The organism is Duganella sp. S19_KUP01_CR8 (assembly GCF_036688705.1).
Lineage (GTDB): Bacteria > Pseudomonadota > Gammaproteobacteria > Burkholderiales > Burkholderiaceae_D > Rugamonas.
On record NZ_JAQQPR010000001.1, the window covers coordinates 110840 to 226182 of the forward strand.

Genomic DNA, 115343 nt, shown 5'->3' on the forward strand with positions numbered 1-115343 from the left:
CGACTTCGTCGTGGTTAAAGCTTTCGCTGCTTACAGCAAAGACAAGGGCACCAACAGCTCGAATCTGGCTAACACCAGCAACCCATTCGGCTACGCTATCGCTCCTACCGCTTCGAAAGACAGCAGCGTTGCTCTGATCGGCGCTACCGCTCCTATCGGTCCTAACGGCACCCTGATGGCTTCGTACACCCGTAAGAACGACAAAGAAGTCGCTAACCACGATGCAGACCAGTGGGCAGTTGGCTACTCGTACGCTCTGTCGAAGCGTACCAGCACCTACGTTGCTTACGCTAAGATCAAGAACAAGAACGGCGCTAGCTACACCGTTGGTAACAACAGCGAAGCTGGTTCGGGCGACAAAGCCTTCAACATCGGCATGCGTCACTCGTTCTAATCTGATCTAATCAGTTAGAATCCACAACGGCTGCCTGGTGCAGCCGTTGTTCATTTCTGAAAGCCGTTACCATGACGACCTCCCGACGCGCCGTGCTAGCCGGCGCCATTTTGCTGGCCTCCTGCGCCGTGTTCGCCGCGCCCAAGCTGGCGCGCAAGCCGGCCGCGACTAGCGGAAGTTTGCCGCGCTATGGCATGGTGGTGTACTCGGACTTGTGCATCCACATGGACAGCGGCGAGTTCGGCGGGCAGCGCATCACCTTGCAACGGTTTTCAGAAGTGGATACGGTGTTGTATGAATACACGGCCGGCGGCCTGAGCTGGCCGGTGGTGGCCAGCGACGTCACCATCGACCCGCGCGGCAAGCAGTTGTACTTCACGGTGCAGCCGCCGGACGAGGACGAGCGCACCATCAGCGGCAAGCTGGCCGACGGCGGCAAGACCTTGGTGCTGGACGGCGGCTATTGCGGCGACGCGGCGGTGCCGATGCGGCTGTCGCTGGTGACGGATTTCGGCCGCAAGGCGAGCGCCTGCCGCGCCTGTCCGGCGCCCAGGCAGAAAAAAGAATTGGAAGAGGAAGCGCCGGCGCCCGTGATCGAGGCCGGCAAGACCACCACCGCAGGTTTGTGAGTGTCATTCCCGCGCAGGCGGGAATCCATAGGGCGCGTCCTATCTCGCTCGGCATGGATTCCCGCTTTCGCGGGAATGACGTTACTTCGCGGCCTTGGCGGCCTGCGCGTTCTTGCGGATGGTGTCCAGCGTGGCGCCTGGCGTGATCAGGTTGCCGTCGTAGCGCAGCTCGATCACGGCCGGCAGCTGCCGGCTGTTGGCGTAGGCCAGCGCGCGTTCCAGCGCCGGCGCGAAGTCCGCGGTCGCTTCGACCACCTCGCCGTGGCCGCCGTAGGCCACCGCCAGCGCGGCGAAGTCCGGGTTGTGCAGCTGGGTGCCGGACACGCGGCCAGGGTAGTGCAGCTCCTGGTGCATGCGGATGGTGCCGAACATGCCGTTGTTGAACACGATGACGACCACGCCCGCGCGGTACTGCACGGCGGTGGCCAGCTCCTGGCCGTTCATCATGTATTCGCCGTCGCCGGCGAAGGTGATCACGGTGCGCTGTGGATCGATGATCTTGGCGGCGACGCCGGCCGGCACGCTGTAGCCCATGGCGCCGCTGGTCGGCGCCAGCTGCGTGCGCATGCCGCCGTAGCTGTGGAAGCGGTGCGCCCAGGTGGCGTAGTTGCCGGCGCCGTTGGTGATGATGGTGTCGTGCGGGGCGATCTGGTCGATCTGCTGCACCACCTGCCACAGGTCCAGCGGCGCGCTGCCGTCCTGGAAGATGGGCGGCTGGCGCTGCCAGGCGGCCAGGTCGGCGCGGGCTTCGGCCACCGTGCCTTGCCAGGCGCTGGCATCGACCGGCGCCATCGCGGCCAGCATCGCCGTCATCTGCGGCATGCCGCTGTTGATCATCAGTTCAGCCTGGTAGACGCTGCCCAGTTCCTCGGCGTCGGCGTGCACGTGGATCAGGCGCTGGGCCGGCACCGGCGCGGCGATCAGCGCGTAGCCGCCGGTGGTCATCTCGCCCAGGCGCGGGCCGATGGCCAGGATCACGTCGGCCTCGCGCACGCGCGCGGCCAGCTTGGGATTGATGCCGATGCCGACGTCGCCGACGTAGTTCGGGTGGGCGTTGTCGAGCAGGTCCTGGAAGCGGAAGGCGCACGAGACCGGCAGGTGGTTGGCTTCGGCGAAGGCTTGCAGGTCGGCGCAGGCTTGCGCGTTCCAGCCGCCGCCGCCCAGCAGTACCAGCGGCTTCCTGGCGCCGGCCAGCAGCGCGCGCACCTGGTCGATCTGCGCGGCCGATGGCGAGGCTTGCACCGGCTGGTAGCGGCGGGTGTCGGCCACGGCCGCGACGGCGGTCAGCATGTCTTCCGGCAGCGCCAGCACCACCGGGCCGGGACGGCCGCTGGTGGCGATCTGGAAGGCGCGGGCGATGTATTCCGGCACGCGGTCGGCGCGGTCGATTTGCGCCACCCACTTGGCCATCTGGCCGTACATGCGGCGGTAGTCGATCTCCTGGAAGGCTTCGCGGTCGACGAAGTCGTTGCCGACCTGGCCGATGAACAGGATCATCGGGGTCGAGTCCTGGAACGCCGTGTGCACGCCGATCGAGGCGTTGGTGGCGCCCGGGCCGCGGGTGACGAAGCAGATGCCGGGCTTGCCGGTCATCTTGCCGTAGGCGTCGGCCATGAAGGCGGCGCCGCCTTCCTGGCGGTTGATGATGAAGCGGATGTCGGAGTCGTGCAGCGCGTCGAGCACGTCCAGGTAGCTTTCGCCGGGTACGCCGAAAGCGGTGTCGACGCCGTGGATCTTCAGGGCGTCGACCAGGATCTGGCCGCCGGTGCGGGATGGTTGCGTCATGTCTGGCCTTATCGGGGTCTAGGTATAGGTGCGGTATCCTGCATTCTACGGCCGGGAAAAGGCGGCGGCTTTTCAAATGGCGACACCAAATTTCAGATTTGCAGGGCCGGACTGGTACAATAGCGCTTGAAGCAAGCCAGACAGCCGCTGGCCAGCGCGTAATGCCTGGCGGGAGGAAGGTCCGGACTCCATAGAGCGGGGTGACGGTTAACGGCCGTCCGCTGAAAGCCGCAAGCGCAAGCCCAAGGTATAAGGCGAGGAATAGGGCCACAGAGACGAGCGTATTAAGTTACGGTGAAACGCGGTAACCTCCACCTGGTGCAATTCCAAATAGGCACGCGATGATGCTGCTCGCGGAGCGTGCGGGTAGGAAGCTTGAGCGCTGGAGTAATCCAGCGCCTAGAGGAATGGCTGTCATAGCGCAGGTTCGCCTGCGCCGTAACAAAATCCGGCCTATCGGCTTGCTTCAACTAATAACGATGTTCGCGGCTGCCGCGGGACCGACGCGCACGCCGCGGCACTCCCGGGGACTTTGCCGATGAAAAAATACATACTGGCCTTGGATCAAGGCACCACCAGCTCGCGCGCCATCCTGTTCGACCATCAGGGCCACATCTGCGGCAGCGCGGCGCAGGAATTTCCACAGCATTTCCCGCAGCCCGGCTGGGTCGAGCACGATCCCAACGAGATCTGGAACAGCCAGCTCACCGTGGCGCGCAAGGTCTTGCACGACAACCACGTCGACGGCGGCCAGATCCTGGCGATCGGCATCGCCAACCAGCGCGAGACCACCGTGGTGTGGGACCGCAAGAGCGGCGAGCCGATCGCGCCGGCCATCGTCTGGCAGGACCGCCGCACGGCCGACTATTGCGAAGCGCTGCGCGCCGACGGCAAGGCCAAGAAGATCACTTCCATCACCGGCCTGGAGCTGGACGCCTATTTTTCCGCCACCAAGCTCAAATGGCTGCTCGACCATGTGCCGGGCGCGCGCGAGCGGGCGCGCCACGGCGCGCTGGCCTTCGGCACCATCGACAGCTGGCTGACCTACAAGCTGACCGGGCGCCATGTGACGGACGTCAGCAACGCCTCGCGCACCATGCTGTTCAACATACACCTGATGCGCTGGGATCACGACCTGCTGCAGCTGTTCGATATTCCCGAGGAGATGCTGCCGCAGGTGGTGTCGTCCAGCGAGGAGGTCGGCCACACCAGGGCGGCGCTGTTCGGCGCCGAGATCCCGGTGGCCGGCATCGCCGGCGACCAGCAGGCCGCCACCTTCGGCCAGGCTTGCCACAAGCCGGGCATGGTCAAGAATACCTACGGCACCGGCTGCTTCATGCTGATGCATCTGGGGCGGCATGCGGTGGCCTCGCACAACCGCTTGCTGACCACGGTCGGCTGGCGGGTCGACGGCGCCACCGATTATCTGCTGGAGGGCAGCGTGTTCATGGGCGGGGCCACGGTGCAGTGGCTGCGCGACGGGCTGGGCATCATCCAGCAGTCCGGCGAGGTCGAGGCGCTGGCCGCCAGCGTGCCCGATAGCGGCGGCGTGTTCATGGTGCCGGCCTTTGTTGGCTTGGGTGCGCCGCATTGGGATCCGTATGCGCGCGGGGCGCTGGTCGGCCTGAGCCGGGGCAGTAATCGCGGCCATATCGCCCGCGCGGCGCTGGAGGCGATCGCCTATCAAAGCGCCGAGCTGATGGCGGCCATGCAGAAGGATGCGGCGATACCGCTGACCGAGGTGCGCGCCGACGGCGGCGCGGCCCGCAACGACCTGTTGATGCAGTTCCAGGCCGACCTGCTGGGCGTGCCGGTGGTGCGGCCCAAGGTGACCGAGACCACGGCGCTGGGCGCGGCTTACCTGGCCGGGCTGGCGGTGGGCTTCTGGGAGACGCAGGAAGAAATCGCCGCGCAATGGTCGTGCGAGCGCCGCTTCGAGCCGGCCATGTCTGCCGAGCGCCGCGCCGAGTTGCTGGCGCAGTGGGGCCGCGCGGTCGAACGCTCGCGCGGCTGGGAGGCGGCACGCTAGCAGTCTTGCAGGGAGGGCGGGGAGGGAAGTGCACACTCGCTCTAGCAACTATGCTGTTCTCCTTACTGAAACCTACTGATTTCTGCTGGCAGTTACTGAGTCACGCAGCGAGAGCTCGCGGAAGTTCAATTCAGTAGAATTCAGTAAGAAATTCAGTAGGTTTGCTAGAAGGAGAAGGGGGATACACCCGGTATGCGTATTCTCACGGCAAGGTTCCAGTGTGCGCAAGGATAAGGTAATATTGTTTGTCTTGTCACCTAAGCAACTGGAGCAGCGATGCAAAATGTCGAGCTGAATGCGATCGAAATCCTGTTCGATGAACTGAGCGATGTCGCCTTTTTCGTCAAGGACCGCGATGGCCGCTACCTGGCCGCCAACCGCACGCTGGTGCGCCGCTGCGGCCTGCGCACCAAGCAGGAAATCGTCGGCAAGACCGTGCTGGAGGTGCATCCGCGCCACCTGGCGCAGAACTACATGGCGCAGGACCGCGAAGTGATCGAGGCCGGCCACACCATCAGCAAGCACCTGGAACTGCACCTCTATCCCAACCGCCGCCACGGCTGGTGCCTGACCCACAAGACCCCGCTGCGCAACGACGCCGGCGCCATCGTCGGCCTGGTCGGCACCTCGCACGACCTCGGGCTGGCCGACGACCACCACCCGGTGTACCGCCAGATCGCCAGCATCGCCCAGCATATCCGCGACAACTACAAGGAACCCCTGTGCCTGAACCAGCTGGCGCAGGAAGCCGGCTTGCCGCTGGCGCGCGTGGAGCGGCTGTTCCAGCGGGTGTTCCACTACAGCCCGCGCCAGCTGTTGCTGCAATCGCGGCTGAACGGCGCGCTGGCGCTGATCGAAGCCGACCAGACCCGCAGCATCGCCGACATCGCCAACGATTGCGGCTATTCCGACCACAGCGCCTTCAGCCGCCAGTTCAAGGCGCTGACCGGCATGACGCCGGTGCAGTACCGCGCGCAGCACCACGGCGCGCGCGCGCAGGCGGCGCCGGCCGTCTCCTTGTGGCAGGAACTGGGCGCCTGAAGCCCTCGGAGTGTGGTTTTTCGGCGGCAGCGCTGTGCCGTTCCCGTACCCCCGGCTGTTTAAATAGACCGAACCGCCTGCACGCCTGCGCTGCGGGCCATGGTCTGCAATCTTGTCAAGCTAGTATTTCCTTGCCGCGCAACCCCAGCGGCACAGACCAATAACTATTCTTGAAGAAAAGAGGCAGACATGTCGTTATCGAGGAACATCCTGTATCTGGGCGGCCTATGCGTGGCCAGCCTGACCATCAGCGCCCATGCCGAGCAAAGCGTCAATCCGGCCGCGGACCAGCACGGCCGCCTGAAGCAGGCGCCCATGCCGCACGAGCGTCAAAGCTTGCCGCCATCGGTGGAGCAGCAGAAGTACCAGCTGGCGCCGACCACCAAGCCGCGCTACGACCTGTTGCCGCGCCAGCAGCGCAACAGCATGACGCCGCTGAGCGCCACGCCGGAATGCAAGGACATGAACAAGCTGGCCACCTACAGCGGCGCCGCGCTGGCCGACTACCTGGCCAACCTGCCGGACTACGAATGCACCTACGGCCTGTTCTCGCTGTCGTCGGCGCAGGGCGCGACGGTCTACTCGGCCGCCAACTTCAGCGCCATCGCCAGCCGCCTGACACAGGAGGCGGCGAGCTACAACGCCAGCAATATGAAGCTGGTCAACCTGGTGCTGTACCTGCGCGCCGGCTACTACCTGGCTGAAGGCGGCACCATCGCCCAGCCGGCCCAGTCGGTCAAGAGCGCGCTGCGCACGCCGATCAAGCAGCTGGCCGAAGGCACGGCGCTGTATGTGCCCAACGCGGCGGCCACCACCACCGCCGGCGAAACGCTGCGCCTGATCACCAATATGCATGACGAGCCGTTCTACCTGCCCAGCATGAAGGCGCTGGTGCAGCGCTACACCAACAGCGCCGGCAACCCGAACGCGGTGGCCGCCCTGCGCAACTCGAGCGCCAGCGGCGGCTTCACGTCGGCGCTGACGGTGCTGTTCTACGCCCACTTCCGTCCGGAAGGCACGCCGCTGCTGCAAAACGACCTGTCGTATGCGACCGCGCTGAACGCCTTCGTCACCTCCAACAAGGCGGCGCTGCTGGGCGACTACTACGGCTACCAGCTCAACGACGCCACCAACGAGGCGTTCCGCTTCATGCAATACCCGGCGCTGAAGCCCGGCATCAAGCCGATGGTGCAAGCCATGTTGTCCAGCTCCAGCATGACCGGCGCCGACAGCGCGCTGTGGCTGGCGGCCGCCACCGCCGTCAAGTACTACGACAACGCCAACTGCTCCGAGTACGGCACCTGCGACTTCGTCAACACCCTGGCCAACGCCGTGCTCAAGTACAGCAAGGAGTGCAGCCCGACGCTGCGCATCCGCGCCCAGGACATGACGCCGGCGCAGTTGCAGGACAGCTGCGACAAGCTGGCGACGGAGGAGGGCTATGCCCACGAGATGTTGAAGACCAACCGCACGCCGGTGGCCAACGACAACAACACCTCGCTGGAACTGGTGGTGTTCGACGACTACACCAACTACAGCAAGTACGCCTCCATCATCTACGGCATCGACACCAACAACGGCGGCATGTACCTGGAAGGCGAGCCGGACGTGCCGGGCAACCAGGCGCGCTTCATCGCGCACGAAGCCTCGTGGCTGCGGCCGACGTTCCAGGTGTGGAACCTGGAGCATGAGTATGTGCACTACCTGGACGGCCGCTTCGACATGCTGGGCGATTTCGGCATGGGCACCTCGGTGCCGACCGTGTGGTGGATCGAGGGCGTCGCCGAGTACCTGTCGCTGAAGAATAACAACCAGGTGGCGATCGACATGGCGCGCACCGGCACCTACCGCCTGAGCCAGATCTTCGGCAACACCTACAGCATGTCCGACTACACCAACCGGGCCTATCGCTGGGGCTATATGGCGACCCGCTTCATGATCGAGAGGCACCGCGCCGACGTCGACGCCGTGCTGGGTAATTTCCGGGTCGGCGCCTACAGCACCTACCAGGACTTCATGGGCCGCATCGGCACCAGCTACGACGCCGAGTTCGCCGACTGGGTGAACACCGCCAGCACCGCCGGCCAGCCGCCGCTGCCGGAACCGCAACTGCCGCGCTGCTCCTCGCTCACCTACCTGGGCAAGAACTGCGGCATCACCGGCCAGGCCTCGGCCAGCCAGGGTTATCTGTTCCTGATGGTGCCGGCCGGCGCCAAGAACGTCAAGATCTACAGCCGCGGCGGCAGCGGCGACGTCGACCTGTACATGGCGCTGGACCGCTATCCGACCGTGGCCTCGTACGACATGGTGTCGGCCGCTGCCGGCAACGCCGAAAACCTGTACCTGCCCAACCCGGTGGCCGGCCACTGGTACTACATCATGCTGAAGGCTAAAACCAGCTACAGCGGCGTGACGGTGTACGCGACGTACGAATAATTATTGATTAAGAAGCACTTAAAACGGCAGCCGCACGGCTGCCGTTTTTGTTTTGCGCCGGCGGATTTCGTATAATACGGGCTGGCGGCGCAAGCCTTACTTGTCTATACAAGTTGAGCGGTGCCGCGGTAATGTCCAACAACGCATCCAGGTTTCCCCATCCGCTTAATTGCGCCACCGGCGCGACTTGCCGCAAGAAATCCCCTCCGTCCACACATTCCCGGCCCCGCCCAGTCCTTGTCTATTTGCTACCGCAATGTTGGCGCTTTGCAACTATATGCATTTAATTCAATTATTTTATGCCGCCGTTTTCACCGTTTTAGTGCACTTAAACACATGTGCATAGATGAGGTAGCACATTCACTGTTTGTCATAAGTACTTAATTTGCCTGACTATTTTATTTCTACCCGGCTTCAAGGAATCGCGCTAAGTCCTTAATTTCATTACTAAAATCGCTGTTTCGTTTGCCTGAAAGCGCTTGACCACTATTCTTGCTTCCTCTAAAGTGGGCATCTGTGTGAAAAAGTGTCTTTTTGTGGGAAATTTCACCCGACTTAGCGGCGGGGGAAATGCAAAACGGAAAACGCCGATCATGCTCCGCTAACCCTACTGAGGTCAAAAGGTAATCCCGTGTTTCAAGGCGCGTCCGCAATCAATCTCGATGCCAAAGGCAGGATGTCTATCCCCGCCAAGCACCGTGACGCGCTCTCGATCCAGTGCGAAGGCCGCCTCACGCTGACCCGCCATCCCGATGGCTGCGTCATGCTGTTCCCCCGCCCCGTGTGGGAACAACACCGACTACAGATCGCCCAATGGCCGATGCAGGCCCGCGCCTGGCAGCGCATCTTCCTCGGCTACGCCACCGACGTCGAAATGGACACGGCCGGCCGCATCCTGATCTCGCCCGAGCTGCGCAGCGCCGTCGGCCTGGAGCGCGAAGTCATGATGACCGGCATGGGATCACATTTTGAAATCTGGGATGCCGCCAAGATGGCGGAAAAAGAGCAGCAGGCGATCGACGCCGGCACCCCCGATGTACTCGCCAATTTCTCCTTCTAAGGCTCCGTGATGACAATTACATCGGTGCCGGAATTTCAGCATCGGACGGTGCTGCTAGACGAAGCGGTCGACGCGCTGGCGCTAGACGGCGCGCGCGCCGACGGCGTCTACGTCGACGGCACGTTCGGCCGCGGCGGCCACTCGCGCCTGATCCTGTCCAAACTGGGCGCCAAGGCGCGCCTGATCGCCTTCGACAAAGACCTGCAGGCGATCGCCACCGCCGAGCAGATCGCCGACCCGCGCTTCACCATCGTGCACGACAGCTTCGCCACCATGCACGCGGCGCTGGCCGAGCGCGGCGTGGCGCAGGCCGACGGCATCCTGCTCGACCTGGGCATCTCGTCGCCGCAGGTGGACGACGCCGCGCGCGGCTTCAGCTTCCGTAACGACGGCCCGCTCGACATGCGCATGGACACCACGCGCGGCATGTCGGCGGCGCAGTGGCTTGCCATTGAAACCGAACAGACACTGGAAAAGGTGATCAAAGAATATGGGGAAGAACGGTTTGCTTTTCAGATTGCAAAGGCGATTGTTGCTCGCCGGGCAGTCGAACCAATTTCAACCACACGACAGCTTGCCAGCATCGTGGCAGGCGCGGTCAAGACTCGGGAAAAGGGCAAGGACCCGGCCACCCGTACCTTTCAGGCTATCCGGATTTTCATCAATAAAGAGCTTGAAGACCTCGAGATCGGTCTGACCCAGGCCTGGAACAGCCTAGCGCCGGGCGGCATCATCGCCATCATCAGCTTCCATTCGCTGGAAGACCGCATGGTCAAGCGCTTCTTCGCCTCCAAGGCCAACGTCGAGCAGCCGGACCGGCGCCTGCCGATCCGCGCGATCGACCTGCCGCAGCCGGAGCTGAAGCTGCTGGCCAAGTTCAAGCCGTCCGACGCCGAGATAGCCGCCAACCCGCGCGCCCGTTCGGCCGTGATGCGGGTCGCGCGCCGCCTGCCTTTCCCTGCTACCTCTGTGAAGGGCGCGGCATGAGCGGCAAGATCAACCTGGTGCTGGCCGCGCTGCTGGTGGCCTGCGGGCTGTCGCTGGTGAACGCCCAGTACCAGGCGCGCCATCTGTTCATCGAGCTGGAACGCACGCAGTCGCAGGCGCGCCAGCTCGACATCGAATGGGCGCAGCTGCAGCTGGACCAGTCGACCTTGGGCAAGCACGCCCGCATCGAGGAAATCGCCCGCCGCGACCTGAACATGACGCCGCTGACCGCGGCGCGCACGCAGTACCTGACGCCGGAAGGATCGAAATGAGCCGCGGCAGCAATGTGAACACCTCGCGCGTGGCCGCCTCCAAGGGCGTGCCGTTCTCGAAGAACCCGGTGCTGGCGGTGCGCCTGCCGGTCTGGCGTTCGCGCGTCGTCTTGTTCGTATTGTTTGCCGCCTTCGCCGGCCTGGCCGCGCGCGCCCTGTGGCTGCAAGGCCTGTCGACCCAGTTCCTGCAGAAGCAGGGCGAGATCCGCTACGCCCGCACGCTCGACCTGCCGGCCACGCGCGGCAAGATCACCGACCGCGACGGCCAGGTGCTGGCTTCGTCGGTGCCGGTCAAGGCCATCTGGGCGATTCCGGACGACGTCCAGGAAGCGCCGCCGGCCAAGCTGAAAGAGCTGGCGCGCCTGCTCGACATGAGCAACGCCGACCTGCAAAAGAAGCTCGACTCCGACCGCGGCTTCGTCTACCTGAAGCGCCAGGTCGAGCAGGACGTGGCCGACCAGATCACCAAGCTCGGCATCGACGGCATCCAGACCCGCAAGGAATACAAGCGCTTCTACCCGCAGGGCGAAGTGACGACCCACGTGGTGGGCTTCACCAACGTCGAAGACGCCGGCCAGGAATCGATGGAGCTGGCGCAGCAGAAGACGCTGGTCGGCCAGCAGGGCAGCCGCCGCGTCATCAAGGACCGCCTGGGCCGCATCGTCGAGGACATCGAGTCGGTGCGCGAGCCGCACGACGGCAAGGACCTGACGCTGTCGATCGACAGCAAGCTGCAGTACATCGCCTTCACGCAGGTCAAGGAATCGGTGGAGAAGTTCCACGCCAAGGCCGGCGCCGCCATCGTGCTCGACGTGCACACCGGCGAAGTGCTGGCGCTGGCCAACTGGCCGACCTACAACCCCAACGACCGCACCAAGCTGACCGGCGAGCAGCTGCGCAACCGCGTGATGACCGACACCTTCGAGCCGGGTTCCTCGCTCAAGCCGTTCACCGTCGGCCTGGCGCTGGACGAAAAGCGCATTACGCCGCACACCATGTTCGACACCGGCGCCGGCGCCATGGTGATCGCCGACCATGTGGTGCACGACACCCACCCGCACTACCTGATCGACGTCCAGACCATCATCCAGAAGTCGTCCAACATCGGCACCTCGAAGATCGCGCTGGGCATGCCGCCGCAGGATATGTGGGAAATGTTCACCAAGGTCGGTTTCGGCCAGCAGCCCAAGTGGGGCTTCCCCGGCGCCGTGGCCGGCCGCGTGCGGCCGTATAAATCGTGGCGTCCGATCGAGCAGGCCAATATGAGCTTCGGCCAGGGCATCTCGGTGTCGCTGATCCAGCTGGCGCGCGCCTACATGATCTTCGCCCGCGACGGCGACATCATCCCGCTGTCGTTCCAGAAAGTGACGGAAGCGCCGCACGGCACCCAGGTGGTCAGCGCCAAGACCGCGGCCGAGATGCGCGTGATGCTGGAAATGGTCACGCAGCCGGGCGGCTCGGCCGTCAAGGCCCAGGTGCCGGGCTACCGCGTCGGCGGCAAGACCGGCACCGCGCAGAAGGTGGTCAACGGCCGCTACTCGCAATCCAAATACATCGGCAACTTCGTCGGCATGGCGCCGATGTCGAACCCGCGCTTCGTCATCGCCGTCATGATCGACGAACCGGGCGGCCCGGTGCACGTCGGCGGCGACGTCGCCGGCCCGGTGTTCTCCGCGCTGGCCGCCAACGCGCTGCGCGCCAAGAACATCACGCCCGATTCCACCCTTACCCATATCATCATTCCTGATAATGCATCACAGGAGAACCAGTGACCACTTCTGACTTCGACCCGCTGGCAATCGCCGCCGCCATCCGCAAGCTCGCGCCTTCCGCGCAGCTGGCTTCGGATTCGCGCCGCGTCAAGCTGGGCGATGTGTTTTTTGCGTATCCCGGCGACGCCGGCGACGGCCGCAGCTTCATCGACAGCGCCGTTGAGCAGGGCGCCGCGCTGGTGGTGCTCGATCCGGCCGGTTTCACCTGGAACGACAGCTGGTCCGTCCCCTACATCACCGTTGAAAAGCTCAAGCAGCACGCCGGCGTGATCGCCCACGCCTTCTACCAACAGCCGGATGCGGCGATGTTCACCGTCGGCGTCACCGGCACCAACGGCAAGACTTCCAGCGCCGTGTGGCTGGGCCACGCGCTGTCGCGCGGCGCCGAACCGGCCGCCGTGGTTGGCACGCTGGGCGTGGGCCTGTTCCGCGCGCGCGGCGAAGTCGAATACGACGTCACCGGCTACACCACGCCGGACGCGGTGCTGCTGGCGCGCACGCTGGCCGAACTGCGCACGCAGGGCGCCGCCTCGCTGGCGATCGAAGTGTCGTCGATCGGGCTGGAACAAGGCCGCGTGGCCGGCATGCACTTCGACGTCGCGCTGTTCACCAACCTGACCCGCGACCACCTGGACTACCACGGCACCATGCAGGCCTACGAGGCCGCCAAGACCAAACTGTTCGACTGGCCCGGCCTGAAGACGGCGGTGGTCAACCTGGACGACCCGATGGGCCTGCGCCTGATCGCCCACCTGAAGGCGAAAGCGCCGCTGGCCGGTGCGCCGTTGGGTGATATCCCGCTGATCGGCTACACGCTGCACGACGTCGCCGCGCAACCGGACATCGAGGGCGTGCTGATGCTGCGCGCCAGCCAGTTCCGCAGCAGCCGCAACGCCGGCACCGAATTCCACCTGGAGTGCCCGCTGGGCGTGGCGCTGGTCAAGACGCATTTGGTCGGCAACTTCAACATCAGCAACGCGCTGGGCGTGATGGGCGCGATGCTGGCCAAGGGCCTGGGCCTGCGCGCCGCCATCGAGGCGGTCGAAGCGCTGCTGCCGGCGCCGGGCCGCATGCAGCAGGTCGGCGGCCAGGACGCGCCGATGATCGTCATCGACTACGCCCACACGCCGGACGCGCTGGAAAAAACCCTGGCCGCGCTGCGCCCAGTGGCCACCGACCGCGGCGGCCAGCTGTGGTGCGTGTTCGGCTGCGGCGGCGACCGCGATCCGGGCAAGCGCCCGCAGATGGGCAAGATCGCGCAGATGGCCGACCACGTGCTGGTCACCAGCGACAACCCGCGCAGCGAAGATCCGCACACCATCATCGAGCAGATCGTCGCCGGCATGGACCGCAACAACCCGGCATCGACGGTGCAGACGCTGGACGACCGCGCGGCCGCCATCCTGTCGGCGATCAAGCACGCCGGCAAGCCGGACGTGATCCTGCTGGCCGGTAAAGGCCACGAGCCGTACCAGGAAATCAAGGGCAAGAAACTGCCATTCTCCGACGCCGACCACGCGCAGCTGGCGCTGTCGGCCCGCTTAACCATGATGAGGACGAATTGATGCGTGCAGCACTCGCACAGATTCTGCCTTCTGTGACCGGCGCCGAATTGATCGGCTCCGGTGAAACTGTATTCAACGGCGTCTCCACCGACAGCCGCAGCGTCGCCGCCGGCGCGCTGTTCGTCGCCCTGCGCGGCGAAGTATTCGACGCCCACGACTTCCTCGCCCAGGTGGCGCAGCAGGGCGTGGCCGCCGTGGTGGTGGAAGAACTGCCTGAGGGCTGGACCGCATCGACCGGCATCGCCGCCATCGTCGTGCCGAACACGCTGGTGGCGCTGGGCCAGATCGCCAACTACTGGCGCCGCCAGTTCGCCATGCCCGTCATCGGCGTCACCGGCAGCAACGGCAAGACCACGGTCAAGGAAATGATCGCCGCCATCCTGGCCGCCGCCCACGGCGAAGACGGCCGCCTGGCCACGCGCGGCAACCTGAATAACGAAATCGGCGTGCCGCTGACGCTGTTCCGCATGGAAGCGAAGCAGCAGTCGGCCGTGGTCGAACTGGGCATGAACCATCCCGGCGAGATCGGCCGCCTGAGCGCCATCGCCGCGCCGACCATCGCCATGGTCAACAACGCCCAGCGCGAACACCAGGAATTCATGCACACCGTGGAAGCGGTGGCGCGCGAGAACGGCGCCGTGCTGGCCAGCCTGCCGGCCGACGGCGTGGCCGCGTTCCCGCATGGCGACGAGTTCACGGCCATCTGGGAAGAGCTGTCGGCCGGCCGCCGCGTGCTGCGCTTCGGCCTGACCAAGGATGCTGAAGTGAGCTGCACCTTCCGCGCCGGCGACTTCGGCAGCGAGATGTTCGTGACCATCCGCGAAGGCGGGGCAGAGCCGGAGCAGTTCTTCGTCAACCTGCAGGCGGCGGGCGAGCACAATGTGCGCAACGCGCTGGCCGCCGTGGCCTGCACCTACGCCGCCGGCATCGCGCTGGAAAAAATCAAACTGGGCCTCGACACCTTCGCGCCGGTCAACGGCCGTTTGCAGAAGAAGGCCGCGGCCAACGGCGCCGTCGTCATCGACGACAGCTACAACGCCAACCCGGACTCGGTGCGCGCCGCCATCGACGTGCTGTCCAAGGCCGCCTCCCCGCGCGTGCTGGTGCTGGGCGACATGGGCGAAGTCGGCACCCAGGGCCGCGAGTTTCACGAAGAAATCGGCGCTTACGCGCAGAGCAAAGGCATCGAACAGGTGCTGGTAACGGGCGAGCTGGCCGCGCATATGATTGGCACTGCCAATCAGGGCGCAACCATCCGTCATTTTGAAAACTTCGGCGATTTGCTGGCTGCTGTCGAAGCAGCCGTCACGCCGGATGCAACCGTATTAATCAAGGGCTCCCGCTTCATGAAAATGGAACGGGTCGTGCAGCATTTGATTGGATCGCAACAAGCTAACAAGGAAAGTCACTAATCATGCTGCTCTGGCTCGCTCAGTATTTTCAGCAGGACCTCGGGCCACTCCGGGTCTTCAACTTCATCACCTTCCGCGCGGTGTTCGCCGCCGCGACCGCGCTGCTGATCGGCCTGTCGGCCGGCCCGGCCGTGATCCGCAAGCTGACCGCCATGAAGTACGGCCAGGCCGTGCGCACCGACGGTCCGCAGACCCACCTGAAAAAACACGGCACCCCGACCATGGGCGGCGTGCTGCTCTTGATCTCCATCGGCGTCTCGACGCTGCTGTGGTGCGACCTGTCGAACCGCTTTATCTGGCCGGTGCTGGTCGTCACGCTGGGCTTCGGCGCGGTCGGCTGGGTCGACGACTACCGCAAGGTGGTGCGCCAGGACCCCGAGGGCATGCGTTCGGCGGAAAAATACTTCTGGCAGTCGCTGGTCGGTATCGGCGCCGCGCTGTACCTGGCGTTTTCGGTGTCCGCGCCCAACGCCGGCAAGGTGTTCGAGCTGTTCTTCGCCTGGGTGCAGTCGGGCTTCTCGATGGACCTGCCGCCCAAGGCCGACTTGATCGTACCGTTTTTCAAGACCATCAGCTACCCGCTGGGCGTGTGGGGCTTCATCGCGCTGACCTACTGTGTCATCGTCGGCACCAGCAACGCCGTTAACTTCACCGACGGCCTGGATGGCCTGGCGATCATGCCGACGATTATGGTCGGCTCGGCGCTCGGCCTGTTCGCCTACCTGACCGGCCACGCCACGTACTCGAAGTACCTGTTCATCCCGCACATTCCCGGCGCGGGCGAACTGATCATCTTCTGCGGCGCGCTGGCCGGCGCGGGCCTGGCCTTCCTGTGGTTTAACACCCACCCGGCCCAGGTGTTCATGGGCGACGTCGGCGCACTGGCGCTGGGCGGCGCGCTGGGCACCCTCGCCGTCATCGTGCGCCAGGAAATCGTCCTGTTCATCATGGGCGGCATCTTCGTCGCCGAGACGGTGTCGGTGATTATCCAGGTGGGCTGGTTCAAGATCACCAAGAAGCGCTACGGCGTCGGCCGCCGCGTGTTCCTGATGGCGCCACTGCACCACCACTTTGAACAAAAAGGCTGGAAAGAGACCCAGGTCGTCGTGCGCTTCTGGATTATCACGATGATGCTGGTGCTGATCGGTCTCTCTACTTTGAAACTGCGCTGATGATCTACGAAGGCAAAAACGCACTGGTACTGGGACTGGGTGAATCCGGTCTGGCGATGGCGCTGTGGCTCGCCCGCAGCGGCGCGCGCGTGCGCGTGGCCGATACCCGTGAAGCGCCGGAGCGCCTGCCCGCGCTGCGCGCGGCCGTGCCGGAAGTTGACTTCGTCGCCGGCCCGTTCGGCGCGTCGTTGCTGGAAGGCGTGGACTTCGTCGCCGTCAGCCCCGGCCTGGCGCCGTACCGCGAACTGGCCGAGATCGCGCCGGCCGCCACCGCCGCCGGCGTGCCGGTATGGGGCGAGATCGAACTGTTCGCCCAGGCGCTGGAGTCGCTGGAGCATGAACGCGGCTACGCGCCCAAGATCATCGCCATCACCGGCACCAACGGCAAGACCACCGTCACCACCCTGGTCGGCCAGCTGTGCGAACGCGCCGGCAAGACCGTGCGCGTGGCCGGCAACATCAGCCCCGCCGCGCTGGACGTGCTGCGCGAAGTGATGGACGCAGGCACCCTGCCGGAAGTATGGGTATTGGAACTGTCGTCCTTCCAACTGCAGACCACCTTCACGCTGGAGGCGGACGCCGCCACCGTATTGAACGTGACCCAGGACCACCTGGACTGGCACGGCGACATGCCGTCCTACGCCGCCGCCAAGCACCGCATCTTCGCCGCCGACACCGTGCGCGTATTGAACCGCGACGACGCCACCGTGATGCGCATGGCCAGCGCCACCGGCCCCAACGTCACCTTCGGCACCGACGCGCCGACCTTGCGCGACGACCTGGGCCTGAACAGCGAACGCGGCGTGCTGTGGCTGGCCACCGCCGTGCCGTCGGAAGAAGAGGGCGAGCCGAAGAAGCGCAAGAAAAACGATCCGCCGCCGCCGCCGGTCGAATGCATGGTCAAGAACCTGATGCCGGCCGACGCGTTGCAAATCCGCGGCGTGCACAACGCAGCCAACGCGCTGGCCGCGCTGGCCCTGTGCCGCGCCATCGACCTGCCGCTGGCGCCGTTGCTGCACGGCCTGCGCGAGTATCGCGGCCAGCCGCACCGCGTGGAACTGGTCAGCGCCATCAACGACGTCGAATACTACGACGACAGCAAGGGCACCAACGTCGGCGCCACCGTGGCCGCCTTGAGCGGCTTGGGCAAGGCCTTCACCGGCGCCAACCAGCGCCTGGTGGTCATCATGGGCGGCGACGGCAAGGGCCAGGACTTCACGCCGCTGGCCGAACCGGTATCGCGCTACGTGCGCGCCGTGCTGCTGATCGGCCGCGACGCGCCGCAGATCCGCGCCGCGCTGGAAGCTTCTGCGGACCTGGGCTATGAAATCGAAGACTGCGGCACCGACCTGCCGCAAGCCGTCAAGCGCGCCAGCGAGCTGGCGCAAGCCGGCGACGCCGTGCTGCTGTCGCCGGCCTGCGCCAGCATGGACATGTTCAAGAACTACGCGCATCGCGCCCAGGTGTTCATCGACACCGTGCGCGAGATCGCCCTCGACGCAGGACAGGAGCTCTGATGGCCTTCCAGATGCCGTTCCGCTTTGCTGACAAGTCGACGCCGCCGTCGATGGACAGCCGCGCGCGGCAATCGAAGATGATGGAATACGACCAGCCGCTGGTCTGGGTCACGCTGTTGCTGATGCTGCTCGGGATGGTGATGGTGTACTCGGCCTCGATCTCGCTGCCGGATTCGCCCAAGTTCGCCAACTACGTGCGCTGGCAGAATACCTACTTCGTGCAGCGGCAGGCGATGTTCATCGGCGTCTCGCTGCTGGCCGGCCTGTTCGTGTTCCGCGTCCGCATCTGCGACCTGCAGAAGGCCGCGCCGTACCTGTTCATCGGCACCCTGGTGCTGCTGGTGATGGTGCTGATCCCCGGCCTCGGCGTGGTGGTCAACGGCGGCCGCCGCTGGCTGTCGCTCAAGGTATTCAACGTGCAGCCGTCGGAGCTGATGAAAGTGGTCGCCGTGCTGTACGCCGCCGACTACACGGTGCGCAAGCAGGAATACATGCACAAGCTGACCAAGGGTTTCCTGCCGATGGCGGCGGCGGTCGGCTTCGTCGGCCTGTTGCTGCTGCTCGAACCCGACCTGGGCGCGTTCGGTGTGATCGTCTGCATCGCCATGGGCATCCTGTTCCTGGGCGGGATCAACGCCATCTGGTTCGGCGGCATCGGCGCGGTGCTGGTGGTGATCTTCGGCTCCATCATCGCGCTGTCGAAATTCCGCCGCGAGCGCTACTTCGCCTACCTCAATCCGTGGGAAGAAGACAATGCACTGAATAAGGCCTACCAGCTGACCCACTCGCTGATCGCTTTCGGGCGCGGCGAGATTTTTGGCGTTGGCCTGGGCGGCAGCGTGGAAAAGCTGCACTACCTGCCGGAAGCGCATACCGACTTCCTGCTGGCGGTGATCGGCGAAGAACTCGGCCTGGCCGGCGTGCTGGTGGTGATCGCGATGTTCTACTGGCTGATCAAGCGCGCCTTCGACATCGGCCGCCAGGCCATCGCCATCGACCAGACCTTTGCCGGCCTGACGGCCAAGGGCATCGGCATCTGGATCGGCGTGCAGACGTTTATCAATATGGGTGTCAACCTTGGCCTGCTGCCGACCAAGGGCCTGACCTTGCCGCTGATGAGCTATGGCGGCACGGGTGTGGTAATTAACTGCGTCGGACTCGCGATCCTGCTCCGGATCGACTACGAGAACCGGGTCCTGATGCGTGGTGGCAGATTATGAAACGATTGATGATCATGGCGGCCGGCACCGGCGGTCACATTTTCCCAGGCCTGGCGATCGCGCAGACGCTGCGCGCGCGCGGCTGGGAAGTGAGCTGGCTGGGCACCGCCACCGGCATGGAACAGGATTTGGTGCCCAAGCACGGCATCGCGATGGACAGCATCGACTTCACCGGCATGCGCGGCAAGGGCTTGAAGCACTCGCTGGGCGGCGCGCTGAAGATGGTCAAGGCCTTCGCCGCCTGCTTCGGCTACATCGGCAGCCGCAAGCCGGACGTGGTGCTGGGCATGGGCGGCTACGTCACCGTGCCGGGCGGCCTGATGGCGCGCCTGCGCGGCGTGCCGCTGGTGCTGGTCAATGCCGACGCCGCGCTGCTGCTGTCGAATAAAACGCTGGTGCCGTTCGCCGAGCGCGTGTGCTTCGGTTTCCCGGCCAACTTTGGCAAGGCCGCCGGCAAGGCGGTCGTCACCGGCAACCCGGTGCGCAAGGAGATCCTGGACATGGCCGAGCCGGACTTGCGTTTCTTCGGCCGCGAAGGTCCGCTGCGCATCCTGGTGGTGGGCGGCAGCCTGGGCGCCAAGGCGCTGAACGACAATCTGCCGGCCGCGCTGGCGCTGATCCCGGCCGCGCAGCGTCCGCAGGTGACGCACCAGTCGGGCAAGAAGAACATCGATGCGCTGCGCGCCGCGTATGCGCAGGCGGGCGTGGAAGCGAATGTGGTCGACTTCATCGACGACATGGCCGCCGCCTACAGCCACGCCGACGTGGTGATCTGCCGCGCCGGCGCGATCACGATGTCGGAGCTGACCGCCGCCGGCGTGGCCAGCGTGCTGGTGCCGCTGGTCGCATCGACCACCAGCCACCAGCGCGACAACGCGCAGTGGATGGCGAAACAGAACGCGGCGATCCACATGCCGCAATCGGAAATGAGCGCGCAGAGTGTGGCGACGCTGTTGGAAACGCTGACCCGCGGCGCCTGCCTGACCATGGCTACGGCGGCGCGCAGTGTCGGCAAGCGCGATGCGAACGACGCTATCGCGGCCGTATTGGAACAATTAGCATGAGAATGAAATCGTGAAGCATAAAGTACAGAATATTCACTTCGTCGGCATCGGCGGCAGCGGCATGAGCGGCATCGCCGAAGTGCTGCTGACGCTCGGCTACACCGTGTCCGGTTCTGACCTGGGCAGCAACGCCGTCACCCAGCGCCTGGCCGACATGGGCGCCACGGTGTTCCAGGGCCACGCCGCCGCCAACATCGGCGACGCCGACGCCGTCGTCACCTCGACCGCCGTCCAGCAGGACAACCCGGAAGTGGTGGCTGCGCGCAGCCGCAAGATCCCCATCGTTCCGCGCGCCGTGATGCTGGGCGAGTTGATGCGCCTGAAGCGCGGCATCGCCATCGCCGGCACGCACGGCAAGACCACCACCACCAGCCTGGTCGCATCGGTGCTGGCGCAGGGCGGCCTGGATCCGACCTTCGTCATCGGCGGCCGCCTGACCGCCGCCGGCGCCAACGCCAAGCTGGGCACCGGCGAATACCTGGTGGCCGAAGCCGACGAATCGGATGCATCGTTCCTGAACCTGACGCCGATGATCGAAGTGATCACCAACATCGACGCCGACCACATGGAAACCTACGAGCACGATTTCGAAAAGCTCAAGCAGGCCTTCGTCAGCTTCACGCACCGCCTGCCGTTCTACGGCCGCGCCATGCTGTGCATCGACGACCAGCACGTACGCTCGATACTGCCGCAGGTGACCAAGCCGGTGACCACCTACGGCTTCCACGAGGACGCCGAAGTACGCGCCGTGAACGCCCGCGCGGTCGGCGTCGAGATGCACTTCACCGTGATCCAGGAAGGCTATCCCGACCTGGACGTGGTGCTGAACCAGCCCGGCCTGCACAACGTGCAGAACGCCTGCTCGGCCATCGCCATCGCGCGCGAGATCGGCATCGACGACAAGGACACCCAGGCCGGCCTGGCCGCCTTCGCCGGCGTCGGCCGCCGCTTCACCAAATACGGCGATGTCGCGATTCCTGGTGGAGGCACGTTCACGCTGGTGGACGACTTCGGCCACCACCCGCTGGAAATGGAAGTGACCACCGCCGCCGCGCGCGCCGCCTATCCCGGCCGACGCCTGGTGCTGGCCTTCCAGCCGCACCGCTACAGCCGCACGCGCGACCTGTTTGAAGATTTCGTCAAAGTGCTGGGCACCGTCGACGTGCTGGTGCTGGCCGAAGTCTACGCCGCCGGCGAAGCGCCGATCGTGGCCGCCGACGGCCGCGCGCTGGCGCATGCGCTGCGCGCACGCGGCAAGACCGAACCGATATTTGTAGAGGCGATCGGCGATATGCCGGAAACCATCATGGGCGTGGTACGCGACGGCGACGTCGTCATGACCATGGGCGCAGGCTCGATCAGCGGCGTCCCTGCCAAACTGACTAACTATCCAAAGGTCTGAAAGTGAATCACCTTACTCCTGTTGACGCAAAAGCTTACGGCAAGGTCGGCGTGCTGTACGGCGGCCGTTCCGCCGAGCGCGACGTTTCCATCATGTCCGGCAACGGCGTGCTGGCGGCCCTGCAAAGCAAGGGCATCGACGCCCACCTGTTCGACACCGGCGTGCGCACGCTGGCCGAACTGGCCGCCGAAAAATTCGACCGCGTGTTCATCGCGCTGCACGGCCGCTTCGGCGAAGACGGCAGCCTGCAAGGCGCGCTGGAACTGCTGGGCATTCCCTACACCGGCAGCGGCGTGATGGCCAGCTCGGTGGGCATGGACAAGATCACCACCAAGATCGTCTGGCTGGCCGCCGGCCTGCCGACACCGCGCTACGCGGTGCTCAGTGCAGCAGCCATCGCCGGCTCCGACCTGGACGCCGTAGCGGCCGACCTGGGCCTGCCGCTGATCGTCAAGCCGCCGCATGAGGGCTCGACCATCGGCATCACCAAGGTCAGCGCCGCCAATGAATTCAAGGCCGCCTTCGATATCGCCGCCGCGCTGGACGACTCGGTGCTGGCCGAGGAATTCGTCACCGGCCGCGAGTTCACAGTCGCCATGCTGGGCTCCGGCGCCACCGCGCGTCCGCTGCCGGTGGTGGAGATCGTGGCGCCGCAAGGCAATTACGATTACCAGAACAAGTACTTCACCGACGACACCAAGTATTTCTGCCCGGCCGTGCTGCCGGATGCGCTGACGCAGGAGATGCAGCGCCTGGCCGTACTGGCCTACCGCGCCATCGGTTGCGAGGGCTGGGGACGGGTCGACTTCCTGCTGCGCGAGAGCGACCAGAAGCCGTTCCTGCTGGAGGTGAACACCTCGCCGGGCATGACCGGCCACTCGCTGGTGCCGATGGCGGCGCGCGCGGAAGGCATCAGCTATGAAGACCTGTGCGTGGAAATCCTGCGCACGGCGCGCCTGAAGATGAAGGGTTAAGCAAGGAGATGTGGCAAGACGCTAAAGCCTTGAATGCGACCGCCAGCGGCATTTTCGCCTTGACGGTGTTGGCATCCATCGCCGCAGGCGTGTGGTGGGTGGCGCAGCGGCCGATGTTCACCCTGCGCACCATCCGTATCGAGACGATCGGGCAGGACGAGTTAAAGCATGTGAATCACCTGACGCTGCGTAGCAACGCGTTGGGCCGCATCAAGGGCAACTTCTTCACGACGAATCTGGATGCGGTGCGCCAGGCGTTTGAATCGGTGCCGTGGGTGCGCCGCGCAACGGTGCGCCGCGAATGGCCGGACCAGCTGATCGTGGCGCTGGAAGAGCATGAGGCGCTGGGCACGTGGGGCGAGGACGGCAAGCTGTTGTCGACCAAGGGCGAGTCGTTCACCGCCAACTTGGCCGAGGCGGAAGAGGACCATGTGCTGCCGGAGTTCGACGGACCGGAAGGCAGCGAGAAGGAAGTGCTGTCGCGTTACGACGAGCTGCGCACCTGGTTCGCGCCGCTCAAGCTGGTGCCGGAGTCGTTGTCGCTGTCGGGACGCTATGCATGGACGGTGAAGCTGAATAACGGCATGAGCGTGGCGCTGGGGCGGGAACAGACCAGCACCACGTTGAAGGAAAGGGTGGACCGCCTGATGGGAATTTATCCGCAGCTGGTGGAGCACTTGCAGAACATCGAGACCATCGATATGCGTTACCAGAATGGGCTGGCACTGAGTGCGACGGGATTGAAGATTCCGGCCGAGGGAGCCAAGCCAAAACCGATCGTGAAGAAAAAAATACAGTAGGCAGAGATAAATGACTAAAGACGCTAAAAACCTGATCGTTGGCCTCGACATCGGCACCTCGAAAGTGGTGGCCGTGGTGGCCGAGGTGATGGGCGATGGACGCCACGAGGTGATCGGGCTGGGCCAGCACGAATCGAAAGGCCTGAAGAAGGGCGTGGTGGTCAACATCGAAGCGACCGTCGAATCGATCCAGCGCGCGCTGGAAGAAGCGGAGCTGATGGCCGACTGCAAGATCCGCAATGTCTACGCCGGCATCGCGGGCAGCCATATCCGCAGCTTCAATTCCAGCGGCATGGTGGCCATCAAGGACAAGGAAGTGACGGCCACCGACGTGGCGCGCGTCATCGAAACGGCAAAGGCGGTTAACATTCCGACCGACCAGCAGCTGCTGCACACGGTACCGCAGGAATTCATCGTCGACAGCCAGGAAGACGTGCGCGAGCCGATCGGCATGAGCGGCATCCGCCTGGAAGTCAAAGTCCACATCGTCACCGGCGCCGTGTCGGCGGTGCAGAACATCGTCAAGTGCGTGCGCCGTTGCGGCCTCGAAGTGTCCGACCTGATTTTGCAGCCGATGGCATCGGCCGACGCGGTGCTGACGCCGGACGAGAAGGAGCTGGGCGTGGTGCTGATCGACATCGGCGGCGGCACCACCGACGTTGCCGTGTTCTCCGACGGCGCGATCCGCCACACCGCCGTGATCCCGATCGCCGGCGACCAGATCACCAACGACATCGCGATGGCCTTGCGCACCCCGACCTCGGAAGCGGAAGAGATCAAGATCCGCTACGGCGTGGCCAAGCAGGTGCTGGCCGATCCGGGCGAATCGCTGGAAGTGCCGGGCCTGGGCGACCGCGGTCCGCGCAACCTGTCGCGCCAGGCGCTGGCCGCCGTGATCGAGCCGCGCGTCGAAGAGCTGTTCGCCATGGTGCACCAGGTGGTGCGCGAGTCGGGCTACGAAGGCGTGCTGTCCTCGGGCATCGTGCTGACCGGCGGCACCGCGATCATGTCGGGCATGGTCGAGATGGCGGAAGACATATTCCTCAAACCGGCGCGCCTCGGCACGCCGGACTACCGTGGCCAGCTGGCCGACGTGGTGCGCAGCCCGCGCTACGCGACCGTGCTTGGCCTGTTGTTGGAAGCGAAAAAGCAGTACCTGCGTGGCCATATCGTCACGCGGCAGGATGGTTCGGTGAAGGCAGTATGGCAGCGCATGAAAGAATGGTTCTTGGGTAATTTCTAAGCTTATTTTTATAAACTATTTATATTAAAACCGCAGTTTTCAATCCCCAGTTCTTCTAACGATATGAGGACTGGCGCTTGAAAACCGCATTCTGATAGGGAGTCACATCATGGAGTTTGATATGGTCGATAACGCAGCTTTGGGCACCGTCATCAAGGTCGTCGGAGTCGGCGGCGCAGGTGGCAATGCAGTTCAACACATGATCAACAAGGGTATGTCGGGCGTCGAATTCATCGCCGCGAATACCGATGCGCAGGCGCTGTCGACCTCCAAGGCCGACAACGTGATCCAGATCGGCGAGACCGGCCTGGGCGCCGGCATGAAGCCCGACGTCGGCCGCAAGCTGGCCGAGGAATCGCGCTCGCGCATCGAAGACGCGCTGCGCGGCGCGCACATGGTGTTCATCGCCGCAGGCATGGGCGGCGGCACCGGCACCGGCGCCGCACCGATCGTGGCGGAAATCGCCAAGTCGCTGGGCGCGCTGACCGTGGCCGTGGTGTCGAAGCCGTTCTCGCACGAAGGCCAGAAGTGCATGGACATCGCCGACGAAGGCCTGGAGCAGCTGTCGGCCCACGTCGACTCGCTGATCGTGATCCTGAACGAGAAGCTGGAAGAGATCTACGAAGACGAATCGCTGATCGACTGGCTGCAACACGCCGACGATGTGCTCAACAACGCGGTCGCCGGTATCGCCGAGATCATCAACGTGCCGGGCCACATCAACGTCGACTTCAACGACGTCAAGACCATCATGGGCGAGCAGGGCAAGGCCATGATGGGCACCGCGACCGCGTCCGGCGTCGACCGCGCGCGCATCGCCGCCGAGCAGGCCGTGGCGTCGCCGCTGCTGGACGGCGTCGACCTGTCGGGCGCCCGTGGCGTGCTGGTCAACGTGACCGCCTCGCGTGGCCTGAAGGGTAAGGAGATCAAGGAAGTCATGGCCGCCGTGCGCGCCTTCGCCGCGCCGGACGCGTCGATCGCCCAGGGTATCGCCTACGACGACAACATGGGCGACGACATCCGCGTCACCGTGGTCGCCACCGGCCTGGGCAAGGCCAAGAAGCATGTGCAGCTGGTTCCTCAGCAAATGCTGCGCACCGGCACCCACAACAGCCCGATGATGCCATCGGCCGCCTTGGGCGGCGCGGCTTCGTCGTCGGTCTCGATGGGCGCGACCAGCGGCATGGGCGGCGGCGCATCGCCGGCCTTCGACGGCATGAAGGCGCCGGCCGTATGGCGTCGCGAATCGGCTTCCGAGCAGGTGCGCGCGATGGAAAAGAATGGCATGGAAACGTACGACATTCCTGCCTTCCTGCGCAAGCAGGCGGATTAAGGCATACTGCTGGCTCTAAGCCGGTGAAAGCCGCGCCTGGGCGCGGCTTTTTTACGTTCAACATTTATAAAAGGAGTCATCCATGACCATCAAGATTGGCGACACCCTGCCAGAAGGCACCCTGTCCGAATTCATCGAAACCGAAACCGAAGGCTGCTCGCTGGGCCCGAACACGTTCAACGTACAAGACCTGGTCAAGGGCAAGAAGATCGCGATCTTCGGCCTGCCGGGCGCCTACACCCCGACCTGCTCGGCACAGCACGTGCCAGGCTACGTCAAGCACGCCGCCGACCTGAAAGCCAAGGGCGTCGACGAAATCTGGTGCATCTCGGTCAATGACGCCTTCGTCATGGGCGCGTGGGGCCGCGACCAGAAAGCCACCGGCACCGTCCGTATGATGGCCGACGGCAACGCCGCTTACTCCAAGGCCCTGGGCCTGGACGCCGACTTCAGCAAGTTCGGCATGGGCACCCGCTCGCAGCGCTACTCGCTGCTGGTTGAGAACGGTGTCGTGACCCAGCTCAACATCGAGCAGGGCGGCAAGTTCGAAGTGTCGAACGCAGAAACCCTGCTGGCCCAGGCGTAATCGCCGGACTGGTTTGATGCAGTAACGAAACGGCGCCTCGGCGCCGTTTTTGTCTTATCGCGAAGCAATGAAAATTCTAGCCATCTCCGGCAGTCTGCGGGCTGCATCCATTAACTCGATGCTGTTGCGTGTGATGGCCGATGTGGCGCCGCCTGGCATCGAGGTGCAGCTGTATCAGGACCTGGGCCAGCTGCCACTGTTTAACCCGGATATCGCCGAGCCGTCACCGATAGTCGCCGCGCTGCGTGAAGCTTTGCTGGCCGCCGATGCGGTGGTGATCGCCAGCCCGGAATACGCGCACGGCGTGACCGGCGCCATCAAGAACGGCCTCGATTGGATGGTTGGCAACGAGTCCTTCATCGACAAGCCGGTGGCGCTGCTGAACGCCTCGCCGCGCGCCACCCATGCCTACGCCTCGCTGCGTGAAACCATCACCGTGATGTCGGCCCGCGTGGTCGAAGCGGCGTCGATCACCCTGCCGCTGCTGGGCGCCAACCTGAGCAAAGAGGCGATGCGCGCCGATCCGCAAATCTGCGGCATGCTGCGCGCGGCCTTGCTGGCCTTGAAGGCGGATCAGTAACCCTGCACGCGCAGGCAGACGGCCAGTTCATCGGCCAGCCGGCGCCGCTGGGCCGCGCCGATAAAGCGGCCGAGTTCCACCTGCTCGCCGCAGTCCTCTAGATGGATCAGATCGCTGTCGCGCCGTGGCGGCAGCAGTCGGGTGGTGCGTGGATGCAGTCGAAGCTCGCTGCGCTTGCGTCCCCGGCATTGCTCCACCACGATGGCGCCGGGGGAAATCGCAATGCGGTCGTAATCGCCCCGGTGGCGCGCGCAGTAGTGCAGGCAAGCGGCCAGCGCCGCCTGCTCCAGCGTGGCGTATACCAGCACATACCAGTAACCCTGCCACAGGAACGCCAACGCCACCAGCGCCGACGGCACGCACAGCGACGCAAACACCAGCACCAACTGGCGCTGGGTCAGTGTGCAGCGGCGTTCCAACAGCCAACTGCGCGGTTCCGATGGCACATCGCGCGGCATCGCATTCTCCCTGGACGTCCGTAAAGTATATCCCGGTTCGTCAGCGCGCCGCCGAGGTGGACGTCAATAGATATCGCCGAAATCGTGCTTGGCCTTGAACAAGGTCGAGTCGATCGAGAACGAGCAATCGGCCTGCACGGCGAAGTATTGCAGCGTCTCTTCGGGCGCGGTCGCGAACAGGCTGCGGATCGCCGTCACGCGCTCGGCCGGCGTGCGCATGCGGGCGGTCCACTCGTCGAACTTCATCTCCAGCTTCCAGTCGCCGGCGCGCTCGCAGGTGAAGCCGGCGTCCGCCAGCATCGCCAGCCATTCGGACGGCCGGTAGTCGCGCACATGCGAAGCGTCGCGCAGCAGTTCGACCGCCTGCAAGGTGGTGTCGTGCAGCGGGTTTTCCGGCGCGGTGATGTCGATCACGACCAGCACGCCACCTTTCTTCAGCACCCGCTTCACTTCGCGCAGCGCGGCCGGCACATCCAGCCAGTGATGCGCCGAGAAGCGCGTGACCACCATGCAGAACGAGGCGTCCGCAAACGGCAGGCTGGCGACGTTGCCCTGCTGCGTGGCGATGTTGTCCAGCCCCCGTTCGCTGGCGGCGCCGGCCACCACGGCCAGCATTTCCGCCGACAGGTCGAACGCCGTCACCGACTTGGCCACCGGCGCCACGGCGAAGCTGGCGTGGCCGGCGCCGCAGCCCAGGTCCAGCACCGTCGGATGCGGCCCCAGCAGGCGGGCGACCTCGCGCAGCGCGGCTAGGTCGGCGCCTTGCGCGTGGACGGTGCTGGTCAGGTAGGCGCTGGCGGTATGGCCGAACTGCTGGGCGACGACGGCTTGCTGTTTCATGTTTTTCTCCAAAAATGGGCGAGTCAGGGCAGAATAGGCGTGTTTTTATCCTGTAACAAGACAAGTACTTATCCTGGTATAAGAACTACCATGCATAGCAAACTCGGTGAATTCATCCGCTCCCATCGCGAGCGCACCCTGCCCGGCAGCGTCGGCCTGCCGGGCGGCGGACGGCGCCGCACGCCCGGCCTGCGGCGCGAAGAACTGGCGCAGTTGTGCGACGTCAGCCCGACCTGGCTGACCTGGCTGGAGCAGGGCAGGGACGTGCAGGCGTCGGGCAAGATGCTGGCGCGGCTGGCGGAAGTGCTGCGTCTGTCGGCCGCCGAGCGCGCCTACCTGTTCAGCCTGGCCGACCGGCTCGACCCGCATCACGACGAAGACGGTGGCAGCGCGGAAGAGGCGCTGGACGCGATTGTCGCGGCCATCGATGCGCCGGCCTACATCCTGGACCGGCAATGGGATGCGGTGGCGTGGAACCCGCAGGCGGCGCAGCTGTTTGCCGGCTGGCTGCCGCCGCACCCGCAGGCACGGTCGCGGCCCAATCTGCTGCGCTACATGTTCGTCAGTGCCGCCGCGCGCGAGCTGATCGTCGACTGGCCGGAGCGTGCCCGACGGCTGGTGGCCGAGTTCCGCGCCGACATCGGCCGCCATGCCAGCGAGCAAGCGCTGGCCGGGCTGATCGCCGAACTGTCCGACGCCAGCGCGAGCTTCGCCGAACTGTGGACCTTGCAGGACGTGGTCGGCAGGGAAGGTGGCCTGCGCCGCTTCCGCCATCCGCTGCGAGGCGATCTGGACCTCAATCAAGTGACGCTGCATCTGGCCAAGCGGCACGACCTGAAGCTGGTGATGCTGCTGTCGCAAACGTGATTGGACAGCTGCGTGAAGTGTCCGGTTTTTGATGTTATAGTTCCTGCAATATTCTGACGTTCCGCCCATGGGGCGTCCCTTTGCGCTTCAGATTTTAGGAAGGCTCACATGCCGATCGAACTCAGCTTTGCAACACCGGTTGCGCTTCCCGCGCAGTCCAGCATCACCCACCTCTACCAGTCGGTCAACCTGGCCGACGCATTTGCAATCAGGCTGCCGTCCGGCGCCTCCGATGATCCGGATCTGCTGGCCCGGTTCATCTTTGCGCACCAGCCTGCATGGATCGGGAAACTCCTCAATCTTCGCGATCTGATCGTTGCCGGCTTTGGTCTGAAGACGGCCAGGCATCTGGCCACGCTGGCGCAGGATGCGAAGGCTGAACGGCTAGGTATCTTCAAGGTCTACCGCACCAGCGCAACCGAGGTTGTGGTGGGGGAGGACGACACGCATCTTGATTTCCGCTTATCGATCCTGTGCAGCGGCGGGCCGGAGGCCGACAGCGGGCGTGAACTGACCCTCTCGACGGTGGTCCATTGCCATAATCTGCTGGGGCGGGTCTACATATTTTTCATCGCCCCCTTTCATCGCATGGTGGTCAAGGCCAGCCTGCGCCGCGCTGCGCATATCGGCTGGCCTGTGAGAGGAGCACGGTAATGGCGATGCGAACAATAGCGGTGCTATGCATGGGAGTTCTGATGACGGTTGCCCGGGGCAACGCAGCCGCTGCCGAACCAGCGGGGCACATCACCGGTGTGGGCGGTGTGTTCTTCAAGGCCAAGGACCCGAAGGCGCTGGCGGCCTGGTATCGCGATGTGCTGGGCATGCCGCTGGAAGTGTGGGGCGGCGCCAAGCTGCGCTACGACGCGCCCCAGCATCCACCGGCGCTGATCTGGAGTACGTTCCCGGCCTCGACGAAATACTTCGCGCCATCGACCAGCGAGTTCATGATCAACTACGCGGTCGACGACATGGACGCCTTCCTCGCGCGGCTGGAAGCGAAAGGCGTCGCCATCCTGAAGCGCACCGACGACGACCCGAACGGCCGCTTCGCATGGATACTCGATTTGGAAGGGAATAAGATCGAACTCTGGGAACCGAAACGCGCGGCACCCGTTACACCTTAGTACTGCGTGATGATGAAACCTCTGATCGCACTGTTACTGGCTGCCGTATCGAGCTCGACGCTGGCTTGCCGGGCGCCCACGCCGGACAGCCTGCGTGCCGCATGGATCACCGTGCGTGCGGCGGCGCTGCAGGACGAGCCGGGCACGTCGGCGCGGCTGTATAAATTTCCCTTACTGCTGCTGTCTCCGTTTGACGGCGACCGGCCGCTGCGCGTAACCAAGGCCGCCTTCAACGACAACTACGGCGATCTGTTCGGCGCGGAGATGCAGTTCCGCCAGGAGTTGAAGAAAACCAAGGACAGTCAGTACATCGAAAAGTTCGATATCGACGACAAGACCTGCCAGCTCAAATGGCCGGTCCGCGTCTACGACTACAACTTCATCTACGACCAGAAGGCCGGGTGGCTGGTGAAGTCGTTGTATGCGCCGGAAGCCTACGGACTCTACAAGGACGGCGTCACCGACGGCATACGCTGAGTCGGTGCAGCCTTCTGCAAGGAAAACATCCCCTTGCTATAATCAGGGCGACCGGACTCTGCCCGGTCCTGGCTCCGGACGTCGCCATGATGACGTTCCCAGTGGTCCGCACGGACCTGCCGCAAGGAGCTTCCCCTGTCCACCGCTACCCGCTCGGAAAACCTGCGCAGCATCTACGCGATGCTGGCCGCGGTCGCCATGTTCTCGTTCATGGACACCACCATGAAGGTGCTGTCCTCCCACTATCCCGCCACGCAAGTGACCGCCATGCGCGCGCTCAGTTCGCTGCCGCTGCTGTGCGGCTACATGCTGTATCGCGGCGCCTTCCGCGGCATCTTCCAGGTGCGCTGGGGCATGCACGTGTTCCGCAGCCTGCTCGGCATCGCGATGCTGACCTCGTTCGCTTACGGCCTCAAGGCGCTGTCGCTGGCCGAGGCGTATTCGATCTTCTTCATCGCGCCGTCGCTGATCACCGCGTTGTCGGTGTTCGTGCTGAAAGAGAAGGTCGGCGCCGGCCAGTGGGTCGCCATCGTGGTCGGCCTGCTCGGCGTGCTGGTGGTGCTGCGTCCCGAAGGTACGGGCTTTTTGACCCTGGGCGGGCTGGCGCTGCTGGGTTCGGCCGCCTGCTATGCGATGGCCGCGATCACCAGCCGCGTGCTGGCCCGCACCGACAGCAACGAGTCGATGATGTTCTGGTACCTGCTGCTGATGGCGGCCGGCGGCCTGGCGATGTCGGCCAGCCACTGGGTGCCGGTGCGCGCCGAAGACGGCTGGGTGCTGCTGGCGCTGGCGCTGAGCGGCTTCCTCGGCCAGCTGGCGATCACGCGCGCCTTCAGCTCCGGCAAGGCCTCGGTGGTGGCGCCGTTCGAATATTCGGCGCTGGCCTGGGGCGTGGCGATCGACTGGTTGCTGTGGCATACGCTGCCCGACGGCTACACGCTGCTCGGCGCCGGCATCATCATCGCCAGCGGCATCTACCTGGTGCGGCGCGAATCGGTCCACGCGGAAGCCGAGCATCCTTAACGATGGGAAACTCCGCCGACAGCGCGGCGGACCCAACTTCGCTATAATCGTCGGATGTTAAAACAACGCACTATCAAAGAACTGGTCCGCACCACGGGTGTCGGACTGCACTCCGGCACCAAGGTCGAGCTGACCCTGCGCCCGGCCGCGCCGGACACCGGCATCGTGTTCCGCCGCGTCGACCTGAGCCCGGTGGTGGAGTTCCCGGCCAGCGCGATGGCGGTGGGCGACACCCGCATGGCTTCCGTGCTGGTCAAGGACGGCGCCCGCGTCTCGACCGTCGAGCACCTGATGTCGGCCTGCGCCGGCCTCGGCCTGGACAATCTGTACATCGAAGTCAGCGCCGAAGAAATCCCCATCATGGACGGTTCGGCCTCGTCGTTCGTGTATTTATTGCAACAGGCTGGCGTGCAGGAGCAGCCGGTCGCGAAGAAATTCATCCGTGTGCTGAAGCCGGTGGAAATCCGCGAGGGCACGGGCGACAAGGAAAAATGGGCCCGTTTGACGCCGTACAACGGCTTCAAGTTGGACTTCTTCATCGAATTCAACCATCCGGCGGTCGATGGCACCCAGCAGCGCGCCCATGTGGACTTCGGCGACGTCTCCTACGTGCACGACGTGGCCCGCGCGCGCACTTTCGGCTTCATGCAGGACGTGGAAATGCTGCGCGGCATAGGCCTGGCGCGCGGTGGATCGCTGGAAAACGCGATCGTGATGGACGAGTACCGTATTCTCAACTCGGACGGGCTGCGCTATGACGACGAGTTCGTGCGCCACAAGATCCTGGACGCCATCGGCGACCTGTATTTGGTCGGCCACCCACTGCTGGCCAGTTACGAGGCGCACAAATCCGGCCACGCGCTGAACAACCAGCTGCTGCTGGAGCTGCTCAAGCATCCGGATGCCTATGAAATCGTCTCGTTCGAGACCAATGAAGTCGCGCCACCATCCTATCTGCGCCAGATGGCGCGCGAGTGGGCGCTAACTTAACCCGCTAAGGCAGGGGTCTGACCCCGCGGGGTCAGACCCCGAGCGGATCGTCGTGCGGGGTTCAGGTCGGACGCCGCTTGGCCACCATCGCCTTGAGCGCCGCGATCAGCGTGGCGTTCTGCGGGGTGGCCTCCAGCGTATCGCCCAGCTCGTCGAAGGCCGTCACGGCCGCTTCCGTCAGCGACAGCGAGCGCATCTGCTCCTTGATCTCGGCCGGTTTGGTCATCAGCACCTTCAATTTCACGCCGTGCACCTGCCAGCCGCGCTGCGCCAGCGTGTCCTGCAGCTTGGGCAGTTGCTGCTTGAGCTTGGCCGCCAGCGCCGCATTCGGCAGCGATAAAATCAGCTGACCATCCTCAAAAGCCAGGATTTCGCAGTACTTGAACATGGCCGGCAGGGCCGCCGCACAGTCTTTTTGCAACGAGGCCATGCGCTGGATGGCCGGCAGCAGGGCGGCCATTTTGTCGTCGCGACGCAGGAAATCGGTCGCCCCGACGGGAGTGTGGCGTTTGATAGAGACGTTGGAAGAGTTGAATCGCATGTGCAGCAACATATCACAGCGGCAAAAATACGTCACCACCGGTTAAAATAGCTTAATTTTGTGACATTGTTCACTGTTGGGCTATTGTTAAACCGGTCAATAACCCAATGTAGGCGCGGACGCATGATAAAATCACCGTCTTTTGCCATAGTCGAACTCCGTGCGGTAAGGCGTTTTTCCCCTACAGAGCTTTTTTTAACGGCGTTTTTTCAAGAATTCAAGCATGTCATTACTGACCCAGATTTTCGGTAGCCGCAACCAGCGGCTGCTCAAGCAATACCAAAAAACGGTACGCGAGATCAATGCGCTCGAGCCGGCGATGGAAAAACTGTCCGACGCCGAGTTGCAAGCGAAGACGCCTGCATTCAAGGAACGCATCGCCAATGGCGAATCGCTCGACGCGATCCTGCCCGAGGCGTTTGCCGTCTGCCGCGAAGCGAGCAAGCGCGTCTTCAAGATGCGCCACTTCGACGTGCAGCTGATCGGCGGCATGGTTCTGCACTACGGCAAGATCGCCGAAATGGGCACCGGCGAGGGCAAAACCCTGACCGCGACCCTGCCGGCCTATCTGAACGCGCTGTCGGGCAAGGGCGTGCACATCGTCACCGTCAATGATTACCTGGCGCAGCGCGACGCGGAAACCATGGCCAAGCTGTACAGCTGGCTGGGCCTGACGACCGGTATCAACCTGTCGCAGATGGAGCATGCCACCAAGCAGGCGGCCTACGCGTCCGACATCACCTACGGCACCAACAACGAATTCGGTTTCGACTACCTGCGCGACAACATGGTGTTCGAAGCCCGCGACCGCGTGCAGCGCGTGCTGAACTTCGGCATCGTCGATGAAGTCGACTCGATCCTGATCGACGAAGCCCGCACTCCGCTGATCATTTCCGGCCAGGCCGAGAACCACACCGACCTGTACTACAAGATCAACGAGCTGCCACGCCTGCTGACCTTGCAGGTCGGCGAGGAAACACCGGACGGCAAGGGCAAGGTTGAAGTCCCTGGCGACTACACCAAGGACGAAAAAGCCCACCAGGTGCTGCTGACCGAAGCCGGTCACGAAAAAGCCGAAGCGATCCTGACCAAAATGGGTCTGCTGCCGGAAGGCGCGTCGCTGTACGACTCGGCCAACATCACGCTGGTGCACCACCTGTACGCGGCGCTGCGCGCGCACGCGCTGTACTTCAAGGATCAGCACTACGTGGTGCAGAACAATGAAGTGGTGATCGTCGATGAATTCACCGGCCGTCTGATGACGGGCCGCCGCTGGTCCGACGGCCTGCACCAGGCAGTCGAAGCGAAAGAGGGCGTGAAGATCCAGAACGAGAACCAGACCCTGGCCTCGATCACCTTCCAGAACTACTTCCGCATGTACGCCAAGCTGGCCGGCATGACCGGTACCGCCGATACCGAAGCTTACGAATTCCAGGAAATCTACGGCCTCGAAACCGTGGTGATCCCGCCTAACCGTCCTTCGCAGCGCAAGGACCGTCAGGACCAGGTCTACAAATCGTCGGCCGAGAAGTACAACGCCATGATGCTGGAAATCCGCGAATGCTACGACCGCGGCCAACCGGTGCTGGTCGGTACCACCTCGATCGAAAACTCGGAACTGCTGTCGGGCATCCTGACCAAGGGCGGCCTGCCGCACAACGTCCTGAACGCCAAACAGCATGCCCGTGAAGCGGAAATCATCGCCCAGGCAGGTAGCCCGAAAGCGATCACCATCGCCACCAACATGGCCGGTCGCGGTACCGACATCGTCCTGGGCGGTAACGTCGAGAAGCAGATCCAGTTCGTTGAAGCCAACGCTGAACTGAGCGACGCCGATAAGGCAGCGCAATCGAAAGCACTGCGCGACGGCTGGCAGGCATTGCACGAGCAGGTGGTTGCTGCCGGCGGCCTGCATATCGTCGGCACCGAGCGTCACGAATCGCGCCGCGTGGATAATCAGCTGCGCGGCCGCGCCGCACGTCAGGGTGACCCTGGCATGTCGCGCTTCTTCCTGTCGCTGGACGACCAGTTGCTGCGCATCTTCGCGGGCGACCGCGTGCGCGCCATCATGGACCGCCTGAAGATGCCGGAAGGCGAACCTATCGAAGCGGGCATCGTCTCGCGTTCGATCGAGTCCGCACAGCGCAAGGTCGAGGCACGCAACTTCGATATCCGTAAGCAGCTGCTGGAATACGACGACGTCGCCAACGACCAGCGCAAAGTGATCTACCAGCAGCGTAACGAGCTGCTGGAAGCGACCGACATCTCGGAACTGATCCAGTCCCTGCGCCACGGCGCCTTCACCGACCTGGTGCGCGAATACGTGCCGGCGGAATCGGTCGAAGAGCAGTGGAACATCAAGGGCCTGGAAGCATCGCTGGCGGCGGAATGGCAGATCGATTTGCCGTTGCGCGCCATGCTGGAAAGCGAACAGAACCTGAACGACGATGACATCCTGGAACGCGTGCTGGCGGCAGCCGATGCGCTGTACCAGTCGAAGATCGACATCGTCGGCAAGGAATCGTTCGGCGGCTTCGAACGCAACGTGATGCTGCAAAGCGTGGACAGCCACTGGCGCGAACACCTGGCGGCGCTGGATCACCTGCGCCAGGGTATCCACCTGCGCGGTTACGCACAGAAGAACCCCAAGCAGGAATACAAGCGCGAAGCGTTCGAACTGTTCGGCCAGATGCTGGATATGATCAAGAACGAAGTGGTCAAGCTGATCATGACGGTCCGTATCCAGTCGCGCGAAGAGATCGATGCGGCCGAAGCGGCAATGCAGCAGTCGCACGTTGAAAACGTGAGCTACCAGCATGCCGACTTCAACCCGAACGCGGCGCCGGAAGAACTGCTGGCGCCAGCACCGGTACTGGGCAACCTGCCACCGGAGCTGCAAGGCCTAACCGCCGAGCAGCTGATGGAGATGGGCTTGAAGGTCGGACGCAACGACCCATGCCCATGCGGCAGCGGCAAGAAGTACAAGGCCTGCCACGGCAAGCTGGCATAAATAAAAAACCGGAGCTAGTCTCCGGTTTTTTTATCGCGTAACGAAAATTCCCCTGCTCGCGAGCATTACCAGTGCAATGGTTTTTGTATTGGTTTCTTTTTGGTTGGAACCGTAGGTGGCAGTTGAGCATCATCTAGCTGAGCGCTAGTGAGATGCACGACATTCCAGTGCGAATATTTTGAAAGTGAACCACTTGTTCGCCTGCGTATGTTTGTCCCTGGGACAGGCGGATGAACTGGCGTCACCAGCCCAATCATTATTTCTTCAAAGTCCGCTCTAACAGCCGCCAATACCGGCTCGGCATCGCTGTCATTCGACATTAAAATCATACGATTACACCGCCCTCTGGCAGCATCCCTGTACATGCGGATCGCAAGGTTGACGTCCGTCTTCTTCTCTTCCAGTTTCCATACCCGCACGCGGTTGGTTCGGTCGTAAGGTTGTCCCTCAATAAATACCGGCAGTAAAGCACCGTCTTTGTCGTATGCATGGCTGCCCAAGACGATTTCAAAGCGATCGCCATAAATCGCCTTCAATGCTCGATGGTATGCGGACTGAGCTGCTACGGAAGCCGTTCCGTGTGTGGCGAACGCTGGTGCAGTGAAAAAAATGACCTTCTCCAGAGTTTCGTTCTGGTCTCGTTGCACGAGTAATGCTTCGAAGAGCTTCACGATATCAAGCCATTTGAATCGTGTGCCGCGTAAGCGTCCATAGTAAAGGTTATAGCCATCGACGTAGGCTACAGTTCTCCCGCTTGGCGCTTTGTTTGTACACACCAGCTTGCTCGCTTTGGATGTGAAAAAGCCGCCCATGAGAGCGGCTCTTCCGTCCCTAGTAAGAGCCAACTTAATGACACTACAAGGGATGAGTGGTAGATCAATGCTAAACCGGATTAACTAGCTTGTCAATTATGTGCGCTATCGTGTAGTGGTTCAGTTTGATTCGGTGTCAGGTATGATTTTTTTGTGCCGTTTCTGCCATCCGCAAGACTTCGATCAAATCCTGCAATCCCCGTCCCCGCCCCCGTCGCTGGAGTTGCGCGTTGAGACTCGTGGATGCGGCAGACGTTGTGGTACATGATGTTAGCCGTCAATGGCCAACTGGATGCCTAAATTATGGCTCAGGAGTGTCTACAGTGGTCGTGGCGATTCAGAATACGTCTAAAGGTGTGCATGCACACCTTTAAGTTACAAGCTGGTTTTCAAACTGAACCACTACCGGCTGCCGAGCAAGGTGCTCAAAGCTGGCGCTCGTAGATGGCGCGGATGCCGGCGCGGGTGGGTGTGCCGGAGGTGCGCGCTGTGCTGGCGTTGCCTTCGGCGTAGAACTGGCCGAGCAGCTGGTCCTGGTGCAGGACATTCAGCAGCGACAGGCGCAGTCGTGATTTGCTGTCGAACTTCCACAGCGCGTAGGCGTCCAGGGTGCGCGTTACGCCGCTGTAGCTGGCCAGCTTTTCGCTGACGCGAACCATGCCGCCGGTCTGTAGTCCTGCATTGAAGCCCAGCGTCAGCGCGCCGGCGGGGCGGTAGTCGAAGCCTGCGTTGGCGCTGAAAGGGATTTGCGCGCTGAGGCGATTGTCCGGTCCAGGCACCGCGTCCAGCCGCGACCAGTTGCGCGATGCGTTGATGCGCACGTCGGCCGGCCACGCGCTGAGCGGGAATTTGGCGTCGAACTCGATGCCGGCCACCTTGGCCTTGCCGCCGTTGAACGGCGTCGTCACCCACGAGCCGTTTTGTTCGAACAGGCGCTGCACCGTCACGTCGCGGATGCGCCGCGCGTAGGCCGACACGCTCAGCGAGCCTTCTTTTCCGAAGTACGATTCATACGCCGCGTCCAGTCCCCACGCCAGTTCCGGCCGCAGGTCGGGATTGCCCTGCACGTCCGGGTTGGTGGGGCCGTTGTCGTTGTTGATGGTGTAGCGGCGCGGCAGCAGGTCGCGGGTTGGCGGCGCCTTGTAGGTGCGGGCAAGGGCCAGCCGCACCTGGTCGCGCTCCTGGTTCGGCAGCTTCCACATCATCTGCGCCACCGGACTGAAAACGCTGGAGCGGTTTTGCACGGCAGTCAGCAGGGCGCCGTCGGTGCGGGTGTCCAGTGCCTCCCAGCGCAGGCCGAGATAGGCTTGCAGGCGAGGCGTCACGTCCCATTCGTCCTGGGCGAAGAGGGCGATGCGGCGCACACGCGCCTCGTACTCTTGCAGCAGCCGGCCCAGCGCCGCGCCACTGGCCGAGCTGTCGTCCTGGCGACGCATCTCGTTGCGGCGCGTGTCGGCGCCGTCCCAGCCGATGGCGAGGCTGTGTGCTGCGCGCAGGCGGGTCAGGTATTTGCCGCTGGTGGTGATGCTGTCGTCGTCGGCGCTCGATGTGACTGCACGTGTGAACAGTGGCGTACCATCCGCGCTGGCGCCGCGGAAGGCGTAGTCGGTGTTGCGGTGGTTGTAGTCGAAGCCCAGCTTGACGCTCAGCTTGCCGTCCGTGCCGGCCGCGTGCGTCCATGTCACGCCGCTGCGCAGGAAGGCCGTGTGAGACAGCGCGCGCCAATCGCTGTTCGGGTAGGTGGTCGATGCGCCGTAGATGCTGGTTTCGCGGGAGTCCCCGTGGCCGTTGGTGCGGTACAGGTCCAGCAGGTTTTGCCATGCCAGCGTGTCGCCGTTTGCCAGAGTCCAGTTCAGGCGCGGCGCCAGATTCAGCTTGGTCTGGTGCGATGTGCTCAGTTCCGCGAAGGTGCGCAGCGCCGCCGGTTCTTCCACACGTTCGGTGGTGGTCGGCGTGTTGCGGAAACCCGTGTCGCTCAGCGTGCCGGCCAGGCCGTACGAAAGAGCGCCGTCGCGGTCGGCGACCTGCATCGTGGCGGAAGGGCCGGTCACGCCTTGCAGGTTTTCGATGCCCAGCTTCAGGTCTCGCTGCGCGCGGCTGCCTTTGCGCAGGATGACGTTGATGCTGCCCGCCATGGCCTGCGCGCTGTATTCGGCCGACGCGGTGCGCAGTATCTCGACGCGCTCTATCAGTTCGGGCGAGATGGCGTCGATGGACATGCCCTGCGGCGCGGGCTCGCCGTTGATCAGCAACTGCGTATAGCCTGCGCCCAGGCCGCGCATGCGCACCTCGCCGCCGGCCACCGAGATGCCGGGCTGGCGCTTGAGCAGGGCGGATAGCGTGGTGTCGCCATACAGGTCGATGTCCGCGCGGCCGACGACGATCCTGGCCGCCGTATCGTTGCGGCGCAGGGCCTGGGCGGCGGAACCGGTGATGTCAACCCGCTGCATGTCGGTGGCTTCCTGCGCGTTCGCGCTCGCCGCAAGGCAGAGCAGTAAAAGAGGCTTCATGAGGTATGCGTAAAGTTAATCCGGCGCAGAGTATCGCGCCGGACCGGCCGCGTCAGACCGCCTTTGTGACGAGCGCCCGGATTGCCGTGACGATGTCCAGCCGCCACGCATTTTGGCTGCCTGTGCGGCTGATATACTCGCCGCCATGGATCAACCTTCCCTCACATGGCGCGAAGTGCGCAACACCTTGCTGGTCAATCTACTGGTGTGGGGCCTGCTGTGCGCGGTCGGCGCGGCCAGCGTCTACAGCGACGTGCTGCGCGAAGGCGGCAATCGTAGCTATGGCCGCGTGATGCTGAATTGGGACCTGAATCACGTGCTGATGATGACGCTCAGTTTCGGTCTGTACCTGGTCTTCCGGCGTCGGCCCGAATTGATTGGCAGCGCCCGCGCCATCGCGCGCTGCTACGCGATGGTGGTGTTCATCTTCCTGCCGCTACAGCTGGTTTACATGGCGATGCTGGACGCGGTGCGCGCCGACGGGGTGCTGGACCTGGCCCATGCCTGGCGCCTGTTCCTGTCGCCGCACGGTTTTAATGTGTTCCTCGAATTCGCCTGGTCGACCGGTACCTACACGGCCGTCACCGCGATTTGCATCTGGCGCCGCAGCCAGGCGCGGGACAAGGCTTGGCAGCAGGCGCTGACCGACAACCTGCATCTGAATTTGGAGCTGGAACGCCAGCGCATGCTGGCCTTGCGCGCGCAGCTGGAGCCGCATTTCATCTTCAATGCCCTGAACGCGATCAGCGCGCTGGTGCGCACCAGCGACGGCGACCTCGCGCTGAACGGCATCAACCGCCTGAGCGATCTGCTGCGCTACGCGCTGACGGCCAGCGGCCGCGATTGGGTCAGCGTCGACGAGGAGCTGGCTTTCGTCGGCGACTATCTCGCCTTGCAGCGCCTGCGCTACCGGGCGCGTTTGCAAGTGCAGATGGATATCGGCGACGTCCATGGCGGCGAATGTCCGCCGCTGCTGCTGCAACCGTTGATCGAAAACGCCTTGCGTCACGACCTGGATTGTCACGAAGAGGACAGCGATATCCGCATCCACCTGCACCTCGAAGGAGCGCAACTGCACATCCGCATCAGCAATCCGGTCACGGCGGACGCGTCGCCGAATCCGGGACTCGGCATGGGGCTGGCCAACACGCGGGCGCGTCTGCAGCTGGCCTATCGCGGCGAGGCGTCGCTGGACAGCGCCTTGCACAACGGCCGCTTCGAAGTGGCGATCCGCATGCCTTTGTACCCGAAGGAGTGACGACGATGCGTGTCCTGCTGGTCGATGACGAAGAACCGGGGCGCATCAACTTGCGCTATGCGCTGGCGCGGCACCCGCAGTGGGAGGTGGCCGGCGAATGCGCCAGCGCCGCCGCCGCCCGCGAGCTGCTGGCACGGCAGGAGGTGGACCTGGTGTTCCTTGATGTGCAGATGCCGAAGGAATCCGGCATCGACCTCGCGCGCAGTCTGAGCGCGATGGCGGAGCCGCCGCTGATCGTGTTCGTCACCGCGTACAACGTCTACGCGATCGAGGCCTTCGAAGTGCATGCGCTGGACTACCTGCTCAAGCCTTTCGACGACGCCCGCCTGGCGCAGACGCTGGAGCGAGCGGCGGCGATGCTGGCGCAGCGCCAGCTGGCCGGTTTCGCGCCGGCCCTGCGCGCCTACGTCGCCGCCCAGCCGCCGGCCGCGCCGGCAGGCTACTGGCATCAGGTCAGCGTGCGTTCGATCGGACGCATCGAGTGCATACGGCTTGAGGACGTGCAGTGGCTGGAGGCGGACGGCAACTACGTCAAGCTGCACCTGGAGAAGCGCTGTGTGTTGTACCGCATGCCGCTCAGCCGACTTGAAGAACACCTGGACCCGGCGCGTTTCGTCCGCGTGCACCGCCGCGCCATCGTCGGTGCGGAGCAGTTTTCCTCGATGTCCGTGGTCGGCGACGGCAGCTACCTGCTGGCGCTGCGCTGCGGCGATACGGTGGCCGTCAGCGAGCGCCACGTGGAAGCGGCGCGCGCCCGCCTGGGGGCAGGTTAACGGGCCGCGTCCTTCTGCGGCGCGGAGTACGGCAGCAGCATGCGTACCGCCGTGCCCACGTCGGGCGCGGAATCGATGGTGATGCGTCCACCCAGCACGCCAGTGACGATGTTGTAGACGATGTTCATCCCCAGCCCCGTTCCGCCCTGGCCCATCTTGGTGGTGAAGAAGGGATCGAACACGCGCCGCAGCACATCGTCCGGCATGCCGACGCCGTCGTCGCTGAACATCAGCTCGACGATGTCGTCGTCCACCGCTTCCGCGCGCACGGTGATGGTACCGCCCTTGCGCTGGTCGAAGGCGTGGTTGAGCGTGTTGTTGACGAGGTTATTCAGCACCTGGTACAAGGCGCCGGGATAGGAGTCGAAGCTCAGTCGTTCCGGGATCTGCAGCACCACCTCGCACTCGGCGCGGCGCAGGCGCGGCATGTAGGTGGCCATGGTGTCGTGCACCGCAGACAGCAGGTCGAACCTGCGGCGCTGGTCGTTGGTCTGGTCGACGGCGATCTGCTTGAACGACGAGATCAGCTCCGCCGCCTTGTGCAGCGAACCGGAAATCAGCTGGCTGGCCAGGCGCACTTCCTCCAGGTGCGCGGTCAGCTCCGAGCGCCGCAGCGCGCCGGCCGCCACGTGCAGGTCGAACTCCACCACGCGGTCGCGCAGCGCGGTCGATGCCAGCAGGCTGTTGCCGATCGGCGTATTGAGCTCGTGCGCGATGCCCGCCACCAGCGACCCGAGCGAGGCCATTTTCTCGGCCGCCAGCAGCTCGTCCTGGGTGTGCTGCAAAGTCTCCAGCGCCGTGCTCAGGTCGGCGTTGGCGCGTTCCAGCGCCGCCGAGCGCTCGCGCACGCGCGACTCCAGCGATACGTTCAAGTCCTTCAGTTCGCGCTTGGCGTTGAGTTCCTCGGTCAGGTCCAGCAGCGCCCAGATGATGGAGTCGTTGCCGTCCAGGGTCAGCGAGGACGACCAGATCGCCACGCTGCCCACGCTGCCATCGGGCAGCAACACGCCGGCGATGGCGCCGTGCACCGCGCCGTCGGTCTGGTACATTTTCCAGATGCGGTCGCGCTCCAGCGTGCTGGCCCAGAACGGCACTTCGTCGCTGCGCTTGCCGATCAGGTTGGCGGCGCCCGCGCCGAAGGTGTGCGTGACCGCGCGGTTGGCGGCGACGATGCGGCCGTCGCGGTCCGACACCGTCAGCGGCAGCGGCGCCATGTCGAACAGCGTCTTGAAGCGCGCCTCCGATTCCGACAGCCGCAGCTGCGATTGCTCCAGCTGCGCGATGCGTTCGCGCAGCGCCGCGCTCATGGCGTTCAGCGTGCGCGTGAAGACCGCGATCTCATCGTCGCCCTCGACCGGCAGCGCCTTGTTGTAGTCGCCCAGCGCCATTTGCTGCGATTGGTCGGTCAGCGCGTGCAGGCGGCGCCCGATGCCGTGGGTGAAGGCGTAGAACAGCACCACGCCCAGCGCCAGCCCGATCAGCGAGATCACGCCGCCTTGCAGCAGCACCTCGTCGCGCGCCTGCTTGAGGTCCTTGGTGGTGAGGCCGAAATTGATGGAGCCGACGCGGTTGTCGCGCAACAGCAGCGGCGAGCGCGCGTGCAGCATGGTGTCGTCGAGCAGGGTGCGCACGCCTTTGAAGCTGCTGCCGCCGCCTTGCCGCAGCAGCTCCGGCAACGGGCCTTTGCGCTTGCCGGCTTCGATGATGGGTTTTTCGTTTTCGTCGAGGATGACCAGGTAGCGCACGAAACTGTCGTCCGGATCGGACAGCATTTCGGTCAGGTAGTTGGTCAGTTCGGACAGGCGGCCGCGCGTGGCGTAGGGGCTGAGGGAGAGGTTGAGCGTGACCGCGTACTCGCGGGCCACGCGTTCGGCGTTGGTGCTGACGGCTTGGTTCATCAGGCGCAGGCTGTTCCAGATCAGCAGGCCAACCACCAGCGCCTGGATGACGGCGCTCAGCAGCAGAAATTTCGCGCGCAGCGATAGACTCAAAACGTACACTCCTTGTGGCGATGCCAGGAGCGCACGTACCTGCCGTCCACGCGGGACGGCAGGGTGCCAGGGCTACCTGGAGGTTAAGGCAGGGTCAGGATCACTTTGACGGTGTCGTCCACTGCCGACTTGTCAATATAACCGATCGCCTTGGGATCGGCAGCAACTGCTTTCTTCACCTCGGCGTTGTTCGGATATTCCTTCGGCGGCGTGGCTTTGCCGGTGAACACCAGCTTGGACCACAGGGCCTTGACCTGGGCCGGGTCTTTTTCCGCGACCTTCTGGTAGAAGTCGGCGCGGATGTGCGAACCTTCGGCCTGGTCGACCGGCGTGAACAGGTTGGATTTACCGAGGAAGAATTGCGATGCCTGTTCCGAGAACATGCGGGTCGCCGGGTTCTTCTGGCTGACGATGACAACGGTTTCCGCCGAGGCGCCGGCTGCGGCGAACGACGACAGCAACGCAGCGATGATCAATTTTTTCATGTTGTGGACTCCCGATTAGAAGACGAAATCGATCGCCGCGGCGACCACGGTGACGTTGTTGTTGAAGCCAGGCTTGACGAAGATCAGCGAGCCGCCCTTGGTCTTAGGCTTGGCGCGGTCGACCTGCACTTTCAGCGCCATCGATTTGGCGAAGTCCCAACGCACGCCGATCAGGTCGGACGATTGTTCCGTCGCTGGCAACAGGCCATACACGGCGGCGCCCAGTGGGCTGTTCTTCGGCAGGGTCGCAGGCGGGGTCACCGAGCTGCCGGCGTCGCGCACGGCGGCGTGGGCGTAGTAAGGCAGGACCTTGCCGACGCGGTAGCCGACCATGGTGTACCAGGCGTTGGTGTCGGGGATGTACACCGCTTCCTTGGCGCGGCGTTGCGCGTATTCGGTCTGGACCACGATGTTGTGCCAGTCCATGGTGGCGCCCAGCGAGGTGAAGGCGATCTTCTTGCCTTCGGTCAGGCCGAGGTCATTGGCCAGCTGCTTGAAGCCGAACTGGGACAAGGTCGCGGTCAGGCTGTTGATCGGACCCAGGTCGTTGGTCTTCAGGTCGGCACGGGCGTGGCCGACGCGCACCAGGAAGGGGCCGTATTCGCCGATGAAGGTGATGCCGGCGGCAGGCGCGCGGTAGGTCGCGACGGCGCCGGCGGCGGTCGGCACGAACAGCTTGCCGCGGCTGACGCCCGCGAAGGCCTGGGCGGTGAAGTTGAAGTCGCCGAAGGCGCGCTGGAAGTTGACGTCCGCGCCGTCGACGTTTTCGATCGGCGCCTGGCCGTACATTTCAATCGGAGGACGCATCATGGTGTTGGCGTAGCCGACGTTCTGGTAGTCCGAGATCAGGAAGGTCGGCACCACCACGCGGCCGACGCGCACGCTCGTTTCGTCGTTGATGCGGGCTTTCAGGAAGGCCCAGGTCAGGTCGGTGGTGAAGGTCGGGCTGGTGTTCTTGCGGGTCAGGATCTGCGCGGTGCCGGACAGCCAGTCGTTGATCCGGTAGGTCGCTTGCAGGCCCAGGTTGGTGTCGAGGCCGATCTTGGCCTTGTCGCTCACGCCTTCGGCCTGGTTGTAGCGGGCAAATTGCGCCTGGTCGGTATTGCTCTGGGCCACGCCCAGCGTGCCGAAGGCGCTGATGGTCAGGTTCTCGTCGCCCAGGGGGCCAGCTTGTGCCTGCATGGAGGCGGTGGCGGCAAGTACGGCAGCTACTAGAAGTTGCTTTTTCATGTGGTCGGTATCCTTTGATTTGTTGTCAGTTGTTTGGTGCTATGGGCGATCGTGTCGCCTTGTTTGTCTCGTGACATGCGGGGATGGGGCACTCGGGCTAGACCTTAAACTAATTTCCATACGGCATGAAATCATTTTATTTAAATTAGAACAACCGTACTAATTTGTTGTGGCTTTTAAGTTGAAAATAACGATTTCTTCAATGAATTCATGGTGTTGTATGACATCCTTCTAGTGCTTTTTGAGCAAACTTGCGGATGAATCATGCAAACCGTCAGTGACATTGATGCGATGCGCCATTTTGTCCGTCAGGTATTACAATAGCGGCTCCCACTTTCCACTCACGAGAACACTCATATGGCCGTCAATTCCCCTCTGCCCGTCGCCTCCGCACTGAAGCCTGTAGCCGGCATCGAAATCGGTTTTGCCGAAGCCGGCATCAAGAAGCCGAACCGCAAGGACGTGCTGGTGATGAAAGTGGCGCCCACCGCCACCGTGTCCGGCGTGTTCACGCTGAACCGCTTCTGCGCCGCGCCGGTGCAGATCGCCAAGGCCCACCTGGCGGCCGCCAAGGAAAGCGGCAAGCCGATCGCCGCGCTGCTGATCAACACCGGCAACGCCAACGCCGGCACCGGCGAACTGGGCCTGGCGCTGGCCAATGAGACCTGCGCCGCGCTGGCCGCGCAGCTGGGCTGCGAAGCGTCGCAGATCCTGCCGTTTTCCACCGGCGTGATCCTGGAGCCGCTGCCGGCCGCCAAAGTGATCGCCGGCCTGCCGCAAGCGGTCGCCGGCCTGAAGGCCGACAACTGGTACAGCGCCGCCGAAGCCATCATGACCACCGACACGCAGCCGAAGGCCGGCTCGCGCACCGTCACCATCGGCGGCCACAGCGTGACCATGAGCGGCATCAGCAAGGGCGCCGGCATGATCAAGCCGAACATGGCGACCATGCTGGGCTACCTGGCGCTGGACGCCAAGGTGGCGCAGCCGGTGCTGGACGTGCTGGTCAAGCAGGCGGCCGACAAGTCGTTCAACTGCATCACCATCGACGGCGACACCTCGACCAACGACTCCTTCATGCTGATCGCCACCGGCGCCGGCACGCTGGAAGTCAACTCGGTCGATACACCTGAATACGCTCAACTGGCGGCTGCCGTGACCGAACTGTCGCTGTTCCTGGCGCAGGCCATCGTGCGTGACGGCGAGGGCGCAACCAAGTTCATCACCATCACCGTGGAAGACGGCGCCAGCGTCGAAGAGTGCCGCAAGATCGCCTACTCGATCGGCCACTCGCCGCTGGTCAAGACCGCGTTCTTCGCTTCCGACCCTAACCTGGGCCGCATCCTGGCCGCCATCGGCTATGCCGGCGTCGACGACCTCGATGTCAGCAAACTGAATCTGTACCTGGACGACGTGTGGGTGGCCAAGAACGGCGGCCGCAATCCGGACTACAAGGAAGAAGACGGCCAGCGCGTGATGAAGCAGAGCGAGATCCTGGTACGCGTCAAGCTGGCGCGCGGCGCGGCTGCGGCCACCGTCTACACCTGCGATCTGTCGCACGACTACGTGAGCATCAACGCCGATTACCGTTCCTAAGATGGCGACGCCTCTCGAACAATTCTTGGTGCGCGCCGAGGCCTTGCTGGCGCGCGTGGAGGCGGTGCTGCCGCAAGCGCCGCGTGAGCCGGACTGGAAGCTGGGCTTCGCTTTCCGCTGGCGCAAACGCAACGGCGGCGGCGCCAGTTATCTGCACGCGGTGGCCCACGTGTCGCCGATCGCGCTGGACGACTTGCAGCACATCGGCCCGCAGAAAGAGCAGATCGAGCAGAACACCCGCCAGTTCGTGCAGGGCAAGCCGGCCAACAACGTGCTGCTGACCGGCGCGCGCGGCACCGGCAAGTCCTCGCTGATCAAGGCTTGCCTGAACCAGTTCGGCAAGGACGGCCTGCGCCTGATCGAAGTCGACAAGGCCGACCTGGCCGAGTTGCCGGACATCGTAGACATCGTGGCGGGCCGGCCGGAGCGCTTCATCATCTTCTGCGACGACCTGTCGTTCGAGGAAGGCGAGAGCGGCTACAAGGCGCTGAAGGTGGCGCTGGACGGCAGCATCTCGGCGCAGTCGGACAATGTGCTGATCTACGCCACCTCCAACCGCCGCCACCTGATGCCGGAGCGTATGTCCGACAACATGAGCTACAAGCACGACGAGGACGGCGACCTGCATCCCGGCGAGACGGTGGAAGAGAAGATCTCGCTGTCCGAACGCTTCGGCCTGTGGCTGACCTTTTACCCGTTCAAGCAGGACGACTACCTGGCCATCGTCGGCCACTGGCTGTCGTCGCTGGGCTGCAGCGAGGCGCAGATCGAAGCCTCGCGCGCCGACGCCTTGCGCTGGGCCTTGCAGCGCGGTTCGCGCTCGGGCCGCGTGGCCTGGCAGTTCGCCAAGGATTTCGCCGGGAAGCAGGCATGAGCGGCGCGGACGTGAAGGTCAAGCCGGTCGATGTCGCCGTCGGCATCCTGATGAAGCCCAACGGCGACGTGCTGCTGGGCCAGCGCCCGGCCGGCAAGCCGTACGAAGGTTATTGGGAATTCCCCGGCGGTAAAGTCGATCCGGGCGAGACCGTGCTGCAGGCGCTCAAGCGCGAGTTCGTCGAGGAACTGGGCCTGTCCATCAACAGCGCCGAGGAATGGTGCGGCGTCGAGCACGTGTACGAGCACGCGCATGTGCGGCTGCATTTCTTCATCAGCCGCGACTGGAGCGGCGAGCCGCAAAGCCTGGAAAACCAGGCCTTCGCCTGGCAAGGCGCGGTCGGCGTCGAACCGCTGCTGCCGGCCACCATTCCGTTGCTGGAGTGGCTGGACATGGTGCGTTACGGGTCGTGATGGAACGCTGGTGGAATAGTGTGAGCATCTGGCGCTGGCTGGCCGGCATCGCGCTGGCGGCCTGCATCGGCTTGGGCGCGCTGCTGGTGCTGCGTCCCGAGCCGCCTGGGCCTGCCTGGGTGGCGGTGTTGTCGGCGCCGCAGGACCGCAACGCCGGCTGGATCGCCTCCGTGAGCGCGGACCGCCAACTGACGCTGACGCCGCTGCACGACACCATCGTCGCCAACCGCAAGGCGCTGCAATTATGGATATCCGCACCGGGCTGGACTGCACCGGTGTCGCTCGGTTTGCTGGAGCAGGACGGTCAATTGAAACTGTCGCTGGAGCAGCTGCCGCCGCTGAGCGCGGAGCCGACATTCGAGATCACGCTGGAACCGCAAACTGGCTCGCCCAAGCCAACCGGACCGGTGTTGTATGCAGGCCAAGCCGTCAAGCCGCAGCAGTAATTGTTGTTTGACTAAGTTTGCCGCTCTGCCTATGATGGCTGCCTGTTTCGCTATCCCGCTCGTCAATGAAATTGTTCAGTCTCGGCCCGCAAGCCCATCAAGTACGTCCGCGCCACGCCGGTTCCTGCCACGACTGTGCCGCCCCGGTGGACGGCAAGTATTGCAGCCAGTGCGGCCAGAGCAGCCATCTGCACGTGGCCTCGGCCGGCGAATTCATCCATCACTTCATCGGCCACTTCGTCGCGGCGGAAAGCAAGCTGTGGCGCACCTTCGGCGATCTGCTGCTGCGCCCGGGCAAACTGACGGTCGACTTCATCTGCGGCCGCCGCATGCGCCATATCGATCCCTTGCGCCTGCTGTTGACGGTGTCGATGCTGGTGTTCGGCGCGCTGAAGCTGCAGACGCATCTGGTCGAAAACACACAGCCTGAGAGCAAGCCGGCCACGGTGCAAACCCAGGACGCTAAGCCACTGGAAAAGCCGCTGGCCACGAAACTATTGGTGGACGTGTTTGAACGGATCAGCCCGACATTCCGCGAACATCTGGACAAGTACGAGGCGCTGCCCAGCGAAGCAAAGGCCGGCGTCTTGTGGAAGCCCTGGCTGAAGCTCGGGCCGACGCTGATACTGTGTCTGATTCCAGTCGTTGCGCTCTTCCTCAAGCTGCTCAACGCGGGGACCGGCTGGCGCTATGGCGAGCACCTGGTGTTTTCGATGCACCTGCAGACCTTCGCCCTGCTGGACTTCCTGGCGTGGATGCTGCTGGCGGAAGTGACGGAGTATGGCGCACCGATTGCGCTGTTTGCGCTGGCCGTGTACATGCTGTTCGCCATGCGCCGCATGTACGGCGGAAGCTGGCTGGTGCTGGCGGCGCGCTGGGTAGCGCTGGTGTATCTGGAAGTGAAGGCTTTCCTGCTGATGAGCTTGATCGCCTTCTTTATTTCCCTGCTGTGAGCAGGGCTTATTCCTCGTCGTTGGGATCGACGGGTGGCGCGGCCGGGATGGCGTACTTTTCCTCGGCCCAGGCGCCGAGATCGATTTGTTTGCAGCGTTCCGAGCAGAACGGACGGAATTTATTCTCTTCCTTCCACTCCACTTTGGCGGAGCAGGTAGGGCAGTCAACTACGGTGGCCATGATAATTCTTTAAAAGTTACAGAGGGTGAGCTCGAATGGTACATCATCTTCCAGCGGCTTGGGTTTCAGGTCGCCGCCCTGCGAGGTGAAACGCACCCACAACATGTACTTGTTGGCCGAGATCTCCGGGATCGCGCCCAGCGATTCGTCCAGCGTCAACCGCAGCATCTGGTAGACCTTGCCCTGCAACATTTGCTGATAACTGCCGGCCACGGCGATCATCTTGACCGGTCCGCCGGAATCGCGCAGCAGGCGCAGCACCAGGCCCAGCGCGTCGAACAGCGGCGCAAGCGGCGCGAACCAGGTGGCGATGTCGTTGAAGCGCTGCTCGGCCGGACGCTTCTGCCAGGCGTAGTAGGACGGCAGGTCGAACTCGCAGGCGCCGCCGGGAATGATGGTGCGGCCGCGGATGCTCATCAGCCATTCGTTGTCGCGCACGTTCTGGCCGGTCTTGCCCTGGGCCGCGACCAGCGCGCTGCTGACGCCGTCCAGCTCGGCCAGGATGGCGTCCAGCGTTTCCGCTTGTACATTGGGGTTCATGCGGTAACCCAGCAGCGATTGGCGCTGGCGTTCCAGTTCTTGCAACAGGTCGGATTTCAGGTCGGCGCGGCCGGCCACCTCCAGCATGTCGAAGATGGTCGCCAAGGCGACGTGGTGCTGCATAGGGTGTTCTTGATGCACAAAGAACTTGAATTTCTCGTACAGATCCTCTAATCGCAACAACGTGCGGATGCGCTCGTTGAAAGGATATTCGTAGACAATCAAAATAACATCCCTCAGTAGTTGGACTTGCGATTAATTCCCGTGATTTTGAAGCAAGCCAAGCAAAATTACAAACGTTGCGAAGGTATTGTCGCCGTTCTTTTCGAAAATGCCAGATATAAATCGTGAAGTCGGGCGATTTGGGGCTCCAAAGCCTCGATTCCACCGCCATTTTCGATAATGTCGTCCGCCGCTTCCAGCCGTTGCTGGCGGCTGGCCTGCGCCGCCATGATGGCGCGCACCTGGGTTTCCGGCAGATTGTTACGCGCCATCACGCGCGCAATTTGCACTTCCTCCGGACAGTCTACCGCGAGTACGCGCGTCACCCGCGCACGCCAAGTGCCCGATTCGACCAGCAACGGCACGGCGAAGATCACGTAGCTGCCGGTGGCGGCCTCGGCGGCGGCCAGCGCGGCGTCGCGGATGCGGGGGTGCAGGATGGCTTCGAGGCGGGTCTTGGCGCCGGCGTCGGCAAACACCAGGCTGCGCATGCGGGCGCGGTCGAGCGCGCCAGTGGCGTCGGCGAATTCGGCGCCGAACTCGGCGACGATGGCCGGCATCGCGGCGCCGCCGGGCGCGGTCAGGGTGTGGGCGATCTGGTCGGTGTCGACCACGCTGGCGCCGCGCGCGGCGAACATATCGGCCACCGTGCTCTTGCCGCTGCCGATGCCGCCGGTCAGGCCGATGGAGAAGGGCAGTGTGCTCATCGGTGGCTTACAGGTAAGGATAGAAGGTGCGGGTAATCGCCATGATCGGCTCGCGGTACAGGAAGATGATCAGGCCGGCCGCCGCCAGGTAAGGGCCGAACGGGATCTGCAGATCGAAGCCGCGGCGGTTGACCACCATCAGCGCGATGCCGACCACCGAGCCCACCAGCGACGACATCAGCACGATGGCCGGCAGCGTCGCCCAGCCCATCCACGCGCCCAGCGCGGCCAGCAGCTTGAAGTCGCCATAGCCCATGCCGTCGCGGTGACGCACCAGTTTATACGCCCAATTGACGGACCACAGCGCCAGATAGCCGGCCGCCGCGCCGATGACGGCGTCGTGCAGCGTGGCGAAGGTGCCGTTGATGTTCAGCAGCAGCCCGGCCCAGATCAGCGGATAGGTCAGGTCGTCCGGCAGCAGCTGGGTGTCGAAGTCGATGAAGGTCATGGCGATCAGCAGGTACAGGAACAGCAGGCCGGCCAGGCCGGCCCAGCCGCTGCCGAAGTGCCACACCACCACCGCCGACAGCACGCCGGTCAGCGTCTCGATGGCCGGGTAGCGGGCCGAGATCGGCGCCTTGCAGTTGCTGCATTTGCCGCGCAGGACCAGGTAGCTGACCACCGGGATGTTTTCCAGCGCGGTGATCTGGTGCTGGCAGTGCGGGCAGGCCGAGCGCGGCACCATCAGGTTGTAGCGGGTGGTGTGCGGCTCTTCCTTGCCGGCCTCGACGGCGCAATAGTTGTCCGATTCGCGCTGCATCATTTTCGGCAGGCGGTGGATCACCACGTTCAGGAAACTGCCGAACAGCAGGCCGAACAGGCCGGCGATCAGGCTGATGGCGAGCTCGCCGGCGGGGGCAAACAACAAGGTTGGTTCAGGCATAGGTCGGGCCGCATGGGTAAATACAGTGGCTCATATTAAAGCATTACGGCAACATTGCGGAACGGTTTTTCAACGCGTGCCATCCGCCGCAAGCCCCTCCTTGGAGATATGGAAATCAAGTTGGAATTCGGGCAAGGTGGAGAACCTGCCACCCCGCCTCGTGGAGTCCGCTTTTGTTCCCGCTTACCCTCTTGCTTTTGGGCGTGCTGCTGGCCTGCCTGCTCGCCGCCGGGCGCCGTCACCGGCGCCGGCTGGCGCAGCTGGCGGAGCGCGAACGCGCCATGGCGGCGGTGCAGGATACGCTGCTGCAAAATATGCAGGGCTTGATCCTGCGCTTTCAAAGCGTCAGCCATCGGCTGCCGGAGGGCTGCAACGAGCGCGCCGCCATCGAAGCCATCCTCGACCAGGCCGACGAGGCGCTGGCCGAGGCGCGCAACCGCATGGCGGCGTTACAGTCCACTAAACCACCGAACCGAGCTTGAAGATCGGCAGGTACATGGCCACCACCAGGCCGCCGATCAGCACGCCCAGGATCACCATGATGGCCGGTTCCATCAGGCTCGACAGCGAGGCCACGGCCTCGTCCACTTCCTCCTCGTAGAAGTCGGCCACCTTGCCCAGCATGGCGTCCAGCGAGCCGGACTCCTCGCCGATGGCCACCATCTGCGTCACCATATTCGGGAACACGTCGGCGTTCTGCATCGCCACCGTCAGGCTGGTGCCGGTGCTGACCTCGTTCTGGATCTTGCGGGTGGCGTCCAGGTACACGGCGTTGCCGGCCGCGCCGCCCACCGAATCGAGCGACTCCACCAGCGGCACGCCGGCGGCGAACATGGTGGCCAGGGTGCGGGTCCAGCGGGCGATGGTGGCCTTGCGGATCACGTCGCCGAACACCGGCAGGCGCAGCAGCAGGCGGTCCATGAAGCGCTGCATCTGCAGCGAGCGCTGCCACGCTCGGAAGAAGAAGTAGATGGCGCCGAAGACGCTGCCGAAAATCAGATACCACCAGGCCACGAAGAATTCCGAGATCGCCATCACGAACAGCGTCGGCGCCGGCAGGTTGGCGCCGAAGCTCTTGAACACTTCCTTGAACGCCGGCACCACCCAGATCATGATCACCGCCGTGACGATGAAGGCCACCGCCAGGATCGACACCGGATACATCAGCGCCGACTTGATCTTGGCCTTCATGGCCAGCGTTTTTTCCTTGTAGATCGCCAGCCGTGTCAGCAAGTCCTCCAGGATACCGGCCTGTTCGCCCGCGCCCACCAGGTTGCAGAACAGCGGATCGAAGTACAGCGGGAACTTGCGGAACGCCTGGTTCAGGCTGGTGCCGGTCTCGATATCCGCGCGCAAGTCCATCACCAGCTTGGACACCGATGGATTGGAGTGGCCCTTGCCGACGATGTCGAACGATTGCAGCAGCGGCACGCCGGCCTTCATCATCGTCGCCAGCTGGCGCGTGAACAGCGAGATGTCCTTGTCGGTGATTTTCTTGCCGCTGCGGTAGGCTTTTTTCTTGACCTTGGTGACCATGATGCCCTGGCGGCGCAGGGTGACGTTGACCACGGCCTCGCCGCCGGCGCGCAGCTCGCCGCGCACGGTCTTGCCGCTCTTGTCCTTGCCTTCCCAGGAGAAGATCGATTCCTTGACCTGGTTGCCCGCGTTGCCCGATGTCGCCATGGAGAGTTGTCCTATTCGTTGGTACAGCCGAGCACTTCTTCGAGGCTGGTCAAGCCGTTCCTGACCTTCACCAGGCCTGACCCGCGCAGCGACTTCACGCCTTCCGCTTCCGACTGCGCGGCGATTTGCATGGCGTTGCCGTTGGCCAGGATGATCGCTTCGATGGCGGGCGTGATCGGCATGATCTGGTAGATGCCGACCCGGCCCTTGTAGCCGCCGCCGTTGCAGCGCTCGCAGCCGACCGGGCCGTAAGGCTTCCAGCTGCCGTCCAGCTCATGTTGCTTGAAGCCGGCCTTGAGCAGCAGGTCGTTGGAAATCTCCACCGGCTGCTTGCAGGTGCACAGCCGGCGCGCCAGCCGCTGCGCGGTGATCAGGATCACCGACGAGGCGATGTTGAACGGCGCCACGCCCATGTTCATCAGGCGCGTCAGCGTCGACGGCGCGTCGTTGGTGTGCAGCGTGGAGAACACCATGTGGCCGGTCTGCGCCGCCTTGATGGCGATGTCGGCCGTTTCCAGGTCGCGGATCTCGCCGACCATGATGATGTCCGGATCCTGGCGCAGGAAAGACTTCAGCGCCACCGGGAAGGTCAGGCCGGCCTTGTCGTTGACGTTGACCTGGTTCACGCCCGGCAGGTTGATCTCGGCCGGATCTTCGGCGGTGGAGATGTTGATGCCCGGCTTGTTGATCACGTTCAAACAGGTGTACAGCGACACCGTCTTGCCGGAACCGGTAGGCCCGGTCACCAGCACCATGCCGTAGGGGCGCTGGATGGCGTCGAGCAGCAGTTCCTTCTGGTCCGGGTCGTAGCCCAGCGCGTCGATGCCCATCTGCGCCTGGGTGGCGTCGAGGATACGCATCACGGTCTTCTCGCCGAACAAGGTCGGCAGGGTCGAGATACGCAGATCGATGGTCTTGGTCGGCGACACGATCAGGCGCATGCGGCCGTCCTGCGGGATGCGCTTTTCCGAGATGTCCAGCTTGGCCAGCACCTTGATGCGCGAAACCAGCTTTTCCTTGATCGAGATCGGCGGCTGGGCGTGCTCCATCAGCACGCCGTCGACGCGGAAGCGCACGCGGTAGAATTTCTCGAATGGTTCGAAGTGCAAGTCCGAGGCGCCCATGTTGACGGCGTCCATCAGCATCTTGTTGAGGAAGCGCACCACCGGCGCGTCCTCGACATCGTTGGCGCCGGCGTCGGCGGCCGTGTCGGCGGCGGCCTCTTCCTCGGCGAACTGGATGTCGGACTCGTCGCCGCCGAGGTCGCTGATGGCTTGTTCGCTGTCCTTGTTCAGGCGCGCCAGCAGTTGCAGCAGCGCGTCGTGGGCGACGATGATGGGTTCGACCGTGGACTCGGTCTGGAACTTGATCTGGTCCAGCGCCTGGATATTGGTCGGATCGGAAATCGCCACCGACATCTTGTTGCCGCGCTTGGCCAGCGCGATCACGCGCTGCGCCTGCATCAGCTTGTTGTCGATGATCTTGCCCGGCAGCGCGTCGATGTTGAGTGCCTGCACATCCATCAGCGGATAGGCGAAGGTTTCGGAGCAGAACATGGCGAGCGCGCGGGCGTCGATGGCGCCGCTGGCCAGCAGCACGTCAATGAAGGCGTGCTTGTCGGCGACGGATTTTTTTTGCAGCATGTCGGCCTGGGCCGCGGAAAGGCGCCCGGCTTGCATCAATGCCCGAGCCAGCCCCGGCATCGGGGCGCCTGGCGCGGCGTTGGGTAGGACTGCTGCCATAGGTGCGTCTGCTGGATGGAGAGGGCTGGATCACGGAATGATGCTCTCAGGCATCATATTTGTAAAGCCGTTTGTCGCCCCGAGGAAACGATTGTACTCCCCAGTGTTGCGTTTGCCGCACGAGTGCGCGGATTAGTGGGCGCGCTTTCCGGAGGGGCGTATCAATTTGACGACTTTGATGGCCTGGTCGTGCACTTGCACCACTTCGATGATGCAGTTGGCGACCTTGATGCTGATCGGCGCGTCTGGAATTTCTTGCAACAGTTCCAGCATCAGGCCGTTCAGGGTCTTGGGGCCGTCCAGCGGGAAGTTCAGGCCGAGGCGCTTGTTGATGTCGCGCAGCGCGGTCGCGCCTTCCAGCAGGCACTCGCCTTGCTCGGTCCAGCCGAAGGTATCGGCGCGGGCCGCGCCCGGCATCGATGTCGTAAATTCACCGATCATTTCCTCGATGATATCGTCCAGGGTGACCAGGCCCTGCACCTCGCCGTACTCGTCGACGATGATGCCCAGCCTTTCCTTGTTCTCCTGGAAGTACTGGAGCTGGGTGAAGACGCCGGTGTCCTGCGGGATGAAGTAGGGCGTGCTCAGCAGCTCGCGGAAATGCTCGATCGTCAGCTCGTCTTCCTGGTTCAGCAGCGCCACCGCCTTGCGCACGTGCAGGATGCCGATGATGCGGTTGATCTCGCCTTCATAGACGGGCAGCTTGTTGTGGTAGCAGGTGGTCAGCTCGCGCTTGATTTCGTCGACCGTCAGCTCCAGGTTCAGCGCCTCGATCTGCGAGCGCGGCGTCATGATGTCCTCGACCGAGATGGTTTCCAGGTCGAACAGGTTGAGCAGGATGCTCTTGTGTTTTTGCGGGATGAAGTTGCCGCCTTCCAGCACGATCGAGCGCAGCTCTTCCGGCGACAGGCGCGCCTCGTGCGCGTGGGCGCCGGCCTTGATGCGGAACAGCTTGAGCACCAGCGAGACGAACAGGTTGACGAACCAGATCACCGGCTTGGCCAGCGTCATCAGCGGCTTGAGCACCATGCTGGTGGGCAGGGCGATCTTTTCCGGGAAGGTGGCGCCGATGACTTTCGGCGAAATCTCGGCGAACACGATCAGCAGGAAGGCCACCACGCCGGTGGAGATGGTGATGACGTTGTCGTCATGGCCGAAGGACTGGATGGCGATGGCGGTGACCAGCGCGGTGGCCATGGCGTTGATCAGCGTATTGGCGATCAGCACCAGCGACAGCAGCTTGTCGGTGCGGTCGAGCAGCCACAGGGTGGTGATGGCGCCGCGGCTGCCGCGCTTGGCCATATGGCGCAGGCGATAGCGGTTGGCCGCCATCAGCGCGGTTTCGGCCATGGCGAAGAAGGCCGAGCACAGTATCAGGAGGGCGAGCGCAAGAAATTGCACCCAAAACGGCACGGTATCCAAGGGTCACCGTAAAGAATCTTGCATGGGAAACTGGTCGGCCTGATCACTGCACCGGCCCAGACGACATGGCCAAAAACGTGGCCACAGAGCTACGGATTCTAAGGCAAGCCCGGCTTACATGCAAGTTTGCCTATCTTAGCTGGGGGTCAAGTCTGACAATCGGACACGTGCTCAGTCGTAGGCGGCCGCAACGGCTGAGCACGTGTCCGAATGTCAGACTTGACCCCGGGGTTTTTGCAACATGATGGCGAGGGCGGCGGTGGGGGCGCCGTTTTCCTGGCGGGCGGTCAGTGATTCGGCGGCTTTGAGCTGGAAGCCGGTCGCGGCGGCCAGGCGCTCGATGTAGGCCTGCGTGTGGGCGTAGCGGTTCGATGGCAGCAGCACGAAGTCGGCGCCGTCGCCCGCTTCGACCGTGAAGCAGAAGTGGCCGCCCTCGCGCAAGGCGCGTTGCACGCCGGCGAAGACCGGCGCCAGGTCGCCGATGTAGACGAAGACGTCGGCCGCCACCGCCAGGTCCCATGCATCGTGCTGGCCGTCCAGGTAGCTCACCAGGTCGTCGCGGGCCAGGCTGTCGTACAGCTGGCGCTCGGCGGCCTTGTCCAGCATCTGCTGAGACAGGTCGACGCCCGCCAGGCTGCGCGAGTAAGCCTTCAGGTACGGTCCGCACAGGCCGGTGCCGCAGCCCAGGTCCAGCGTATCCAGCTGTTCCGCGCCTACGCTGCTGCGGATCAGCCCATCCAGATAGGATGGCGTCTGGTAGTCCAGCACTTCCACCAGATGCTGGTCGAAGTGGTTGGCGTACTGGTCGAACAGCGAGCGCACGTAGTCGGCCGGCAGTACGGCGGGCGTGTCGCCCACGCCCAGCGAGGCCAGCGCGAAGGCGATGGTTTCGGGATTGTCGCCATGCGCCAGCGCGGCGCGGTAAGCGGCGATGGCCTCGTCATTGCGCTGCATCGAGCGCAGCGTGTTGCCGCGCGCGTAGTGGGCCAGCGCGTAGTCCGGCTTGAGCGCCAGCGCCTGGTCGTAGCTGTCCAGCGCGGCGTCGAAGATGCCCAGCCGCTGCAAGGCCGCGCCCTGGCCGTTGTAGGCCTCGGCCCATTGCGGCCGCAGATGGATGGCGCGGTCGAAGCTTTCCACCGCTTCCGGCAGCAGGCGCAGGCAGTGCAGCGCGTTGCCGCGCGCGAACCAGGCGTCGGCGTTGCGGTCTTTAATATGCAGCGCATCTTCCGCCGCGCCCAGCGCGTCGAGATAGCGGCCCTGGTCTTGCAGCACGATGGCGCGGTTGCAGTGGGCTTCGGCGTAGGAGGGCTGGATCGCCAGCGCGCGCTGGTAGCTCAGCAGTGCTTCATCGAGCCGGCCCAGCCGGCGCAGCGCGTTGCCGCGATTGCTCCATGCCATCGCGTAATCGGCTTGCAGGGCAATGGCGCGGTCGTGGCTGGTCAGCGCCTCGTCGGCGCGGCCGGCGTCGAGCAGCGCCACGCCGAGATTGGAGTGGGCCTTGGCTTGCATGCCATCGACTTCGATCGCTTGCGAGATCAGCGCGATGGCCGCCAGCGCGTCGCCTTGCTGGCGGGCGATCACGCCCAGCAGATGCAGCGCGTCGAATTGGCGCGGGTCAAGTTCCAGCACCTGGCGGTACAAGGCCTGTGCCGGCTCCAGCCGGCCCTGCTGATGCAGTTCCACGGCTTGTTGCAGAAAGGACGCAATCAGCGCCGAATTAGTTCCAGTCATAGTGCCGGCATCTTAGCCGATGCGCGTCTGGCGCGGCTGAATTCTCTCCAATTGTTATCTTTTGATAAGTTTGTCAAGCATGGTAGTATTTTTGGAAATCAAAAATACTGGGGCAATAAATGAAAAGAATACTGGCCAGCGCGATCTGCGCGATATTGCCGTTGATGTCCCAGGGCGCAGCGCCCGCGTTGATACCGATCCAGGCCTTTGTCGAGGAAGATCAGTACAACAACCCGCAAATCTCGCCCGACGGCAAGCATCTGGCCGTGACCGTACGTGTGCGACAAGGCGCGCGCACGGTGCCTATGCTGTCGTTCTTCAGCTTGCCGGGCATGACCTTGGAAAGCACGGTGCGCATGCCCGCGTTTATCGTGCCGGCCAGTTACGAATGGACCAGCAATACCCGCGTGGTGGTCGAGCAAGCGAAAGAGTACGGCTCCCGCGAGGCGCCGCGGCGCAACGGCGAGGTCGTGGCGATGGACTACGACGGTACGCATCAAATCTACATGCATGGTTACCAGATGCTCACGCTGTCCAAGCAAAATGCCCGTTACGGCAACGATTGGGCCTATGCCACGGTCGTTGGCACGCCGGAGGTGCGTAACGGCCACGTATATATTGCGAGCTATCCGTGGGAGCATGAATACAGCGCGCTTTACGACTTTGACAGCCGCAATGCCATCCGCAAGCTGATGGCTGAACTGCCGTCGCCCGACGCCAGCTTCATCCTGCACCACAATGACAAGCCCGGCTACGCGGCGTCCAGCGACAAACAAGGGCTTTTCCAGCTGTGGCGCTTTGACGAGGCCACCGAAAAATGGAGCGTCGAGGAGCAGCCCAAGGGAACGCGGCTGGTGCCCGCCGCCTTCAGCGCCGACGAAAAAGATTTCATTGGCTGGTACTCGGAGAACGGTGGCGCGAGCAAGCTGATACGCCAGAATGTCGCCACCGGCCAGCGCAAGACGATCGCGGAGGATGCGCATGGCAGCATGGGCAACCTGATGTACGATGCCAAAGGTGTCGCGCCGATCGGCGCCTTCACCAATTCGGGCCGGCCGCGCATGGTCTATATCGAGCCGTCGCATCCGGATGCTGTTCTGCATCGCGACCTGAGCGCGCAGTTCCCGGACGCCTCCGTCAAGTTGATCAGTGCCACCGCCGACGGCAACACCTTGCTGGCGCTGGTGCACAGCGACCGCGATCCCGGCGTGGTCTATCTGTACGACCGCAAGACCAACAAGGCCGACCTGCTGCTGACCTACATGGCAGCGATCGATCCTGACGCCATGGCGCCGCGCCTGCCGATCAGCTATACGGCGCGCGACGGTCTGCGTATCGACGGCTTCCTGACCATGCCGCCGGCCAAAGGCGAGGGCAAGCCACCGCTGATCCTGATTCCGCACGGTGGGCCGCATGGTCCCTTCGACGACTGGTATTTCGACACCGACGCGCAGTTCCTGGCCAGCCGTGGCTACGCGGTACTGCAAGTGAATTATCGTGGATCGGGAGGGCGCGGTGACCGGTTCATGCAAGCCGGCTATCGCCAGTGGGGCGACAAGATCATGGATGATCTGGTCGATGGCGTGCAGTGGGCGGTCGGGCAGGGCAAGGTGGATGGCACGCGCATGTGCGTCTACGGCGCCAGCTTCGGCGGCTACGCGGCGATGACGCTGGCCGCGCGCGAGCCGGACCTGTTCAAGTGCGCGGTCGGCTACGCGGGCGTCTACGACTTGCCGCTGCTGTACAAACGCGATGCGTCGATCCTGGAGGCCCGGACCAGCAATACGTACAAGCGCTGGGTCGGTGAAGATCCGGTCGAACTGGCGCGCCTCTCGCCGACGCGGCGGGCGGCCAGCATCAAGGCCGGGGTGCTGCTGATCCATGGCGGCAAGGACGAGCGGGCACTGAAGGAGAACGCCTTCCGCATGAAGGAGGCGTTGGAAAAAGCCGGACATCCGCCTGAATGGTACTACGTCGATTACGAAGGCCACGGCTTCTACGACACCGCCAACCGGGCCGAGGTCTATCAGCGCATGGAGACCTTCTTCGCCAAGTACCTCGGCAAACCCAAATAATCAGCTGCCGCGATAGGTCGAATACGCCCACGGCGAAACGACCAGCGGCACGTGGTAGTTCTGGTCGGCGCTGGCGATGCCGAAGGCCAGCGTCACCTCGTCGATAAAGCGCGGTTCCGGCAGATCCACACCCTGCGCCGCGAAGTAGGCGCCGGCGCCGAACACCAGCTCATACTTCCCTGGCTTCATGGTCGCGCCTTCCAGCAGCGGCACGGCGCAACGGCCGTCGGCGTTGGTGACGTCGGTTTTCAGCAACTCGCGGCCCTGCGCCGTGACGGCGTACAAGGCCACCTTGACGCCGACGCCTGGTTTGCCGACGGTGATATCGAGAACGTGTGTACTAAGCTTGCCCATGGTAAGTCCTATATCGGTAGGTAATAAGTATCTATTGGACAAATCATATACCGATGCTGTTCTACGCATATATGATTGTAGATATATTCCTCATAGACTAACCAGCCTGCGCCCATGACCACTTACAACAACTACCCACGCGACCTGATCGGCTACGGCCCGAAACCACCTCACGCCCAGTGGCCCAACCGGGCCCGCGTCGCCCTGCAATTCGTGTTGAACTACGAAGAGGGCGGCGAGAACAACGTGCTGCACGGCGATGCCGGATCGGAGACCTTCCTGTCCGAGATCATCGGCGCCGCCTCGTTCAGCAACCGCCACCTGAGCATGGAATCGATCTACGAGTACGGCTCGCGCGCCGGCTTGTGGCGCCTGCTGCGCATGTTCGAGGAGCGCAAGCTGCCGCTGACGGTGTTCGGCGTGGCGATGGCGCTCAAGCGCCACCCGGAAGCGGTGGCCGCCTTCCAGGAACTGGGCCACGAAATCGCCTGCCACGGCCTGCGCTGGATCTCCTATCAAAACATGGACGAAGCCACCGAGCGCGCCCACATGAAGGAAGCGGTGCAGATCATCCGCGAGCTGACCGGCAGCGCGCCGCAGGGCTGGTACACCGGCCGCGATTCGCCGCAGACCAAGCGCCTGGTGGTGGAACACGGCGGCTTCCGCTACGACGCCGACAACTACAGCGACGACCTGCCATTCTGGCAAAAGGTCGACTACACTGATGCAGAGGGCAAGGCCGCCGTCGCGCCGCAGCTGATCGTGCCGTACACGCTGGACACCAACGACATGCGCTTCGCGGCCGCGCAAGGCTTCAACTCGGGCACGCAGTTCTTCGACTACCTGAAGGACGCCTTCGACGTGTTGTACGCCGAGGGCGACCCGGACGGCCTGAATCAGCCGAAGATGCTGTCGATCGGCCTGCACTGCCGCATCGTCGGCCGCCCGGCGCGCGCCGCGGCGTTGGCGCGCTTCCTCGATTACGTGCAAAAGCACGATAATGTGTGGATCACCCGTCGTATCGATATTGCCGAACATTGGCGCAAAACCCATCCATTCGCAGGTTGAGGCACAGATGTCAGAACCGATTCGTTTTTACTATCAGGGCGCGGTTCGGGAAATCTCCGGCGCCGCGCCAACGCGTACTGTGCTCCAGCACTTGCGCGAGGACCTGCATTGCACCGGCACCAAGGAAGGCTGCGCCGAAGGCGATTGCGGCGCCTGCACCGTGGTGGTCGGCAGCTTGAATGCCGACGGCCAGCTGGAAATGAAGGCCGTGAACTCGTGCATCCAGTTCGCGCCCACGCTGGACGGCAAGGCCTTGTTCACCGTGGAGGACCTGCAGCAGCCGGACGGCGCGCTGCACCCGGTGCAGCAGGCGATGGTGGAATGCCATGGTTCCCAGTGCGGTTTCTGTACGCCCGGTTTCGTCATGTCCCTGTGGGGCATGTACCTCGACAAGGACGGCCAGCCCGCGCAGCGCAAGGAGATCGACGACTGCCTGTCCGGTAACCTGTGCCGCTGCACCGGCTACCGTCCGATCATCGAGGCCGCGCACCGCATGACCGAATTGCCGAAGGTCGGCTTCGACCGCGCAGCGTTGACCGAACAGCTGCGCGCCCTGCAGCGCAACGCCGGCGCCAGCTACACCGCGCGCGGCCAGACCTTCCACGCGCCGCGCACCCTGGATGAACTGGTGGCCCTGCGCGCCGCGCATCCGAAAGCCACGCTGCTGTCGGGTTCCACCGACGTCGGCCTGTGGGTCACCAAGCAGATGCGTGAGCTTGGCGACATCATTTATCTCGGCCACGTCAGCGCGCTGCAAACCGTCAGCGAGGCGGACGGCATGCTGCACATCGGCGCCGGCGTATCGCTCAATGATGCGTACGAGGCCTTATGCCGCCTGTATCCGTCGCAACTGGGCGAGATGTGGCAGCGCTTCGCGTCGCTGCCGATCCGTAACGCCGGCACGCTGGGCGGCAACGTCGCCAACGGTTCGCCGATCGGCGATTCGATGCCGTGGATGATAGCCGTCGGCAGCGACGTGGTGCTGCGCGGCCCGGCTGGCGAGCGCGTGATGCCGCTGGAAGCGTTCTATCTCGATTATCAGAAAAAAGACATGCGGCCCGACGAATTCGTGGCCGCCGTGCGCGTGCCGCTGCCGCGCGAGGGTGTGCAGTTCCGCACCTACAAGCTGGCCAAGCGCTTCGACCAGGATATCTCGGCGGTCTGCGCCGCGTTCGCGTTCAAGCTCGATGGCGAGCATATCGTCGAGGCCCGCATCGCCTTCGGCGGCATGGCCGCCACGCCGCGCCGCGCCGCCCGCGCCGAAGCGTCGTTGACGGGCCTGAGCTGGAGCGAAGCCAACCTGCGCGTGGCGATGGACATGCTGGCGCAGGACTTCGCGCCGCTGTCGGACATGCGCGCCTCCAGCACCTACCGCATGCAGACGGCGCAGAACCTGCTGCGCCGCTTCTGGTTCGAAACCCGCGCCGACGCGCCATTGGCGGCCGATGCCGTCAACGCCTTCGCCTGCCGCGCCTGAAAGGAGCCATCATGAATCAACCAGTCGCTCCCTCGCTGCTCGCCGCGCAAGCGTGGAAGGCGGTCGGCGTCGCCCGTCCGCACGAATCGGCCGAGCTGCACGTGCTCGGCCAGGCCACCTACACCGACGATATCCCTGAGCTGCAAGGCACGCTGCATGCGGCGCTGGGCCTGTCGTCCAAGGCCCATGCGCGCATCAACGCGATGGACCTGGCGCCGGTGCGCAATTCGCCCGGCGTAATGGCGGTCTACACCGCTGAAGACATCGTTGGCACCAACGATTGCGGTCCCATCATCCATGACGATCCTATCCTGAGCGCGGGCGAGGTGATGTATGTCGGCCAGCCGATCTTCATCGTCGTCGCCGATACCCACGACAACGCCCGCCGCGCCGCGCGCCGCGCCGTGATCGGTTACGACGAACTGCCGGCTATCTTCACGCCGCAGGAAGCCAAGGCCGCGCAGTCGTATGTGCTGCCGCCGATGCATCTGAAGCGTGGCGATTATCAGACGGCGTTCGAGCAGGCGCCCAACGTGGTCAAGGGCCAGCTGTTTGTCGGCGGTCAGGAGCAGTTTTACCTGGAAGGCCAGGTCGCCTACGCGATTCCGAAGGAAGACCACGGCATGCTGGTGCAGTGTTCGACGCAGCACCCTAGCGAGATGCAGCACGTGGTGGCGCATGCGCTTGGCGTGCATGCGCACAAGGTGCTGGTTGAATGCCGCCGCATGGGCGGTGGCTTCGGCGGCAAGGAGTCGCAATCGGCGTTGTGGGCAGCTTCGGCCAGCATCGCTGCGGCCAAGCTGCGCCGCCCGGTCAAGCTGCGCGCCGACCGCGACGACGACATGCTCGTCACCGGCAAGCGCCATTGCTTCTTCTACGAATACGAAGTCGGCTACGACGACAGCGGCAAGATCCTCGCCGCCAAGGTCGACATGACTTTGCGTTCCGGCTTCTCGGCGGATTTGTCCGGCCCTGTGGCCACGCGCGCGGTCTGCCACTTCGATAACACCTACTATCTGTCGGACGTGGATATCCGCGCCGGCTGCGGCAAGACCAACACCCAGTCGAATACCGCTTTCCGCGGCTTCGGCGGCCCGCAGGGTGCGATCGCCATCGAATATATCGTCGACGAAATCGCCCGCAACCTGGGACGCGATGCGCTGGATATCCGCCGCCTGAATTTCTACGGCAAGACCGAGCGCAATGTCACGCCGTACGGCCAGGAGATCGTCGACAACGTGATCGAGGCGCTGACGGCGGAGCTGGAGCAGACCAGCGAATACCGCGCCCGCCGTGCGGCTGTCGAAGCCTACAACGCCACCAGTCCGGTGCTTAAGAAAGGGCTGGCGTTGACGCCGCTGAAGTTCGGCATCGCCTTCAACGTCACGCACCTGAACCAGGCAGGCGCGTTGGTGCATGTGTATGTGGACGGCTCGGTGCTGGTCAATCACGGCGGCACGGAGATGGGGCAGGGTATCAACACCAAGGTGATGCAGGTGGTGGCGCATGAACTGGGTCTCGACCTGGATCACGTGCGCGCCACGGCCACGGATACCAGCAAGGTCGCCAACACTTCGGCGACGGCCGCCTCCACCGGCGCCGACTTGAACGGCAAGGCGGCGCAGGATGCCGCGCGCCAGATCCGTGAACGCCTGACAGCCTTTGCCATCAAGCTGTATGGCGACGAGGACGGCGTGCCGGTGCAGTTCTTCAACAACGCCGTGCATGTGAACGGCCATGTGGTGCCGTTCGCTGAGCTGGTGCAAAAGGCCTATCTGGCGCGGGTGCAGCTGTGGTCTGACGGCTTCTACGCCACGCCGGGCCTGCACTGGGATCCGAAGACGATGAACGGGCATCCATTCTCGTACTATGCCTACGGCGCTGCGGTCTCCGAAGTAGTGGTCGATACGCTGACCGGCGAATGGAAGCTGCTGCGCGCGGATGCCTTGTACGACGCCGGCCGCTCGCTCAATCCCGCCATCGACCTTGGTCAGGTGGAAGGCGCCTTCATACAGGGCATGGGATGGCTGACCACCGAGCAGCTGTGGTGGAACCCGGCCGGCAAGCTGATGACGCATGCGCCATCGACTTACAAGATCCCCGGCGTGTCCGACTGCCCGGAGGACTTCCGCGTGCGGCTGTTCGACAACGGCAACGTCGAGGACAGCATCCACCGCTCCAAGGCCGTCGGCGAGCCGCCGCTGCTGCTGCCGTTTTCGGTGTTCTTCGCGATTCGCGATGCGATTTCCGCTGTCGGCGGGCACCGCGTCAATCCGCCGCTGAACGCTCCGGCGACCAGCGAGGAGATCCTGCGCGCCGTGGCTGCCGTGGAAATGGCAGCCTGAGGATATCGACATGAACGAGTGGCTGACAACTGTGATGGCGGAACCGGCGGTGCTGGTGACGGTGGCGATCGTCGAGGGCTCCGGCCCGCGCGAACCCGGCGCCCGCATGCTGGTCACGGCTGGCGGCCAGGTCGACACCATCGGCGGCGGCCATCTGGAGATGTGCGCGGTCGATGTCGGCCGCAGCATGCTGAAAAGCGCCGCCAAGACAGGCGAGGGTGTGCATGCACGGCTGGAGCGGTACGCGCTCGGTCCGTCACTGGGCCAGTGCTGCGGCGGAGTCGTGCACCTTGCGTTTGAGTTGATCGATACTGCATTGGCCGACGTGATGGCCAGCCTGCGCAAGCGCTGGCGCGAGGACAGCTGGCGACTCAGCGCCATCGACGGCACGCCGGTCTCGCTGCTGCTGGACGCCAGCGGCGCGGTCGTCGCCGGCACAGGCACAGGCACGAGCGCCGGTTCCGGCCCGCGCTCCGACTTCGACTTCGTCGGCGGCGCCGCCATCTTCGGCCCCGCTTATCCATCGGTCGATCGCCAACGCGGCACCCACATCCTGCGTGATACCGCAGGCCGCCGCTGGCTGGCCGATCTCTGCCTGGCTCCGCGTTCGCATTTGCTGCTGTTCGGCGCCGGCCATGTCGGCGCGGCCATCGTCCGCATGCTGGGCGAGCTGCCGTGCACCGTCACCTGGGTCGACGAGCGCGAGGACATGTTCCCGGCTACGATACCCGCCAACGTCACCGTCGAAGCCACCGACGCACCTGAAGCATTGGTGGCCGCCGCCCCCGCCGGTGCAAGCTATCTGGTGATGACCCACAGCCACGCGCTGGATCAACTGCTCAGCGAAGCAATCCTGGCCCGCGCCGACGTCAGCTGGTTCGGCCTGATCGGCTCTAAGACCAAGCGCGTGCAGTTCGAGCGCCGCATGGCCGCGCGCGGCCTGCCGGAGGAGCGCATCGCCGCCATGGTCTGCCCGATCGGCATCGCCGGCATCACCAACAAGCTGCCCGCCGCGATTGCCGCCTCTGTCTGCGCGCAACTGCTGATGGTGTGGGAGGCGCAGCAAATCGCCGCCCTCGAAACTGACGCACGCAATGGGCAAACCCCAATCGCGCCGGTGCGCCTGGTCGCTTCGCGCTAGAATCAGCACTCCTCTTCAGGACATCGCCATGCCTAACAACTTGCAAGCCTACCGCGGCAGCTTGCTGCACTTTGTCGCCGATCCGGCGTTCAGCGCGCAGTCCCACGAATGGCATGAAGACGGCCTGCTGATCGTCGCCGACGGCAAGGTGCAGGCGGCCGGCGACTACGCCGCGCTGCGCGCCACGCTGCCGCCAGGGACCGAGCTGCACGACTACAGCGGCAAGCTGCTGATGCCCGGCTTTATCGACACCCACGTGCACTATCCGCAGACCGACATGATCGCCTCGCCGTCGGAAGGCCTGCTGCCCTGGCTGGAAACCTACACCTTCCCGACCGAGCGGCAGTTCGAAGACCCGGCTCATGCCGCCGGCGTGGCCGACTTCTTCCTCGACGAGCTGCTCCGCTGCGGCACCACCACCGCCATGGTCTACTGCACCGTGCACCCGCAGTCGGTGGACGCCTTCTTCGCCGCCAGCGAGCAGCGCGGCCTGCGCATGGTGGCGGGGAAGGTGATGATGGACCGGAACTGCCCCGAGTTCCTGCGCGACACCGCCGAATCCAGCGCCCGCGACACCGAGGCGCTGATCCAGCGCTGGCACAAGCGCGGCCGCGCGCTGTACGCGATCACGCCGCGCTTCGCGCCCACCTCCACCGGGGAACAGCTGCAACTGGCGGGCGAGCTGGCGCGCGCCTATCCGGACACCTACATCCAGACCCACGTGTCCGAGAACGAGGCCGAATGCGCGTGGGTGCGCGAGCTGTTCCCCAATTCGCGCAGCTACATCGACGTCTACGACGGCTACGGCATGCTGCGGCCGCGCGCCATGTACGGCCACTGCATCTGGCTCAATGAACAGGACCGCGTCCGCATGGCGCAAACGCAGTCGGCCGCCGCCATCTGCCCGACCTCCAACCTGTTCCTCGGCAGCGGCCTGTTCGACTTCGAACGCGCCGACCAGGCGGGCTTGCTGCTGTCGCTGGCGACCGATGTGGGCGGCGGCACTTCATTCTCGATGTTGCAAACGATGAATGAAGCCTATAAAGTAGCGCGACTGAAGGGCAGTTACCTGCCGGCCTTGCGGATGTTCTACCTGGCTACCCTGGGCGCCGCCCGCAGCATGCAGCTGGACGGCACGATCGGCAATTTCGCCGCCGGAGCCGAGGCGGATTTCATCGTGCTCGATCCGCAGGCCACGCCGCTGCTGCAACGACGGACCGCGCGCGGTGAGAGCCTGGAAGAACTGCTGTTCGCGCTGGCCCTGCTGGGCGACGACCGCGCGGTGGCGGCGACCTGGTCGGCCGGCCGCCAGGTGCATGCCCGCGTAATGACTTAATTCACATTGGAAGACACATGCAAAAAAATATCGCCAGCCTGAAGGCCGCCGCCATTGCCGCCGCCCTGTTCTGCGCCTTGCCGCACGGCGCGCAAGCGGCCAGCAACGAGGAGATCACCAAGCGCCAGTTCGCCGCGCTGGTCTCGGGCCCGGAGCCAAAGACGGCCGAGCTGACGATGTTCCTGACCATGATGCCCAAGGGCGGCGACCTGCACCACCACTATTCGGGCGCGATCTACGCCGAGCAGTACCTGGAGTGGGTGGACAAGGAAGGCTTTTGCGTCAACAAGGTCACCTACCAGATCGACACCAACAAGGCCGACACCACCGCCGAGCAGGCCAAGCCGCTGGCCGACCGCGTCTGCCTGTCCGGCCAGGACGTGATGAACAATAACACCGTGCTGGCCAACCTGTTGCAGCGCTGGTCCGACAAGGACTTCTACAACCACGGCGCGCTGCAGTCGCCGCCGGACCGCCAGTTCTTCGACACCTTCGGCTACTTCAACGCGGTGGCCTCGACCAATGCGGCGGACGGCCTGCATCGCCTGAAGCAGCGCGCCATCCAGGAAAACCTGAGCTACATCGAGACCATCTACGAGATCGCGCCGATGGCGCAAGACGCCGCGTTCGACCAGAAGGCCGCCGCCGGCGGCATCACCGACGCCGACCTGGCCGGCTACGCCGCCACGCTGGACACCAACGGCGCCTTCCAGGGCTGGATCAGCGCCTACCTGAAAAATGTCGACACCGCCGGCGCCGGCATCGACGACGCCAACTTCACGCTGCGCTACCAGCCGTTCGCGCTGCGCTTCCTGACGCCGTCGCAGGTGTTTTCGCAGATGGTGTCGAGCTTCAAGCTGGCGCTGTCGAATCCGAAAATCGTCGGCGTCAACATCGTCGGCCAGGAGAGCGTCTACGTCTCGATGCACGACTATGCGCTGCACATGCAGATGTATAAATTCCTGAAAGCCAGGCATCCAAGCGTGAAACTGGCGCTGCATGCGGGCGAGCTGGCGCTGGGCGTGGTGCCGCCGGAAGGCTTGACCTTCCACATCAAGGACGCCATCGACGTCGCCGGCGCCAGCCGCATCGGCCACGGCATCGACATCGCCCACGAGACCGACTCGCTGGCGATCATGAAAAAAATGCACGACAAGCAGATCGCCGTCGAGGTCAACCTGACCAGCAACCAGTTCATCCTGGGCGTCAAGGGCGAAGCCCATCCGGTCACCCTGTACCGCAAATACGGTGTGCCGTTCGTGCTGTCGACCGACGATGCCGGCGTGTCGCGCAACAACCTGTCCGGCGAGTACGTGCTGTACGCCGCCCGCTACAAGCCGGACTACGCCGAGATTAAGAAATTGTCCTACGACAGCATCCGCTATTCCTTCCTGGCTGATGCTGATAAACAACGTTTATTGACGGTATTGAACGGTAAATTCGCCAAATTCGAAGCCGCCATCGCCGCCGCGCCGGTCGCCAAGGGCCGCTGAGCACGGCTCCACGGCCGGCCCCAGGCGGCCGTGGATGTTGCGCTGCCGCGACGAGAGTATTAGTGTTACTTATCTAAATTCCCCTTCGGGCCGCCTGCCGGGCGGCTTGTCATCTTTGTCATACTCTGCTGAAGTGTGGCAACATTGCGACAAAATCAGGCTGCTACGCACCAGTTTTGCGCATTTCCCGAGTGAAAATATTTCAAGTGGTGCAGGGGCCACTATAATGCTCCCCTTAAAGATGCCGCTCCGCTTACCGAGTGGAACCTGCGCGGTTCAGCGCCCCATTTATATCGCTTTCGTATAAATTCCTAAAGTAAATCGTATTTGTCACACATTTTTTGCTGATGCATAGTTGTTTGAGATGCTTCAAAGCTGTCAATTTTGTTGGCGTTTTGAGGGTGTTGCATGCAAATGTCAGTCAGGCAAGATCATGACATTCTGATCAACTGACCGCTTGTCATGTTGATGAAATATTTACTGGTTACAATTTTGTGATGTCATGGGCACATTGTGTCAAGAATGTGACCGCAGGCCATAAGCCCGCCCGGTCCAGAGGCATCGCTAGAACACAATAAATTTTTTTACATAAACTGGGAGTTCCCTTAATGCAATCCGCCGTTAAACACAATCCGACGCTACGTCTGAGCCTGGTCGCTCTGGCCTGCCAGATGGTCTGCATGGGTGCCGCGTTCGCACAGTCCGACGCCGCCCCTGCCGCCAAGCCAGCCACCGAAACCGTGACCATCACCGGCCGTAAAGTCGGTATGGGCCTGATGGTGCAGGAAGATGTGCCAAAAGCACGCTCGACCGTTACCGCCGAGGAACTGGCGAAACAGCGTCCTACCGGTAACGCCTACGACGCCCTGGCCCTGCTGCCAGCGGTGAACACCTACAGCTACGACGCGACCGGCCTGTTCGGCGGCGGTCTGACCCTGCGCGGCTTCAACAGCGACCAGATCGGTGCGACCATTAACGGCGTCCCAGTGAATGACTCGGGTAACTTCGCCGTGTTCCCACAAGAATACGTCGACCAGGAAAACACCTGCACCACCTTCGTGACCCAGGGTTCGACCGACGTCGACTCCCCGCAAGTTGGCGCCACCGGTGGTAACTTCGGCATCACCACCTGCGAACCAGAAGACAAGCAGCGCTTCCGCATCGCCCAGACCCTGGGTACGCTGAGCATGTTCAAAACCTATATGCGCTACGACACCGGCCGCTTCTGGGACAACAAGGCCAAGGTCTTCGTCTCGGTATCGCAAGCCAAGTCGGACAAGTGGAAAGGCGCCGGCGAAGCCAATCGCAAGCACATGGACATCGGCTTCAACTACGACTGGGATCGCTTCAACTACATCCACGGTACCGTGTTGTATAACCGCGCCGTCAACAACAACTTCAGCACCTTCAACCTGGCTGACCTGGCGAAGAACGGTTACCACTACGACTACAGCACCACCTTCATCGGCCACGCACCAGCGAGCCCAGGCAAGGCTGTAAGCGATCCGGCACAGAACAACGCCGACTCCTTCTACAAGCTGTCGCTGAACCCGTTCGAGAACGTGATTGCTTCGGCAACCGCCAAGTTCCGCATCGGCGAAAACACCGACATCAAGTTCCTGCCTTACTTCTGGTACGGCTACGGCACCGGCGGCGTGCAGCAGAAGCTGCAACAGGAAAATGCTTTCCTGAACCCGGCCACCGGCAAATTCGTCGGCCAGGACTTGAACGGCGACGGCGACACCCTGGACAAAGTCTGGGTGTACAGCGGTTCGATCACCCGTACCCAGCGTCCGGGCGCTTCGGTTTCCGTGACCCACAACTGGGACAACCACCAGATCCTGGCGGGCTTCTGGTATGAGCGCGCTACCCACAAGCAAACCGGCCCGATGGAAAAAATCGGCGCCAACGGCGAGCCTACCGACATCTGGCTGCGTGATGGCCTGGTCACCCGTCCTGACGGTTCGCTGTACGAATCGCGCAACTGGAAAAGCATCTCGACCGCCTTCCAGGCGTTCATCCAGGACACCGCCACCTTCATGGACGACAAGCTGACCGTCAACGTAGGCCTGCGTAGCCCGCACGTCAAGCGCGACTTCACCAACTACGCCAACGAAGGCAACAGCCAGACCGCGCCGAACTCGGGCGTCACCTACAACTACAACAAGACCTACTCGACCTTGCTGCCACAGTTGGGCCTGCGCTATCGCATCACCAACGACGACCAGCTGTTCGCCAGCCTGGCCAAGAACATGAAGGCGCCACCTAACTTCGTGTACTCGACCACCAACGGCAACCTGTCGCTGATCAACAATCTGCCGACCCTGCTGGGCGATGTGCGTCAAGAAACCTCGATGAACCTGGACATGGGCTACCGTCACCAGACGACCGCCATCACCACCCAGGCCACCATCTTCTTCAGCGACTTCAAGGATCGCCAGGCAACCGCCTTCGACCCGAACTCGCAAACCTCCACGCTGACCAACGTCGGCAAGGTGAAGAACAAGGGCTTCGAAGTTGAAGCGGGTAACACCCCGGTCAACGGCTGGTCGTTCTACGCTTCGCTGGGTTACAGCAGCAGCGAGATCCAGGAAAACCTGCAAGCCGGCAAGGGCATCTACCTGCCAACCAAGGGCAACCAGTTCCCACTGACCCCGAAATGGAAAGGCGGCCTGTCGGCTTCGTACGAGACCAACAGCTGGTACACCCGTCTGAAAGCCAAAGTCACCAGCACCCAGCAGGCGACCCTGGCCAACGACGAACTGGTTCCTGGCTACACCACCGTCGACTTCGACGCTGGCTACCAGTTCCCAAGCGGCCAGTTCTTCAAGAATCCGAAGCTGACCCTGAACGTGTCGAACCTGCTGGATCGCGAATACCGCAATCCATCGTCGCAGTCGGTGACCAACGCCACCGCCTACCCAGGCGTGACCGCGAAGGGTGTGTTCTACTACCTGGGCGCTCCACGCGCTGTGTCGGCTACGCTGCGCGTCGACTTCTAAGTTAAGATACCGGTCTGGCGCACGCACTCTTGTGTACGTGCCAGACCTGATCTGACCGGCAGGCCTTCGGGCCTGTTGTCGTTTTCGGGCCGGATTGTTCGTCGATCCGGCCATATGCGAGCGCCGCGCGCGACGTTCGCATATGGCCGCCGCCATCAGGGCGGCTGCCGAATTCGGAGTAACGTTAGATGAGCAAGTTTCCCCTGCCGGCGCGCGCGCTGCGGCCCGTGCTGACGTGCGGCGCGGCGCTGGTCCTGTCTTCCTGCGCCTGGTTCAAGCCGGCGCTGCCTCCCGGCGTGGCGCAAGTCGAGTTGGTCACGCTGAACGATTTCCACGGCAATATCGAAGCGAGCAAATACGTGCTCGACAGCGCCTATGCATCCGGCGAACGCACCGTCATCGCCGGCGGCATCGACACGCTGGGCGCGGCGCTGCAGGCGTGGCGCAAGCAGGATCCCGAGCTGCTGCTGGTCGGCGCCGGCGACTTGATCGGCGCCAGTCCGGCGATCTCGTCGATGTGGGCCGACGAGCCGACCATCGGCGCGATGGACTTGCTGGGCCTGCGCGCCAGCTCGGTCGGCAACCATGAATTCGACGCCGGCCGCGTCGAGCTGCTGCGCCAGCAGCAGGGCGGCTGCAAATCGCCGCGCGCCGACAAGGCCTGCAAATTCGAGAACCCCTACGGCGGCGCGCAGTTCCAGTACCTGGCCGCCAACGTCATCGACATGGTGACCAAAAAACCGCTGCTGCCGGCCTACAAGATCGAGCAGGCACACGGCGTCAAGATCGGCTTCATCGGCGCGGTGCTGCGCGAGGCCACCGAGAAGGCGCCGGCCTCCGGCATCGCCGGCCTGGACTTCGCCGACGAGGCGGACGCCATCAATCGCCAGCTGCCGGAACTGCGCAAGCAGGGCGTGGGCGTGTTCGTGGTGCTGATCCACCAGGGCGGCCGCACCGTTGATAAATTCGACCAGCAGGAATGCAGCCATCTGAAGGGCCCGATCGTCGATGTGGTCAAGCGTCTCGATCCGGCGATCCGGCTGGTGATCAGCGGCCACTCGCACCGCGGCTACCTGTGCCGCGTGGACGGCCGCCTGGTGACGCAGTCCGACATGGGCGGCCACGTGATGTCGCGCATCCGCCTGACCGTCGATACCGCCAGCAATACGCTGCGCGATGTCAGCGCCAAGCAGGAAGTGATGATCCCCGGTACCTGGCCGGCCAATCCGGCGCTGGACGCCTACCTGAAAAAAGTCCGCGACCGCAGCGCCAGCGCGCTGGCGCGTCCGGTGGCGGCGCTGGCCGTGCCGAGCGTGCCGCGTGAAAAGCAGGATGACGGCGAATCGGCATTGGGCGACCTGGTCACCGACGCCACGCTGGCGGCGGGCCGCCCTTACGGCGCGCAGATCGCCTTCGTCAACAACGGCTCGCTGCGACATGACCTCGACACCAGCGCCGGCAACCGCGTCAACGTCGGCCAGTTGCTGGCGGCTTTGCCGTACACGAATTCGCTGGTGGTGATGAACCTGCGCGGCTCGCAGATCCGCGAACTGCTGGAGCAGCAGTGGAGCGGCGGCCGTGATATCACGCGCGGCCTGCTGCAAGTGTCGGATGGTTTCAGCTACGCCTGGGATCCGCGCCGCGGCGAAGGCGGTAAAGTGCTGCCCGACAGCCTGAAGCTGAACGGCCTGCCGATCGAGAACGGCACCGTCTACCGCGTGGTGGTCAACAACTTCCTGGCCGAGGGCGGCGATGCCTTCCCGGCCTTCACGCTGGGTGGCAACCGCGCCGAGACCAATATCCGCGACATCGACGCCCTGACCGATTACTTGACCCAGCGCGAGCAGTATGGCAAGCCGGCCGGCCGCAGCGAAACACAGGGCCGCATCAAGCGCCTGCAACAACCCTAGGAGTCACCATGCGTCGCGTTTTACTTTCCGTTTTGCTGCCAGCCCTGCTGGCGTCGGCCGTCCCTGCGCGCGCCGAGTTTTCGATCCCCGGTTTTGAACTGGTGCAGACCGCGCCAGTGGAAACGCCGCTGCACAGCAGCGACCTGCGCGACGCCGCCACCGTCTGGAGCGAGTTGTTCGACGGCGCCAAAAGCGAGATCGTGCTGGGCCAGTTTTATGTGGTCGGCCATGAGGGCAGCGTCTTCAACAAAGTGGTGGAGCGTCTGGCGGCCGCCGGCAAGCGCGGCGTCAAGATCCGCTTCCTGCTGGACCAGAAGGGCGTGGGCCTGTCGGACAAGGCCACCATCGAACAGCTCAAGGCGATACCGAACCTGGAACTGCGCATCATCGATTTCAACAAGCTGACCGGCAACGGCATCCTGCACGCCAAGTACATGGTGGTCGACGGCGCCAGCGCCTACATCGGCAGCCAGAACTTCGACTGGCGCTCGTTCGAGCATATCCACGAGACCGGCCTGCGCATCACCGATGCGAAGATCGTCGGCCAGGTGCTGGCGGTGTTCAACCAGGACTGGCGCGCGCAGGCGATCGCCGCGCAGGGCCAGGTGGCGCCGGCGCTGAACGTCAAGGCGACCACGCCGGACATCCATCAAGGCGCCTTCCTGCTGTCCAGCCCTAACCAGTTCAACCCGGCCGGCGTCGGCGATTCCGAAGCGGGCCTGCCGGCGCTGCTGGCCGAAGCCAGGAACGAGGTGCGGGTGCAGTTGCTGGACTACGCGCCGCTGAGCTATGGCCCGAAAGGCACGCGTCCTTACTATGCCGTGATCGACAACGCGGTGCGCGCCGCCGCCAACCGCGGCGTCAAGATCAAGTTGATGGTGTCGAACTGGAACCTGGAAGAACTGCCGCAGGTCTACCTGAAAAGCCTGGCCGTGCTGCCCAACGTGGAGATCCGCGTGGTCACGCTGCCGACCGCCAGCAGCGGCTTCATTCCGTTCGCGCGCGTCATCCACAGCAAGACCATGGTGATCGACAACCAGGTGGCCTGGGTCGGCACCAGCAACTGGAGCGGCGGCTACTTTGATTTGTCGCGCAACCTGGAAGTGGTGATGCGCAACGAGAAGATGGCGCAGCGCCTGGCCGCGCTGCACGAACAGACCTGGAGCTCGCCATATGCGCAGCCCCTGGACATCAACAAAAAATACGCCAAACCGGCCAAGGGCAGCCCTGAATGAACAAGCTTGTTTTAACCGTGGCGCTGAGCGGCGCCTTCATCTCCTTCAACGCCCACGCATGGGGCAATGACGGCCACCGCGCCGTCGGCGCCATCGCCGACCAGCTGATCCAGGGCAGCAATGCCGAGCAGCGCGTGAAGGCCTTGCTGCTGCCGGGCGAGAGCCTGGAAAAAGTCTCCATCTGGGCCGACTGCGTCAAGGGCACGTATTGCGGCCCGCAGAGCGATGAGATGGTGGCCTACGTGGCCGCCAATCCGCAGCACAGCGAATACCACTACACCGACGTGCCGTTCCAGAATCCGCACTACCACGATCACGATGCCGGCACCGCCGACAACGATATCGTGCAGACGCTCAAGCAGTGCATCGCCACCTTGCAGGGCAAGGGCGACAAGATCAGCAACCCGCACGGCTTCACGCCGCGCCAGGCGCTGTTGATCCTGACCCATCTGGCCGGCGACGTGGTGCAGCCGCTGCACGTGGGCGCGGCGTTCGTGGACAAGAACGGCGCCTTCGTGGTGCCGCAGAAGCAGGCGCAGATCGACGCGGTCAATATGTTCGACGCGCGCGGCGGCAACAACCTGCTGCTGGACGATATCAAGTTAAGCGCCAACAGCGCGCAGCTGATCCCGGCCGCGCCGCCGGAAACCAAGGTGACCTCGCAGGCCCCTGCATCTGGCACGCCGCCGCGCGCGCCGCAGACCACGCGTCCCTTCCATTCGTATTGGGACACCACGGTGGTCAACTATGTGTTCCGCCGCGTCGGTGCGCGTTCGCCTCAGGAGTTTGCGCAGCTGGCCATCGCCGGCAAGCCGACAGTTATCGCCAACAGCGGCGATGCTATCAGCTGGCCGTATGCCTGGGCCGACCAGTCGCTGGCCGTGGCCAAGCTGGCGCACGCCGGCGTGACGGCTGGCGCCATCGGCCAGCAGACCAGCAAGACCGGCGAAGTTTATAACGTGTGGGCGTTGACGGTGCCGGACGATTATCCGGTTCCCAGTTCCGCCGCCGCCAAGACGCAGCTGATCCAGGGCGGCTACAACCTGGCCGCCGTGCTCAAGGCGATCTGGCCATAAGGGCGACTATTTTCCGGTGAGGGGATTGAACCACAGTTCGCCGCGCGCCAGCGGCGTCTGCGGCGTCAGCTTGGGATTGGCGAGGTTGATCACGCGGCGCTTGTGCATGGCCGTGTTCTTGATCAGGTCTGCCTTGTAGCGCTGGAACAGGGTGTTCAGCGTACCGTCCTTGATCATCATCTCCATGCCGGTCTCGATGCGCTTGGCCAGCAGCCTGCCCTCGGCATCGCGCCGCAGGAAGAAGTAGCGCGGCAGCGGATAGTGCAGCAGCAGCGTTTGTTCCACCGCCATCTGCGGATGCGAGGCGCTGCGTTCCTTGAATTCGCGCAGCGCTTCGTCGGCGGAGCGCGAATAGAAATCGAAGCGGTCCGCTTCCAGCATGGCGAACAGGCCGTCGTAGCTGCTGCCTTCCACCACCGGCACGCCGGCTTTTTCGAATATGGGAATGTCGGCCCAGCCCTGGCCCAGGCCGGCGCGCAGGCGGCGCAGGTCGGCGACGGTCTTGATGCCGGCGAAGCGCTGCTGGTCTGCGCCGCGTATCAGCAGCAGCCGGTAGCCCAGCAGGCCGCGGTCGACGGGCAGGCGCACCGGCAGAAACTCGCGTTCCAGCTCGGGCGAGGTGGCGCGCACGAAGATGTTGATGCGTCCCGACGGCGACGACATCTCCTGCACCACGCGCGGCGGCGACATCGCCACCTTCGATTGGTGCTGTTCGAATACGCCGTAGCGCGGCGCTGTCTTTTCCAGCGCCGCCCGCAGTACCGCCCAATCGTAGTCGTAGCGGCTGTCGATGCCGTCGCTGGTGAGCGGATAGGTGAGGTGGGTCGCGGCCCATGCCGGAGCCGCAACCACGCAGGCCGCCAGCAGCAGCGCACTCCACGCCCTGCGCACTCCATCGCCGATGTTCCGCTTCATGCTGCCCGCACCTCGTAAAACGGTTAGTGTGCCATGTCCAATGACGCGCCGCCAAATTTCTCAGTGCGGTTGACTTGGGCGCGCCAATCCGCCTATGCTAGAGGCGTGCTAGAACCCGGCCCAACCCCCGCCGTCCCATCAGGTCAATCACCTGTTCCATAACGCAGTCGGAGGTGTCGAAGTATGAAGCATGCATTTTGCATAAGCATTGCCAGCGCGCTGGCTTTCGCGGCCACAGCGCCGGCGCAGGCCCAGAGCGCGGCCGATCCTGCGCCGCCCGCAGCGTCCCCCGCAGCGTCACCATTCACCGCCAACGTCACGCTGGCATCGCAATATATCTCGCGCGGCTTCCGCCAGACCTGGGGCAAGCCCGCGCTGCAAGGCGGTTTCGATTACGCCGGGCCGAACGGCTTTTCCGCCGGCACCTGGCTCTCCAACGTCAGCAACCGTTTCGTTGAAAACGGCTCGCTGGAATGGGACATCTACGGCGCCTATGGCGGCACGGCCGGCGATGTCGGATACAGCGCCGGCGTCTACTACTACAAATATCCGGGCGCCGAGATACGCGCCACCCGCACCACCTACGACTACGCCGAACTGGCGCTGGGGCTGACCTACAAGTTCGTCTATGCCAAATACAACTACACGGTGACCAAGGAATTCTTCGGCATCGAGAATGCGCGCGGCACCGGCTATCTCGATCTGGGCGCGAACGTGGAACTGGGTGACGGCTACACGCTCAACCTGCACTTCGGCCATGGTCGCGTGGCCAACAACAGCATGTGGAGCTGGCGCGACTACAAGGCCGGCGTGACCAAGACGCTGGCGCCGGGATGGGCTGTTTCGGCGGCCTACACCAAGGCGCATGGCAAGACCAGCGCCTACGATAACTACACGCTGGGCATCCCCAATTCCGCCGGCGTGATCGAGACGTCGAATCCCGCCGACGGCACGCTGGTGCTGGCGCTGACGCGAACGTTCTGATTCTTTTTCCGGGCCCTCCATGACCACAGCCTTTTCTACCTCGTCCTCTTCGCCGGGTTCGCGTTCGCGTTTCGGCATTTCCCTTTCATTGAACGGCAAGATCTGCGCGGCCGCTACTGCGCTGGTGGTGCTCAGCCTCGGCGTGACGGCCACCGTCATCGGCATCCGCAGCAGCGCCAGCGCCGAAGCGGCGGCGATGAACCTGGCCCGCACTTCGGCACGCGAAGTGGCGGGCGCGCTACAGGCACGCATCGTTGGTAATTTGTCTGCGGTGGTCAACCTGGGCGGCGCCATGCGCGGCACGCGCGCAGCCAACCAGGCGCTCGCGCGCGACCAGATCAACGAGATGGTCAAGGCCACGCTGCTTGGATCGGAAGACTTGATCGGCGCCGCCGTCACTTGGGAACCGAATGCGCTGGACGGCAAGGACGCCGACTTCGCCGGCAAGGCGCCGCTGTACGACGCCACCGGTCGCTTCATGCCTTACTGGACCCGCGCCAGCGGCGGCGGCACCCATGTCGAACCGATCGTGTTCGACAGCGCGCCCGGCGCCAACGACTGGTACGACATCCCCAAGCGCAGCGGCAAGGTGTTGTTCACCGAGCCGTACATCTATCCGGTGGACGGCAAGCCGACGTTGATGGCGTCGCTGGTGGCGCCGATTATGATCGAAGGTAAATTCCAGGGCACCGCCAGCGCCGACTTCATGCTGACGCGCCTGACCAAGATCCTCACCGAATTGAAAGTGATCGATGGCGCCAGGCTGAGTCTCATCTCCAACGGCGGCCTGTACGCCAGCAATCCCGTCGCAGAAAAGCTGGGCAAGAAGGCGGACGATGTGCCAGCCGCCGGCCTGGATCGCGTGCGTCAGGGACAGGCATATGAATACGAAGAGCAGGGCCAGGTGCATCTGCTGCAACCGCTGTTCATCCATGGCGAAACTGGTCCATGGTCGGTGCAGCTGACCTTCCCGAAAAGCGTGGCGCTGGCGCCGGCGCGCGAGCTGCTGTTGTACACGCTGATCGTGTCGCTGGTGTGCGCGGTGGTGGCGGCGCTGGTGCTGATCACGGTGCTGTTCCGCCTGACCGCGCCGTTGCGCACGCTGGCTTCGCGCATGACTGCGCTCTCCAGCGGCGATGCGGACCTGAGCGTGAAGCTGGAAGTGAACGGCAACGACGAGCTGGCGGTGATCGGCAACGGCTTCAATCAATTCGTTGGCAATATCCACGACGTGCTGGTGCAGGTGAGCGACAGCGCGGAGAACGTGGCGCGCGGCAGTGCCGAGATCTCGCACGGGAATAGCGACCTGTCGGCGCGTACCGAGCAGCAGGCCAGCGCGCTGGAGGAAACGGCGGCGTCGGTCGAGGAGCTGACCAGCACCGTCAAGGAGAATGCGGAGAACGCGCGCCAGGCCAACCAGCTGGCCGGATCGGCTTCGGATGTAGCGGAGCGTAGCGGCGCCGTGGTGTCGCAGGTGGTGGCGACGATGGCGTCGATTAACGATTCGTCTAAAAAGATCGTCGACATCATCAGCGTCATCGACGGCATCGCGTTCCAGACCAATATCCTCGCGTTGAATGCGGCGGTCGAGGCGGCGCGTGCCGGCGAGCAGGGACGCGGCTTTGCGGTGGTGGCGTCGGAAGTGCGCAACCTGGCGCAGCGCAGCGCGGCGGCGGCCAAGGAGATCAAGATGCTGATCGACGATTCGGTCGGCAAGGTGGCGGTCGGCAGCCGTTTGGTGGACGAGGCGGGCAGCACGATGGACGAAGTGGTGTCCAGCGTGCGCCGCGTGACGGCGATCATGAGCGAGATCACGGTCGCCACGGCGGAGCAGAGCGAAGGCATCTCGCAGGTCAACCAGGCCATCGTGCAGATGGACGGCGTGACGCAGCAGAACGCGGCGCTGGTGGAGGAGGCCGCGGCTGCGGCGGAGAGCTTGCAGGAGCAGGCCGCGCATCTGGCGCAAGCGGTCAGCGTGTTCAAGCTGGATCGCAGGGCAGCGCCGGCGGCACATGCAGCACCGCGAACACCGGCGCCTGTTGCCGCCCTTGCGCCTGCGCGCAAGAGCGTGGCTGCGCCGGCCGTTCGCCCGCCAGCGCCTCAGCGTGCGGCCATCGCCAAGTCCAAGCCTGCATCCAAGGCCGACAGCGAGTGGGAAGAGTTCTAGTCAATGTACCGCAGGCCGGGCGCTTTGGTACTGTGGCGGAGCGCTAGCGACAAAACGCCCGCCGCGCATGGGGATAGCTGATACATTTGCAAAATTGCAAATGTTTGGAGATCCCATGAAGCGCATTCTTATTGCCTCGCTGTCCTTGGTGCTGATGTCGGCGGCGTCGGCGCAGCAGCGCGACACCGATCCCTTGGCGCCGCTGACGAAGTGCTTCAGCGGCACATGGTTCCGCGTTGGCTCCACGGACCGGTTGCCTGCAACGACAAAGTGGCGCATGGTGGAAGTCCGTGACGGCAAGGCCAAGGTGTCGATGGACGACGGCTACCGCCTGATGCTTTACACGGACGGTCCCAACCCGGTGGTGAATCTGAAGATCGAACGTGCGGCGCCGGGCCGCATCGTCGAGGACCGCGCGGCCATCGTCGCCCAGATGCAGTACCTGGTGGAGCACAATCCCAAGGGCTCCGCGATACTCGATATGGCGGAGCAGGGCAGCATTGAGCACCTGACGGTGCGCAAGAACGCTTTGGACGGCCACGGCATCGCCAACGTTGAAACGCTGATCCAGCAGCGCACCGGCACCGTCGCCACCGCCTACCTGATCGACACCAACTCCGCCGGCTTCGATGCCTTGCGCACGGACTTCCTTGCGCTGCTTGCTGCATGCATCGAGAAGCAATAGACTGGACGGATGAGAAAAAACATCGTCATTCTGGCGCTTGCCCTGGCAACTGCGCCTGTCATCGAAGCAGCCGCGCAGACGCAAGCGCCGGCGATCGAGAACGCGTTCGCTCCTGATGCGGGAGGTGAGGCTTTGGTCTTGAAGGTGATCGACGCGGCGACTTCAAAAATCAGGCTGGCCGCCTATTCCTTCAATTCACCGCACGTGGTGCAGGCGCTGCTCAACGCGAAGAAGCGCGGCGTGGACATCAAGGTGATGGTGGATGCGCGGCGCAATCAGCGGCCCGCCAGCATTGCGGCGCTGCGCCCTCTGGTCAACGCAGGCATCCCGACGCGAACGGTCGCGGTGTACGCCATGCATCACGACAAATACATCGTCGTCGATGACCGCACCGTGCAGAATGGCAGCTTCAATTACAGCAAGGACGCCGCCACGTCGAACAGCGAAAACGTGCTCGTGGTGTGGGACAACCCGCAATTGGCGAAGTCCTTTCTGGATCACTGGGAAGACCGCTGGGCAAAAGGTGTCGACTACAAGTAGGCCTTACTGCGCCTGTATTACCTCGATGCCCAGCTCGCGGTAGGGCGCCAGCAGCCGCGCCGATACGCCGGCGTTCACCACGATCGCGCCGATGCGCTCCAGCGGCGCGATCTGGAATGGCGATGCGGTGTCGAGTTTTTCCGGCGACGCCAGCACCACCGTTTTCACGGAAGCCGCCGCGATGGCGTGCTTGATCCCTGCCTCATCGTGGTCGCCGGTGCTGATGCCGTGCTGCGGATGCAAGCTGCACACGCCCATGAAAAAGATGTCGGTGCGGATTTGCGCAATGGCCTCCAGCGCGGACGGCCCCATCGCCACGATGGAGTGCTTGAACAGGCGGCCGCCGATCAGGATCACCTCAATTAAAGGATGTTCGGCCAGCTCCACCGCCACGCTCGGGCTGTGCGTGACGACGGTGCAGCGCAGCTCCGGCGGCAGCGCGCGCGCCAGCTGGACGGCGGTGGTGCCGCCGTCGATGAACACTACCTGGCCGGGCGCGATCATGGCCGCCGCGGCGCGCGCGATGGCGGGCTTGGCGTCGCTGGAAAGCTGCTGGCGCTGGGCGAAGTTGGCCATCGCCGGCGAGGGGGGAAGGTAGAGCGGCAGCGCGCCGCCGTGCACGCGTTGCAGCAGGCCTTCGGTGGCCAGCTCGCGCAGGTCGCGGCGGATGGTGTCTTCCGATAGCCCCAGCTCCTCGCTGAGGGATTTGGCGACGATCTGGCCGTCCTGTTTCAGGCGGGCGATCAGCAGTTCTTTGCGTTGACGTGTCAGCATATGCATGAATTTTCTTGATGTTGCACGATATTGCATGATATCGTAAAAAAACGCAACCTTGATCAAGGAGATCGACATGCCCGAAGACCGCATCCGCATCCAGAAAGTGGAAACCTTGTCCGACGACTGGTTCCTGCTGCAAAAGACCACCTTTGACTACCGTCGCAACGACGGCAGCTGGCAGCGCCAGACGCGCGAGACCTATGACCGGGGCCACGGCGCCACCATCCTGCTGTATAACCGCGAGCGGCGCACGGTGGTGCTGGTGCGGCAGTTCCGTTTTCCGACCTACGGCAACGGCCATGACGGCTTCCTGATCGAAGCCGCTGCCGGATTGCTGGACCAGGCCAGCCCGGAGGACCGCATCAAGGCCGAGGTGGAAGAGGAAACCGGCTATCGCGTGGGCGAGGTGCGCAAGGTGTTCGAGGCCTTCATGAGTCCCGGCTCGGTGACGGAGCGCCTGTATTTCTTCGTCGCCGAATACGACCCGAGTTCGCGCATCGGCGATGGCGGCGGCATCGAGGAAGAGGGCGAGGACATCGAAGTGCTGGAGCTGGCGATGGATGAAGCCATGCAGATGATGGCCGACGGCCGCATCGCCGACGGCAAGACCATCATGCTGCTCCAATACGCCGCGCTGCAGCTGCTGTAAAGTGACAGGCATGAAGACATACTTTTTGCTGGTGCTGCTGGCGGCTGGCCAGGTCGCAGCGGCGGGCGACGCCAAGGTCGGCGAGGCGCTGTTCAAGCGCTGCGCCTCCTGCCATCAGGTCGGGCCTTACGCGCAGGGCGGCTTCGGGCCGCAGCTGAATGGCATCATCGGCCGGCGCGCGGCGTCGACCAAGGACTACAAGTACTCGGAAGCGATGAGGAAGTCGGGACTGGTGTGGGATGAGAAAACGCTGGCCGCATATCTGCGCGCGCCGCACGATGTGGTGCCGGGGACCAGCATGCGTTTTTGGGGAATCAAGGATGAACAGCAGGTCGCCGACCTGCTGTCTTTCATGCGGACGCTGAAGTAATCAGCGGGACTTCACGAACGGCGTACCCAGCGCTTTCGGCGCCACCGACTTGGCCATCAGGCCTGCCAGCACGATCACGGTGACCACGTAAGGCACCATCTGGATCAGCGAGCCTGGCAGGCGGCCGACCAGCGGCAGGTCCACGCCTTCGATCTGGATCTGCACCGCGCCGAAGAAGCCGAACATCAGGCAGCCGAGGAAGGTGTACACCGGACGCCAGTTACCGAACACCATCGCCGTCAACGCCAGATAACCTGCACCGGCCGACATATCACGCAGGAAGAAGCCGCTCTGCACGATCGCCAGGTAAGCGCCCGAGAACGAGCACAGGATGCCCGCGATCAGCATCGCCATGTAGCGCTGGCGCTCGACGCTGACGCCGGCCGCATCGGCCGCATGCGGGTTCTCGCCGCAGGCGCGCAGGCGCAGGCCGAAGCGCGTGTGATACAGCACCCAGTGCACCAGCGGCACCAGCGCGAACGCCAGGTACACCAGCACCGAATGACCGCCGATCAGATGCGCGTACAGCCAGCCGATGAACGGTATGCCTTCCACGGCGGCGCTGCCCGGCAGCACCACGTCGAACAAACGCGCCTGGCCCAGGTCCGGCGTGCGGCCGCCCTGCTGGAAGAAGAATTGCGCGACCACGAAGGTCAGGCCGCTCATGGCGATGTTGATCGCGATGCCGGCCACCAGCTGGTTGCCCTTTTGGGTAATCGCGACGTAGGCTTGCAGCGTCGCCAGCAGGATCGATACCAGCATGCCGGCGGCCACGCCGTACCAAGGGTTCTGCGTGGCGAAGGCGACCGCCGCCGAGACGAAGGCCGAGGCCAGGATCTTGCCTTCGAGGCCGATGTCGATCACGCCCGAACGTTCGGCGAACAGGCCGGCCATGCCGGCGAAAATCAGCACCGGCGCATTGCGCACGGTGGACACCAGGATGCTGCCGATTTGGAGGTCTTCAAAAGTCATGACAGTCTCACTTGGTCCGTTTGATCAGGGCGGCAATGGCGGGAGCGTAGAAGTTTTCCATCGCGCCGCAGAACAGGATGATCAAGCCCTGGATGAAGATGAAGGTCTCAGGCGGTATGTTCTGCTTTTCCAGCGACAGGTCGAAGCCACCCTGGATCAGCGCGCCGAACAGCACGGCCGACAGGAAGATCCCCACTGGATGCTGCCGTCCCATCAGCGCGATCGCGATGCCGACGAAGCCCGCGCCGCCGACGAAGTTCAGCGACAGGTAGTGGGTCGAACCCATGATGGAGTTGACCGAACCCAGGCCGGCCAGCGCGCCCGAGATCAGCATCACGGTGATGATCATCTTGCTGATGCGGACGCCCGCATAGTGCGCCGCATGCTTGTTCAAGCCGGTGGCGCGCAGCTTGAAGCCCCACGAGGAACGCGACACCATCACGCCGTAGATCACCAGCGCGATGATCGCCAGGAAGAAGCTGATGTTCAGCGGCGTCTCACCCAGCACCGGGAACCACTGGTTCAGGCGCGGCATTTCGGCGGCGGCGCTGAAGGCGCGGCTGGCCGGATTCTGCTCGCCCACCGGCACCAGGTATTTGACGATCACGGTGTTCATCAACGCGCCGGCGATGTAGTTGAACATGATGGTGGTCACCACCACATGGCTGCCGCGCTTCGCTTGCAGGTAGCCGGGCAGGAAAGCCCACAGCGCGCCAAACAGCGCCGCGCCCAGCATGCCGATCGGGATCAGCACCCACATCGGCAGCGAGCTGTCGAAGGTCAGCATGGCCAGGGTCAGGCCCAGGCCGGCGAAGTACATCTGGCCTTCGGCGCCGATGTTGAACAGGCCGGCCTGCATGGCGATCGAAACCGCCAGGCCGGTGAAGATGAAGGTCGAGGCGTAGAACAGCGTGTAGCTCAAGCCTTCCGGATTGATGACGGCGCTGTTGATCAGGATGCCCATCGATTCGACCGGGCTTTCGCCCAGCAGATAGATCACCAGCGCGGCCACCAGCAGGGCCGACAACAGGTTCAGGACGGGCATTACAAACGCGGTAGCCCAGCGTGGCAGGTCGTGGTTATTCATGATTTGTGCATCCCGCCCATCAGCAAGCCGATACGGGTCGTGTCGAATTCTTCAATTTTCAGTTCGCCGGTGATGCGGCCGCCGCACATGACCAGGATACGGTCCGCCAGCGCGCGCACTTCTTCCAGCTCCACGGAGACCAGCAGGATCGCCACGCCGGAGTCGCGCAAGGCGAGCAGCTGCGTGTGGATGCTTTCGATGGTGCCGATGTCGACCCCGCGCGTCGGCTGGCCGACCAGCATCAGCTTCGGCTGCGCCAGCACTTCGCGGGCGATCACCACCTTCTGCTGGTTGCCGCCGGAGAGCAGGCCGATACGCAGGTCATGGTTGTTGGGGCGGACGTCGAAGTTCTGCATCAGCTGCGCGCAGCGCGCGGCGATGGCCTTGAAGTCGAACAGGCCCCAGCGGTTTTTCAGCTTGTCCTGGTAGCCGAGGATGGTGTTGTGCATGACCGAGAAGGCCTTCACCACGCCGTCGCGCAGACGGTCTTCCGGGATGTGGGCAATGCCCAGGTCGCGGAAGGTGCGCGGCAGGCCGTCGGCATCCGAGCGGCCGCCGAACGGCAGCGCCTTGCCCAGGAAGTCCAGCTTGCCGGAGGTCGGCAGGCGCATGCCCGACAGGATTTCCATCAACTCGCTCTGGCCGTTGCCGGACACGCCGGCTATCGCGACGATCTCGCCGGCCCGCAGCGTGAAGCCGATGTCGGCCAGCAGCTTGACCTGCTGCTCGTCCTGCAGTTGCAGGTTCTCGACGTGCAGCACCGGCGCGCCCGGGTTGTACGGCTTGCGCGGCAGGTTGTTTTCGATCGGACGGCCGACCATCATATTGGCCAGGTCTTCCTTGGTGGTGCCGGCGGTCGCCACGGCGCCGATCACGCGGCCGCCGCGCATCACGGTGACGGTGTCGGTGATGTCGAGGATCTCCTGCAGCTTGTGCGTGATCAGGATGATGGTCTTGCCCTGTTCCTTGAACAGGCGCAGGATCTCGAACAGCGACTCGGTCTCCTGCGCGGTCAGCACGGCGGTCGGCTCGTCCAGGATCAGGATGTTGGCGCTGCGGTAGATCTGCTTGAGGATCTCCACGCGCTGCTGCGCGCCCACAGACAGGTCGTGGATGGTGGCCAGCGGATCGACGTCGAGCCGGTAGCGGGTGCAGATCTCGCGCAGCTGTGCCTCGACGGCGGCGCGCTTGGACTTCAGCTGGAAGCCGCCTTCGCTGCCCAGCATCACGTTATCGAGCACGGTCATGTTCTCGACCAGCATGAAGTGCTGGTGCACCATGCCGATGCCCAGCGTGATCGCTTCCTGGCTGTTGCGGATGTTGCGCGCCTGGCCATCGAGCAGGATCTCCCCGCCGTCGGCGCGGTAGTATCCGTACAGGATGCTCATCAGGGTCGATTTGCCGGCGCCGTTCTCGCCCACCAGGCCGTGGATCGAACCCTTGGCGATGGTGAAGTTGACGTCCGTGTTCGCTTTGACGGCTCCGAAATGTTTGGAGATGCCGCGAAATTCTACTGCTGGCTGCATAGGATCGTTTTCGGTGCGGTTAAATACAATGTTAAACGCGCCGCATGGGGAAGACCCCACGGCGGCGCGCTCAATGTTCAAACGGGTATCAGGCCGGGCAGGCAGCGCCCGAACGGATGTCGATGACTTTTACTTTGCCGTCGATGATGTCCTTGCGGGCACCAATGACGCGCTTTTCGATTTCCGGCGTGATCAGCTTGCGGTTGTTCTCGTCCAGCGCCCAATCGACGCCGCCTTCTTTCAGGCCCTTGGCGGTGACGCCGGCCTTCCAGGTGCCGGCCTTCATCTGCATGAAGGACTCGTAGACCGCGTTGTCCACGCGCTTGACCATGGAGGTCAGGATGCTGCCCGGGTACAGGCTGTTCTGGTTGGAGTCGACGCCGATCGCCAGCTTGCCTTTTTCCTTGGCGGTTTGCAGCGTGCCCAGGCCCGAACCGCCGGCCACGGCAAACACCACGTCGACGCCGCGGTCGAATTGCGAGCGCGCCAGTTCGCCGCCCTTGGCCGGGTTGTTCCACGAGTCGGAGGTGGTGCCGACCATGTTGTTGCTGACTTCAATTTTCGGATTGACCGCCTTGGCGCCCTGGGCGTAGCCGCAGGCGAAGGTGCGGATCAGCGGGATGTCGACGCCGCCGATGAAGCCCAGCTTCTTCGACTTGGAAGCCATGGCCGCGGCCACGCCCACCAGGTAGGAGCCTTCTTCTTCCTTGAAGGTGATGGAGTTGACGTTGGCGCCTTGCGCCACGCCGTCGATCAGCACGAAGCGGACTTTCGGGAATTCCTTGGCGACCTTCTGCACGGCTGCCTGCTGGGCGAAGCCGATCGAGGCGATCAGGTCCAGGTTCTTGCGGGCCAGGCCGCGCAGCACCTGTTCGGCCTGGGTGTCGCTGGAGGCTTGCACCTCGATGAAATTGATGTTGGTTTCCTTCTTGAAGCGCGAGGCGCCTTCAAAAGCGGACTGGTTGAACGACTTGTCGAACTTGCCGCCTGCGTCATACACGATACCCAGTTTTGGGTCAGCCGCGGACGCGCTGGCAGCGATAAACAGTGCTGCAACCGTCAAACTAAGTTGTGAAAGTTTCATGAATAGGCTCCTGGAAGATCGATATTGTATATTTTTATTGGACGAAACATGTAAGTTGGCGGCGGTTTATCGCTGCAAACCCCTGATTTTTAGAGGTTTGCCTCGGGGTTTGCCGGCGTTTTACGCCGTCAGCGCCAGTAGTTTGTCAAAAGCTTGTTCAAATTGCAGCAAGCCGGCGGTCAGCAACTGCTGGCCCACCGTTTCCAGATCGATGCCGTGGCGCGCCAGTTGGGCCATCACGGCACGGTCTGCGTCGATGTCGGCGTCCAGCAGCGTGGCCACCGCCTCGCCGTGGTCGCGGAAGGCGGCCAGCGTGGCGTCGGGCACGGTGTTGATGGTGTGCGGGCCGATCAGGCCTTCGACGTAGCGCACGTCGCGCTGGTCCGGGTGCTTGGTGGCGGTGCTGGCCCACAGCAGCCACTGCGGCGTGGCGCCGAAGGCGGCGAACACGGCGAAGCCGCCGTCGTTCTTCCAGTCGTGGTAGGCGATGCGTGCGGCGGTCATGGCGGCACGGCCACGCAGGGCGACGGCGCTGCTGTCGGCCGAATTTTCCAGCAGGGCGTCGACGGCGACGTCGATGCGGCTGATGAAGACGCTGGCGACGCTGGCGATGCGCTGCACCGAGGCGGTGTCCTGCAGGCGGCGCGCCAGGCCGCGGCGGTGGGCGGCGCGCACCGCGTGGATCTGGCTGGCGGTGAAGATCAGCGTCATGTTGACGTTGATGCCGGCGTAGATCACTTCCTCCAGCGCGGCGATGCCGGCCGGCGTGGCCGGGATCTTGATCATCACGTTAGGCCGGGCGATGGCGGCCCACAGGCGCTTGGCGGCGGCGATGGTGCCTTCGATGTCGTGGCTCAGGCGCGGCGACACTTCAAAGCTGACAAAGCCGGCGCGGCCGTCGGAATCGCGGTATAGCGGCGCGAACAGGTCGCAGGCGCGCTGCACGTCCGGCAGCACCAGCGCTTCGAAGCGCGCTTCCGGCGTCGCCAGCGCGCTGCGCAGCTGCGGCAGGGCGGCCTGGTAGGCGGGGTCGTGCTGGATGGCGTGGTAGAAGATCGCCGGGTTGGACGTCAGGCCCTGGATGCCGTCGGCGGCGATCAGCTCCGCCAGCTGGCCGGAGGCGAGCAGGTTGCGGCTCAGGTTGTCGAGCCAGATTTGTTGTCCCAGGTCGCCGACCGCGCGCAGGCGGCTGTGTTCGAGCATGTTATTCATCTACATCTTCCGTCCAAGATTGTGTCCTGGCGACCAGTGCCGGGGACAGTGCTGGGGTTCATGTCGCACTGCCGCAACAGTTAGTGCCGAATTTAATATTTTTGTGCTGTTGCTTTTTTGTCCGTTTGGAAAAATTTCCTGCTTGTTGGATAAATAATTTTCCGCATAAACCGGGGCTTTCGAGACATTCGGCTTTGACTTGGAAATCAACAATTTACCTGCAAGCGGGGTGGTTGTCCCGTGCCTGGCGGCCTGTTTTGGAGGCCGTCCACTACTATGCATCAGCGTGGATATGTACGGCAAATTCGATTTTATTTAGCTATTTATATAAAATTGATATGAATCGAATCACTCAGAAAGTGAGTTTCTGTCATTTTTTTCCATGCTAGCATGGTTGGTAGTTTGCATATTCTTATGCGAAACATAGTAGTTCCGATACATTTTTACCAATGAAAACAAAGACATCGCCCGCTGCAATCCGCAGTGAGGGCGGGATTCTGGATTGATATTTCAACCTTGCCTACACAATAGGGAGCAGGACTCATGAGCAAAAAAAGTAGTGGTTACGCAGTGCGATCGCTGATCGCGCTGGCAGTTGCAAGCGCATTCCCCCTGCACGCGGCCATGGCCGCCGAAGCGGCCGCCGTTGCAGCTGGCCAGCCGGCAGCCGACGCCCCGGATACCGCCACCAAAGGCCAACTGGAAACCGTGATCGTGACCGCGCAACGCCGCGCGGAAAACATCAAGGACGTTCCAATGTCGATCGCCACGCTGAAAGGCGACAAGCTCGACGTGCTGACCTCGGGCGCCGCCGACATCCGTTTCCTGGCCGGCCGTTCGCCGTCGGTCAACGTGGAATCGGACTACGGCCGCACCTTCCCGCGCTTCTACATTCGCGGCCTGGGCAACACCGACTTCGACCTGAACGCTTCCCAGCCTGTGGGCCTGGTGATGGATGACATCGTCCAGGAAAACGCCATGCTGAAGGGCTTCCCTGTGTTCGACGTGGACCAGGTTGAAGTGCTGCGCGGCCCGCAGGGCACGCTGTTCGGCCGCAACTCGCCTGCAGGCGTGATCAAGTTCGACTCGGCCAAGCCGGTCTTCAAGCAAGAGGGCTACCTGACCCTGGGCGTGGGCAACTACTCGTCCAAGACCGCCGAAGGCATGTTCAACATCCCGGTCAGCGATACCGTTGCGCTGCGTTTCTCCGGCACCAGCCAGCACCGCGGCGACCGGGTGCACAACACCAATCCAACCCCGAACAAGGGCACCCAGGACTTCGAAGGCTACGGCGACAACGCCTTCCGCCTGCAAGCGCTGGTCAAGCCGAGCAAGGACTTCAGCGCGCTGTTCAACTACCACGAGCGCGACTATCACGGCAGCGCCACGCTGTTCCGCGCCAACATCATCAAGAAGGGCACCAACGACCTGGTCGACGGCTTCGACTACAGCTCCTACCCGAGCGACGGCATCAACTACCAGAAGCTGACCACCAAGGGCGGCAACATCCGCCTGAAGTACAACCTGGACGACATCACGCTGCACTCGATCACCGGCTACGAAACGCTGAAGTTCAACAGCCGCGCCGACGTTGACGGCGGCTACGGCGCGTCGTACGCGCCGCCGTACGGTCCGGGCTTCATCCCGTTCGCGGTCGAAACGGCCGACCTGCTGCCTAACCACAAGCAGTTCTCGCAAGAGTTCCGCGCCGAGTCGAACTACAAGGGCCCGCTGCAGTGGATCGGCGGCATGTTCTTCTTCAACGAAGACATCCAGATCGACTCGATCAGCTTTAATACCTTCGCTCCTGGCAATCCGCAGAACGCCGCCTACGCGCAGCAGTTCCAGCACGCCAAGTCGTGGGCGGCCTTCGGCTCGCTGAACTACACCGTCAGCGACAAGCTGAAGCTGCGCGGCGGTGTGCGCTACACCACCGACAAGAAGGAATTCTCGGCCGTGCGCTACGAACCGCCAGCGATGTCCGGTCCGTTCGGGATCGACAACACCTCGCACAACATGAGCTGGGATCTGAGCGGCACCTATGAGCTGGACAAGACCACCAACCTGTTCGCCCGCGTGGCCACCGGTTACCGCGCGCCGTCGATGCAGGGCCGCTTGAATGGCCTGGGCGACAAGCCATCGTTCGCCGGCGCCGAAAAAGCGCTGTCGTATGAAGCCGGTATCAAGCAGGACCTGTTCGACAAGCGCGCCCGCCTGAGCGCCTCGGTGTTCCAGTACCGCGTCAAGGACAAGCAGCTGACCGCCGGTAGCGGCACGATCAACATGAACCAGCTGATCAACGCTGAAAAAGTGACCGGCCAGGGCGTTGAAGTGGACTTCCAGGCTAACCTGAGCGACGGTTTCAGCATGACCCTGGGCGGCAGCTACAACGATACCGAGATCAAGGACAAGAACCTGTTCGTGCAGTACTGCGGCAATCTGCCGAACACCGCGCCTAACCCGTACGGCTGCACGCCGACCAACGCGGCCGGCCCGTTCCCGGGCACGTCCAAGATCGACGGCAACCCGCTGCCACGCGCGCCGAAGACCCAGCTGAACTTCACGCTGAAGTACAGCAGGGAAATCGGCGACGGCGAGTTCTATGCCTACACCGACTGGACCTACCGCACCAGCTACAACTTCTTCCTGTACGAGGCGCCTGAGTACAAGGCCAAGCCTCTGGCGGAAGGCGGCGTGCGCACCGGCTACAAGTGGGGCAACGGCAAGTATGAAGTGGCGCTGTTCGGCCGCAACATCACCGACAAGCGTGTGATCCTCGGCGCCATCGACTTCGACAACCTGACCGGTATGTTGAACGAGCCGCGCACCTGGGGCGGCACCTTCAAAGTCAACTTCTAAATTGACCGCTATCTGAAAATCCCCGCGCATCGTAAGATGTGCGGGGATTTTTTTTTATGGATGGAGCCTGATTCGTGAATCATACCGTCGTCAATCTGTGGCCGCTGCTCGGCGTGGCCGTCATCATCCTGGGCTTCGCCCTGCGCGCGCATCCGGTGCTGGTGGTGATCGCCGCCTGCGCCGTCACCGGCATCGCCGCCGCCATGCCGGTCGAGAAGCTGCTCGCCACGCTGGGCACGGCCTTCATCAAAACCCGCAACCTGCCGCTGATCCTGTTGCTGCCGCTGGCGGCCATCGGCCTGCTGGAGCGCTTCGGCCTGAAGGAGCATGCGCAGGCGTCGATTGCCCGCATCAAGTCCGCCACCACCGGCCGCCTGTTGATCGTCTACCTGGCGATCCGCGAGATCAGCGCCGCCTTCGGCCTGACCAGCATCGGCGGCCACCCGAACATGGTGCGTCCGTTGATCGCGCCGATGGCGGAGGGCGCCGCCGAAGTGCGCTACCCGGCGCTGACCGAGGAACTGCGGCACCGTATCCGCGCCATGTCCGCCGCCACCGACAACGTCGGCCTGTTCTTCGGCGAGGACGTGTTCGTGGCCTTCGGCGCCATCTTGCTGATGCAGACCATCCTGCGCGCTGAGGGGCTGGAGGTCGATCCGCTGCACATGGCGCTGTGGGGCATACCGACCGCGGTGACGGCTTTCCTTATCCATTCGTGGCGCCTGCACCGGCTGGATGCGCATATTGCCCGCGCCATGCTGGCGGTGAAGGAGCCGGCATGATACTCAAGCTCGAATACTTCTACTACGTGCTGGGCGCGATGCTGCTGCTGGTCTCGTACATGTCGCTGACCGACCAGCACAACCCCAGGCGCTATTCCAGCGCCTTGTTCTGGGCCTTGTACGCCGTGGTCTACCTGGCCGGCGAGCAGTTGCCGCCGGTGGCTGCGGGTGTGCTGATGGTGGTGATGGCGCTGATCGCCGGCTTCGGCGGCGTGGCGCTGGGCCGCTACGGCGACCGCACGCAGGAAGAGCGCAAGGGTAGCGCGCAGCGGCTCGGCCATCGTTTGCTGATACCGGCGCTGATCATCCCGGCGACGACGGTGATCGGTTCCACTCTGCTGAAGGATGTGCACCTTGGCGGCCTGCTGCTGCTGCTCGATCCGAAGAATGCCACGCTGGTCAGCCTCGGTTGCGGTTCGCTGTTCGCGGTGGCCACCGCTTGCTGGCTGACCCGCTCCACGCCGATGCAGGCGATGCGCGAATCGCGCCGCCTGATCGATCACCTGGGCTGGGCGGTGGTGCTGCCGCATATGCTGGCGGTGCTAGGCCTGTTGTTCACCGAGGCCGGCATGGGCAAAGCTGTCGCGCACGTGGTTACGTCCTACATCAATCTCGATGTGCGGCTGGTGGCGGTGGCGGTGTATTGCATCGGCATGGCGCTGTTCACCGTCATCATGGGCAACGGCTTCGCGGCGTTTCCGGTGATCGCGGGCGGCGTCGGCATCCCGGTGCTGGTCGGCGTGTACCACGCCAATCCGGCGGTGATGGCGGCGATCGGTATGTTCAGCGCCTACTGCGGCACCTTGATGACGCCCATGGCCGCCAACTTCAACATCGTGCCCGCAGCGCTGCTGGAACTACCTGATAAAAACGCCGTGGTGAAGATTCAAGTGGGCACCGCGTTGCCGCTATTGCTTGCTAATATTGTACTTCTTTATTTTCTGATGAACATGTGACGTGCACGTGAGTTGGAGTAGAGTAGCGCACAAACAGCGCAGCAAACGGAGTACATGTAGATGAAAAAGATAATATTGTTGACCGGGTTCGAACCGTTTAACAAGGAGACCATCAACCCCTCGTGGGAAGCGGTGCGCACCCTTCAGGGCTGGCACGAAGGCGACTTCGTGGTCCATTCGCGCCAGTTGCCGTGCGTGTTCGGGCAGGCCAGCAAGGTGCTGCACCAGGCGGTGGAAGAGCTCCAGCCCAGCATCGTGATCGCGGTGGGGCAGGCGGGCGGCCGGGTCGATTTATCGGTGGAGCGCATCGCCATCAACATCGATGACGCGCCTATCGCCGATAACCAGAAGCGGCAGATCGTCGACCAGCCTATCGTCACCAACGGCCCTGCGGCTTATTTTGCCACGCTGCCGATCAAGGCCATCGTGCATGCGCTGCGCGAGGCGGGCTTGCCGTCGTCGGTGTCGCAGACGGCGGGTACGTATGTGTGCAACCACGTGTTCTATAGCCTGATGCATCAGGCACACGAGTGGGGCACGACCATGCGGGCCGGTTTCATACACATTCCGTATTTGCCGCAGCAGGCCGCCGCGCATCCGGGTTCGGCCAGCATGAAGCTGGAGGACATGGTCGAAGGCCTGCGCATCGCCATCCGCACCACGCTGGCCCACGATGTGGACATGCGCGAGGCGGGCGGGGTGACCCACTAACCCCAAACCGAAGGGGTCTGACCCCGTACGGGGTCAGACCCCAGGCTTGACGGGTTTGAGGATATTCAGGAAAGCCCGCACCACCGGCGCGTCGTCCAGCGTGGTGTAGGTGATGTACAGGTTCGCCGACGGCGGATTGGTACGAATCGGCAGAAACACCACGCCCGGCCAGCCGATGCGGCTGGTGGTCTCCGGCAGCAGCGCCACACCCAGGCCCGCACCCACCATCGCCAGCAGCGTCTGCGGCTCGGACGCCTCCTGGAATATGGTCGGCTGGAAGCCGGCCTTCACACAGCATTGAATCAGGTAGCGCGGGAAGGACGACTTGTCCAACGCCAGCGTCAGCATCGGCTCGTCGGCGATGTCGGTCAGTTCGATCGCTTCCTGCTTGGCCAGCGGGTGATGCTCGTTGATGGCCACGCACACGTCCTCGCGGAAACACAGCTCCTGGCGCAGGTTGTCGTTCTTCAGGTCATCCTCGTCCAGCTTGGGCTCGCGCCAGAAGCCGACGTCGATCTGCTTGGCGCGCAGCGCATCGTATTGCAGCGTCGGACCCAGTTCGTGCAGGGTCCAGCTCACGCGCGGGAACTTGGTCTGGAACTCTTCCAGCAAACTCGGTATCGGTCCCCACATCGCCGAGCCGACGATGCCCACCCGCAGGCGGCCCACTTCGCCACGGTCGATCTGGCGGATGGTGTCGATGGTCATGCGCATCTTGCCGAGCAGGTCGGACGCTTCGCCCATCAGCGCCTTGCCGGCCACCGTCAGCTCGAAGGTGCGGGTGGTGCGGGCGAACAGCTTCACGCCCAGTTCACTTTCCAGCTTCATGATCTGCTGGCTCAAAGGCGGCTGCGAAATGTGCAGGCGCTCGGCGGCGCGGCTGAAACTCTTTTCTTCTGCGACGGCGAGGAAGTACTTTAGTTGTTTCAGATCGATGGACATGGCGAGTTCTCTAATGAGCGATCCACCGTCATTCCCGCGCAGGCGGGAATCCATGGAACGCCGGCCGGCACGCTCAGCATGGATTCCCGCGTGCGCGGGAATGACGGGTCAGGTGGTGAGCATGGCCACCGCCAGCGCGGCGCCGCAACGGGCGTTGTTCTTCACCAGTGCGATATTGGTGGCCAGGCTGCGGCCCTCGGTCAGCTGCTTGATGCGGCTGAGCAGGAAGGGCGTGACGTTCTTGCCGGTGACGCCTTGCGCATCGGCTTCCTGCAAGGCCTGCGCGGTGATGGCGTCGATCTCCGCCTTCGGCATCGCTTCGGCCGCCGGCACAGGATTGCTGACCACCACGCCGCCCTTGAGGCCCAACTGCCACTTGGTGTGGATGAAGGCCGCCTGTTCGGCCGGCGTGTCGAGCTGGAAGTCGGCGTCGAAGCCGCTCTCGCGCGTGAAGAAGGCGGGGAAGCCGCGCTGGCCCACGCTGACCACCGGCACGCCGTGGGTCTCCAGGTATTCCAGCGTCAGGCCGATGTCGAGGATGGACTTGACGCCGGCGCACACTACCGCCACCGAGGTTTGCGCCAGTTCCTGCAGATCGGCCGAGATATCGAAGCTGGTTTCCGCGCCACGGTGCACGCCGCCGATGCCGCCGGTGACGAACACCGAGATGCCGGCCAGTTCGGCGCAGATCATCGTGGCCGCCACGGTGGTGGCGCCCAGCTTGGCCTGCGCCAGCACGTAGGGCAGGTCGCGGCGGCTGACCTTCATGGCGTCGGGCGAAGTGCCCAGCAGTTCCAGCTGTTCTTCCGACAGGCCGATGCAGATCTTGCCGCCGATGATGGCGATGGTGGCCGGCACGGCGCCGCCGTCGCGGATGATCTGTTCGACCTCACGCGCCATCTGCACGTTCTGCGGGTAGGGCATGCCGTGCGAGATGATGGTCGATTCCAGCGCGACGACCGGTTTGCCGGCGGCGCGGGCTGCCGCCACTTCGGGCGAAAACAGCAGATATTGGTGCATGGTGGGATTCCTTATGCCTTGTTGGGGAAGAGCGGCGGGTTGTATTCCGCCGACAGGTCGAAGTCGTGGATCTCGTCGAGGACATCGGCGGCCAGCATCGGCGACACCGTCTCCTGGGATTCGAGCGTCATCGCGGCCACCTTCAGGCCGCGGCGGCAGGCCAGCGTCAGATCCTGGCTGCCCTGGTACAGCGACCAGCAGACGGCGGCCGAGAAGGCGTCGCCGGCGCCGGTGACGTCGACCACGTCCACCTGGTGCGCCGCCAGCCAAACCAGCTCGCCGTCGCGGGTGTGGAACACGCCCTGGCTGCCGCAGGTGACGATGACGTCCTGCGCGCCCTGGGCCAGCACGTCGCGGCAGGCGGTGCGCACGTCGGCTTCGGTCGGCAGCGCGCGGCCGGCGCGGGTTTCCAGTTCGCCGCGATTGAGGATCAGCAGGCGCAAGCCTTTCAGGTCGTCCGGCAGGCGCGCCATCTTCGGCTGCGATACGGCGACGATCACCAGCGGCACGTTGTCGGCGCGGGCGCTGTCGAGCAGCAGGGCGATGCTGTCGGCCGGCAGGTTCAGGTCGACCACCGTCATCGCGGCGGCGGAGCGCTGCGGCTGGCGGCTGGCCAGGTAGTCGGGCGTAATGCGGTCGTACAGCGCCATGTCGGCGAGCGCCACCACCAGTTCGCCGGCGTCGTCGAGGATGGCGGTGTAGGTGCCGGTCGGCGTCTCTGGCAGTTTCAGGCTGCCGCGCGTGTCGATGCCGGCGCCTTCCGCATGGTCTTGCAGACTGCGGCCGGCGACATCGTCACCCAATGCGGTCAGCAGGGCGGTCGGCAGGTTCAGGCGCGTCAGGTTCTCGGCAATGTTGCGGGCCACGCCGCCGTAGACTTCCTCGGCGGTGGCGGGATTGGAGGTGCCCAGCTGCATGGCGGCGATGGTGCGCAGCTTGCGGTCCAGGTTGGCGGCGCCTATGCACATCACCGGACGCTTGTCCGGCAGTACATAAGCACGGCCCAGCAGGCGCCGTTCGCGTATCAAACCGGCAATATGGCCGGCCACGGCGGAGCGCGACAGGCGCAGTTCCACGGCCAGGTCTTGCTGGGAAATGAAGGGATTGGCGCGGATCAGCTGGTAGAGCTGGTCCTTCTTGGAAGAATCGGTCACGGCTTACTCGCTAAAACATTTGTCCATCATGGTAAACATTTGTTCAAATCAAGTCAATCACGCACTGCGGCTAAGTTTGCCTTGTTTTATAATACCCCTGATTTATATCGCTTTAGTATAAATGCTTAAGAAAAATGGTATTTGCCATACATATGGACGATGATGCATAGTGTCAGCTTCCCCAGCCACAACAGAAAAACAGAGGATAACCATGTCTAATAATTCCCCATTCCAGGCAGCTGACATCATTCGCGCCCGTGTCCCTGCGGGCTTCAAGCCGCGCATCGCAATGATTCTGGGTTCCGGCCTGGGCGTGCTGGCGGAACAAATGACCGACGCGGTCACCATCAGTTTCAATGAACTGCCAGGTTTCCCGATCAGCACCGTGCACGGCCACGCCGGCGAACTGGTGATCGGCACCCTGTCGGGCGTGTCGGTGGTGTGCATGAAGGGCCGCGGCCACGTCTACGAAGGCTACGGCCTGGGCGTGATGACCAGCGCCGTGCGCACCATGAAGCTGCTGGGCTGCGAGATGCTGTTCGTGACCAACGCCGCAGGTTCGCTGCGCACCGAAGTCGACGCCGGCTCGCTGGTGGCGCTGACCGACCATATCAACTACCTGCCGGGCACCCCGATGATGGGCCCGAACGACGAGCGTTTCGGTCCGCGCTTCTTCAGCATGGCCAACGCCTACGACGCCGACCTGCGAGCGCTGCTGCACTCCTCGGCCAAAGAGAAGAACGTCACCCTGCACGACGGCGTGTACATCGCCTACGCCGGTCCTAACTTCGAGACCCCTGCCGAAATCCGCGCCTTCAAGACGCTGGGCGCAGACATGGTCGGCATGTCGGTGGTGCCGGAAGTGGTGTCGGCTCGTCATTGCGGTTTGAAAGTGGTCGGCGTGTCGGCCATCACCAACCTGGCTGAAGGCCTGTCGCCGTTCCCGCTGTCGCACGAGCAGACGCTGAAATACGCGGCTGTCGCAGCGACCTCGCTGATTGAAGTGATCCTGGGCTTCCTGGCCAACGTGGCCAAAACGCCGCAGGCGTAAGATTCCCGAGGGGCGGCTGGACCGCCCCTTTTGCATTGTTAACGCGTCATCCTCGCGAAAGCGGGGATCCATGCTGAGTATCCTAGCCCAGTCGCTATGGATTCCCGCCTGCGCGGGAATGACGGAACCGGAGTTCGAAATTATGAAACGCGCATTTATCCTCTTGCTCGATTCGTTTGGTTTGGGCGCCACGCCCGATGCCGCGAAGTACAACGACGTCGGCGCCAACACCTTCGGCCACATCGCCGAGTGGGCCGCCAAGAGCGGCAAGCCGATGTCGCTGCCGACCATGGAAAAACTGGGCCTGGCCGCGGCCGCCCATACCGCCAGCGGCCAGTGGGCCGCCGGCTTCGCACAGCGCGAAGGCTTCACCGCCGCCTACGGCGCGGCGCGCGAACGTTCGACCGGCAAGGACACGCAGTCCGGCCACTGGGAAATCGCCGGCGTGCCGGTGGAATTCGACTGGGGCTACTTCCCGAAAACCGTGCCATCGTTCCCGGCCGAGCTGACCGCCAAGCTGCAGCAGCTGGCCGGCGTGCCGGGCTTCCTGGGCGACTGCCACGCATCGGGCACGGAGATCATCAACAAGCACGGCGACGAGCATGTCGCCAGCGGCAAGCCTATCATCTACACCTCCGCCGACTCGGTGCTGCAAATCGCCGCGCACGAAGAATCGTTCGGCCTGGAGCGCCTGTATGAAATCTGCGAGATCGCCTTCAAGCTGGTCGAGCCGTACAACATCGGCCGCGTGATCGCGCGTCCGTTCACCGGCGCGGACGGCAACTACACCCGCACCACCAACCGTCACGACTACGCGGTCGCACCGCCGGCGCCTACGCTGCTGGACCACGTGAAGAACGACGGCGGCGAAGTGATCGCCCTCGGCAAGATCAGCGACATCTTCGCGACCCAGGGCGTATCGCGCATGGTCAAAGGTAAAGACAATATGGCGCTGTTCGACGCGCTGATGAAGGTGGAAGAAGAAGCCGGCGACAAGTCGCTGACCTTCGTGAACTTCGTCGACTTCGACCAGGCTTTCGGCCACCGCCGCGACGTCACCGGCTACTCGAACGCGCTGCACGAGATGGACGCGCGCCTGCCGGAATTCATCGCCAAGCTGAAAGAGGGCGACCTGGTGGTGATCACCGCCGACCATGGCTGCGATCCTACCTGGCCGGGCTCCGACCACACCCGTGAGCATATCCCGATGATCTTCTTCGGTCCGGGCGTGAAGGCGCAGAAGCTGCCTATCTCCGAAACCTTCTCCGATATCGGCCAGACGCTGGCCCACCACCTCGGCGTCAAACCACTTTCCCACGGAAGCAATCTGTTATGACCATCATTACCGACTTCAAACGCAACGAAGCGGTCCCGCTGGACCTGGGCTGGATCAATCACATCCACATCAACAAGAGCGCTGCCGATCGCCGCGCCGCCAGTCTGGCGAACCGCCGCACGGTGAAGAAGGAATACCAGGCCGCCTGGCTGGTCAAGGCCATCGGCCTGATCGACCTGACCACGCTGTCCGGCGACGATACCCCGGGCCGCGTCGAGCGCCTGTGCATGAAGGCCATGCGTCCGCTGCGTTCGGACCTGGTCGAGGCACTGGGCCTGCAGGACTACAAGCTGACCACCGGCGCCGTCTGCGTGTACCACGAGATGATCAAGCCGGCGACCCAGGTGCTGCAAGGCCGCCTGCCGATCGCCGCCGTATCGACCGGCTTCCCGGCTGGCCTGACCAGCATGGAAACCAAGGTGCGCGAGATTGAATTGTCGGTGGCCGCAGGCGCGACCGAGATCGATATCGTCATCACCCGCCAGCACGTCTTGACCGGCAACTGGCAAGCGCTGTACGACGAGATGCTGGCTTACCGCAAGGCTTGCGGCGAAGCGCACGTCAAGGCGATCCTGGCGACCGGTGAACTGGTCACGCTGGAAAACGTGGCCAAGGCTTCGTGGGTTTGCATGATGGCTGGTGCGGACTTCATCAAGACCTCGACCGGTAAAGAGCCGGTCAACGCGACGATCCCGGTATCGCTGACGATGGTGCGCGCGATTCGCGACTACCACGAGCAGACCGGCTTCAAGATCGGCTACAAGCCAGCGGGTGGCGTCGGCACGGCCAAGGCCGCGCTGCAGTACCTGTCGCTGATGAAGGAAGAACTGGGCAACGAGTGGCTGGAGCCACACCTGTTCCGCATCGGCGCATCCAGCCTGCTGACCGACATCGAACGCCAGCTTGAGCACTATGTGACCGGCAACTACTCCGCCGCACACCGCCATGCGCAACCATAAAGAATACGGACAAGTCATGCCAACCATCAAAGAGATCCTGAACACCATGGAATACGGCCCAGCACCGGAAAGCACGAAAGAAGCACAAGCGTGGCTGGAGCAGCACGGCCGCACCTTCGGCCTGTTCATCGACAACCAGTGGAGCGAGCCGGGCGAGTTGTTCGCCTCGACTAACCCCTCCGACGCGTCCAGGCTGGCCGACCTGACGCAAGCCACCGGCAGCGACGTCGATCGCGCCGTGGCGGCCGCGCGCGCAGCGCAGCCGGGCTGGCAGGCATTGGGCGGCCATGGCCGCGCCAAGGTCATGTACTCGCTGGCCCGCCTGATGCAGAAGCACGCGCGCCTGTTCGCCGTGCTGGAAACGCTGGACAACGGCAAGACCATCCGCGAAACCCGCGACGTCGACCTGCCGCTGGTGGCGCGTCACTTCTACTACCACGCCGGTTGGGCGCAGCTGCAAGCCGAAGAATTCGCGGACTACCGCGCCGTCGGCGTGGTTGGCCAGATCGTGCCTTGGAATTTCCCGCTGCTGATGCTGTCGTGGAAAATCGCGCCGGCCATGGCCGCTGGTAACACCATCGTCTTCAAACCGGCCGAATTCACGTCGCTGACCGCGATGCTGTTCGCCGAGATCTGCGTACAAGCCGGCGTGCCTGCCGGCGTGGTCAACATCGTCACCGGCGACGGCCGCGTGGGCGAAGCCATCGTCAACCATGCAGGTATCGACAAGCTGGCCTTCACCGGCTCGACCGAAGTAGGCCGCTTGATCCGCGTTGCCACCGCAGGCAGCGGCAAGAAGCTGTCGCTGGAATTGGGCGGCAAGTCGCCGTTCATCGTCTTCGATGATGCCGACCTGGATGCCGCTGTTGAAGGCCTGGTCGATTCGATCTGGTTCAATCAAGGCCAGGTATGCTGCGCAGGTTCGCGCCTGCTGGTGCAGGAATCGGTGCAGGATAAATTCCTGGCCAAGCTGCGCGCCCGCATGGACAAGCTGACCCTCGGCTCGCCGCTGGACAAGTCGATGGACATCGGCGCCCTGGTCGATCCGGTGCAGCAGCAGCGCATCGCCGGCCTGGTGGAATCGGCCCGCGCCGAAGGTTGCGATGTCTATCAGCCTAAATGCGAAATTCCTGCCAACGGCTCGTGGTTCCCGCCGACGCTGATCACCGGCGCATCGACTTCCGCCGCCGTGGCGCAAGCCGAAATCTTCGGCCCAGTGCTGGTGGCGATGAGCTTCCGTACTCCGCCGGAAGCCGTGCAACTGGCGAACAACACCGTCTACGGCCTGGCCGCTTGCGTCTGGACCGAGAACATCTCGCTGGCGCTGGACGTCGCGCCGCAGATCAAGGCCGGCGTGGTGTGGATTAACACCGCCAACCAGTTCGACGCCGCTTGCGGCTTCGGCGGCTACCGCGAATCCGGCTTCGGTCGTGAAGGCGGCCGTGAAGGCATGTACGAATACCTGACCGCCAAATCGGAAGATGCGCGCCCTGCGACGCCTGTGGTGGAAGCCAAGGCCAAAGCCAAGGCTGCAGCACCGGTAGCAGGCGGCGCCTTCGCCATCGACCGCACCGCCAAGCTGTACATCGGCGGCAAGCAAGCCCGCCCTGACGGCGCCTACAGCCGCGCGATCCACGGTGCTGACGGCGCCTTCATCGGCGAAGTCGGCGAAGGCAATCGCAAGGACATCCGCAATGCAGTCGAAGCGGCGCACAAGGCCGGCGGCTGGGCGAAAGCCACGTCGCATAACCGCGCGCAGGTTCTGTACTACATCGCTGAAAACCTGGCCGCGCGCGGCGAGGAATTCGCAGCCCGCATCGCCGCGATGACCGGTTCCAAGAACGCTGAAAAAGAAGTGCAGGCTTCGATCGAGCGCCTGTTCTACTACGCGGCATGGGCCGACAAGTACGACGGCCTGGCGCACCAGCCGCCGATGCACGGCATCACCGTGGCGCTGAACGAACCGGTCGGCGTGATCGGCATCGTCTGCCCGAACGAGTCGCCGCTGCTGGGCTTCATCTCGCTGGTGGCGCCGGCCATCGCGCTGGGCAACCGCGTGGTGGTGGTGCCGTCGGAAGCGCATCCGTTGTCGGCGACCGATCTGTATCAGGTGTTCGATACGTCGGACCTGCCGGACGGCGTGGTCAACATCGTCACCGGTTCGGCCGATGAACTGGCGCGCACGCTGGCGACGCACTCGGACATCGACGCGGTATGGCGTCATGACGGTTCGGCTGAGGGCTGTGCGGAAGTGGAGCGCCTGTCGGCTGCTTCGCTGAAGCGTACCTGGGTCGGCGGCGCGAAGGGCCGCGACTGGTACAGCACCGCGCAATCGGGCGGCCGCGCAGTACTGGCGCACGCATCGCAAGTTAAAAACGTCTGGATTCCATACGGCGTTTAACCCTAAGACGTAGGGGTCTGACCCCATCGGGGTCAGACCCCAGCCGCCGCAGTGCGGGGTTCGCAGGTGCCGCGAATTCCACTGCGGCGTTATCAATTTACCCAAGTGGAGAATTCCATGTTTTTACCTCAAGAGATCATTCGCAAAAAGCGCGACGGCGGCGTCCTGAGCGCTGAAGAGATCCAGTTCTTCGTCGGCGGCATCACCTCGAACCGCGTCACCGAAGGCCAGATCGCCGCGCTGGCGATGGCGGTCTACTTCAACGACATGAACATGGACGAACGCGTCGCCTTCACGCTGGCGATGCGCGATTCCGGCGAAGTGCTGGACTGGCGCTCGCTGGACCTGCCAGGCCCGGTGGTCGACAAGCACTCGACCGGCGGCGTCGGCGACGTGGTCTCGCTGCTGCTCGGCCCCATGGTCGCAGCCTGCGGCGGCTTCGTGCCGATGATCTCCGGCCGTGGCCTGGGCCACACCGGCGGTACGCTGGACAAGTTCGACTCCATCCCCGGCTACAGCACCGTGCCGACCAATGAGCTGTTCCGCAAAGTGGTCAAGGAAGTCGGCGTCGCCATCATCGGCCAGACCGCATCGCTGGCGCCTTCGGACAAGATCTTCTACGGCGTGCGTGACGTGACCGCCACCGTGGAATCGGTCGCCATGATCACCGGCTCCATCCTGTCGAAGAAGCTGTCGGCGGGCCTGGACGCGCTGGTCATGGACGTGAAAACGGGCAGCGGCGCCTTCATGCCGACCTACGACAAGTCGGTCGAGCTGGCGGACAGCATCGTCAAGGTCGGCAACGGCGCCGGCATGATGACCTCGGCCATCCTGACCGACATGAACGAATCGCTGGCGCCATACGCCGGCAACGCGCTGGAAGTACGCGGCGCGATGGATTACCTGACCGGAAAATCGCGTCCGGCGCGCCTGCACGAAGTGACGATGGCGCTGTGCGCCGAGATGCTGGTGCTGGGCAAACTGGCCGCCACCGAAGAAGACGCGCGCGCCAAGCTGCAAGCGTCGCTGGACAGCGGCGAAGCCGCCGAGCGCTTCTCGCGCATGGTGGTCGCGCTGGGCGGCCCGGCCGACCTGATGGACAATCCTGACAAGTACCTGGAGCGTTCGCCTATCATCGTGCCGGCGCCTGCGCTGGTTTCCGGCTACGCCGCCACCGCCAACTGCCGCGATATCGGCCTGGCCGTGGTGAGCCTGGGCGGTGGCCGTCGCCGCGCTGCCGATCCGATCGATTTCGCCGTCGGCCTGACCGATCTGGTTGGCCTTGGCGACAAGATCGAAGCCGGCCAGCCGCTGGCGATGGTGCACGCGCGCACGCAGGGAGCCGCCGAGCAGGCGATCCGCGAAATCCAGGCGGCCTACCAGATCGCCGGCGCTGCGCCGGCCGCGAACCCGGTCATCTACCGCACGATCCGTCCATAACGCATAGCATTGTCATTCCCGCGAAGGCGGGAATCCATAGAACGCCTGAACGCGCGCTCGGCATGGATTCCCGCCTTCGCGGGAATGACGGCTCAAAGGGAACTGACATGAACAAACAAGAATTGATCGTCGAAGCCACGGCCGCGCGCCTGAAGGCTTACACGCCGTACTCCAACTTCAAGGTCGGCGCAGCGCTGCTGACCAATGACGGCAAGGTTTTCCACGGCTGTAACGTGGAAAACGCGTCCTACGGCTTGTGCAACTGCGCCGAGCGCACCGCCTTGTTCAGCGCTTTCGCGCACGGCTACAAACCGGGCGATTTCGCGCAGCTGGTTGTCATCGGTGAGACCGATGGTCCTATCGCACCGTGCGGCGCTTGCCGTCAGGTGATCCTGGAGTTGGGCGGTAACGAGCTGCCTGTGCTGCTGACCAACCTCAAAGGCGACATCTATGAAACCACCGCAGCCGAACAACTGCCGAACGCCTTCGGCGGCGCCGACCTGAAGAAGAAATAAGACCTTGGCCTTCAAGAAGACAATCGATGTGCAGGCTGCCGTCGCAATCGCGGCGTCGGAGGCTATTGCCGCCAAAACGCAGGGCACCTTTGGTGTCGGCGGTTTGATGCTCGACCAGCACGGCAACGTGCTGCAGTCGCTGCACAACAACGTCATCAAGCAGGGGCTGATCTTTGACCCGACCGCGCACGGCGAGCGCCAGTTGATTGACTGGTACTACGCCGAACGCGCCAAGGGTCGCGAGCTGCCGGAACCGCAGGACATCACCATCGTCACCTCGCTCGATCCCTGCTGCATGTGCAGCGGCGCGATCCTGGCGGGTGGCTTCAATGTGGTGGTGGCCGCGCCGGACAAAAGCGCGGGCGTCAACTACGACGCCAGCGCCACCTTCAATGCGCTGCCGGAAGCGCTGCGGCCTCAAGCCGAGGCGACGTTCAGCTACCCGGCCATCCTCGGCTCGTCGCTGTACACGCGCGCCAGTTCGGGCGCTGCGCCGAAGTCCTTCTTCATCGGTAAAACCATCTCGGAACCGACGCAGGCCTTGTGCTCATTGGTGTTCGAGGCCACGGCCGGCGAGGTGACGGAGCTGTTCAACACCGATCTGCCGCAACAACAATTGAAATGCCCGATGACGCTGGCACCCGACCACGCGATCGTGCACGCGCTGCGGCAGTTGTATCCGGACGCGCTGGCCTACCGCTGCACGCCGCAGCATCCGGACGCCGGCCTGGCGCCGTTCCTGCTGCAAGCGATGGCGCGCGACCGCGAACACGGCGGGGCAGGGGATGCGGTGGCCTTGCTGGATTCGTTCGGCAATCTGCTGCTATGCATGCCGGGCCGGATGTCGCAGTCGGGCATCCGCAGCGCCTTCATGGAAACCACGCGCGCCTACGCGCAGCTGCGCTACAAGCTGATGGCCGGCGCCACGCCGGCACAGCAGGACGAAGTGCGCCAGTATCTGGGCCATCCCAAGGACGGCACCTTCGTCTTCGCCCAAGGGCCGGACCGCGGCGCCATCAGCTTCATGAACCTGGGCGCCTACGGCTCGACGATGGAAGGGCCGCTGCCGCTGAAAAATCCAACGCAGTTTCAGTACGTACTGCCGGGCATGCCGGAAGCCGAACTGGCAGCGCTATGCGCCGCCATGCCGCCGCTGTATCGCAACATCATCCGCATCCGCCCCACGCAAGTCGCCGATCAGGACCTGATCGCAGCGCTGGCCTGAAGCGCTACGCCGCCTTGGCGTCGGCCTGCATCATGCCGAAGATGTTGCCGTCGAGGTCCTTGGCGTAGGCCAGCCAGCCGATGCCGGGGATGGGCATCTTCGGCACCACCACTTCCGCCTTCAGCGCCGCCACCTGCGCCAGCGTGTCGTCGAGATTTTCGACATCGACCGTGCAGACGAAGGCGTTCACGCTCTGCATCGCCGCGGGCACCGGCCCCTGGCGCGGCAGCAGGCCGCCGTTGATGCCGCGCTGCGCTGGATCGCCTGTGTCGATCAGCCAGTATTCGCCGCCTTCCCACTTGTTGAAACTCCAGCCGAACAGCGTGCCGTAAAAATCGATCAGCACCTGCGGTTGGCTGGCCTGGATTTCAAAATGTACCGGACGTCCCATGGTCTGCTCCTTAATCTGCTGGATCGTAAGTGCCGATGCTCCAGATGTGGCCCTCGGGGTCGCGGCAGGTGAAGCCGCGTCCGCCGTAGTCCTCATCCTTGATTTCGAGCAGGAACTCGCCGCCGGCCTGCTTCACGTTGTCGTACACCTTGTCGGCGTCGTTGACGACCAGGTAGGAACTCTGCGTGTTGAACTGGCCGATCTCGGAAGGCTGCTTCATCAGGCGGCCGAACTCGGTGTCGAACACTGAACCGAGCATGATCATGCCGTTGCCGAAACTGAGTTGCGCGTGGGCGATGCTGCCGTCTTCGTTCGGCACCACCAGCGTCGCTTCAAAGCCGAAAGTGGTGCACAGCCAGTCGATGGCGGCTGGCGCGTCGCGGTAGCGCATGCATGGAATGACGTTGCTGCGGGTTTGCTTGGGTATGCTGGACATTGTTTTCTCCCTGTCGTGGTCTGGAACAGATTCGATCAATATTTACCCCCATCCGTTCGGCGGCCTGATGCGCCGGAACGATGCAAGAAAGTATATATTGATAACGATCAGACGGAGATTACATTTGCTGGAATAAATGGGCATTGCCGCGGCTGACTTCCAGCTGTTCGTCGAAGTTGCGGATCTTCACCATCTGGCGTCCGCGCAAGTCGCGCGTGACTTCTTCGATGGCATCGACCCGCACCAGCGTCGAGCGGTGGATGCGCCAGAATTCGTCCGGGTCCAGTTCGTCGGCCAGCTCCTTCAGCGTTTTGCGTATCAGCACTTCCGCTTGCGCGGTCTGTACCCGCGTGTACTTTTCGTCGGCGCGGAAGAACAGCACTTCTCGCGTGCTGATCATGCGCAGGTTGCTGCCGACCACCGCCTGGATCCAGCGCAGGTAGTCCGGCCTGGCGGCCGGCTTGCTCTGGCTGGACAACAACTGGCTCAGCTGCCGCTCGATGTTGGACGGCTGCTGGCCGATCAGCGATTGCAGGCGCGCGCAGGTGGTCTTCAGGCGCTCCCCTCCGGCCGGCTTCAGCAGATAATCCAGCGCGCCCTGTTCGAAGGCCTCGATCGCGTATTGATCGTAGGCCGTGACGAACACCAGGTGGCAGCGGTTGAACAGCATGCGCGCCGCCTCGATGCCGGACAGGCCGGGCATGCGGATGTCGAGGAACACGATGTCCGGCTGGTACTGGCCGGCCAGCGCCACGGCCTCGATGCCATTGGCCGCCTCGGCGACGATCTCCAGTCCCGGCCACGCTTCCAGCAGGCGCGCGCGCAGCTGGCGGCGCATCGGTTCCTCGTCGTCGGCGATCAGCGCGGTGGCGCGGCGTTGGCCGCCCGGTGTGGCGATATTCATTTGAAACTCCCAGCGAAAATATCCGGCGCATACGGGATGCGGACGGTGGCGCGGGTGCCGCCGGTCAGCGGCGCTTCGATCACCAGTTGCGCGCGGTTGCCGTACAGGATGCGCAAGCGTTCCCGCACATTGGCCAGGCCGATGCCGTCGCCGGCATGGACGTTGAAACCGATGCCGTCGTCCAGCACGTCCACTTGCAGCATGGCGCCGTCGACGCTGGCGCGGATGTCGATGCGGCCGCCTTCGATTTTCGGCTCCAGGCCGTGCTTGATGGCGTTCTCGATCAGGATCTGCAGCATCATCACGGGGAAGGTGGCGCTCAGCATTTCCGGCGGCACGTCGACCGACACCGCCAGCCGCGCGCCCATGCGCGCTTGCATGATGGCCAGGTAGGCGCGCGACATCTCGATCTGCCGGCCCAGCGTGCCGCTGCCTTTGGCCCTCATCTGCGGCAAGGTGGCGCGCAGGTAGTCGATCAGGTTCTGGTGGATGCGCGCGGCCTGCGGCGGATCGGTCTCGATCAGCTGGCCGATCAGCGCGAGCGTGTTGAACAGGAAGTGCGGCTCGACCTGCGCCTGCAAGGCCGCCATGCGCGCCTCGACCAGGCGCCGTTCCATGCCTTCCTCGTCGGCGTGGCTGGTGGCGTCGCGCGCTTCGATCTCGGCCTTGCGCTTGCCGCCGGCCAGCACCTTCAGGCCCAGCGACAGCGCGATGAAGGCGGCGGTCTGCTTGGGCAGGCCGAACGGCGTCAGGCCGAACAGCAGCAACAGCAGCCACACCATCATCAGCTTGCGCCATTCCACCTGCGCCAGCCAGTCGAAGAAACGCCACCACATGCTGGTGGCCGTTTCGCCGATCTCGCGGATGATGTCGAGCAGGCTTTTGGCGTTGTCGTAGCCGGCCTTGGCCAGCCCTCGTTTTTTCATTGCTGATGCTCCTGGCGGCGACGCTGGCGGCGGCCGCCGACCACGCAGGCGCCGACCGCGATCTTCAGCACCAGGAAGAAGGCGAACAGCACCATCGCCAGCGGCAGGATGGTCATGATGAAGGCCAGGATCAGCGCGGCGCCCAGCAGCGCGGGCGGCGACATGCGCTGCACCAGCCGCACGCCGTAGCGCACGGTCTGCGCGAAGGCGCGGAAGATTTCTTCCATCAGATCCATCACGGCCTGGCTGTTCAATTTACTCATTTGGAACTCCATCAAAATCGTTGCGATGGAATCACTGTAGCAAAGCCCTCAAGCGCGCTGTTGCGGATTCCGATCAACTGCGGTTTGAGCGGGATGGCCGGTTATTCCAGAGGATAAGCGGCGGCCAAATCAGTGCTGCTGCGTAATGACCGTTGCACGATCCCAGTCGCTGCGCAGCAGGCCGTAGATCACGCTGTCCGAGATTTCGCCGCTGACGAACCAGCGCTCGCGCAGCAAGCCTTCGCGCTGGAAGTGCAGGCCTTCCAGGATGCGGCCGGAGGCAATGTTGTCGGGATGGATATCGGCTTCGATGCGGTGCAGTTCCAGCGGGCCGAAGCCATAGGCTATCAGTGCGGCCAGCGCTTCCTGCATGTAGCGCTTGCCCCAGTGCGGCTGCGCCAGCATGTAGCCGATGTCGCAGCGATGGTTGCGGCGGTCGAACTCATACAGTGTGACGGTGCCGATCAGTTCGCCATCCGGCAGCACCACCGCCAGGCGCAGTGAGCTGCCGTCCTGGTAGCCCTTGAGGGTTTGCTCGATGTTGTCGACGGCCTGGGCGGGGTGCAGCCACGGGCCGCTGCTCCAGTAGCGCAGCGCGACGGGATCGGAGAACAGGCGGAACAGCGCATCGGCATCGCCGTGGTCGACGAAGCGCAGGGTCAGGCGGGCGGTCTGTAGCTGGACGGGTTCGAAGCTGGGCATGCTGGTTCTTAAGTTGATAGACGGTCTGCCAGCTTAGCGGACTTTCAAGGAGGCGTGTTTTTTTAATATTCTTATCGGCTGGAGTGATGCTGCGCCGCCGCAAAATAAACTTAAAATGGTTTCACTCATTAATGAACCATGATATCCTTGAAGTAATTTAAATTGCTATCAAGGAATTGTTCATGGTCGCTGTCACGAAAACCGCTGTTTCTGCTGTCGTTCTTGCAATGGCTACCCTGGGTAGCGCGCAGGCTGCCGTGCTGGATCTGGGGCTGCATGGCGCCAATGTATTCTCCTTCACCGATTTCAAGGCGCCTAGCTCCGACGTCGAAGGCTCCATCATGGCCGGCCGCGATGTCCAGCTGGCCAATTACTCGGTCAACGCCAACAATGTCGACGCTTACGGCAGCTATTCGCTGATCGCCGGCCGCAACCTGAAATTCACCAGCGGCTCGATCAAGAACGGCGACACCTTTGTCGGCGGCCAAGCCAGCCTGACCCAGAGCGTCGATGTGTACTCGAAAATCAAGACCGGCACCGCGCCCGTCAACATGACTGCGCTGGCCGGCCAGCTGACGGCCACTTCGACCTCGCTGTCCAAGCTCTCCACCACCGGCACCGCCACCGAGCAGTGGGGCGGCCTGAACATCGCCGGCAGCAAGAAGGGTGTGGAAGTGATCGATATCGACGCCAAGACGCTGTCGAAAGTCACCTACTTCAACTTCAGCAACCTGAGCGCCGGCTCCACGCTGATCCTGAACGTCAGCGGCGACAAGGGCAGCTTCAACGGCGGCTACCAGGGCTTCGAGAACTACAACGTGCTGTTCAACTTCTACGAGGCGACCGACCTGGGCATCCATACCGGCCTGACCGGCAGCATCCTGGCGCCACTGGCCAGTATCAACGGCGGCAGCGGCGTGATCAACGGCAATGTGATCGTCGATTCGTGGAGCTCGTCGGTGCAGATCAATGCCAACCACTTCTTCAAGTCGGTCGACGTCCGGGGCTACGTCAGCGCGGTGCCGGAACCGGAAACCTACGCCATGCTGCTGGCGGGCCTGGGCCTGGTGGGCTTTACGGCGCGCCGTCGCAAGCAGACTGCGGCACGCTGATCGCCGACAGCACCATATCGACGATGACCTTCTCGGCATCGTCGAAGTCTTTCCTGGTGAGCTGCTTGCGGTTCAACACCAGCGCCATCTGCGCCGAAAAGTCCGCATAGGACTGCGTCATCGCCCAGATGGCGAACAGCAGGTGCGTCGCATTGATCGGCGCAATCTTCCCCTCGCTGATCCACTTCTCGAACACCTCGATATCCTTGCGCACCAGCGGCACCACGCGGTTCTGGATCTGCGCGCCGTACATCTGCGCGCCGCTGATCACTTCCATCGCATACACGCGCGACGCCCACGGCTGCTCGCGCGAGAACTTCAGCTTGGCCTGCACGTAGGTACGCAGCACGTCGCGCGGGTCCTGGTCGCCGGCGGCCAGGTTTTCCATCCGCTCCAGCCACTCGTCCAATACCTCGTCCAGCACGCGCTGGTACAGCGCCTGCTTGGTGGGGAAGTAGTACATCAGGTTTTGCTTCGACAGGCCGGCGTTCTCCGCCACGGTGGCGATCGAGGTGCCTTCGTAGCCGCATTCGGCGAACACCCGCACCGCCTCGGCGGCGATGTCGGCTTCCAGTTTGTCGCGATTGAGAACGCGCCGCTTGATCTTCGGCGCTGGCTCGGCATTCAGTTTTGCTGTCGGCATGTGAGTCTCAGGAAGGTCAGGAGTTGAGGGTGGTCGGTGTAGGCTACGTTGAAGCGGAACCAGATCGATTCCGGCGCGCGCAACATGAAGAAATCGCACGGCGACAGCAGGATGCCGGATTTGAGCGCCAGGTCGGCGATGATCTTGCCGTTCCAGTCGGCGCTGGGCGCTTCGCTCCAGCCGGCGCTGACGAACATGCCGCCGCGCGGCCTGGCCAGCGGCTCCATGCCGACGCCGCGCAGGCTGTCGATGGCGCGTTCGCGGCCCGCTTCCAGCTGGGTGGCCAGCTTGTCCACCATGCGCTTGTAGGGCCGCGCGGTGATGGCGTGGTAGACGGCGCGCTCGTTGATTTCGGAGGTGGTCAGGCCGGCCAGCATCTTCACCCGCAGCAGCTCGGGGATCAGCGAAGCCGAGGCGCAGATCGAGCCCACGCGCAGCACCGGCGACAAGGTCTTGGAGAAGCTGCCGACGCGGATCACGCGCCGCAGGCCGTCCATCGCCGCCAGCGAGGCTTCGCCGCGCGGCGCCAGTTCGCGGTAGATGTCGTCCTCCACCAGCCAGAAATCGAACTGCTCGGCCAGGCCCAGCAGACGGTGCGCCTGCGCCACGCTGAGCGAGGTGCCCAGCGGATTTTGCAGCACCGTGTTGACGAACATGAGCTTGGGCTGGGTTTGCGCGGCCTGCTTCGCCAGCGTGTCGAAATCGAGGCCATGCTCGCCGCGCGGAATGCCGACCGGCACGCAGCCGTGGTGGCGTATCAGCGACAGCAGGTTGCTGTAGCCGGGATCTTCGACGAACACGGTGTCGCCCGGTTTGGTCAGCGTGCGCAGGATCAGGTCGAAGGCGTGGGTGGCGCCGTGGGTCAGCAGCACCTGCTCGGGTTCGACCGGGAACAGCTCGTCGCTCAAGGTGGACGCCAGCTGCTGGCGCAGCGACGGGAAACCCAGCGGATGACCATAGCCGCGCAGCCGGTTGGCGGGTATGCGCATCGCGTGGCGCACGGCATCGAGGATGGTGTCCTCGCCATACCACTCGGGCGGCAGCCAGCCGGCGCCCACGGCCAGCGCGTCCGAGGTGCCGGAATACAGGTCGGGGGTGAGGGCGTCGATGGCGGTCGGCGTGGCTTGCAAGGTGGAAGGCAGCAAGGTCGCGGGAACGTCCTGGCGCGCCACGAAATAGCCGGAGCCGCGGCGCGATGACAACAGCCCCAGTGTCACCAGACGGTCATAGGATTCGACAACTGTAAAGGTACTGATGCCATTACACTTCGCAAATTGCCGCACCGAAGGCATTTTCGTTCCGATGCGCAACTCCCTGCGGCCCACCATCGCGCTGATGGCCGAGACGATCTGGTCGACCAGGCTGCCCTTCTTGCTGCGCTCTATGGCGAGCACGGGCCAGCCCACCGCTCCGGGCGGGCAGTCGGCTTGATCGATCGCAGGATTCGCTAGCTCCATCCTTGACTCCACTTAAAGCGTAAAGCAAAACTGTAGTGTTTTTGTTGCCAGTACGGTTGGGCAGTTTTGATATTTGTGTATCTGTGCCATAGTTGTTGCGCTGTCTATTATTGCATCATCATTTTGCCAACTGGTAAATTTTTTTACGGTTCGTCAAAAAAATCCACACGATTGTAAGCAAACTGCGAGCAGACTGTTATTCCAGGAGATGAGCATGAACGAATCCAGACCTGAATCGATGGCGTCCTTCTGGATGCCCTTCACGAACAACCGCGATTTCAAAGCCCATCCGCGCCTGCTGGTGTCGGCGGAAGGCATGTACTACAAGGACGTCGACGGCAACAGCATCCTGGACGGCACCGCCGGCCTGTGGTGCGTGCCGTGCGGCCACGCACAGCCGAAGATCGTCGCCGCCGTGCGCGAGATGGTGGGCCAGCTCGATTTCGCGCCGACCTTCCAGATGGGCCACCCGGCCGCATTCGACCTGGCTGAAAAGCTGATGGAGTACACCAACCACAAATTCGGCCACGTGTTCTACACCAACTCCGGTTCGGAAGCGGTGGACACCGCGCTGAAGATCGCGCTGGCGTATCACAAGGCGCGCGGTGAAGCGAGCCGCACCC

The 115343-nt window shown here is 63.8% G+C and carries 103 protein-coding genes and 1 other RNA gene (2 of these 104 running past the window's edge); 68 read left to right on the top strand and 36 right to left on the bottom strand.

Annotated features, from left to right (window positions below; all coding sequences use genetic code 11):
• Window positions 1-394, top strand: partial view of a porin gene (locus V6M89_RS00545; RefSeq protein WP_332851325.1) — the 3' end only. The gene continues 683 nt to the left of window position 1, outside the view; only the last 394 of its 1077 coding nucleotides appear in the window; its start codon lies off the left edge, out of view; the stop codon is at window positions 392-394.
• Between the two features lie 71 nt (window positions 395-465).
• The gene (locus tag V6M89_RS00550; protein ID WP_332851326.1) at window positions 466-1023 is read left to right on the top strand and encodes a hypothetical protein; all 558 of its coding nucleotides are present in this window, start codon (window positions 466-468) and stop codon (window positions 1021-1023) included.
• An 81-nt stretch (window positions 1024-1104) separates the two neighbouring features.
• Here V6M89_RS00550 and V6M89_RS00555 read toward each other — a convergent pair whose 3' ends face one another.
• Window positions 1105-2808 carry a thiamine pyrophosphate-binding protein gene (locus tag V6M89_RS00555; RefSeq protein WP_332851327.1) on the bottom strand — a complete coding sequence of 568 codons (1704 nt, stop codon included), beginning with the start codon at window positions 2806-2808 and terminating at the stop codon, window positions 1105-1107.
• A 128-nt stretch (window positions 2809-2936) separates the two neighbouring features.
• On the opposite strand from V6M89_RS00555, the gene rnpB reads away from it, so the two are divergent.
• From rnpB to V6M89_RS00660, 21 genes are all read left to right on the top strand, one after another.
• An RNA gene (gene rnpB, locus V6M89_RS00560) (RNase P RNA component class A) lies at window positions 2937-3280 on the top strand.
• A gap of 66 nt (window positions 3281-3346) precedes the next feature.
• Entirely contained in the window at window positions 3347-4837 is a 1491-nt protein-coding gene (gene glpK / locus V6M89_RS00565) for a glycerol kinase GlpK (protein WP_332851328.1), read from the top strand.
• A gap of 276 nt (window positions 4838-5113) precedes the next feature.
• Window positions 5114-5878, top strand: coding sequence for an AraC family transcriptional regulator (locus V6M89_RS00570; RefSeq protein WP_116992448.1), 765 nt, complete (start codon window positions 5114-5116; stop codon window positions 5876-5878).
• 189 nt (window positions 5879-6067) lie between these two features.
• The gene (locus tag V6M89_RS00575) at window positions 6068-8314 is read left to right on the top strand and encodes a M9 family metallopeptidase (protein WP_332851329.1); all 2247 of its coding nucleotides are present in this window, start codon (window positions 6068-6070) and stop codon (window positions 8312-8314) included.
• Between the two features lie 631 nt (window positions 8315-8945).
• Window positions 8946-9374: a division/cell wall cluster transcriptional repressor MraZ gene (mraZ, locus tag V6M89_RS00580; protein ID WP_332851330.1), complete on the top strand. Its 429-nt coding sequence runs from the start codon at window positions 8946-8948 to the stop codon at window positions 9372-9374.
• A gap of 9 nt (window positions 9375-9383) precedes the next feature.
• Window positions 9384-10361 carry a 16S rRNA (cytosine(1402)-N(4))-methyltransferase RsmH gene (gene rsmH / locus V6M89_RS00585; RefSeq protein WP_332851331.1) on the top strand — a complete coding sequence of 326 codons (978 nt, stop codon included), beginning with the start codon at window positions 9384-9386 and terminating at the stop codon, window positions 10359-10361.
• Window positions 10358-10633 (top strand): cell division protein FtsL, encoded by a 276-nt coding sequence (gene ftsL, locus V6M89_RS00590; protein ID WP_020705059.1) that lies wholly within the window; start codon window positions 10358-10360, stop codon window positions 10631-10633. Before rsmH ends, ftsL begins: the two co-directional genes overlap by 4 nt.
• Entirely contained in the window at window positions 10630-12405 is a 1776-nt protein-coding gene (locus V6M89_RS00595) for a peptidoglycan D,D-transpeptidase FtsI family protein (RefSeq protein ID WP_332851332.1), read from the top strand. The genes ftsL and V6M89_RS00595 overlap by 4 nt, the downstream gene beginning before the upstream one ends.
• Entirely contained in the window at window positions 12402-13970 is a 1569-nt protein-coding gene (locus V6M89_RS00600; RefSeq protein WP_332851333.1) for a UDP-N-acetylmuramoyl-L-alanyl-D-glutamate--2,6-diaminopimelate ligase, read from the top strand. Before V6M89_RS00595 ends, V6M89_RS00600 begins: the two co-directional genes overlap by 4 nt.
• A complete protein-coding gene (locus tag V6M89_RS00605; protein ID WP_332851334.1) occupies window positions 13970-15382 on the top strand; it encodes a UDP-N-acetylmuramoyl-tripeptide--D-alanyl-D-alanine ligase in 1413 nt (470 codons plus the stop codon). Before V6M89_RS00600 ends, V6M89_RS00605 begins: the two co-directional genes overlap by 1 nt.
• A 2-nt stretch (window positions 15383-15384) precedes the next feature.
• A complete protein-coding gene (mraY, locus tag V6M89_RS00610) occupies window positions 15385-16554 on the top strand; it encodes a phospho-N-acetylmuramoyl-pentapeptide-transferase (protein WP_332851335.1) in 1170 nt (389 codons plus the stop codon).
• Entirely contained in the window at window positions 16554-18071 is a 1518-nt protein-coding gene (gene murD / locus V6M89_RS00615; protein ID WP_332851336.1) for a UDP-N-acetylmuramoyl-L-alanine--D-glutamate ligase, read from the top strand. The genes mraY and murD overlap by 1 nt, the downstream gene beginning before the upstream one ends.
• Window positions 18071-19291, top strand: coding sequence for a putative lipid II flippase FtsW (ftsW, locus tag V6M89_RS00620; protein ID WP_332851337.1), 1221 nt, complete (start codon window positions 18071-18073; stop codon window positions 19289-19291). Before murD ends, ftsW begins: the two co-directional genes overlap by 1 nt.
• Entirely contained in the window at window positions 19288-20355 is a 1068-nt protein-coding gene (gene murG, locus V6M89_RS00625) for an undecaprenyldiphospho-muramoylpentapeptide beta-N-acetylglucosaminyltransferase (protein WP_332851338.1), read from the top strand. The genes ftsW and murG overlap by 4 nt, the downstream gene beginning before the upstream one ends.
• A 10-nt stretch (window positions 20356-20365) precedes the next feature.
• Window positions 20366-21757, top strand: coding sequence for a UDP-N-acetylmuramate--L-alanine ligase (gene murC, locus V6M89_RS00630; RefSeq protein WP_332851339.1), 1392 nt, complete (start codon window positions 20366-20368; stop codon window positions 21755-21757).
• A gap of 2 nt (window positions 21758-21759) precedes the next feature.
• On the top strand, window positions 21760-22731 hold the full coding sequence (locus V6M89_RS00635; RefSeq protein WP_332851340.1) for a D-alanine--D-alanine ligase: 972 nt from the start codon (window positions 21760-21762) through the stop codon (window positions 22729-22731).
• Between the two features lie 8 nt (window positions 22732-22739).
• Complete coding sequence (locus V6M89_RS00640; RefSeq protein WP_332851341.1) at window positions 22740-23531, top strand: cell division protein FtsQ/DivIB; 792 nt, start codon at window positions 22740-22742, stop codon at window positions 23529-23531.
• Window positions 23532-23541: 10 nt separating this feature from the next.
• Complete coding sequence (gene ftsA, locus V6M89_RS00645) at window positions 23542-24774, top strand: cell division protein FtsA (protein ID WP_332851342.1); 1233 nt, start codon at window positions 23542-23544, stop codon at window positions 24772-24774.
• A 109-nt stretch (window positions 24775-24883) separates the two neighbouring features.
• On the top strand, window positions 24884-26107 hold the full coding sequence (gene ftsZ, locus V6M89_RS00650) for a cell division protein FtsZ (protein WP_332851343.1): 1224 nt from the start codon (window positions 24884-24886) through the stop codon (window positions 26105-26107).
• 82 nt (window positions 26108-26189) lie between these two features.
• Window positions 26190-26693, top strand: coding sequence for a peroxiredoxin (locus V6M89_RS00655; RefSeq protein WP_332851344.1), 504 nt, complete (start codon window positions 26190-26192; stop codon window positions 26691-26693).
• A gap of 67 nt (window positions 26694-26760) precedes the next feature.
• Complete coding sequence (locus tag V6M89_RS00660) at window positions 26761-27273, top strand: NADPH-dependent FMN reductase (RefSeq protein WP_332851345.1); 513 nt, start codon at window positions 26761-26763, stop codon at window positions 27271-27273.
• On the opposite strand, the gene V6M89_RS00665 is transcribed toward V6M89_RS00660, so the two are convergent.
• Window positions 27267-27731: a DUF2244 domain-containing protein gene (locus V6M89_RS00665; protein WP_332851346.1), complete on the bottom strand. Its 465-nt coding sequence runs from the start codon at window positions 27729-27731 to the stop codon at window positions 27267-27269. The genes V6M89_RS00660 and V6M89_RS00665 overlap by 7 nt on opposite strands.
• Window positions 27732-27794: 63 nt before the next feature.
• Window positions 27795-28571 carry a class I SAM-dependent methyltransferase gene (locus V6M89_RS00670; protein ID WP_332851347.1) on the bottom strand — a complete coding sequence of 259 codons (777 nt, stop codon included), beginning with the start codon at window positions 28569-28571 and terminating at the stop codon, window positions 27795-27797.
• A 90-nt stretch (window positions 28572-28661) separates the two neighbouring features.
• Between V6M89_RS00670 and V6M89_RS00675 the strand changes: the two genes are divergently transcribed.
• From V6M89_RS00675 to lpxC, 6 genes are all read left to right on the top strand, one after another.
• On the top strand, window positions 28662-29438 hold the full coding sequence (locus V6M89_RS00675) for a helix-turn-helix transcriptional regulator (protein ID WP_332851348.1): 777 nt from the start codon (window positions 28662-28664) through the stop codon (window positions 29436-29438).
• A 108-nt stretch (window positions 29439-29546) separates the two neighbouring features.
• The gene (locus V6M89_RS00680; protein WP_332851349.1) at window positions 29547-30092 is read left to right on the top strand and encodes a DUF2867 domain-containing protein; all 546 of its coding nucleotides are present in this window, start codon (window positions 29547-29549) and stop codon (window positions 30090-30092) included.
• A gap of 41 nt (window positions 30093-30133) precedes the next feature.
• A complete protein-coding gene (locus V6M89_RS00685) occupies window positions 30134-30562 on the top strand; it encodes a VOC family protein (protein WP_332851350.1) in 429 nt (142 codons plus the stop codon).
• A 9-nt stretch (window positions 30563-30571) separates the two neighbouring features.
• On the top strand, window positions 30572-31039 hold the full coding sequence (locus V6M89_RS00690; protein ID WP_332851351.1) for a hypothetical protein: 468 nt from the start codon (window positions 30572-30574) through the stop codon (window positions 31037-31039).
• A gap of 180 nt (window positions 31040-31219) precedes the next feature.
• On the top strand, window positions 31220-32062 hold the full coding sequence (locus V6M89_RS00695) for a DMT family transporter (protein WP_332851352.1): 843 nt from the start codon (window positions 31220-31222) through the stop codon (window positions 32060-32062).
• Window positions 32063-32116: 54 nt separating this feature from the next.
• Window positions 32117-33052, top strand: a complete 936-nt coding sequence (gene lpxC, locus V6M89_RS00700) for a UDP-3-O-acyl-N-acetylglucosamine deacetylase (RefSeq protein WP_026335041.1) — start codon at window positions 32117-32119, stop codon at window positions 33050-33052.
• A 61-nt stretch (window positions 33053-33113) separates the two neighbouring features.
• On the opposite strand, the gene V6M89_RS00705 is transcribed toward lpxC, so the two are convergent.
• On the bottom strand, window positions 33114-33593 hold the full coding sequence (locus V6M89_RS00705; protein WP_332851353.1) for a DciA family protein: 480 nt from the start codon (window positions 33591-33593) through the stop codon (window positions 33114-33116).
• Window positions 33594-33816: 223 nt separating this feature from the next.
• Here V6M89_RS00705 and secA point away from each other — a divergent pair, with 223 nt between their 5' ends.
• On the top strand, window positions 33817-36603 hold the full coding sequence (gene secA / locus V6M89_RS00710) for a preprotein translocase subunit SecA (RefSeq protein ID WP_332851354.1): 2787 nt from the start codon (window positions 33817-33819) through the stop codon (window positions 36601-36603).
• A 65-nt stretch (window positions 36604-36668) separates the two neighbouring features.
• Here secA and V6M89_RS00715 read toward each other — a convergent pair whose 3' ends face one another.
• Both V6M89_RS00715 and V6M89_RS00720 read right to left on the bottom strand, forming a co-directional pair.
• A complete protein-coding gene (locus tag V6M89_RS00715) occupies window positions 36669-37415 on the bottom strand; it encodes an NYN domain-containing protein (RefSeq protein ID WP_332851355.1) in 747 nt (248 codons plus the stop codon).
• A gap of 425 nt (window positions 37416-37840) precedes the next feature.
• Window positions 37841-39925 carry a TonB-dependent receptor plug domain-containing protein gene (locus tag V6M89_RS00720; RefSeq protein WP_332851356.1) on the bottom strand — a complete coding sequence of 695 codons (2085 nt, stop codon included), beginning with the start codon at window positions 39923-39925 and terminating at the stop codon, window positions 37841-37843.
• Between the two features lie 145 nt (window positions 39926-40070).
• On the opposite strand from V6M89_RS00720, the gene V6M89_RS00725 reads away from it, so the two are divergent.
• Together V6M89_RS00725 and V6M89_RS00730 are read left to right on the top strand one after the other, a co-directional pair.
• Window positions 40071-41183: a sensor histidine kinase gene (locus V6M89_RS00725; RefSeq protein ID WP_332851357.1), complete on the top strand. Its 1113-nt coding sequence runs from the start codon at window positions 40071-40073 to the stop codon at window positions 41181-41183.
• Window positions 41184-41188: 5 nt separating this feature from the next.
• On the top strand, window positions 41189-41956 hold the full coding sequence (locus V6M89_RS00730) for a LytR/AlgR family response regulator transcription factor (protein ID WP_332851358.1): 768 nt from the start codon (window positions 41189-41191) through the stop codon (window positions 41954-41956).
• Here the strand turns inward: V6M89_RS00730 and V6M89_RS00735 are convergent.
• The 3 genes from V6M89_RS00735 to V6M89_RS00745 all read right to left on the bottom strand — a co-directional run bounded on the left by V6M89_RS00735 (window position 41953) and on the right by V6M89_RS00745 (window position 45662).
• Window positions 41953-43956, bottom strand: coding sequence for a sensor histidine kinase (locus V6M89_RS00735; RefSeq protein ID WP_332851359.1), 2004 nt, complete (start codon window positions 43954-43956; stop codon window positions 41953-41955). The two genes, V6M89_RS00730 and V6M89_RS00735, sit on opposite strands and share 4 nt — an antisense overlap.
• Before the next feature lie 74 nt (window positions 43957-44030).
• The gene (locus V6M89_RS00740; RefSeq protein WP_332851360.1) at window positions 44031-44432 is read right to left on the bottom strand and encodes a hypothetical protein; all 402 of its coding nucleotides are present in this window, start codon (window positions 44430-44432) and stop codon (window positions 44031-44033) included.
• Window positions 44433-44447: 15 nt separating this feature from the next.
• Window positions 44448-45662: a porin gene (locus V6M89_RS00745; protein WP_332851361.1), complete on the bottom strand. Its 1215-nt coding sequence runs from the start codon at window positions 45660-45662 to the stop codon at window positions 44448-44450.
• A gap of 357 nt (window positions 45663-46019) precedes the next feature.
• Here V6M89_RS00745 and argJ point away from each other — a divergent pair, with 357 nt between their 5' ends.
• The 5 genes from argJ to V6M89_RS00770 all read left to right on the top strand — a co-directional run bounded on the left by argJ (window position 46020) and on the right by V6M89_RS00770 (window position 49944).
• Window positions 46020-47258, top strand: a complete 1239-nt coding sequence (argJ, locus tag V6M89_RS00750; protein WP_332851362.1) for a bifunctional glutamate N-acetyltransferase/amino-acid acetyltransferase ArgJ — start codon at window positions 46020-46022, stop codon at window positions 47256-47258.
• Between the two features lies 1 nt (window position 47259).
• Window positions 47260-48132 (top strand): ATP-binding protein, encoded by an 873-nt coding sequence (locus tag V6M89_RS00755; protein ID WP_332851363.1) that lies wholly within the window; start codon window positions 47260-47262, stop codon window positions 48130-48132.
• Window positions 48129-48545 (top strand): NUDIX domain-containing protein, encoded by a 417-nt coding sequence (locus tag V6M89_RS00760; RefSeq protein WP_332851364.1) that lies wholly within the window; start codon window positions 48129-48131, stop codon window positions 48543-48545. The genes V6M89_RS00755 and V6M89_RS00760 overlap by 4 nt, the downstream gene beginning before the upstream one ends.
• Before the next feature lie 20 nt (window positions 48546-48565).
• Entirely contained in the window at window positions 48566-48991 is a 426-nt protein-coding gene (locus V6M89_RS00765) for an anti-sigma factor (protein WP_442881940.1), read from the top strand.
• Between the two features lie 65 nt (window positions 48992-49056).
• Window positions 49057-49944, top strand: a complete 888-nt coding sequence (locus V6M89_RS00770) for a DUF3667 domain-containing protein (protein ID WP_332851366.1) — start codon at window positions 49057-49059, stop codon at window positions 49942-49944.
• Window positions 49945-49951: 7 nt separating this feature from the next.
• On the opposite strand, the gene yacG is transcribed toward V6M89_RS00770, so the two are convergent.
• From yacG to V6M89_RS00790, 4 genes are all read right to left on the bottom strand, one after another.
• Window positions 49952-50125, bottom strand: a complete 174-nt coding sequence (yacG, locus tag V6M89_RS00775; RefSeq protein WP_008445476.1) for a DNA gyrase inhibitor YacG — start codon at window positions 50123-50125, stop codon at window positions 49952-49954.
• A gap of 9 nt (window positions 50126-50134) precedes the next feature.
• A complete protein-coding gene (gene zapD / locus V6M89_RS00780; protein WP_008445477.1) occupies window positions 50135-50890 on the bottom strand; it encodes a cell division protein ZapD in 756 nt (251 codons plus the stop codon).
• Between the two features lie 65 nt (window positions 50891-50955).
• Complete coding sequence (gene coaE / locus V6M89_RS00785) at window positions 50956-51594, bottom strand: dephospho-CoA kinase (protein ID WP_332851367.1); 639 nt, start codon at window positions 51592-51594, stop codon at window positions 50956-50958.
• A 7-nt stretch (window positions 51595-51601) separates the two neighbouring features.
• Window positions 51602-52477, bottom strand: coding sequence for a prepilin peptidase (locus tag V6M89_RS00790; RefSeq protein WP_332851368.1), 876 nt, complete (start codon window positions 52475-52477; stop codon window positions 51602-51604).
• Between the two features lie 173 nt (window positions 52478-52650).
• Here V6M89_RS00790 and V6M89_RS00795 point away from each other — a divergent pair, with 173 nt between their 5' ends.
• Window positions 52651-52959 (top strand): hypothetical protein, encoded by a 309-nt coding sequence (locus tag V6M89_RS00795; RefSeq protein WP_332851369.1) that lies wholly within the window; start codon window positions 52651-52653, stop codon window positions 52957-52959.
• Here the strand turns inward: V6M89_RS00795 and V6M89_RS00800 are convergent.
• From V6M89_RS00800 to V6M89_RS00815, 4 genes are all read right to left on the bottom strand, one after another.
• The gene (locus tag V6M89_RS00800; protein ID WP_332851370.1) at window positions 52937-54160 is read right to left on the bottom strand and encodes a type II secretion system F family protein; all 1224 of its coding nucleotides are present in this window, start codon (window positions 54158-54160) and stop codon (window positions 52937-52939) included. The two genes, V6M89_RS00795 and V6M89_RS00800, sit on opposite strands and share 23 nt — an antisense overlap.
• An 11-nt stretch (window positions 54161-54171) precedes the next feature.
• Complete coding sequence (pilB, locus tag V6M89_RS00805; RefSeq protein WP_332851371.1) at window positions 54172-55902, bottom strand: type IV-A pilus assembly ATPase PilB; 1731 nt, start codon at window positions 55900-55902, stop codon at window positions 54172-54174.
• A gap of 132 nt (window positions 55903-56034) precedes the next feature.
• Window positions 56035-57324, bottom strand: a complete 1290-nt coding sequence (locus V6M89_RS00810; RefSeq protein WP_332851372.1) for an HlyC/CorC family transporter — start codon at window positions 57322-57324, stop codon at window positions 56035-56037.
• A gap of 213 nt (window positions 57325-57537) precedes the next feature.
• Window positions 57538-59055 carry a tetratricopeptide repeat protein gene (locus V6M89_RS00815; RefSeq protein ID WP_332851373.1) on the bottom strand — a complete coding sequence of 506 codons (1518 nt, stop codon included), beginning with the start codon at window positions 59053-59055 and terminating at the stop codon, window positions 57538-57540.
• Between the two features lie 119 nt (window positions 59056-59174).
• Here V6M89_RS00815 and V6M89_RS00820 point away from each other — a divergent pair, with 119 nt between their 5' ends.
• Window positions 59175-61130 carry an alpha/beta hydrolase family protein gene (locus V6M89_RS00820; protein ID WP_332851374.1) on the top strand — a complete coding sequence of 652 codons (1956 nt, stop codon included), beginning with the start codon at window positions 59175-59177 and terminating at the stop codon, window positions 61128-61130.
• On the opposite strand, the gene uraH is transcribed toward V6M89_RS00820, so the two are convergent.
• Window positions 61131-61484 (bottom strand): hydroxyisourate hydrolase, encoded by a 354-nt coding sequence (uraH, locus tag V6M89_RS00825; RefSeq protein WP_332851375.1) that lies wholly within the window; start codon window positions 61482-61484, stop codon window positions 61131-61133.
• A 114-nt stretch (window positions 61485-61598) separates the two neighbouring features.
• Here uraH and puuE point away from each other — a divergent pair, with 114 nt between their 5' ends.
• From puuE to V6M89_RS00875, 10 genes are all read left to right on the top strand, one after another.
• Complete coding sequence (gene puuE, locus V6M89_RS00830; RefSeq protein ID WP_332851376.1) at window positions 61599-62552, top strand: allantoinase PuuE; 954 nt, start codon at window positions 61599-61601, stop codon at window positions 62550-62552.
• A gap of 7 nt (window positions 62553-62559) precedes the next feature.
• Complete coding sequence (xdhA, locus tag V6M89_RS00835; protein ID WP_332851377.1) at window positions 62560-64029, top strand: xanthine dehydrogenase small subunit; 1470 nt, start codon at window positions 62560-62562, stop codon at window positions 64027-64029.
• An 11-nt stretch (window positions 64030-64040) separates the two neighbouring features.
• Entirely contained in the window at window positions 64041-66374 is a 2334-nt protein-coding gene (xdhB, locus tag V6M89_RS00840) for a xanthine dehydrogenase molybdopterin binding subunit (protein WP_332851378.1), read from the top strand.
• 10 nt (window positions 66375-66384) lie between these two features.
• Window positions 66385-67515 (top strand): xanthine dehydrogenase accessory protein XdhC, encoded by a 1131-nt coding sequence (xdhC, locus tag V6M89_RS00845; RefSeq protein WP_332851379.1) that lies wholly within the window; start codon window positions 66385-66387, stop codon window positions 67513-67515.
• Between the two features lie 28 nt (window positions 67516-67543).
• Window positions 67544-68851, top strand: coding sequence for a guanine deaminase (gene guaD, locus V6M89_RS00850; RefSeq protein ID WP_332851380.1), 1308 nt, complete (start codon window positions 67544-67546; stop codon window positions 68849-68851).
• Window positions 68852-68868: 17 nt separating this feature from the next.
• On the top strand, window positions 68869-70344 hold the full coding sequence (locus V6M89_RS00855; RefSeq protein ID WP_332851381.1) for an adenosine deaminase family protein: 1476 nt from the start codon (window positions 68869-68871) through the stop codon (window positions 70342-70344).
• Between the two features lie 608 nt (window positions 70345-70952).
• Window positions 70953-73346: a TonB-dependent receptor gene (locus V6M89_RS00860; protein WP_332851382.1), complete on the top strand. Its 2394-nt coding sequence runs from the start codon at window positions 70953-70955 to the stop codon at window positions 73344-73346.
• 188 nt (window positions 73347-73534) lie between these two features.
• Window positions 73535-75256, top strand: coding sequence for a bifunctional metallophosphatase/5'-nucleotidase (locus V6M89_RS00865; protein WP_332851383.1), 1722 nt, complete (start codon window positions 73535-73537; stop codon window positions 75254-75256).
• 8 nt (window positions 75257-75264) lie between these two features.
• Window positions 75265-76491, top strand: a complete 1227-nt coding sequence (locus tag V6M89_RS00870; RefSeq protein WP_332851384.1) for a phospholipase D-like domain-containing protein — start codon at window positions 75265-75267, stop codon at window positions 76489-76491.
• On the top strand, window positions 76488-77567 hold the full coding sequence (locus tag V6M89_RS00875) for a S1/P1 nuclease (RefSeq protein ID WP_332851385.1): 1080 nt from the start codon (window positions 76488-76490) through the stop codon (window positions 77565-77567). The genes V6M89_RS00870 and V6M89_RS00875 overlap by 4 nt, the downstream gene beginning before the upstream one ends.
• A gap of 6 nt (window positions 77568-77573) precedes the next feature.
• Here V6M89_RS00875 and V6M89_RS00880 read toward each other — a convergent pair whose 3' ends face one another.
• Window positions 77574-78482: a hypothetical protein gene (locus tag V6M89_RS00880; RefSeq protein WP_332851386.1), complete on the bottom strand. Its 909-nt coding sequence runs from the start codon at window positions 78480-78482 to the stop codon at window positions 77574-77576.
• Window positions 78483-78665: 183 nt separating this feature from the next.
• On the opposite strand from V6M89_RS00880, the gene V6M89_RS00885 reads away from it, so the two are divergent.
• The 4 genes from V6M89_RS00885 (at window position 78666) to V6M89_RS00900 (ending at window position 82858) form a co-directional block, all read left to right on the top strand.
• Entirely contained in the window at window positions 78666-79466 is an 801-nt protein-coding gene (locus V6M89_RS00885) for a TorF family putative porin (RefSeq protein WP_332851387.1), read from the top strand.
• Between the two features lie 19 nt (window positions 79467-79485).
• Window positions 79486-81633 carry a methyl-accepting chemotaxis protein gene (locus V6M89_RS00890; RefSeq protein WP_332851388.1) on the top strand — a complete coding sequence of 716 codons (2148 nt, stop codon included), beginning with the start codon at window positions 79486-79488 and terminating at the stop codon, window positions 81631-81633.
• Window positions 81634-81748: 115 nt separating this feature from the next.
• A complete protein-coding gene (locus V6M89_RS00895; RefSeq protein ID WP_332851389.1) occupies window positions 81749-82318 on the top strand; it encodes a hypothetical protein in 570 nt (189 codons plus the stop codon).
• A gap of 9 nt (window positions 82319-82327) precedes the next feature.
• Window positions 82328-82858, top strand: a complete 531-nt coding sequence (locus tag V6M89_RS00900; protein ID WP_332851390.1) for a phospholipase D family nuclease — start codon at window positions 82328-82330, stop codon at window positions 82856-82858.
• A 3-nt stretch (window positions 82859-82861) separates the two neighbouring features.
• Here the strand turns inward: V6M89_RS00900 and V6M89_RS00905 are convergent, their stop codons facing one another.
• Complete coding sequence (locus V6M89_RS00905; protein ID WP_332851558.1) at window positions 82862-83632, bottom strand: DeoR/GlpR family DNA-binding transcription regulator; 771 nt, start codon at window positions 83630-83632, stop codon at window positions 82862-82864.
• 76 nt (window positions 83633-83708) lie between these two features.
• Here V6M89_RS00905 and V6M89_RS00910 point away from each other — a divergent pair, with 76 nt between their 5' ends.
• The gene (locus V6M89_RS00910) at window positions 83709-84284 is read left to right on the top strand and encodes an NUDIX domain-containing protein (protein ID WP_332851391.1); all 576 of its coding nucleotides are present in this window, start codon (window positions 83709-83711) and stop codon (window positions 84282-84284) included.
• 10 nt (window positions 84285-84294) lie between these two features.
• Window positions 84295-84654 (top strand): c-type cytochrome, encoded by a 360-nt coding sequence (locus V6M89_RS00915; protein ID WP_332851392.1) that lies wholly within the window; start codon window positions 84295-84297, stop codon window positions 84652-84654.
• Here the strand turns inward: V6M89_RS00915 and V6M89_RS00920 are convergent, their stop codons facing one another.
• The 5 genes from V6M89_RS00920 to tal all read right to left on the bottom strand — a co-directional run bounded on the left by V6M89_RS00920 (window position 84655) and on the right by tal (window position 90535).
• Window positions 84655-85626 (bottom strand): ABC transporter permease, encoded by a 972-nt coding sequence (locus V6M89_RS00920; protein WP_332851393.1) that lies wholly within the window; start codon window positions 85624-85626, stop codon window positions 84655-84657.
• A gap of 7 nt (window positions 85627-85633) precedes the next feature.
• Entirely contained in the window at window positions 85634-86713 is a 1080-nt protein-coding gene (locus V6M89_RS00925) for an ABC transporter permease (protein WP_332851394.1), read from the bottom strand.
• Complete coding sequence (locus V6M89_RS00930; protein ID WP_332851395.1) at window positions 86710-88239, bottom strand: ABC transporter ATP-binding protein; 1530 nt, start codon at window positions 88237-88239, stop codon at window positions 86710-86712. Before V6M89_RS00930 ends, V6M89_RS00925 begins: the two co-directional genes overlap by 4 nt.
• An 88-nt stretch (window positions 88240-88327) precedes the next feature.
• Complete coding sequence (locus V6M89_RS00935) at window positions 88328-89323, bottom strand: BMP family lipoprotein (protein WP_332851396.1); 996 nt, start codon at window positions 89321-89323, stop codon at window positions 88328-88330.
• A 120-nt stretch (window positions 89324-89443) separates the two neighbouring features.
• Window positions 89444-90535, bottom strand: coding sequence for a transaldolase (gene tal, locus V6M89_RS00940; protein ID WP_332851397.1), 1092 nt, complete (start codon window positions 90533-90535; stop codon window positions 89444-89446).
• Between the two features lie 543 nt (window positions 90536-91078).
• On the opposite strand from tal, the gene V6M89_RS00945 reads away from it, so the two are divergent.
• From V6M89_RS00945 to pcp, 4 genes are all read left to right on the top strand, one after another.
• Window positions 91079-93394, top strand: coding sequence for a TonB-dependent receptor (locus V6M89_RS00945; RefSeq protein WP_332851398.1), 2316 nt, complete (start codon window positions 91079-91081; stop codon window positions 93392-93394).
• A 74-nt stretch (window positions 93395-93468) separates the two neighbouring features.
• Entirely contained in the window at window positions 93469-94176 is a 708-nt protein-coding gene (locus tag V6M89_RS00950) for a DUF969 domain-containing protein (RefSeq protein ID WP_332851399.1), read from the top strand.
• On the top strand, window positions 94173-95132 hold the full coding sequence (locus V6M89_RS00955; RefSeq protein WP_332851400.1) for a DUF979 domain-containing protein: 960 nt from the start codon (window positions 94173-94175) through the stop codon (window positions 95130-95132). Before V6M89_RS00950 ends, V6M89_RS00955 begins: the two co-directional genes overlap by 4 nt.
• Before the next feature lie 60 nt (window positions 95133-95192).
• Window positions 95193-95843, top strand: a complete 651-nt coding sequence (gene pcp, locus V6M89_RS00960; RefSeq protein WP_116992518.1) for a pyroglutamyl-peptidase I — start codon at window positions 95193-95195, stop codon at window positions 95841-95843.
• Window positions 95844-95876: 33 nt separating this feature from the next.
• Here the strand turns inward: pcp and V6M89_RS00965 are convergent, their stop codons facing one another.
• The 3 genes from V6M89_RS00965 to V6M89_RS00975 all read right to left on the bottom strand — a co-directional run bounded on the left by V6M89_RS00965 (window position 95877) and on the right by V6M89_RS00975 (window position 98959).
• Window positions 95877-96785, bottom strand: coding sequence for a LysR family transcriptional regulator (locus V6M89_RS00965; RefSeq protein ID WP_332851401.1), 909 nt, complete (start codon window positions 96783-96785; stop codon window positions 95877-95879).
• Between the two features lie 108 nt (window positions 96786-96893).
• Window positions 96894-97805, bottom strand: a complete 912-nt coding sequence (locus V6M89_RS00970; protein ID WP_332851402.1) for a pseudouridine-5'-phosphate glycosidase — start codon at window positions 97803-97805, stop codon at window positions 96894-96896.
• 11 nt (window positions 97806-97816) lie between these two features.
• The gene (locus V6M89_RS00975) at window positions 97817-98959 is read right to left on the bottom strand and encodes a carbohydrate kinase (RefSeq protein ID WP_332851403.1); all 1143 of its coding nucleotides are present in this window, start codon (window positions 98957-98959) and stop codon (window positions 97817-97819) included.
• A 211-nt stretch (window positions 98960-99170) separates the two neighbouring features.
• On the opposite strand from V6M89_RS00975, the gene xapA reads away from it, so the two are divergent.
• The 7 genes from xapA to V6M89_RS01010 all read left to right on the top strand — a co-directional run bounded on the left by xapA (window position 99171) and on the right by V6M89_RS01010 (window position 107886).
• Complete coding sequence (xapA, locus tag V6M89_RS00980; RefSeq protein WP_332851404.1) at window positions 99171-100010, top strand: xanthosine phosphorylase; 840 nt, start codon at window positions 99171-99173, stop codon at window positions 100008-100010.
• Window positions 100011-100152: 142 nt separating this feature from the next.
• The gene (locus V6M89_RS00985) at window positions 100153-101346 is read left to right on the top strand and encodes a phosphopentomutase (protein WP_116992523.1); all 1194 of its coding nucleotides are present in this window, start codon (window positions 100153-100155) and stop codon (window positions 101344-101346) included.
• A complete protein-coding gene (deoC, locus tag V6M89_RS00990) occupies window positions 101343-102305 on the top strand; it encodes a deoxyribose-phosphate aldolase (RefSeq protein ID WP_332851405.1) in 963 nt (320 codons plus the stop codon). The genes V6M89_RS00985 and deoC overlap by 4 nt, the downstream gene beginning before the upstream one ends.
• 16 nt (window positions 102306-102321) lie before the next feature.
• Window positions 102322-104706, top strand: a complete 2385-nt coding sequence (locus V6M89_RS00995; protein ID WP_442881941.1) for an aldehyde dehydrogenase family protein — start codon at window positions 102322-102324, stop codon at window positions 104704-104706.
• A 117-nt stretch (window positions 104707-104823) separates the two neighbouring features.
• Window positions 104824-106146, top strand: coding sequence for a thymidine phosphorylase (gene deoA, locus V6M89_RS01000; RefSeq protein ID WP_332851406.1), 1323 nt, complete (start codon window positions 104824-104826; stop codon window positions 106144-106146).
• Between the two features lie 107 nt (window positions 106147-106253).
• Window positions 106254-106661, top strand: a complete 408-nt coding sequence (locus tag V6M89_RS01005) for a cytidine deaminase (RefSeq protein ID WP_116992527.1) — start codon at window positions 106254-106256, stop codon at window positions 106659-106661.
• 4 nt (window positions 106662-106665) lie between these two features.
• The gene (locus V6M89_RS01010; RefSeq protein WP_332851407.1) at window positions 106666-107886 is read left to right on the top strand and encodes a nucleoside deaminase; all 1221 of its coding nucleotides are present in this window, start codon (window positions 106666-106668) and stop codon (window positions 107884-107886) included.
• 4 nt (window positions 107887-107890) lie between these two features.
• Here the strand turns inward: V6M89_RS01010 and V6M89_RS01015 are convergent, their stop codons facing one another.
• The 6 genes from V6M89_RS01015 to V6M89_RS01040 form a co-directional block, all read right to left on the bottom strand.
• Window positions 107891-108277 carry a VOC family protein gene (locus V6M89_RS01015; protein WP_332851408.1) on the bottom strand — a complete coding sequence of 129 codons (387 nt, stop codon included), beginning with the start codon at window positions 108275-108277 and terminating at the stop codon, window positions 107891-107893.
• 10 nt (window positions 108278-108287) lie between these two features.
• Window positions 108288-108713 carry a VOC family protein gene (locus V6M89_RS01020; RefSeq protein WP_332851409.1) on the bottom strand — a complete coding sequence of 142 codons (426 nt, stop codon included), beginning with the start codon at window positions 108711-108713 and terminating at the stop codon, window positions 108288-108290.
• Window positions 108714-108831: 118 nt separating this feature from the next.
• On the bottom strand, window positions 108832-109617 hold the full coding sequence (locus V6M89_RS01025) for a LytR/AlgR family response regulator transcription factor (protein ID WP_332851410.1): 786 nt from the start codon (window positions 109615-109617) through the stop codon (window positions 108832-108834).
• Window positions 109614-110543, bottom strand: a complete 930-nt coding sequence (locus V6M89_RS01030) for a sensor histidine kinase (RefSeq protein WP_332851411.1) — start codon at window positions 110541-110543, stop codon at window positions 109614-109616. Before V6M89_RS01030 ends, V6M89_RS01025 begins: the two co-directional genes overlap by 4 nt.
• Complete coding sequence (locus V6M89_RS01035; protein ID WP_332851412.1) at window positions 110540-110806, bottom strand: hypothetical protein; 267 nt, start codon at window positions 110804-110806, stop codon at window positions 110540-110542. The genes V6M89_RS01030 and V6M89_RS01035 overlap by 4 nt, the downstream gene beginning before the upstream one ends.
• 129 nt (window positions 110807-110935) lie before the next feature.
• Window positions 110936-111508, bottom strand: a complete 573-nt coding sequence (locus tag V6M89_RS01040) for a GNAT family N-acetyltransferase (RefSeq protein ID WP_332851413.1) — start codon at window positions 111506-111508, stop codon at window positions 110936-110938.
• A gap of 227 nt (window positions 111509-111735) precedes the next feature.
• On the opposite strand from V6M89_RS01040, the gene V6M89_RS01045 reads away from it, so the two are divergent.
• Window positions 111736-112620: a choice-of-anchor A family protein gene (locus V6M89_RS01045; RefSeq protein ID WP_332851414.1), complete on the top strand. Its 885-nt coding sequence runs from the start codon at window positions 111736-111738 to the stop codon at window positions 112618-112620.
• On the opposite strand, the gene V6M89_RS01050 is transcribed toward V6M89_RS01045, so the two are convergent.
• Both V6M89_RS01050 and V6M89_RS01055 read right to left on the bottom strand, forming a co-directional pair.
• Entirely contained in the window at window positions 112583-113263 is a 681-nt protein-coding gene (locus tag V6M89_RS01050) for a TetR/AcrR family transcriptional regulator (protein WP_332851415.1), read from the bottom strand. The two genes, V6M89_RS01045 and V6M89_RS01050, sit on opposite strands and share 38 nt — an antisense overlap.
• Window positions 113245-114720, bottom strand: a complete 1476-nt coding sequence (locus V6M89_RS01055; RefSeq protein ID WP_332851416.1) for an aminotransferase-like domain-containing protein — start codon at window positions 114718-114720, stop codon at window positions 113245-113247. Before V6M89_RS01055 ends, V6M89_RS01050 begins: the two co-directional genes overlap by 19 nt.
• 214 nt (window positions 114721-114934) lie before the next feature.
• On the opposite strand from V6M89_RS01055, the gene V6M89_RS01060 reads away from it, so the two are divergent.
• On the top strand, window positions 114935-115343 hold the beginning of the coding sequence (locus tag V6M89_RS01060; RefSeq protein ID WP_332851417.1) for an aspartate aminotransferase family protein. It continues 908 nt past the right edge of the window; the window shows 409 of its 1317 coding nt (coding positions 1-409); its start codon is at window positions 114935-114937; its stop codon lies off the right edge, out of view.

Coding starts and splice junctions, on each gene's coding strand:
- V6M89_RS00675 (WP_332851348.1), top strand. CDS start 28,662: ATGCATAGCAAACTCGGTGAATTCATCCGCTCCCATCGCGAGCGCACC.
- V6M89_RS00570 (WP_116992448.1), top strand. CDS start 5,114: ATGCAAAATGTCGAGCTGAATGCGATCGAAATCCTGTTCGATGAACTG.
- puuE (WP_332851376.1), top strand. CDS start 61,599: ATGACCACTTACAACAACTACCCACGCGACCTGATCGGCTACGGCCCG.
- V6M89_RS00995 (WP_442881941.1), top strand. CDS start 102,322: ATGCCAACCATCAAAGAGATCCTGAACACCATGGAATACGGCCCAGCA.
- V6M89_RS00715 (WP_332851355.1), bottom strand. CDS start 37,415: ATGGGCGGCTTTTTCACATCCAAAGCGAGCAAGCTGGTGTGTACAAAC.
- V6M89_RS01040 (WP_332851413.1), bottom strand. CDS start 111,508: ATGCCCAGCTTCGAACCCGTCCAGCTACAGACCGCCCGCCTGACCCTG.
- V6M89_RS00680 (WP_332851349.1), top strand. CDS start 29,547: ATGCCGATCGAACTCAGCTTTGCAACACCGGTTGCGCTTCCCGCGCAG.
- deoA (WP_332851406.1), top strand. CDS start 104,824: ATGTTTTTACCTCAAGAGATCATTCGCAAAAAGCGCGACGGCGGCGTC.
- V6M89_RS00550 (WP_332851326.1), top strand. CDS start 466: ATGACGACCTCCCGACGCGCCGTGCTAGCCGGCGCCATTTTGCTGGCC.
- deoC (WP_332851405.1), top strand. CDS start 101,343: ATGACCATCATTACCGACTTCAAACGCAACGAAGCGGTCCCGCTGGAC.
- argJ (WP_332851362.1), top strand. CDS start 46,020: ATGGCCGTCAATTCCCCTCTGCCCGTCGCCTCCGCACTGAAGCCTGTA.
- xapA (WP_332851404.1), top strand. CDS start 99,171: ATGTCTAATAATTCCCCATTCCAGGCAGCTGACATCATTCGCGCCCGT.
- V6M89_RS00890 (WP_332851388.1), top strand. CDS start 79,486: ATGACCACAGCCTTTTCTACCTCGTCCTCTTCGCCGGGTTCGCGTTCG.
- lpxC (WP_026335041.1), top strand. CDS start 32,117: ATGTTAAAACAACGCACTATCAAAGAACTGGTCCGCACCACGGGTGTC.
- V6M89_RS00690 (WP_332851351.1), top strand. CDS start 30,572: ATGATGAAACCTCTGATCGCACTGTTACTGGCTGCCGTATCGAGCTCG.
- V6M89_RS00705 (WP_332851353.1), bottom strand. CDS start 33,593: ATGCGATTCAACTCTTCCAACGTCTCTATCAAACGCCACACTCCCGTC.
- V6M89_RS01050 (WP_332851415.1), bottom strand. CDS start 113,263: ATGCCGACAGCAAAACTGAATGCCGAGCCAGCGCCGAAGATCAAGCGG.
- uraH (WP_332851375.1), bottom strand. CDS start 61,484: ATGGGCAAGCTTAGTACACACGTTCTCGATATCACCGTCGGCAAACCA.
- V6M89_RS00745 (WP_332851361.1), bottom strand. CDS start 45,662: ATGAAAAAGCAACTTCTAGTAGCTGCCGTACTTGCCGCCACCGCCTCC.
- pcp (WP_116992518.1), top strand. CDS start 95,193: ATGAAAAAGATAATATTGTTGACCGGGTTCGAACCGTTTAACAAGGAG.
- V6M89_RS00660 (WP_332851345.1), top strand. CDS start 26,761: ATGAAAATTCTAGCCATCTCCGGCAGTCTGCGGGCTGCATCCATTAAC.
- V6M89_RS00665 (WP_332851346.1), bottom strand. CDS start 27,731: ATGCCGCGCGATGTGCCATCGGAACCGCGCAGTTGGCTGTTGGAACGC.
- V6M89_RS00800 (WP_332851370.1), bottom strand. CDS start 54,160: ATGGCGACATCGGGCAACGCGGGCAACCAGGTCAAGGAATCGATCTTC.
- V6M89_RS01055 (WP_332851416.1), bottom strand. CDS start 114,720: ATGGAGCTAGCGAATCCTGCGATCGATCAAGCCGACTGCCCGCCCGGA.
- V6M89_RS00910 (WP_332851391.1), top strand. CDS start 83,709: ATGCCCGAAGACCGCATCCGCATCCAGAAAGTGGAAACCTTGTCCGAC.
- V6M89_RS01035 (WP_332851412.1), bottom strand. CDS start 110,806: ATGAGTAAATTGAACAGCCAGGCCGTGATGGATCTGATGGAAGAAATC.
- V6M89_RS01015 (WP_332851408.1), bottom strand. CDS start 108,277: ATGGGACGTCCGGTACATTTTGAAATCCAGGCCAGCCAACCGCAGGTG.
- V6M89_RS00695 (WP_332851352.1), top strand. CDS start 31,220: ATGCTGGCCGCGGTCGCCATGTTCTCGTTCATGGACACCACCATGAAG.
- V6M89_RS01020 (WP_332851409.1), bottom strand. CDS start 108,713: ATGTCCAGCATACCCAAGCAAACCCGCAGCAACGTCATTCCATGCATG.
- V6M89_RS00970 (WP_332851402.1), bottom strand. CDS start 97,805: ATGCACCAATATCTGCTGTTTTCGCCCGAAGTGGCGGCAGCCCGCGCC.
- rsmH (WP_332851331.1), top strand. CDS start 9,384: ATGACAATTACATCGGTGCCGGAATTTCAGCATCGGACGGTGCTGCTA.
- ftsZ (WP_332851343.1), top strand. CDS start 24,884: ATGGAGTTTGATATGGTCGATAACGCAGCTTTGGGCACCGTCATCAAG.
- V6M89_RS00925 (WP_332851394.1), bottom strand. CDS start 86,713: ATGAATAACCACGACCTGCCACGCTGGGCTACCGCGTTTGTAATGCCC.
- V6M89_RS00930 (WP_332851395.1), bottom strand. CDS start 88,239: ATGCAGCCAGCAGTAGAATTTCGCGGCATCTCCAAACATTTCGGAGCC.
- guaD (WP_332851380.1), top strand. CDS start 67,544: ATGCCTAACAACTTGCAAGCCTACCGCGGCAGCTTGCTGCACTTTGTC.
- V6M89_RS00895 (WP_332851389.1), top strand. CDS start 81,749: ATGAAGCGCATTCTTATTGCCTCGCTGTCCTTGGTGCTGATGTCGGCG.
- V6M89_RS00640 (WP_332851341.1), top strand. CDS start 22,740: ATGTGGCAAGACGCTAAAGCCTTGAATGCGACCGCCAGCGGCATTTTC.
- secA (WP_332851354.1), top strand. CDS start 33,817: ATGTCATTACTGACCCAGATTTTCGGTAGCCGCAACCAGCGGCTGCTC.
- V6M89_RS01045 (WP_332851414.1), top strand. CDS start 111,736: ATGGCTACCCTGGGTAGCGCGCAGGCTGCCGTGCTGGATCTGGGGCTG.
- V6M89_RS00755 (WP_332851363.1), top strand. CDS start 47,260: ATGGCGACGCCTCTCGAACAATTCTTGGTGCGCGCCGAGGCCTTGCTG.
- V6M89_RS00685 (WP_332851350.1), top strand. CDS start 30,134: ATGACGGTTGCCCGGGGCAACGCAGCCGCTGCCGAACCAGCGGGGCAC.
- V6M89_RS00880 (WP_332851386.1), bottom strand. CDS start 78,482: ATGAAGCGGAACATCGGCGATGGAGTGCGCAGGGCGTGGAGTGCGCTG.
- V6M89_RS00900 (WP_332851390.1), top strand. CDS start 82,328: ATGAGAAAAAACATCGTCATTCTGGCGCTTGCCCTGGCAACTGCGCCT.
- V6M89_RS00865 (WP_332851383.1), top strand. CDS start 73,535: ATGAGCAAGTTTCCCCTGCCGGCGCGCGCGCTGCGGCCCGTGCTGACG.
- pilB (WP_332851371.1), bottom strand. CDS start 55,902: ATGGCAGCAGTCCTACCCAACGCCGCGCCAGGCGCCCCGATGCCGGGG.
- tal (WP_332851397.1), bottom strand. CDS start 90,535: ATGAATAACATGCTCGAACACAGCCGCCTGCGCGCGGTCGGCGACCTG.
- V6M89_RS00815 (WP_332851373.1), bottom strand. CDS start 59,055: ATGACTGGAACTAATTCGGCGCTGATTGCGTCCTTTCTGCAACAAGCC.
- V6M89_RS01030 (WP_332851411.1), bottom strand. CDS start 110,543: ATGAAAAAACGAGGGCTGGCCAAGGCCGGCTACGACAACGCCAAAAGC.
- ftsA (WP_332851342.1), top strand. CDS start 23,542: ATGACTAAAGACGCTAAAAACCTGATCGTTGGCCTCGACATCGGCACC.
- V6M89_RS00655 (WP_332851344.1), top strand. CDS start 26,190: ATGACCATCAAGATTGGCGACACCCTGCCAGAAGGCACCCTGTCCGAA.
- V6M89_RS00595 (WP_332851332.1), top strand. CDS start 10,630: ATGAGCCGCGGCAGCAATGTGAACACCTCGCGCGTGGCCGCCTCCAAG.
- glpK (WP_332851328.1), top strand. CDS start 3,347: ATGAAAAAATACATACTGGCCTTGGATCAAGGCACCACCAGCTCGCGC.
- xdhA (WP_332851377.1), top strand. CDS start 62,560: ATGTCAGAACCGATTCGTTTTTACTATCAGGGCGCGGTTCGGGAAATC.
- V6M89_RS00955 (WP_332851400.1), top strand. CDS start 94,173: ATGATACTCAAGCTCGAATACTTCTACTACGTGCTGGGCGCGATGCTG.
- coaE (WP_332851367.1), bottom strand. CDS start 51,594: ATGAGCACACTGCCCTTCTCCATCGGCCTGACCGGCGGCATCGGCAGC.
- mraY (WP_332851335.1), top strand. CDS start 15,385: ATGCTGCTCTGGCTCGCTCAGTATTTTCAGCAGGACCTCGGGCCACTC.
- V6M89_RS00820 (WP_332851374.1), top strand. CDS start 59,175: ATGAAAAGAATACTGGCCAGCGCGATCTGCGCGATATTGCCGTTGATG.
- ftsL (WP_020705059.1), top strand. CDS start 10,358: ATGAGCGGCAAGATCAACCTGGTGCTGGCCGCGCTGCTGGTGGCCTGC.
- V6M89_RS00790 (WP_332851368.1), bottom strand. CDS start 52,477: ATGCCTGAACCAACCTTGTTGTTTGCCCCCGCCGGCGAGCTCGCCATC.
- V6M89_RS00770 (WP_332851366.1), top strand. CDS start 49,057: ATGAAATTGTTCAGTCTCGGCCCGCAAGCCCATCAAGTACGTCCGCGC.
- V6M89_RS01005 (WP_116992527.1), top strand. CDS start 106,254: ATGAACAAACAAGAATTGATCGTCGAAGCCACGGCCGCGCGCCTGAAG.
- V6M89_RS00605 (WP_332851334.1), top strand. CDS start 13,970: ATGCGTGCAGCACTCGCACAGATTCTGCCTTCTGTGACCGGCGCCGAA.
- V6M89_RS00870 (WP_332851384.1), top strand. CDS start 75,265: ATGCGTCGCGTTTTACTTTCCGTTTTGCTGCCAGCCCTGCTGGCGTCG.
- V6M89_RS00725 (WP_332851357.1), top strand. CDS start 40,071: ATGGATCAACCTTCCCTCACATGGCGCGAAGTGCGCAACACCTTGCTG.
- V6M89_RS00860 (WP_332851382.1), top strand. CDS start 70,953: ATGCAATCCGCCGTTAAACACAATCCGACGCTACGTCTGAGCCTGGTC.
- V6M89_RS00760 (WP_332851364.1), top strand. CDS start 48,129: ATGAGCGGCGCGGACGTGAAGGTCAAGCCGGTCGATGTCGCCGTCGGC.
- V6M89_RS00965 (WP_332851401.1), bottom strand. CDS start 96,785: ATGTCCATCGATCTGAAACAACTAAAGTACTTCCTCGCCGTCGCAGAA.
- xdhB (WP_332851378.1), top strand. CDS start 64,041: ATGAATCAACCAGTCGCTCCCTCGCTGCTCGCCGCGCAAGCGTGGAAG.
- V6M89_RS00875 (WP_332851385.1), top strand. CDS start 76,488: ATGAACAAGCTTGTTTTAACCGTGGCGCTGAGCGGCGCCTTCATCTCC.
- murD (WP_332851336.1), top strand. CDS start 16,554: ATGATCTACGAAGGCAAAAACGCACTGGTACTGGGACTGGGTGAATCC.
- yacG (WP_008445476.1), bottom strand. CDS start 50,125: ATGGCCACCGTAGTTGACTGCCCTACCTGCTCCGCCAAAGTGGAGTGG.
- V6M89_RS00920 (WP_332851393.1), bottom strand. CDS start 85,626: ATGACTTTTGAAGACCTCCAAATCGGCAGCATCCTGGTGTCCACCGTG.
- V6M89_RS00575 (WP_332851329.1), top strand. CDS start 6,068: ATGTCGTTATCGAGGAACATCCTGTATCTGGGCGGCCTATGCGTGGCC.
- V6M89_RS00905 (WP_332851558.1), bottom strand. CDS start 83,632: ATGCTGACACGTCAACGCAAAGAACTGCTGATCGCCCGCCTGAAACAG.
- V6M89_RS00720 (WP_332851356.1), bottom strand. CDS start 39,925: ATGAAGCCTCTTTTACTGCTCTGCCTTGCGGCGAGCGCGAACGCGCAG.
- V6M89_RS00935 (WP_332851396.1), bottom strand. CDS start 89,323: ATGAAACTTTCACAACTTAGTTTGACGGTTGCAGCACTGTTTATCGCT.
- V6M89_RS01025 (WP_332851410.1), bottom strand. CDS start 109,617: ATGAATATCGCCACACCGGGCGGCCAACGCCGCGCCACCGCGCTGATC.
- V6M89_RS00855 (WP_332851381.1), top strand. CDS start 68,869: ATGCAAAAAAATATCGCCAGCCTGAAGGCCGCCGCCATTGCCGCCGCC.
- ftsW (WP_332851337.1), top strand. CDS start 18,071: ATGGCCTTCCAGATGCCGTTCCGCTTTGCTGACAAGTCGACGCCGCCG.
- V6M89_RS00915 (WP_332851392.1), top strand. CDS start 84,295: ATGAAGACATACTTTTTGCTGGTGCTGCTGGCGGCTGGCCAGGTCGCA.
- V6M89_RS00740 (WP_332851360.1), bottom strand. CDS start 44,432: ATGAAAAAATTGATCATCGCTGCGTTGCTGTCGTCGTTCGCCGCAGCC.
- V6M89_RS00555 (WP_332851327.1), bottom strand. CDS start 2,808: ATGACGCAACCATCCCGCACCGGCGGCCAGATCCTGGTCGACGCCCTG.
- V6M89_RS00945 (WP_332851398.1), top strand. CDS start 91,079: ATGAGCAAAAAAAGTAGTGGTTACGCAGTGCGATCGCTGATCGCGCTG.
- murG (WP_332851338.1), top strand. CDS start 19,288: ATGAAACGATTGATGATCATGGCGGCCGGCACCGGCGGTCACATTTTC.
- V6M89_RS00985 (WP_116992523.1), top strand. CDS start 100,153: ATGAAACGCGCATTTATCCTCTTGCTCGATTCGTTTGGTTTGGGCGCC.
- V6M89_RS00670 (WP_332851347.1), bottom strand. CDS start 28,571: ATGAAACAGCAAGCCGTCGTCGCCCAGCAGTTCGGCCATACCGCCAGC.
- V6M89_RS00885 (WP_332851387.1), top strand. CDS start 78,666: ATGAAGCATGCATTTTGCATAAGCATTGCCAGCGCGCTGGCTTTCGCG.
- V6M89_RS00730 (WP_332851358.1), top strand. CDS start 41,189: ATGCGTGTCCTGCTGGTCGATGACGAAGAACCGGGGCGCATCAACTTG.
- xdhC (WP_332851379.1), top strand. CDS start 66,385: ATGAACGAGTGGCTGACAACTGTGATGGCGGAACCGGCGGTGCTGGTG.